General features: G+C 65.4%; 96 protein-coding genes and 2 tRNA genes (2 of these 98 cut by a window edge). 38 read left to right on the top strand and 60 right to left on the bottom strand.

All coding sequences use genetic code 11. The features are described from left to right. Together thrC and ACOGXH_RS07105 are read right to left on the bottom strand one after the other, a co-directional pair. Positions 1–504, bottom strand: partial view of a threonine synthase gene (gene thrC, locus ACOGXH_RS07110; protein WP_419928412.1) — the 5' end (the start) only. The gene continues 897 nt to the left of window position 1, outside the view; only the first 504 of its 1,401 coding nucleotides appear in the window; the start codon lies at positions 502–504; its stop codon lies off the left edge, out of view. Continuing rightward, positions 501–1,814 carry a homoserine dehydrogenase gene (locus ACOGXH_RS07105; RefSeq protein ID WP_419928411.1) on the bottom strand — a complete coding sequence of 438 codons (1,314 nt, stop codon included), beginning with the start codon at positions 1,812–1,814 and terminating at the stop codon, positions 501–503. The genes thrC and ACOGXH_RS07105 overlap by 4 nt, the downstream gene beginning before the upstream one ends. A gap of 142 nt (positions 1,815–1,956) precedes the next feature. Here ACOGXH_RS07105 and ACOGXH_RS07100 point away from each other — a divergent pair, with 142 nt between their 5' ends. From ACOGXH_RS07100 to ACOGXH_RS07085, 4 genes are all read left to right on the top strand, one after another. After that, positions 1,957–2,319, top strand: coding sequence for a hypothetical protein (locus tag ACOGXH_RS07100; protein ID WP_419928410.1), 363 nt, complete (start codon positions 1,957–1,959; stop codon positions 2,317–2,319). 101 nt (positions 2,320–2,420) lie between these two features. Continuing rightward, complete coding sequence (locus tag ACOGXH_RS07095; RefSeq protein WP_419928409.1) at positions 2,421–3,695, top strand: amidohydrolase family protein; 1,275 nt, start codon at positions 2,421–2,423, stop codon at positions 3,693–3,695. Between the two features lie 108 nt (positions 3,696–3,803). Then, positions 3,804–4,058: a WXG100 family type VII secretion target gene (locus tag ACOGXH_RS07090; RefSeq protein ID WP_419928408.1), complete on the top strand. Its 255-nt coding sequence runs from the start codon at positions 3,804–3,806 to the stop codon at positions 4,056–4,058. Between the two features lie 57 nt (positions 4,059–4,115). Further along, the gene (locus ACOGXH_RS07085) at positions 4,116–8,306 is read left to right on the top strand and encodes an FtsK/SpoIIIE domain-containing protein (RefSeq protein ID WP_419928407.1); all 4,191 of its coding nucleotides are present in this window, start codon (positions 4,116–4,118) and stop codon (positions 8,304–8,306) included. Here the strand turns inward: ACOGXH_RS07085 and lysA are convergent. Both lysA and argS read right to left on the bottom strand, forming a co-directional pair. After that, positions 8,303–9,571 (bottom strand): diaminopimelate decarboxylase, encoded by a 1,269-nt coding sequence (gene lysA / locus ACOGXH_RS07080; protein WP_419928406.1) that lies wholly within the window; start codon positions 9,569–9,571, stop codon positions 8,303–8,305. The genes ACOGXH_RS07085 and lysA overlap by 4 nt on opposite strands. Before the next feature lie 9 nt (positions 9,572–9,580). Next, the gene (gene argS, locus ACOGXH_RS07075; RefSeq protein ID WP_419928405.1) at positions 9,581–11,227 is read right to left on the bottom strand and encodes an arginine--tRNA ligase; all 1,647 of its coding nucleotides are present in this window, start codon (positions 11,225–11,227) and stop codon (positions 9,581–9,583) included. A 26-nt stretch (positions 11,228–11,253) separates the two neighbouring features. Here argS and ACOGXH_RS07070 point away from each other — a divergent pair. Continuing rightward, positions 11,254–11,329 (top strand) — tRNA-Arg (locus ACOGXH_RS07070). Positions 11,330–11,382: 53 nt separating this feature from the next. On the opposite strand, the gene ACOGXH_RS07065 is transcribed toward ACOGXH_RS07070, so the two are convergent. Continuing rightward, positions 11,383–12,543 carry an IS481 family transposase gene (locus tag ACOGXH_RS07065; RefSeq protein ID WP_419927323.1) on the bottom strand — a complete coding sequence of 387 codons (1,161 nt, stop codon included), beginning with the start codon at positions 12,541–12,543 and terminating at the stop codon, positions 11,383–11,385. Positions 12,544–12,655: 112 nt separating this feature from the next. Here ACOGXH_RS07065 and ACOGXH_RS07060 point away from each other — a divergent pair, with 112 nt between their 5' ends. After that, positions 12,656–13,690 carry a hypothetical protein gene (locus ACOGXH_RS07060; protein WP_419928404.1) on the top strand — a complete coding sequence of 345 codons (1,035 nt, stop codon included), beginning with the start codon at positions 12,656–12,658 and terminating at the stop codon, positions 13,688–13,690. Positions 13,691–13,736: 46 nt separating this feature from the next. On the opposite strand, the gene ACOGXH_RS07055 is transcribed toward ACOGXH_RS07060, so the two are convergent. The 5 genes from ACOGXH_RS07055 to ACOGXH_RS07035 form a co-directional block, all read right to left on the bottom strand. Further along, a complete protein-coding gene (locus ACOGXH_RS07055; RefSeq protein ID WP_419928403.1) occupies positions 13,737–14,183 on the bottom strand; it encodes a hypothetical protein in 447 nt (148 codons plus the stop codon). Positions 14,184–14,444: 261 nt separating this feature from the next. Continuing rightward, complete coding sequence (locus ACOGXH_RS07050; protein ID WP_419928402.1) at positions 14,445–15,683, bottom strand: DUF222 domain-containing protein; 1,239 nt, start codon at positions 15,681–15,683, stop codon at positions 14,445–14,447. 229 nt (positions 15,684–15,912) lie between these two features. Then, entirely contained in the window at positions 15,913–17,895 is a 1,983-nt protein-coding gene (locus tag ACOGXH_RS07045; RefSeq protein ID WP_419928401.1) for a hypothetical protein, read from the bottom strand. Between the two features lie 173 nt (positions 17,896–18,068). Further along, on the bottom strand, positions 18,069–19,490 hold the full coding sequence (locus ACOGXH_RS07040) for a flotillin family protein (protein WP_419928400.1): 1,422 nt from the start codon (positions 19,488–19,490) through the stop codon (positions 18,069–18,071). Positions 19,491–19,522: 32 nt separating this feature from the next. Next, on the bottom strand, positions 19,523–20,077 hold the full coding sequence (locus ACOGXH_RS07035; RefSeq protein WP_419928399.1) for a hypothetical protein: 555 nt from the start codon (positions 20,075–20,077) through the stop codon (positions 19,523–19,525). 208 nt (positions 20,078–20,285) lie between these two features. Here ACOGXH_RS07035 and ACOGXH_RS07030 point away from each other — a divergent pair, with 208 nt between their 5' ends. Further along, entirely contained in the window at positions 20,286–21,416 is a 1,131-nt protein-coding gene (locus ACOGXH_RS07030; RefSeq protein WP_419928398.1) for a Coenzyme F420 hydrogenase/dehydrogenase, beta subunit C-terminal domain, read from the top strand. A gap of 42 nt (positions 21,417–21,458) precedes the next feature. Here ACOGXH_RS07030 and ACOGXH_RS07025 read toward each other — a convergent pair whose 3' ends face one another. Both ACOGXH_RS07025 and ACOGXH_RS07020 read right to left on the bottom strand, forming a co-directional pair. Then, positions 21,459–21,860: a hypothetical protein gene (locus ACOGXH_RS07025; RefSeq protein ID WP_419928397.1), complete on the bottom strand. Its 402-nt coding sequence runs from the start codon at positions 21,858–21,860 to the stop codon at positions 21,459–21,461. A 50-nt stretch (positions 21,861–21,910) separates the two neighbouring features. Further along, the gene (locus ACOGXH_RS07020) at positions 21,911–22,588 is read right to left on the bottom strand and encodes a uracil-DNA glycosylase (RefSeq protein WP_419928396.1); all 678 of its coding nucleotides are present in this window, start codon (positions 22,586–22,588) and stop codon (positions 21,911–21,913) included. A gap of 78 nt (positions 22,589–22,666) precedes the next feature. Here ACOGXH_RS07020 and ACOGXH_RS07015 point away from each other — a divergent pair, with 78 nt between their 5' ends. Genes ACOGXH_RS07015 through ACOGXH_RS07005 form a run of 3 tightly spaced genes read left to right on the top strand, consistent with a single transcriptional unit; the run spans position 22,667 to position 24,595 of the window. Then, positions 22,667–23,311 carry an MSMEG_4193 family putative phosphomutase gene (locus ACOGXH_RS07015; RefSeq protein ID WP_419928395.1) on the top strand — a complete coding sequence of 215 codons (645 nt, stop codon included), beginning with the start codon at positions 22,667–22,669 and terminating at the stop codon, positions 23,309–23,311. A 34-nt stretch (positions 23,312–23,345) separates the two neighbouring features. Continuing rightward, positions 23,346–23,840 (top strand): DUF3090 family protein, encoded by a 495-nt coding sequence (locus ACOGXH_RS07010; protein ID WP_419928394.1) that lies wholly within the window; start codon positions 23,346–23,348, stop codon positions 23,838–23,840. Next, positions 23,840–24,595, top strand: a complete 756-nt coding sequence (locus tag ACOGXH_RS07005) for an SCO1664 family protein (protein ID WP_419928393.1) — start codon at positions 23,840–23,842, stop codon at positions 24,593–24,595. The genes ACOGXH_RS07010 and ACOGXH_RS07005 overlap by 1 nt, the downstream gene beginning before the upstream one ends. 49 nt (positions 24,596–24,644) lie before the next feature. Here the strand turns inward: ACOGXH_RS07005 and ACOGXH_RS07000 are convergent, their stop codons facing one another. Both ACOGXH_RS07000 and ACOGXH_RS06995 read right to left on the bottom strand, forming a co-directional pair. Further along, positions 24,645–25,607, bottom strand: coding sequence for an electron transfer flavoprotein subunit alpha/FixB family protein (locus ACOGXH_RS07000; RefSeq protein ID WP_419928392.1), 963 nt, complete (start codon positions 25,605–25,607; stop codon positions 24,645–24,647). Positions 25,608–25,630: 23 nt separating this feature from the next. Then, positions 25,631–26,410, bottom strand: a complete 780-nt coding sequence (locus ACOGXH_RS06995) for an electron transfer flavoprotein subunit beta/FixA family protein (protein WP_419928391.1) — start codon at positions 26,408–26,410, stop codon at positions 25,631–25,633. A gap of 134 nt (positions 26,411–26,544) precedes the next feature. On the opposite strand from ACOGXH_RS06995, the gene ACOGXH_RS06990 reads away from it, so the two are divergent. After that, positions 26,545–27,447, top strand: a complete 903-nt coding sequence (locus ACOGXH_RS06990; RefSeq protein ID WP_419928390.1) for a diacylglycerol/lipid kinase family protein — start codon at positions 26,545–26,547, stop codon at positions 27,445–27,447. 157 nt (positions 27,448–27,604) lie between these two features. Here ACOGXH_RS06990 and ACOGXH_RS06985 read toward each other — a convergent pair whose 3' ends face one another. Then, positions 27,605–28,318: a glycerophosphodiester phosphodiesterase gene (locus ACOGXH_RS06985; RefSeq protein WP_419928389.1), complete on the bottom strand. Its 714-nt coding sequence runs from the start codon at positions 28,316–28,318 to the stop codon at positions 27,605–27,607. A 100-nt stretch (positions 28,319–28,418) separates the two neighbouring features. On the opposite strand from ACOGXH_RS06985, the gene ACOGXH_RS06980 reads away from it, so the two are divergent. After that, complete coding sequence (locus ACOGXH_RS06980) at positions 28,419–28,724, top strand: WhiB family transcriptional regulator (protein WP_419928388.1); 306 nt, start codon at positions 28,419–28,421, stop codon at positions 28,722–28,724. On the opposite strand, the gene ACOGXH_RS06975 is transcribed toward ACOGXH_RS06980, so the two are convergent. The 3 genes from ACOGXH_RS06975 to ACOGXH_RS06965 are packed head-to-tail and all read right to left on the bottom strand — an operon-like array spanning position 28,711 to position 31,339. Further along, complete coding sequence (locus ACOGXH_RS06975; RefSeq protein ID WP_419928387.1) at positions 28,711–30,216, bottom strand: sensor histidine kinase; 1,506 nt, start codon at positions 30,214–30,216, stop codon at positions 28,711–28,713. The genes ACOGXH_RS06980 and ACOGXH_RS06975 overlap by 14 nt on opposite strands. Positions 30,217–30,242: 26 nt before the next feature. Continuing rightward, a complete protein-coding gene (locus tag ACOGXH_RS06970) occupies positions 30,243–30,473 on the bottom strand; it encodes a DUF3107 domain-containing protein (RefSeq protein ID WP_419928386.1) in 231 nt (76 codons plus the stop codon). 23 nt (positions 30,474–30,496) lie between these two features. Next, entirely contained in the window at positions 30,497–31,339 is an 843-nt protein-coding gene (locus tag ACOGXH_RS06965; RefSeq protein WP_419928385.1) for an Mrp/NBP35 family ATP-binding protein, read from the bottom strand. Positions 31,340–31,412: 73 nt separating this feature from the next. Here ACOGXH_RS06965 and ACOGXH_RS06960 point away from each other — a divergent pair, with 73 nt between their 5' ends. After that, complete coding sequence (locus ACOGXH_RS06960) at positions 31,413–32,549, top strand: cysteine desulfurase family protein (RefSeq protein WP_419928384.1); 1,137 nt, start codon at positions 31,413–31,415, stop codon at positions 32,547–32,549. On the opposite strand, the gene ACOGXH_RS06955 is transcribed toward ACOGXH_RS06960, so the two are convergent. Further along, the gene (locus tag ACOGXH_RS06955; protein WP_419928383.1) at positions 32,546–32,839 is read right to left on the bottom strand and encodes a DUF7124 domain-containing protein; all 294 of its coding nucleotides are present in this window, start codon (positions 32,837–32,839) and stop codon (positions 32,546–32,548) included. The genes ACOGXH_RS06960 and ACOGXH_RS06955 overlap by 4 nt on opposite strands. Before the next feature lie 191 nt (positions 32,840–33,030). Then, positions 33,031–35,391, bottom strand: a complete 2,361-nt coding sequence (locus ACOGXH_RS06950; RefSeq protein ID WP_419928382.1) for a DUF2510 domain-containing protein — start codon at positions 35,389–35,391, stop codon at positions 33,031–33,033. Between the two features lie 151 nt (positions 35,392–35,542). On the opposite strand from ACOGXH_RS06950, the gene ACOGXH_RS06945 reads away from it, so the two are divergent. After that, positions 35,543–36,682 carry a Fic family protein gene (locus ACOGXH_RS06945; RefSeq protein ID WP_419928381.1) on the top strand — a complete coding sequence of 380 codons (1,140 nt, stop codon included), beginning with the start codon at positions 35,543–35,545 and terminating at the stop codon, positions 36,680–36,682. Positions 36,683–36,709: 27 nt separating this feature from the next. Here ACOGXH_RS06945 and ACOGXH_RS06940 read toward each other — a convergent pair. Then, a tRNA-Gln gene (locus ACOGXH_RS06940) sits at positions 36,710–36,784 on the bottom strand. Positions 36,785–36,875: 91 nt separating this feature from the next. Here ACOGXH_RS06940 and ACOGXH_RS06935 point away from each other — a divergent pair. Further along, positions 36,876–37,871 (top strand): GmrSD restriction endonuclease domain-containing protein, encoded by a 996-nt coding sequence (locus ACOGXH_RS06935; protein ID WP_419928380.1) that lies wholly within the window; start codon positions 36,876–36,878, stop codon positions 37,869–37,871. Between the two features lie 59 nt (positions 37,872–37,930). Here ACOGXH_RS06935 and ACOGXH_RS06930 read toward each other — a convergent pair whose 3' ends face one another. From ACOGXH_RS06930 to ACOGXH_RS06910, 5 genes are read right to left on the bottom strand one after another with little or no spacing between them, the layout of a single operon-like run. Beyond that, a complete protein-coding gene (locus ACOGXH_RS06930; RefSeq protein WP_419928379.1) occupies positions 37,931–39,283 on the bottom strand; it encodes a glutamate--tRNA ligase in 1,353 nt (450 codons plus the stop codon). Next, a complete protein-coding gene (locus tag ACOGXH_RS06925; protein ID WP_419928378.1) occupies positions 39,280–39,813 on the bottom strand; it encodes a hypothetical protein in 534 nt (177 codons plus the stop codon). The genes ACOGXH_RS06930 and ACOGXH_RS06925 overlap by 4 nt, the downstream gene beginning before the upstream one ends. After that, positions 39,800–41,443 carry a citramalate synthase gene (gene cimA, locus ACOGXH_RS06920; RefSeq protein ID WP_419928377.1) on the bottom strand — a complete coding sequence of 548 codons (1,644 nt, stop codon included), beginning with the start codon at positions 41,441–41,443 and terminating at the stop codon, positions 39,800–39,802. The genes ACOGXH_RS06925 and cimA overlap by 14 nt, the downstream gene beginning before the upstream one ends. Beyond that, on the bottom strand, positions 41,430–42,350 hold the full coding sequence (locus ACOGXH_RS06915; RefSeq protein WP_419928376.1) for a branched-chain amino acid transaminase: 921 nt from the start codon (positions 42,348–42,350) through the stop codon (positions 41,430–41,432). The genes cimA and ACOGXH_RS06915 overlap by 14 nt, the downstream gene beginning before the upstream one ends. 45 nt (positions 42,351–42,395) lie before the next feature. Next, positions 42,396–43,376 carry a 3-isopropylmalate dehydrogenase gene (locus tag ACOGXH_RS06910; RefSeq protein ID WP_419928375.1) on the bottom strand — a complete coding sequence of 327 codons (981 nt, stop codon included), beginning with the start codon at positions 43,374–43,376 and terminating at the stop codon, positions 42,396–42,398. 56 nt (positions 43,377–43,432) lie between these two features. Here ACOGXH_RS06910 and ACOGXH_RS06905 point away from each other — a divergent pair, with 56 nt between their 5' ends. The 5 genes from ACOGXH_RS06905 (at position 43,433) to ACOGXH_RS06885 (ending at position 49,210) form a co-directional block, all read left to right on the top strand. Then, entirely contained in the window at positions 43,433–43,906 is a 474-nt protein-coding gene (locus tag ACOGXH_RS06905) for a GreA/GreB family elongation factor (protein ID WP_419928374.1), read from the top strand. After that, the gene (locus tag ACOGXH_RS06900; RefSeq protein ID WP_419928373.1) at positions 43,896–44,804 is read left to right on the top strand and encodes an alpha/beta fold hydrolase; all 909 of its coding nucleotides are present in this window, start codon (positions 43,896–43,898) and stop codon (positions 44,802–44,804) included. Before ACOGXH_RS06905 ends, ACOGXH_RS06900 begins: the two co-directional genes overlap by 11 nt. Positions 44,805–44,845: 41 nt before the next feature. Next, positions 44,846–46,246 (top strand): 3-isopropylmalate dehydratase large subunit, encoded by a 1,401-nt coding sequence (leuC, locus tag ACOGXH_RS06895; protein WP_419928372.1) that lies wholly within the window; start codon positions 44,846–44,848, stop codon positions 46,244–46,246. Beyond that, the gene (leuD, locus tag ACOGXH_RS06890; RefSeq protein WP_419928371.1) at positions 46,243–46,836 is read left to right on the top strand and encodes a 3-isopropylmalate dehydratase small subunit; all 594 of its coding nucleotides are present in this window, start codon (positions 46,243–46,245) and stop codon (positions 46,834–46,836) included. The genes leuC and leuD overlap by 4 nt, the downstream gene beginning before the upstream one ends. Before the next feature lie 70 nt (positions 46,837–46,906). Next, complete coding sequence (locus ACOGXH_RS06885; RefSeq protein WP_419928370.1) at positions 46,907–49,210, top strand: beta-propeller domain-containing protein; 2,304 nt, start codon at positions 46,907–46,909, stop codon at positions 49,208–49,210. 40 nt (positions 49,211–49,250) lie between these two features. On the opposite strand, the gene leuA is transcribed toward ACOGXH_RS06885, so the two are convergent. The 6 genes from leuA to ACOGXH_RS06855 form a co-directional block, all read right to left on the bottom strand. Then, complete coding sequence (gene leuA / locus ACOGXH_RS06880) at positions 49,251–50,954, bottom strand: 2-isopropylmalate synthase (RefSeq protein ID WP_419928369.1); 1,704 nt, start codon at positions 50,952–50,954, stop codon at positions 49,251–49,253. 175 nt (positions 50,955–51,129) lie between these two features. After that, positions 51,130–52,710: a phosphoglycerate dehydrogenase gene (gene serA, locus ACOGXH_RS06875; protein ID WP_419928368.1), complete on the bottom strand. Its 1,581-nt coding sequence runs from the start codon at positions 52,708–52,710 to the stop codon at positions 51,130–51,132. 323 nt (positions 52,711–53,033) lie between these two features. Next, a complete protein-coding gene (locus tag ACOGXH_RS06870; protein ID WP_419928367.1) occupies positions 53,034–56,141 on the bottom strand; it encodes a fibronectin type III domain-containing protein in 3,108 nt (1,035 codons plus the stop codon). Then, complete coding sequence (locus ACOGXH_RS06865) at positions 56,138–59,614, bottom strand: RCC1 domain-containing protein (protein WP_419928366.1); 3,477 nt, start codon at positions 59,612–59,614, stop codon at positions 56,138–56,140. The genes ACOGXH_RS06870 and ACOGXH_RS06865 overlap by 4 nt, the downstream gene beginning before the upstream one ends. 259 nt (positions 59,615–59,873) lie before the next feature. Then, on the bottom strand, positions 59,874–61,772 hold the full coding sequence (locus ACOGXH_RS06860; RefSeq protein ID WP_419928365.1) for a S9 family peptidase: 1,899 nt from the start codon (positions 61,770–61,772) through the stop codon (positions 59,874–59,876). Next, positions 61,769–62,950, bottom strand: a complete 1,182-nt coding sequence (locus tag ACOGXH_RS06855; protein ID WP_419928364.1) for a pyridoxal phosphate-dependent aminotransferase — start codon at positions 62,948–62,950, stop codon at positions 61,769–61,771. Before ACOGXH_RS06855 ends, ACOGXH_RS06860 begins: the two co-directional genes overlap by 4 nt. Positions 62,951–63,055: 105 nt before the next feature. On the opposite strand from ACOGXH_RS06855, the gene serC reads away from it, so the two are divergent. Both serC and ACOGXH_RS06845 read left to right on the top strand, forming a co-directional pair. Beyond that, complete coding sequence (gene serC / locus ACOGXH_RS06850) at positions 63,056–64,174, top strand: phosphoserine transaminase (RefSeq protein ID WP_419930337.1); 1,119 nt, start codon at positions 63,056–63,058, stop codon at positions 64,172–64,174. Positions 64,175–64,176: 2 nt separating this feature from the next. Next, positions 64,177–64,737: a YqgE/AlgH family protein gene (locus tag ACOGXH_RS06845; protein WP_419928363.1), complete on the top strand. Its 561-nt coding sequence runs from the start codon at positions 64,177–64,179 to the stop codon at positions 64,735–64,737. Between the two features lie 13 nt (positions 64,738–64,750). On the opposite strand, the gene ACOGXH_RS06840 is transcribed toward ACOGXH_RS06845, so the two are convergent. From ACOGXH_RS06840 to ccmA, 9 genes are read right to left on the bottom strand one after another with little or no spacing between them, the layout of a single operon-like run. Further along, positions 64,751–65,845 (bottom strand): tetratricopeptide repeat protein, encoded by a 1,095-nt coding sequence (locus ACOGXH_RS06840; RefSeq protein ID WP_419928362.1) that lies wholly within the window; start codon positions 65,843–65,845, stop codon positions 64,751–64,753. Next, complete coding sequence (locus ACOGXH_RS06835) at positions 65,838–66,329, bottom strand: cytochrome c-type biogenesis protein (protein ID WP_419928361.1); 492 nt, start codon at positions 66,327–66,329, stop codon at positions 65,838–65,840. Before ACOGXH_RS06835 ends, ACOGXH_RS06840 begins: the two co-directional genes overlap by 8 nt. Beyond that, positions 66,326–66,913, bottom strand: coding sequence for a TlpA family protein disulfide reductase (locus ACOGXH_RS06830; protein ID WP_419928360.1), 588 nt, complete (start codon positions 66,911–66,913; stop codon positions 66,326–66,328). The genes ACOGXH_RS06835 and ACOGXH_RS06830 overlap by 4 nt, the downstream gene beginning before the upstream one ends. Next, the gene (locus ACOGXH_RS06825) at positions 66,906–68,897 is read right to left on the bottom strand and encodes a heme lyase CcmF/NrfE family subunit (protein ID WP_419928359.1); all 1,992 of its coding nucleotides are present in this window, start codon (positions 68,895–68,897) and stop codon (positions 66,906–66,908) included. The genes ACOGXH_RS06830 and ACOGXH_RS06825 overlap by 8 nt, the downstream gene beginning before the upstream one ends. 37 nt (positions 68,898–68,934) lie before the next feature. Continuing rightward, entirely contained in the window at positions 68,935–69,489 is a 555-nt protein-coding gene (locus ACOGXH_RS06820; protein ID WP_419928358.1) for a cytochrome c maturation protein CcmE, read from the bottom strand. Beyond that, a complete protein-coding gene (locus ACOGXH_RS06815) occupies positions 69,482–69,628 on the bottom strand; it encodes a hypothetical protein (protein ID WP_419928357.1) in 147 nt (48 codons plus the stop codon). The genes ACOGXH_RS06820 and ACOGXH_RS06815 overlap by 8 nt, the downstream gene beginning before the upstream one ends. Beyond that, entirely contained in the window at positions 69,625–70,437 is an 813-nt protein-coding gene (ccsA, locus tag ACOGXH_RS06810) for a cytochrome c biogenesis protein CcsA (protein ID WP_419928356.1), read from the bottom strand. The genes ACOGXH_RS06815 and ccsA overlap by 4 nt, the downstream gene beginning before the upstream one ends. Beyond that, positions 70,434–71,102, bottom strand: a complete 669-nt coding sequence (locus ACOGXH_RS06805) for a heme exporter protein CcmB (RefSeq protein WP_419928355.1) — start codon at positions 71,100–71,102, stop codon at positions 70,434–70,436. Before ACOGXH_RS06805 ends, ccsA begins: the two co-directional genes overlap by 4 nt. Further along, on the bottom strand, positions 71,092–71,799 hold the full coding sequence (gene ccmA, locus ACOGXH_RS06800; RefSeq protein ID WP_419928354.1) for a heme ABC exporter ATP-binding protein CcmA: 708 nt from the start codon (positions 71,797–71,799) through the stop codon (positions 71,092–71,094). The genes ACOGXH_RS06805 and ccmA overlap by 11 nt, the downstream gene beginning before the upstream one ends. Positions 71,800–72,030: 231 nt before the next feature. Between ccmA and ACOGXH_RS06795 the strand changes: the two genes are divergently transcribed. The 3 genes from ACOGXH_RS06795 to ACOGXH_RS06785 are packed head-to-tail and all read left to right on the top strand — an operon-like array spanning position 72,031 to position 75,024. After that, positions 72,031–73,038, top strand: coding sequence for a D-2-hydroxyacid dehydrogenase (locus ACOGXH_RS06795; protein ID WP_419928353.1), 1,008 nt, complete (start codon positions 72,031–72,033; stop codon positions 73,036–73,038). Continuing rightward, entirely contained in the window at positions 73,035–74,240 is a 1,206-nt protein-coding gene (locus ACOGXH_RS06790; protein ID WP_419928352.1) for a CaiB/BaiF CoA transferase family protein, read from the top strand. Before ACOGXH_RS06795 ends, ACOGXH_RS06790 begins: the two co-directional genes overlap by 4 nt. 52 nt (positions 74,241–74,292) lie before the next feature. Beyond that, complete coding sequence (locus ACOGXH_RS06785) at positions 74,293–75,024, top strand: SCO6745 family protein (protein WP_419928351.1); 732 nt, start codon at positions 74,293–74,295, stop codon at positions 75,022–75,024. Here the strand turns inward: ACOGXH_RS06785 and ACOGXH_RS06780 are convergent. From ACOGXH_RS06780 to ACOGXH_RS06765, 4 genes are read right to left on the bottom strand one after another with little or no spacing between them, the layout of a single operon-like run. Next, positions 75,021–76,682, bottom strand: a complete 1,662-nt coding sequence (locus tag ACOGXH_RS06780; RefSeq protein ID WP_419928350.1) for an AMP-binding protein — start codon at positions 76,680–76,682, stop codon at positions 75,021–75,023. The genes ACOGXH_RS06785 and ACOGXH_RS06780 overlap by 4 nt on opposite strands. Positions 76,683–76,715: 33 nt before the next feature. Beyond that, complete coding sequence (locus ACOGXH_RS06775) at positions 76,716–78,254, bottom strand: DUF5719 family protein (RefSeq protein ID WP_419928349.1); 1,539 nt, start codon at positions 78,252–78,254, stop codon at positions 76,716–76,718. Next, entirely contained in the window at positions 78,251–81,109 is a 2,859-nt protein-coding gene (locus ACOGXH_RS06770; RefSeq protein ID WP_419928348.1) for a glycosyltransferase, read from the bottom strand. Before ACOGXH_RS06770 ends, ACOGXH_RS06775 begins: the two co-directional genes overlap by 4 nt. An 8-nt stretch (positions 81,110–81,117) precedes the next feature. Continuing rightward, complete coding sequence (locus ACOGXH_RS06765) at positions 81,118–81,471, bottom strand: hypothetical protein (RefSeq protein ID WP_419928347.1); 354 nt, start codon at positions 81,469–81,471, stop codon at positions 81,118–81,120. Positions 81,472–81,579: 108 nt separating this feature from the next. On the opposite strand from ACOGXH_RS06765, the gene ACOGXH_RS06760 reads away from it, so the two are divergent. Genes ACOGXH_RS06760 through cofE form a run of 4 tightly spaced genes read left to right on the top strand, consistent with a single transcriptional unit; the run spans position 81,580 to position 85,159 of the window. Continuing rightward, entirely contained in the window at positions 81,580–82,506 is a 927-nt protein-coding gene (locus ACOGXH_RS06760) for a GDP-mannose 4,6-dehydratase (protein ID WP_419928346.1), read from the top strand. Further along, the gene (gene gmd / locus ACOGXH_RS06755; protein WP_419928345.1) at positions 82,499–83,482 is read left to right on the top strand and encodes a GDP-mannose 4,6-dehydratase; all 984 of its coding nucleotides are present in this window, start codon (positions 82,499–82,501) and stop codon (positions 83,480–83,482) included. The genes ACOGXH_RS06760 and gmd overlap by 8 nt, the downstream gene beginning before the upstream one ends. Before the next feature lie 13 nt (positions 83,483–83,495). Next, positions 83,496–84,467 carry a 2-phospho-L-lactate transferase gene (cofD, locus tag ACOGXH_RS06750; RefSeq protein ID WP_419928344.1) on the top strand — a complete coding sequence of 324 codons (972 nt, stop codon included), beginning with the start codon at positions 83,496–83,498 and terminating at the stop codon, positions 84,465–84,467. Next, positions 84,464–85,159, top strand: coding sequence for a coenzyme F420-0:L-glutamate ligase (cofE, locus tag ACOGXH_RS06745; protein ID WP_419928343.1), 696 nt, complete (start codon positions 84,464–84,466; stop codon positions 85,157–85,159). The genes cofD and cofE overlap by 4 nt, the downstream gene beginning before the upstream one ends. Here cofE and ACOGXH_RS06740 read toward each other — a convergent pair. The 5 genes from ACOGXH_RS06740 to ACOGXH_RS06720 all read right to left on the bottom strand — a co-directional run bounded on the left by ACOGXH_RS06740 (position 85,156) and on the right by ACOGXH_RS06720 (position 90,518). After that, positions 85,156–86,139 (bottom strand): sugar phosphate nucleotidyltransferase, encoded by a 984-nt coding sequence (locus ACOGXH_RS06740; RefSeq protein WP_419928342.1) that lies wholly within the window; start codon positions 86,137–86,139, stop codon positions 85,156–85,158. The two genes, cofE and ACOGXH_RS06740, sit on opposite strands and share 4 nt — an antisense overlap. A gap of 18 nt (positions 86,140–86,157) precedes the next feature. Further along, complete coding sequence (locus ACOGXH_RS06735) at positions 86,158–86,922, bottom strand: hypothetical protein (protein ID WP_419928341.1); 765 nt, start codon at positions 86,920–86,922, stop codon at positions 86,158–86,160. A gap of 62 nt (positions 86,923–86,984) precedes the next feature. Beyond that, positions 86,985–88,241, bottom strand: a complete 1,257-nt coding sequence (locus ACOGXH_RS06730) for a glycosyltransferase family 4 protein (RefSeq protein ID WP_419928340.1) — start codon at positions 88,239–88,241, stop codon at positions 86,985–86,987. A gap of 37 nt (positions 88,242–88,278) precedes the next feature. After that, on the bottom strand, positions 88,279–89,424 hold the full coding sequence (locus tag ACOGXH_RS06725; protein WP_419928339.1) for a glycosyltransferase family 4 protein: 1,146 nt from the start codon (positions 89,422–89,424) through the stop codon (positions 88,279–88,281). Further along, entirely contained in the window at positions 89,421–90,518 is a 1,098-nt protein-coding gene (locus tag ACOGXH_RS06720) for a glycosyltransferase family 4 protein (protein WP_419928338.1), read from the bottom strand. The genes ACOGXH_RS06725 and ACOGXH_RS06720 overlap by 4 nt, the downstream gene beginning before the upstream one ends. A 124-nt stretch (positions 90,519–90,642) precedes the next feature. On the opposite strand from ACOGXH_RS06720, the gene ACOGXH_RS06715 reads away from it, so the two are divergent. Then, the gene (locus ACOGXH_RS06715) at positions 90,643–91,620 is read left to right on the top strand and encodes a GDP-L-fucose synthase family protein (protein ID WP_419928337.1); all 978 of its coding nucleotides are present in this window, start codon (positions 90,643–90,645) and stop codon (positions 91,618–91,620) included. Here the strand turns inward: ACOGXH_RS06715 and ACOGXH_RS06710 are convergent. Beyond that, a complete protein-coding gene (locus ACOGXH_RS06710) occupies positions 91,578–92,945 on the bottom strand; it encodes an LCP family protein (RefSeq protein ID WP_419928336.1) in 1,368 nt (455 codons plus the stop codon). The two genes, ACOGXH_RS06715 and ACOGXH_RS06710, sit on opposite strands and share 43 nt — an antisense overlap. Before the next feature lie 29 nt (positions 92,946–92,974). On the opposite strand from ACOGXH_RS06710, the gene ACOGXH_RS06705 reads away from it, so the two are divergent. Both ACOGXH_RS06705 and ACOGXH_RS06700 read left to right on the top strand, forming a co-directional pair. Then, positions 92,975–93,991: a chorismate-binding protein gene (locus ACOGXH_RS06705; RefSeq protein ID WP_419928335.1), complete on the top strand. Its 1,017-nt coding sequence runs from the start codon at positions 92,975–92,977 to the stop codon at positions 93,989–93,991. Then, positions 93,988–94,851, top strand: a complete 864-nt coding sequence (locus ACOGXH_RS06700; protein ID WP_419928334.1) for an aminotransferase class IV — start codon at positions 93,988–93,990, stop codon at positions 94,849–94,851. The genes ACOGXH_RS06705 and ACOGXH_RS06700 overlap by 4 nt, the downstream gene beginning before the upstream one ends. A 131-nt stretch (positions 94,852–94,982) precedes the next feature. Here the strand turns inward: ACOGXH_RS06700 and ACOGXH_RS06695 are convergent, their stop codons facing one another. Beyond that, positions 94,983–95,765 (bottom strand): biotin--[acetyl-CoA-carboxylase] ligase, encoded by a 783-nt coding sequence (locus tag ACOGXH_RS06695; RefSeq protein ID WP_419928333.1) that lies wholly within the window; start codon positions 95,763–95,765, stop codon positions 94,983–94,985. 108 nt (positions 95,766–95,873) lie between these two features. Between ACOGXH_RS06695 and ACOGXH_RS06690 the strand changes: the two genes are divergently transcribed. Genes ACOGXH_RS06690 through ACOGXH_RS06670 form a run of 5 tightly spaced genes read left to right on the top strand, consistent with a single transcriptional unit; the run spans position 95,874 to position 101,505 of the window. Then, positions 95,874–97,640 (top strand): acetyl/propionyl/methylcrotonyl-CoA carboxylase subunit alpha, encoded by a 1,767-nt coding sequence (locus ACOGXH_RS06690; protein WP_419928332.1) that lies wholly within the window; start codon positions 95,874–95,876, stop codon positions 97,638–97,640. Between the two features lie 59 nt (positions 97,641–97,699). Continuing rightward, complete coding sequence (locus ACOGXH_RS06685; RefSeq protein WP_419928331.1) at positions 97,700–99,025, top strand: glycosyltransferase family 2 protein; 1,326 nt, start codon at positions 97,700–97,702, stop codon at positions 99,023–99,025. Beyond that, entirely contained in the window at positions 99,022–99,453 is a 432-nt protein-coding gene (locus ACOGXH_RS06680) for a hypothetical protein (protein ID WP_419928330.1), read from the top strand. Before ACOGXH_RS06685 ends, ACOGXH_RS06680 begins: the two co-directional genes overlap by 4 nt. Further along, the gene (locus ACOGXH_RS06675) at positions 99,446–100,447 is read left to right on the top strand and encodes a methionine biosynthesis protein MetW (protein ID WP_419928329.1); all 1,002 of its coding nucleotides are present in this window, start codon (positions 99,446–99,448) and stop codon (positions 100,445–100,447) included. Before ACOGXH_RS06680 ends, ACOGXH_RS06675 begins: the two co-directional genes overlap by 8 nt. Beyond that, positions 100,444–101,505 carry a glycosyltransferase family 4 protein gene (locus ACOGXH_RS06670; RefSeq protein WP_419928328.1) on the top strand — a complete coding sequence of 354 codons (1,062 nt, stop codon included), beginning with the start codon at positions 100,444–100,446 and terminating at the stop codon, positions 101,503–101,505. Before ACOGXH_RS06675 ends, ACOGXH_RS06670 begins: the two co-directional genes overlap by 4 nt. Before the next feature lie 14 nt (positions 101,506–101,519). Here ACOGXH_RS06670 and ACOGXH_RS06665 read toward each other — a convergent pair whose 3' ends face one another. The 4 genes from ACOGXH_RS06665 to ACOGXH_RS06650 are packed head-to-tail and all read right to left on the bottom strand — an operon-like array spanning position 101,520 to position 108,679. Continuing rightward, positions 101,520–103,442 carry a methyltransferase domain-containing protein gene (locus ACOGXH_RS06665; protein WP_419928327.1) on the bottom strand — a complete coding sequence of 641 codons (1,923 nt, stop codon included), beginning with the start codon at positions 103,440–103,442 and terminating at the stop codon, positions 101,520–101,522. Between the two features lie 34 nt (positions 103,443–103,476). After that, positions 103,477–104,706 (bottom strand): ABC transporter ATP-binding protein, encoded by a 1,230-nt coding sequence (locus ACOGXH_RS06660; protein WP_419928326.1) that lies wholly within the window; start codon positions 104,704–104,706, stop codon positions 103,477–103,479. A 2-nt stretch (positions 104,707–104,708) separates the two neighbouring features. Further along, positions 104,709–105,527: an ABC transporter permease gene (locus tag ACOGXH_RS06655; RefSeq protein WP_419928325.1), complete on the bottom strand. Its 819-nt coding sequence runs from the start codon at positions 105,525–105,527 to the stop codon at positions 104,709–104,711. Positions 105,528–105,532: 5 nt separating this feature from the next. Next, positions 105,533–108,679 carry a glycosyltransferase gene (locus ACOGXH_RS06650; protein ID WP_419928324.1) on the bottom strand — a complete coding sequence of 1,049 codons (3,147 nt, stop codon included), beginning with the start codon at positions 108,677–108,679 and terminating at the stop codon, positions 105,533–105,535. A 232-nt stretch (positions 108,680–108,911) separates the two neighbouring features. Between ACOGXH_RS06650 and ACOGXH_RS06645 the strand changes: the two genes are divergently transcribed. Continuing rightward, a complete protein-coding gene (locus tag ACOGXH_RS06645; RefSeq protein ID WP_419928323.1) occupies positions 108,912–111,872 on the top strand; it encodes a SpoIID/LytB domain-containing protein in 2,961 nt (986 codons plus the stop codon). A gap of 6 nt (positions 111,873–111,878) precedes the next feature. Here ACOGXH_RS06645 and rfbD read toward each other — a convergent pair whose 3' ends face one another. The 4 genes in view from rfbD to ACOGXH_RS06625 are tightly spaced (at most 25 nt apart) and all read right to left on the bottom strand, a layout consistent with a single transcriptional unit that may run on beyond the window. After that, entirely contained in the window at positions 111,879–112,724 is an 846-nt protein-coding gene (rfbD, locus tag ACOGXH_RS06640) for a dTDP-4-dehydrorhamnose reductase (protein ID WP_419928322.1), read from the bottom strand. Between the two features lie 25 nt (positions 112,725–112,749). After that, positions 112,750–113,721: a dTDP-glucose 4,6-dehydratase gene (rfbB, locus tag ACOGXH_RS06635; protein ID WP_419928321.1), complete on the bottom strand. Its 972-nt coding sequence runs from the start codon at positions 113,719–113,721 to the stop codon at positions 112,750–112,752. A 1-nt stretch (position 113,722) separates the two neighbouring features. Continuing rightward, the gene (locus ACOGXH_RS06630) at positions 113,723–114,289 is read right to left on the bottom strand and encodes a dTDP-4-dehydrorhamnose 3,5-epimerase family protein (RefSeq protein WP_419928320.1); all 567 of its coding nucleotides are present in this window, start codon (positions 114,287–114,289) and stop codon (positions 113,723–113,725) included. Between the two features lie 5 nt (positions 114,290–114,294). Next, a protein-coding gene (locus ACOGXH_RS06625; protein ID WP_419928319.1) for a glucose-1-phosphate thymidylyltransferase crosses the window boundary here: on the bottom strand, positions 114,295–115,343 show its 3' portion. 52 nt of this gene lie beyond the right edge of the window; only the last 1,049 of its 1,101 coding nucleotides appear in the window; its start codon lies beyond the right edge, outside the window — the gene reads right to left on this strand; its stop codon occupies positions 114,295–114,297.

Raw genomic sequence — 115,343 nt, 5'->3', positions numbered from 1 at the left:
CCCATGGGGGTGCAGGATCACGATTTGGATGTTCTCCCGGTCGCGCACTGCCTCGATGGCCGCCGCTCCCGTATCACCCGATGTGGCCCCCACGATGGTCACCCGTTCGCTCCGCCGAGACAGCTCTTCGTCAAACAGGCGCCCCACTAGCTGTAGGGCGATGTCCTTGAAGGCCAGCGTCGGGCCGTGGAACAGCTCCATGAGCCACAGTCCGTCGCCCAACTCCACCATCGGCACCACATCGGGATGGTCGAACCCTGCGTAGGCATCTCTCACCAGCTCGTCGAATCGGTCTCGGGTGTAGGCGCCGTCCACAAACGGCCACATCACCTCGGCGGCCAAGTCGGCGTAGTCGCCTCGGCCGGGATGGCCGCTCAGCGCCTCTACAGAGAGCTCCGGCCAGCGGTCGGGCACATACAGCCCTCCGTCAGCCGCCAGGCCAGCCAACAGCACATCGCCGAAATCCAGAACCGGGGCACGGCCCCGAGTGCTGATGTACTTCATGAGCCCTGGCTGACCACCCGCAACAGCGCGGGCATTCCCCGCACAGAGTCCAGCTCTCGAAGGTCGCCCAATGTGGCCTGCACATCTCGCTCGGTGGCCTCGTGGGTGATGAACACCAGTCGAGCCTGGTCGCCCAAGCCCTCCTGCTCCATGGAGCGGATGCTCACCCCGTGGCGTCCGAATACCCCGGCCACTGCGGCCAGCACGCCCGGCCGGTCGAGCACCTCCATGATGATGTAGTACTCCGACTCCAGGTCATCGATTGAGCAGACAACCGCCTCGCCCAAATCACCGATCGGGGTCCAAGTGCCTCGGCACCGGTTGCCGGCCGCGTCGATGAGGTCGCCCAGCACGGCGCTGGCCGTTGGACGGCCGCCAGCACCTCGTCCGTAGAGCATCAGCTCTCCCACTGCGTCGCCCTCCACGAAGACCGCGTTGAACGAATCGCGCACCGAGGCCAGCGGATGGCCGACCGGCACCATCGCCGGATGAACCCGCACGGCTAGCTCGGGCTTGCCCTCGACCTGGCCAACCTGCTCGGCAATGGCCAGCAGCTTGACCACATAACCCAGCCGGTGGGCGTGGGCGATATCGGCGGAGCTGATGCCGGAGATGCCCTCCCGGTACACGCTGCCGGCCAGCACCCGGGCCCCGAAGGCCACTGTGGCGATGATGGATGCTTTGGCCGCGGCGTCGAACCCCTCCACGTCGGCAGTGGGGTCGCGCTCGGCGAATCCCAGTGACTGCGCGTCGGCCAGGGCGTCGTGATAGCTGGTGCCGTGCTCGGTCATCTGGCTCAAGATGTAGTTGGTGGTGCCGTTGACAATGCCCATCACCCGCCGCAATGGCTCTGCGGCCAAAGACTCCCGGAGGGGGCGAATCAGGGGAATCCCACCGCCGACGGCGGCCTCGAACAGCAGATCCACTCCGGCGGCGTCAGCGGCGGCATATAGCTCGGCGCCATAGTTGGCCAGCAGCTCCTTGTTTCCGGTGACCACCGGCTTGCCCAGCTTCAGCGCGGCGGCCAGCAGCTCACGGGCGGGCTCGATGCCTCCGATCAGCTCCACCACCACGTCCACTTCGGGGTCGTTCACCACGGAGGCGGCGTCGGTGGTCAGCACCCCATCGGCCAAGACCACGTCGCGGTCGCGCGACGTACTTCGCACTGCCACCCGCACCACGTCCAATTCCATTCCGGTGCGTTCCGCGATCGCCGACCGCTGCTCCTCAAGCAGTCCGACAAACGCCGAGCCGACGTTTCCACAGCCCAGAACGCCTACGCCGATTCGTTTGCGAGGAGAATCGTTCATCGCTTCACCACGCCGATTCGCGTCTTGGAAGGGTCGCTCACCTTCTCCACCGTACCGGGTGGATCTGGTCAATCTAACCAGATTTCCCCGACCGAAGAGTCTTCATTGCTTTTCAATCTAAACAATGTATTTTAGATGACACATGTCTTCCTACGAGTTGTTTTCCCTGGCCGATGATCTGCGACGCCAGGCGATCGCCTGCGAGCAGGTCCGGGCCGACGTCGACAGGGTCTGGCGGGGACTCGACCATGTGCTCGATGGCCCAGTGGCCCGACACGGGCCGGACGTTTGGCTCTCGGCCGTTGCCGACGCCAGCCGCCTCCGTCTTCGTCAGCAGCACAGCCACCTGCTCCGGTTGCGCTACGAGATCGAGCAGGTGGCCCGCCGACTCCTGGCCCGAGCCGATGAGCTGTATGCCGACGCCGCTCGGGTTGAGATGGCCGCTGAGGCCGCCTTGCGGGAGGAAGCCCGCGAACTCGAGCTGCAAGTGAGCTATTTTCAATAGCTATCCCGCCTGTCCGATTCCTGCCGATCCCGGTGCTCTTGCAGCGTCGAAGCAACGACGAGTACTGGCCCCTGGCTTGGTCCAGGCGCGATCTCTGGGCCGTGGGACGAGCAGTGGAGCGGGCCGAGGCTGCTGGAGACACACTCTGGGAGCAGCACGACTTCTCAGCCAGCCGAAGGGGCACGGCCACGGCGCTGAGGGCCATCGACGAGGCCTGGGGCGGGGGCTACTACAAGATCGACCCGCAAGCCGAGACCGATCCGGAAGCGGCCGAAGCGGTGTTCGGGGGCAGCGAGCTGGTGATCGATGTCCAGACGCACTACGTCGCCCGCCATCGGGCCGAGGCCCCCGGCGTCGAGGGAATCATGGGGTTCATTCGCGACGTGGTCCCCGATCGCTGGCAAGGGCTCGATCCGGCCATCCATCTCGATCTGGGCAACTACTTGCGTCACGTCTTTCTGGAGAGCGAGACCGCTGTCGCGGTGCTCACCTGCACGCCCGGCGACGACCGCCACAGCATCCTCACCAATCCCGAAATCGCCGCCACCCGCGAGCTGATCGATCGATTGGCGGGCACCGGTCGGCTGATCAACCACTCCATCGTCCATCCCAATGCACCGGGCGAGTTGGATCAGATGGAATCGCTGATGGCGCATAGCAAGCCAGCGGGATGGAAGGTCTACACCATTGCCGGGTGGGGGGATCAGCCGGGATGGCGCCTCGACGACGAAGAGTGCGGACTGCCGTTCCTGGAAAGGAGCCGGGAACTGGGGGTGGGCATTGTTTGTGCCCACAAGGGGCTGAGCGCCCTGGCTCGGGCCGGGTCGCCGGCCGACATCGGCCCGGCCGCAGCCAGCTTCCCCGACATTGATTTCCTCGTCTACCACTCGGGTTATGAGACACCGATCGGAGACTCTGAAGAAGGCCCCTACGACGAGCAGACACCCGCCGGCACCGACCGCTTGATCAAGAGCCTGCACGAAGCCGGAATAGGGCCCGGCGCCAACGTCTACGCCGAGTTGGGGAGCACCTGGTATGTGCTGTCGCGTCGGCCTCGGGAGGCGGCCCACGTGATCGGCAAACTGCTCAACGCGGTTGGCGAGGACAATGTGCTGTGGGGCAGCGACTCGATTTGGTACGGATCGCCCCAACCCCTCATCGACGCCTTCCGGGCCTTTCAGATACCCGAGGAGTTACGGCAACGTCACGGCTATCCGGAACTCACCGACCACATCAAAGAGAAGATCCTCGGGCTGAATGCCGCCCGGGTCTACGGAATCGACGCCGACCTGATCCGCAGGCGGGTCGCCGCAGATGACCTCTCTTGGGTCAAGGCCGCCTTCGACGAGCACACCGCCAACGGTGGCTTTCAGTAGTCTCCATATATCTCTTGATATTTCAATAAATACCGACTAACAAGGGCCCGGAACTGATCCGTCCGAGGGATCAGCCGACAGAAAGGCCCCAGCGTGTCTGTTTTGACCATGAACACAGAGGAAATGGACCACCTCCAGCAGCAATTCACCGCTTTCGCCGGCCAAGTGGAAGATCTCCGCACCCGCTTGACCGCCACCCTGGAGGGCACCACCTGGACGGGTAGTCGCTCCGAGCGGTTCCGGGGCGCGTGGCATGAGCAGTGGTCTCCCTCCCTCGGACAGTTGCAGGAGGCGCTCGTCGAACTGTCCACCGCGGTGAGCCTCGAACGCCAAAACACCATCACGGCCCTCGACTCGATCTGACGGACCGGCCCGTCGACAATCCGGGGCTGCCCTGGCTGACCCCGCATCGCTCCACCCGTGCGCCTGCTCTTCGAGGGACCAGAGGGCAACCAAGAGGTATTGGTCTCTGGTCCGCCGATAGCCACTGTCGGTGAATTGGCCGAGTCCTTGGGGTTGCATGAGCCATGTTCTGGCCTGTGGGTCGGCGACCAATGGTTTTCCGCCGACAGCCGCCTTGACGAAACAGAGATAGTGGACGGCGCCCGAGTGGGAGTGCTCCCCGGTCGAGAGCCCGACCAGCCGGGGTGGACGCTGGAGGTTATCGGCGGGTTGTGCTCGGGTGAGAGATTCCCCATGGCCCCGGAGGGCGTGTCTGTTGGGCGGTCCCCCGAAGCCGACGTGACCCTGTCGGGTATCGGACTGCGTCCCCAACATGTCCGGGTCGAGCGACAAGACCAACAGGTTTTTGTTCGGCGGGGAGAAGACCCGCCGACAACAGAAGAGGTGTCCAAGCCGTTCCGGCTGGGCAATGCCCTGGTCCAAGTGTCCGAGTCACCCGACGATCGGCCGAATCGACTAGCTGTCGTCTTGGGGCGCACCGCCTCAGGCCGCATTGCCTTCAACCGTCCTCCCCGAACGCCACTCCCCCAACAGCCCGACCCCCTGGCAACGCCATCAAGCGAGCCGACCAGATCGCCCCGGAGGGCGGTGTTCGGCTGGGCGGCCCTAGCCAGCCCACTGTTGGTCGGTTTGCTGATGGCTGCGCTCTACAGCCCCTATATGGCACTGTTCGCCCTGCTCAGTCCGGTGATGATGGGAGCGAGTTGGGTTGATGGCCGTCGCCGGGACCGCTCTGAGCACGGACGCTCCCAGCGAAGAGCTCAAGCCTCGTTGGTCGAATTCCAAGCTGCGGCCCAAGCGGCTCATTCGGCGGAGATCACCCGTCTTCGCGAGTTGCATTCCCATCTCGCCGAAGCGGTCAGGAGGGTCTGCCTGCCCAGCGTGCGGCTATGGGAGCGCAGGCCGGCCGACGAAGACTTCATGTCGCTGGTTATCGCTCATGGTCCCCGGACTTTCGATCCCGAGTTGGCAGCCGATGGAGCGCACATCGCCGATGGTGCTGCTGCTGCGCTCAATGAGCTCGGTCCGCTGCCCGACGTACCCATCGCCGCGGACCTGGGACCCGGCCGTTTGCTCGGCTTGGTGGGACCTCGGTCAGCCACCACCGCCATGGCCCGGGGGCTGCTCCTCCAGGCAGCCGCCGGGCATGGTCCCGCCGACCTCGCGGTCCTAGTGGCCGCCGACGAGGTGACCTTCCCCGTTTGGTCTTGGACCGCCTGGCTCCCCCATACCGCCCACCCCGCCATCGGCAGCGCCCGGCTGATCGCCAACAGCCGCTCGGCCGCCGCAGAGATGGCATCCGAGCTTGCCGAAGCCTGGAACCATCAAGGCCACGCCCATTGGCCGCAACTGCTGGTGATCGCTGACGGGGAGAACCTGGCCACCGGACGAGGCGCTCCGATGCGTCCCCTGTTTCAGAAATCCGCCGGGCCGGTCTCAGCCATCGTTCTGGCTCCCAGCGTGGACCAACTCCCCGCTACTGCCACGGTCGTCATCGTGGCCCGCGATTCCTCCGGTGTGGTCGATGTGACTCAGGCTGCCCATGTTCACCCCTCGGTGCTGGCCTCCGGAATGAGCTTGAGGCTGGCCCGCGATACGGCTCAGAAGCTGGCCCGCTTCGAAGATCCCGAGCAGTTCGGCGCCGACTCCGCCATCCCCGACAACACATCGCTCCTGGAAATGCTCGAAATTGTTGGCCGCGAAGAGGAGCCAGCATCGACAGCCCTGGCTGAGGCGGTTGCCGATCGCTGGCAGGCCAATTGCCTCGCCGACAGCCTGGCCGCCCCCATCGGCGCCGATGGACACGGTCCCGTGCTGGCCGACCTGGCCGCCGACGGGCCCCACGCCCTTATCGGCGGAACCACCGGGTCGGGCAAAAGCGAGCTCTTGCGAACGATGGTGGCCTCTTTGGCCGCCACCTACTCGCCAGAACAGGTGAACTTCGTCCTGGTGGACTACAAGGGCGGCAGCGCCTTCGACCAATGCGCCTCTTTGCCTCACGTAGTCGGGCTGGTGACTGATCTTGACGACCGCTTGGCCGAGCGGGCTCTGCGGTGTCTGGAGGCCGAACTCCGCCACCGAGAACAAGTGCTCCGGGATCGGGGAGCCACCGACTTGGCCCACTATCGGTCCCGGGCCAAGACGGAGACAGGTCAGCCCTGGCCGCCACTGCCCCGGCTGGTGGTGATCATCGACGAGTTTGCCGCCCTGGCCGCGGAGCTGCCCGGATTCATGGACTCGCTGGTAAACGTGGCCCAGCGGGGACGCAGCCTGGGCATGCACCTCGTGCTGGCCACCCAGCGCCCCGCCGGGGCGGTCAGCGCCAACATCCGCACCAACACTGCGCTGCGGATCGCCCTTCGAGTGCTAGATGCCGCCGACTCGGTCGACGTGCTCGACAGCCCCGAAGCCGCCGCCATCGGCCGACACCAACCCGGTCGCGCCTTCGCCCGCTTCGGACCCGGCGAGTTGGTGGAGTTCCAATGCGCCCTGGTGACCGGGGTCACCGCCGCCCAGCGGGGCCCACGGGTCATCCCGGCCCCCGACGGCATTCCCTCGCTCCCGCCCGCGCCCGTCTCTGATGATGAAGCCCCCAGCGATCTGGCCCGGCTGGCCGCAGCAGCGAACTTGGCCTGGGAAAGCTGGAAAGGCGTCCCGCCTCGTCGGCCCTGGCCCGATCCCCTGCCATCGGTGGTCTCGCTCAACGAGTTGGCACTGGACATGCCGGCTGTCAGCACCGGCGTGGCTTTCGCCTTGGCCGACGACCCCAATCGGCAGTGTCAATACCCTGCCACTTGGGATCCTGACCAGGGCAATGTCCTCTTCGCGGGCAATCCCGGCAGCGGCACCACCACCGCGCTGGAATCGCTGTCCGTTTCCCTGGCTACTCGCTACCAGCCCAGCGAGTGCCACCTCTACGCCATAGATTCCGGTACAGGGCAACTGGCCCCTTTGGAAGCCCTACCCCACTGCGGGGCGGTGGTGGGCCCCGACGAACGCGACCGCATCCGGCGGCTCATCCGCCGGCTGGAAGACGACCTCGACCGGCGGCTGGGCCGAAGCAGATCGGAGGCAGGCGGGGAGCAGCCGTCGCTCCCGCTGGTACTGGGCTTGATCGACAACTGGGGCGGCCTTACCAAGAGCTTGGACACCGTGGCCGACCACGCCCTGCTGGCCACGTTGGAGCGGGTGTGGGCCGAAGGCCCGGCTGTCGGAGTGTTCTTGGCCGCAGCCGTCGACCAACTGTCCAAGGCGAGCCGGGCCATCCAGGCCGCCACCCCTCAGACTTTCGTCTTCCGCCTGGGCGACCCTGCCCTGTATCGCCAGTGGGGTGTGTCCGTGGACGACCCGGCCACCCTGCCTCCGGGTCGGGGGTTCGCCGTCCCGTCGGGCCTTGAGATCCAAGTGGCGATTCCCGTCGGCGGACTGGTTGCTGCAATTGCCGTTATCGCTGCGACTTGCCCCCAATCCGGTGGCCCACCGCCGGTGGAGAGCTTGCCCGCATCAGTCGACTCCGCCCGGCTGGACAAGGCCCGCTTGAGCGGTTCCCCTTGGTATCTGCCCCTGGGGTTGAGCGACGACACCCTGGCCCCCGTCGGCCTCACCCTCTACGCCGGCGAGCACGCTCTCATCCTGGGGCCACCCCGGTCAGGACGGTCTTCGGCACTGGTGTTGCTGGCCGCAGCCGCAGCCCGCGCGGGAGGGCGGATTGCCGCATTGGCCCAACCGGGGACACCGCTAGCCGACTGCCCCGACATCCATGTAGCGGCCAGTAACGTCGATGAACTCCTCTCCGCGGCAGCAACAGCCGATCCCCCGACCCTCGTGCTGATCGACGGCGCCGAGACGGTGGACGACCCTGACGGCGACTTGAAGGCACTGGCCACCGAAAGCGGCCCCGGCCTGCACATCGTGGCCGCCGGCCGAGCCGACCGCCTCCGCACCGCCTACGGCCACTGGACAGCCGAGATCCGCTTTTCCCGCACCGGCGTCCTCCTCCAACCCACTCCTCTTGACGGCGACCTGTTCACCATCCAACTCCCCACTCGCCCCGCACTCCCATCACTCCCCGGACGCGGCTACCTCATCCAAAACGGCCAACCCTCCATCATCCAGATCGCCGATGTATCCGCCGGAGAAGAGCGCTAGACGTCGTTGCGGAGGAGGTCTTCGTATGTCTCGCGGCGGACGACTAGGCGGGCATCGCCGTTGCGGGCGAACACCACGGCGGGGCGGAGAACCTTGTTGTAGTTGGAGCCCATGGAGTGGCCATAGGCACCGGTCACCGGGGTGGCCAGGATGTCGCCCACCGCGATGTCACCGGGCACTCGGCCGTCACGCACCAACAGGTCGCCCGACTCGCAGTGCTTGCCCACCACTCGCACCGTCTTGTCGCGGTCGCGGCCGGTGGCCCGGGGAAGAAACGTCTCGTAGCCGCTGTCGTAGAGCACCGGACGGGGATTGTCGCTCATCCCTCCGTCAACCGAAACGTAGGTGCGAATGCCGGGTAGCTCTTTGATGGTTCCCACCTCATAGAGGGTGATTGCCGCCGCGGCCACCAAGGATCGGCCCGGCTCCACGCTCACTGGAGCCGTGAAGCCGGCCGACGCACAGGCCTCGCCAATGGCCGCCGCCCACTCGGCAATGGTGGGGGCCGACTCCCCTTCCACGTAGGCCACGCCCAAACCGCCGCCCAGCGACAGCTCCGGCAGCCCGTAGGGATGGGCGAAGCCAGCAATCACTTCCACCGCCCGTTGGAAGGAGCGCAGCTCGAAAACCTGGCTGCCAATGTGGGCGTGCAATCCCAAAAGCTCCACCGAGTCGGCCTCCCGGGCTCGGCGAATGGCGGCGTCGGCTAATCCGGTGGACGCGGTGAATCCGAACTTGGTGTCGTCCACCCCGGTGGTCACGTACTCGTGGGTGTGAGCCTCCACCCCCGGAGTGATCCGCAACAGCACCTGGGGGCGGGCCCCGGTGGAGGCATGGAGTTCGTCGAGCCGGTCGAGCTCGTCAAACGAGTCCACCACAATGCGACCCACCCCGGCCTCGACCGCAGCAGCCAGCTCGGCGGCCGACTTGTTGTTGCCGTGCATCACCAGCCGATCACCGGGCAAGCCCGCGGCCTGGGCCACACGCAGCTCTCCCCCGGTGGCCACGTCCAGATCGAGCCCCTCCTCGTGAACCAGGCGAGCCATGGCCAAGCACAGGAACGCCTTGGAGGCATACGCCACCGATCCGCCGAAAGCCGCCCGGGCTTGGCGGCACCGCTCCCGCATGTGGTCTTCGTCGTAGACGAACAGCGGCGTGCCGAATTCCCCGGCCAACTCGAGCGCATCGCACCCGGCGATAGACAAACGCCCGTCGTCGCCCACCGAGGCGTTGTCGGGCAGAAGGTACGGGGGCAAGGCTGACACAACTACTCCCTACATCGACTCCGGTGCGCTAACGCCCAGGGTGCCGAGGCCGACGGCCAGTCCCACCCGGGCGGCGTCAATCAGCACGAGGCGAGCTTGGGTCAGCTCGGGGGCGATGCCGGTGCCCACCACGTAGCAGTCGTGGTAGAAGCTGTGAACCGCAGCGGCGAAGTCCCGCAGCCACGCGGTGACCCGATGCGGGGCCCGCTCTTCGGCCGCGGCGGCGATCACTTCGCCCAGCGTGGAGAGCTGGCGCATCATCTCCAGCTCCCGTTCGTGGACCAGCACGCCCAGATCCACCTGGTCGACGCTCAGCCGCTCCACCCCGTCGGCTTGGGCCCGGGCCGCGATAGAGCACACCCGGGCGTGGGCCATCTGCACGTAGAACACCGGATTCTCCATCACCTGGGCGGCCGCCTTGGCCAGATCGAAGGTCGGCGCGGTGTCCATCGACTGGAGGAGATAGGTGAACCGGGCGGCGTCGGCCCCCACCTCATCGATCACCTCGCGCAGCTCGATGATGTCGCCGGTGCGCTTGGACAGCCGCACTTCCTCCCCGTCGCACTCCAGGCGCACCAGCTGGGTCACCACCACCTCCAAACTGGCGGGATCGCAGCCCAGCGCGGCCATGGCCGCCTTCATGCGGGCCACATACCCGTGGTGGTCGGCCCCCCACACGTTGATGAGCAGGCCATCAGAGCCGACCCGATCAAGTTTGTCGCGGTGATAGGCGATGTCGGGCAGCAGATAGGTGTACTCGCCATCGGACTTGATCAACACCCGGTCTTTGTCGTCGCCGTGGTCGCTGGAGCGCAGCCACAGAGCCCCCTCGGCCTCGTATGAAGCCCCGGCGGCGTCAAGGGCGGCCAGCGCGGTGTCGATGACCCCCGAGTCCACCAGCGCCTGCTCGCTCGACCACGTGTCGAACGCCACCGCCATCTCACCCAAAACCTCCCGCTGATCGGCCAGCGCCCGCTCCCTCCCCCACAGGCGGGTATCGGCATCGGCAGGCATCTCCGAAGCCCATTCGGCGATGTACTGGCCGTTGTAGCCGTCCTCGGGCACAGGTTCGTCGGCCCGGACGGCAGCTAGCGAGGCACCGTACAGATCCATCTGCGTGCCCCGATCGTTGATGTAGAACTCCCGTTGCACCGCGTAACCGCACCACTCCAGCAGCCGGGCCACCGCGTCGCCATAGGCCGCTCCCCGGCCGTGGCCGGCGTGAACCGGTCCGGTGGGGTTGGCGCTGACAAACTCCACGATCACGGCGCGACCCTGGCCCAGGTTCTTACGCCCGTAGCTCTCGGTGCCGAGCGCCACCGCATCGAGCACGACGCTGTGCAGCCAACTCGGCGCCAGCTTGAAATTGACGAATCCGGGGCCAGCCACGCTCACCTCGGCCACGTGCTCAGGCCGGTTCTCCTCCAGCCAAGCGGCTAGCTCCCCCGCCAGCTCCCGGGGATTGCGCCCGACGCCCTTGGCGATGGCCAGCGCGGCGTTGGACGACCAATCGCCGTGCTCACGCCGCGCCGGTCGCTCCAACCCGACCTGAAAGTCGCCAGGTAGGTCGATGCCGGTGGCCACGAGCGCGGCGCGTAGCGCATCAGAGAGGGAGGTGCGGATGTCGGCCATGAACTCAACAATGGTAGAGGCCACCCGCTAGCTATACTCACCCAGTTACTGCCCACGTAGCTCAGGGGATAGAGCACTTGCCTCCGGAGCAAGGGGTCGCAGGTTCGAATCCTGCCGTGGGCGCCAGTGTGATGTCGCGAGACATAGGAACCTTGTGAACCTGCGCGGCGGGGTGTTTGTCAGTTCTTGTGGCGGGGTTGGTGGTCGCGTGTGGGGTCGAGGTGGGGTTGTCGTAGGAGTTCGCCGGTGGTGTGGTCGATGACTCTGGTGTGGGTGCCGTCGACTAGGAGGATGACGGGGGTGTGTTTGTGGGCTCGGCCGATGCCGATGTGGTGGAGTTTGCCGTTGTGGCGGATGGTGACGGTGCCGGATTTGTCGATGCGGTCGCGTCGGACGCGGTAGTGGGTTCTGTCGCTGTTTTGGTGGGGTGTGGCTTTGGGGAGTCGGGTGTAGGCGGCGGCTGGGGTTGAGCGTCCGAGGGATCGGTGGGGGCGGTGGTGGTTGTAGGTGCGGGTGAATTCGTCGATCTGGGTTTGGAGCTGGTCGAGGCTGTGGGGCGGGGTTCGGGCTTTGAGCCATTTCTTGAGGGTTTGCTGGAATCGCTCGACTTTGCCGCAGGTGGTGGGGCAGTTGGGCTTGGAGTTCTTCTGGGCGACGCCGAGGGCCGCGAGGCGGGACTCCAGGGCGTTGCGGCCGCCTTTCCCGCCGGAGAGGCGGGTGGTGTAGACCATGGCGTTGTCGGTGAGCGTGGAGGCGGGAATGCCGTGGTCAGCGCACGTGTGGTCGAATGTGGCCGCCGCGATGGGGCCGGTGATGCGCCGGTGGGCGGTGACCGACAGGGCGTAGCGGGAGCAGTCGTCGAGCCAGGTGATGACCTCGACAGTCGAGCCGTCGGCGAGCGCCCAGCGGCAGAAGTCGGACTGCCAGCACTCGTTGGGCAGATCGGCTTCGAAGCGTGTGTAGGACGATCGGGGCCGCTTTTTGGGGTTGGCCTCGACGAGGCCGAGCTCGACGAGGCGGCGCCGGACCGTGGCCGGCGACACGGTGATCTGGTGGCGCTGGGCGAGGTGCCAGCAGATGGTGTGCGGCCCGGCGTCGAGCCCTTGTGCGGCGAGCTCTGAGCGCAGGTTCACGACCAGCTCCACAACCTCGGGCGAAATCGCTGTCGGTGTGGTGTTGGGGCGCCGGGACCGGGCCTCGAACGCGGCAGGCCCCTCGGCGCGGTACCGGGCGACCAAACGGGTGACCCATGACCTCGAAAGGCCGTACTGGGCGGCGACATCGGCGTGCGTGCGCCCCTCGACAACGACAGCGGTGATCACCAAGCGGGCCCTCGACATCCCCCACCCTGGACCGCCGCCGCGATGTTCCTATGTCTCGCGACATAAGGTTCCTATGTCCTGAACCAACACACTGCCGTGGGCGCTTTAGGCGGTAGTAGCGTCTGCGTAGATGATTTGGATTCGGAGGACGCTGGCCGGGGTGATTGCCGTTGGGCTGCTCGCCGCGGGATGCGGTAGGGGCACCGACGACACCAGCGTGACCACAATCGGGTTGCTGAGCGCGGCGCTGGCTGATACCGCGGAGGCGTCCAGTTATAGGGAGTCTTTATCAGTCGGTCTGCAGTTGAAGATTGCGGGAGTCGAGCTTTCCTCTGGACTCGACGAGGGGAGTCCCGCATTTGTGTGTGAGGTGAGCTCCGATAGGGAATACTGCAGGATCGATCTATCGACGTTGCTTGAGTCGGTGTTCGGATTCCCGCTAGGTGAATGGGACGATCTCGAATTTGAGATGTGGCTCGACCAAGATCGGATCGTGATGGACACCACGGCCCTTCAGCCGCTGGCCGACGCAGAACCTGATGCCGATATGGGGTACATGGAGCCGGGGGTGTTCTTCGTCGACCTGGCCTCCCTTGAGGCAGAAGGCTCTGAACTCATGCATGCAGTTGCGGGTTCTTCAAGTCCCGATTTGAGCGAGATGGCGGTGAGCCTTCCCGCGGCGTTGATCACGATTGAGCAGACGTCTGATGATCCCCCCACCTTTGTCGGCACAACCACGTCGGCGAAGCTCATCGAGGCATTGGGCGGCAACGTTGAAAATGAGGCTCGTTGCGAAGCCGCCTCTCTGGAGATGGCTTCCTCCCCAGAAGATCTCGATGAGCTGACCGAGCTCTTTATCCGGGTCTTTGAGACCAACACCGCTGAGGTGGTGATCGAGCTTGACCGGCAGGGTCTGCTGAGCGTTCTGTGGACCACGGAAGACTACTCGGGCATCTTTGCCGGCCTTGCCGAGTCCGAGAGCTTCAGCGCCGAATTCAGCGAACAAGAACGCCAAGAAGCAATGGAGATATTTGGATCCGCCGAAATGATCTTGGCAACTCGGGTCGCCTATGAACCCAACGCCGACCTTGAGGTGCCCCCGCCTCCGCCAACAGCCGACGACCGCACCCAAGAGTGGCACGAGTACTTGCCTGAATGCAGTTGAGACAGCCCGACTCCGGACTCCCAGCGAGTCCGAATCAGCCGCAGAGCTAGCCGTCTGAGCCTTCGCCGCCGATCAAGTGTTCGCCGCCTTCGCCTACCGGCTTACTCGATTGCCTCTTGATGGTGAGATACCCCGAGGAAACGGCCAAGACGGCACCGCCGACCACGACCATATAGAGCCCCGGCTCCGGCGATGTGTCCATGAAGTCCGGGGCGTCAACCCCGCCCTCGGCGAGATTGATCGCGCCGACCAAAGTGATCACCAGCCCAGCCAGCAGGCCCAGCGCGGCGATCATCCTCTTTCTCCACTGCGCGAACGCGGCCGCAGACACAGCGCCAACCGCCGCGCCGACCAGCACTGTGGTCTCCGGCGTGTCGGAGTCCTCAACGAAGAAGTCGGATATGGGACCCTCAACAGTCGCCCAGGGCAGAAGTGCTCCGATGGCAGCAAGCAGGGCGGACAGCCCCGCTAACCAGCACATGACGACAGCCATGCGTCTGTTCAAAGGAGACCCCACGCAAGCGACGGTATCACGCCCCTATCGGAGGGCCTTTGCGTCTTGGCTAGACGTGAAGGTCCGCCACTGAGTCGGGCGCCTCGCCGAAGTAGGCGGGCAACTTGACCCCCACTTGGGCGACAAGGTCGTGGATGGGTGTCAGAGAGATGGCCAGGCCAGAGAGGAAATTGGCGGGGCTGGATCGCGAATTCGTTGGTCCTCAGCTGCAATCAATCGTGGCCGTGTCGGGGCGGGTGATTAGGCGGCTCTTAGTTGTTCAGCGGGTGGCGGGTGGGTTTTGGGGCTGGGTCGGGGTGGGGGTTGGAGGCGGTATCGGCCTGTTTCGATGTCGTGTTCGACGGTGTGGCCGAGTTTGTGGACTTTGGTGTGGCAGCGAGGGCACAGCAGCACGAGGTTGGTGATGTCGGTGGGCCCGTTGTGATCCCAGGGTTGGATGTGGTGGGCGTCGCAGGCCTGGGGTCTGATGCCGCAGCCGACGCAGCCGCGGTCTCTGCGGTACAGGGCCAGCTTTTGGGCCTTAGTGACAGCTCTTTGGGCTCTGCCGATATAGAGGGGCTGTCCGTCGGCTGCGAAGATCATCGGCACGATGTGCGCGTCGCAGGCGAGGCGGCGGATTTCGTCGAGCTCGATGGGCGTCCCGTCGATCAGCCCGGCGTTTTGGAGCTGGCCGTTGATGGCGTCGTAGTCGGCGGAGATCACCAGCACCGTCTTTTGCGGTCGGATCCCGCAGCCGGGCCCGCCCGCCGCTGCTGTGCTTGGGGAGTCGGCGGGTTGTTGGGTGATGAGCGCGACCAGCGCGTCGGCGTTGCGCTGCTCGAAGGTGCGGATGGGGTCGAAGGCGATGTCGTTGCCGAGCATCTTGGTGCTCATGGCGCCAAGGGCGATCTTGACCCGCTCTCCGGATTCCTGGTCCAACTCGGCGTGCAGCACAACCATGCCACCGGCCCCGTCGAACACCTTGGCGCTGCGGCGAGCCCGCTGGCGCTCGGTGCGTCCCATCCCGTCGTCGGCGCGGCGCTGGTCTTCGCGGGCAGCGACTGTCTTCTTGAAATTGTCGTGGCCCTGCCAGCCACCCAGCGCCAACAGCTCTTGTTGGTCTTGTTTGCTCATCGGCGCCCGCTTGTGCGACTCGGCCACCAGCCCGGCATGGTCGGCGGAGATGCGCCCGTCTTGCACGGCGTCCAGTAACTGGGGCATGACCGCGACACCCTGGGCCGTCTTGGCCAGCCGGCGGGCCCGGTAGGCGCTGATACCGAGCTGATGGCACACCGTCGCCGCCGCGCCCGGGCCCTCCAACTCGCCGTAGCGGACCACAAGGCCGACCAGATAGCCCTCGGCCCGGCGGCGAAACAGATCAGCCTCGCCCATCAACCCCAACAACTCCGAAGCGCCTGCCTCAGAGAAATCCGGGAAACCAAAACCCGCACCAGCGCCGTTCGTTCCAGGCTTTGCACCGGGGTTCAACGCAACTTCCATGGATGAAATTATACCGGCCCCAGTGACACATTCCCCCCGAACTTCCCAGGTCAACCCCACAATGGCCTTCTCATGTGAGCGTCGGAAATGGCAGCGTGACTCCAACATCGCCACTCCACCAAACCCAGGGATCTTGAGAGCCTGCGCAATGCCCGGCGAGGTTCAATCCGCGTGCGCTCCAAATTCTCGACTCGCTCTCGGGGCCTCATCCCCGCCGACGCTTCTGGGCTCAAAACACCCAGGAAACGCCTGCCGGAAGGTTCGTCGTCCAGTTCCAGCAGACGGCGGTGCGGTCGGCCCTGATCCCACACGAATGGCCGCCGCCAGCTGAGATGGCAGTGAACGCGCCTGCGGGCGCGTCCGCCTGCCCGGAGTTGCCATTGCCCCAGCAGACGGCGGTGCGGTCGGCCCTGATCCCGCACGAATGGCCGCCGCCGGCGGAGATGGCGGTGAACGCGCCTGCGGGCGCGTCCGCCTGCCCGTGACTGTTGTGGCCCCAGCAGACGGCGGTGCGGTCGGCCCTGATCCCGCAGGCATGGTTGCCGCCGGCGGAGATGGCAGTGAACGCGCCTGCGGGCGCGTCCGCCTGCCCGTGAAAGTTGTGGCCCCAGCAGACGGCGGTGTTGTCGGCTCTGATCCCACACGAATGGCCGGTGGCGGCGGAGATGGCGGTGAACGCGCCTGCGGGCGCGTCCGCCTGCCCGACAGCGTTGGAGCCCCAGCATTCTGCGGTGTTGTCGGCTCTGATCCCGCACGAATGGCCGCCGGCGGAGATGGCGGTGAACGCGCCTGCGGGCGCGTCCGCCTGCCCGTGAAAGTTGTAGCTCCAGCATTCTGCGGTGTTGTCGACCCGGATCCCGCAGGCATGTTTGCCGCCGGCGGAGATGGCGGTGAACGCGCCTGCGGGCGCGTCTACCTCGGAGCGATCGAGTTTGTAACGGTCCCCCCAGCATTCTGCGGTGTTGTCGGTTCTGATTCCGCACGAATGGACGCCGCCGGCGGAGATGGCAGTGAACGCGCCTGCGGGCGCATCGGCCTCCCCGAAGCCGTTGTGGCCCCAGCAGACGGCGGTGCGGTCGGCTCTGATCCCACACGAATGGCCGGTGGCGGCGGAGATGGCGGTGAACGCGCCTGCGGGCGCGTCCGCCTGCCAGAGAGCGTTGGAGCCCCAGCATTCTGCGGTGTTGTCGGCTCTGATCCCGCACGAGTGGACGCTACCGGCGGAGATGGCGGTGAACGCGCCTGCGGGCGCGTCCGCCTGCCCATAGTCAAGGTCATCGTTGTGGCCCCAGCATTCTGCGGCGCTGTCGGTTCTGATTCCGCACGAATGGCCGCCGCCAGCTGTGATGGCGGTGAACGCGCCTGCGGGCGCGTCCGCCTGCCCGTGACCGTTGTGGCCCCAGCAGACGGCGGTGCGGTCGGCCCTGATCCCGCACGAATGGCCGCCGCCAGCTGAGATGGCAGTGAACGCGCCTGCGGGCGCGTCCGCCTGCCCGGAGTTGCCATTGCCCCAGCAGACGGCGGTGCGGTCGGCCCTGATCCCACACGAATGGCCGCTGCCGGCGGAGATGGCGGTGAACGCGCCTGCGGGCGCGTCCGCCTGCCCGTGACTGTTGTGGCCCCAGCAGACGGCGGTTTGGTCGGCCCTGATCCCGCACGAATGGCCGCCGCCGGCGGAGATGGCAGTGAACGCGCCTGCGGGCGCGTCCGCCTGCCCGAGACCGTTGTGGCCCCAGCAGACGGCGGTTTGGTCGATTCTGATTCCGCACGAATGGTCGCCGCCAGCTGAGATGGCGATAAATCCGGCTGCTGGTTGGCCGGTTGGTTGGGGGTCGGGTTGGTCAGTGCAGCCGCCGGGTACGAGTTGGGTGTCGACGTCGAAACGGCAGCGGTAGACGTTGAGCAGATCTTCTTGATCGGCGATGAGCCGGTCGCGCACCGCCAGGTCTTGTTGGGTGGGGCTTACTGGCGTGGCTCCGGGGGAGACGACCATGGGGTTCGGGCACTGCCCCGGGACCGCGTCGACATCAACCCCGAACATGCACCGGTAAGTGTTCAGCAGGTTCTCCTGGTTGGCGATTAGCTGGTCGCGGTGTTGAATATCTTGGGGAGTGGGCTGGGACTCGGGTTCAGGTTGCGCGCTAGCCCCAACAACGCCGAGATGCGACACCAACAAGCCCACCACGACTGCGAGCACAGCAACCACGCCCATTGGAAGACGCTGATTGAACAGGCTGTATGGGGCGGGCATAGGTCGGCAGGCTAAGGGCTATTCAGACAGCCAACAAAGTTCCAGCGACCCGGCTGAGTGCATTGGATTCCCTTCACTGAACCGGGCGGCTGCGGAGGGCTGCCCGGTGCCGTGGGCGCCAGAGTTAGCTTGGTCTACTCGCCCGGTGAGTCCTCGGTGCTGGGCTGGTCGAGTTGGTCGGCGATTTCACGCAGTCGCTCGAGGGCGGACTCATCGTCGAGCTCACCTAGGTAGGCGGGCAGCTTGATGCCGACCTGGGCGGCCAGGTCGTGGATCGGCGGCAGGGAGCTGGCCAGGCCGGATAGGAAGTTGGCGGTGCTGTTGCCAGTCCTGCCGTCGCTGCCGCCGGAGTCCCACACCGTGACCTGGTCGATCTTCAGATTGGAGATGGCCTTCACTTGCTCGGCCACCAGGTTGGGCATCTGTTCGGCAACCAGCAGCAGGGCAGCCAGCTGAGGATTGCCACCGGCGTTGTTCACCAGCGCACCGAGACCCTCGGCCCGGCGGGTGAGCAGGGCCAGCAAGCCCAGTGCCTCGGCTTCCATGAGCAAGCGCTGACCGTCGGCCTCGCCTCCCTTCACCAGCCTGATGCGGTCGGCCTCGGCCTCAGCCAGCGTGCGGACCCGCTCGCGCTCCACCTCGGCGGGCACCACGATGTCGGCTTCCTGCGAGGCCTTGTCACGGGAAGCACGGGCCTGCTCGGCCTGCCCTTCAGCGGCAAACGACTCTTCGGCCGCACGGGCCTGCGTGACCCGCTCGGCGGTGACCGCGGCCCGCTCGGCTTCGGCCTCCTGCTGGCGGCGTGTGCTGTCGGAGTTGGCGATCACCACCTGCGATTCGTTCTCGCCCTCGGTGGCGGTGGCGTTTGCCTCAGCCACCCTGATGCGCCGCTCGCGCTGGGCCTCGGCCGCGCCGATATCGCCGTCGCGCTCCTGTTCGGCCACTTTGATCTTGGCCTCGTTGATGGCCCGGGCGGCGGCCTCGCGTCCTAGGGCGTCGATGTAGCCCGACTCGTCGGTTACGTCCTGGATGTTGACGTTGATGAGCCGCAAACCCACCTTGCGCAGTTCGATCTCCAGCGACTCGGTGATGTTGGTGATCAACTTCTCCCGGTCGGCGTTGATCTCCTCGATGGGCATGGTGGCGATGACCACCCGCATCTGGCCGAAGATGATGTCTCGGGCCAGGTTCTCGATCTCTTCCAGGCTCAGCCCCAACAGCCGCTCGGCGGCGTTCTGCATCACGCCGGGCTCGGTGGAGATTCCCACCGTGAACGTGGCCGGCGTGTTGACCCGGATGTTCTGCTGCGACAGGGCGCCTTGGAGTTTGATCTCGATCGGCAGCGGGGTGAGGTCCAAGAAGGCATACCCCTGGATGACGGGCCACACCAGGGCACCGCCTCCGTGGAGGCACCGGGCCGACTGGCCCTGTCCTCCCACCCGGCCGTAGATCACCAGCACGCGGTCGGAGGGGCAGCGCTTGTAGCGGGAAGATATCCACAGCAGCGCGATGAGAAGAATGACAATCAGGCCAGCAACAAGGGCTATAGCAGCCATCAAAAGGTCCTTTCGGGTCTAAATCAGATGAGTTACAGGGGTTTGACGAGGACGGTGGACTGGTCCACCACAGAAACCACGGTGACGCGGGTCTGAGCCGGGAGGTCGCCGTCCGAGTTGGTGTAGGCGTCGATCACTCGGAGCCGCCCCTGGATGAGTATTTCAACCTTGCCGGGCATGGAGCGGTTGGCCGGAATCGGCAGGTATACGGTGCCGATGACGCCCACCGCGCTCTGGTAGTCGATTGAGCCGCTCTCCTCCATTTGGGAGAACTTGCGCCACATGAAGGCTACGGCGAAGAACACCGCCAGCCCCACCGCAATGGCCACGATCACCGAGACCGCGGTCGAGCTGTCTGCTTCCTTCATCAAAACGCCGGTCCAGCCGAAGGCGAAGAAAAACGCCGTCAGGCTGCGCAGGGACAGGAACCCCGTTCCCGCGCCCTCATCGTCAAGATCGATGTCGAGGTCGGAGCCGACGCCGAAGCCCAACAACAGGAGCTGGAGAATGAGGAAGACGCCGGCAATAACGCCGATCAGATAGAAGACCTGTAGGTCGCCGGTCAGGCCGTCCCACCAGTCGCCCATCTGTTGTTCCTCCCGTCTATCTCGCTATCTCGCAGTCCGAAGCGCAGTCTGGCGCTCAATCTGGCGCTGGCCTGCGGTTTGGGCCTCCTTAACGGCCATCCTACCGGCTTTTCCGGCCATTGCCTCCCGGCCCCTCCTCCATGGCGCCTTGCTGGGCAAATGCGTTTTGAATGACCAAATCACATGCTGGGCGTGGCAAAGTTTCAGGGTGGCTGAGGCCAAGGTTCGCTGGAAGCACCAGTGGAAGGAACTCTACGAGGAGGTCATCGACACCGGGCTGTGCACGGGGTGCGCGGGCTGCGTGATCGCCTGCCCTCATGATGTGATCGGCTACAAGCACGAGCCTGGCCAGTACAAGCCCTTCCACCTGGAGGAGGAGCTGGGCCTGTCTGACTGCATCCACGGCCAGAAGGGGTGTACTTCCTGCACTCGGGCCTGTCCCCGGTTCCGCACCTGGGAGGCCGAGGCCGACGAGCACCTGTTTGGGCGCATCCGCACCGAGGAAGAGGTCTCCGGCATCTACAGCGACATCCTGCTGGTGCGAGCCAGCGACGACTACGTGTACGAGGTGGGCCAAGACGGCGGGCTGGTGTCGGCCATCTTGATCTGGTGCCTGGAGAACGACGTCATCGACGGCGCCCTCACCTCATTTTTGGAGGGCGGCGACACCGACGGCTGGAAGGCAGTGCCGGGCCTGGCCGTCAACCGGGAAGAGGTGCTGCGGGGCGCGGGCAGCCGCTACACGTATTCGGCCAACCCCCTGGCCTACCGGGAGGCCAAGGAGCGAGGGCTGGAGAACCTGGCCCTGGTGGGCATGAGCTGTCAGACCTCCATCGGACCGGTGATGTGGAACCGCAAGGTGGGCAAGGTGGGCCGTCCCATCAAGTTGAACATCGGGCTGCTGTGCTCAAAGAGCTTCGACGACTCCATGTTCGAGGAGCTGTTCTGGGTCAAGTACGGCTTGCCCACCGACCAGATCGCCAAGATGAACATCAAGGGCGTGTTCCAGGTGTGGATGAAGAACGGCGACTACCACGAGATCAACCTCAAGGAGTGCCACGCCTGGACCCGGGAGGGCTGCAACCTCTGCCCTGATTTCGCTGCCGAGCACGCCGACATCTCAACCGGGGGCATCGGAGATCTCTCCGACTGGACCCTCACCGTGGTCCGCACCGAACTGGGGCGAGCCGTTATCAATGCCATGCTGGACGACGGGGTGATCCAGGCCCGCCCCGGCGACGACGACCCGGGCGCGGTGGCCCTGATGCACAAGCTGGCCGCCAAGAGCCGCCAGCGCTGGCCCGAGTGGGCCGAGAGCGCGGTCCGAGTAGGGGTCTGAGCCGGGTAGGAGTCTGAGGGGGCATCTGCCCTCAGCGGGCTGCTAGCCCAGCCCCGATTCCTCCAAGATGCACTGGCGCATGATCTGGCTCACCTCTTCGGTCAAGTCGGCATTGATGTTGCTGCGCAGATCGTCGTCAAGCTCTTTGAACTGCTCGAAGGTCAAGCTGTCCCTGATCCGGTCGAAGCCGCACTTGCACACATCGTCCAAATTCGCTTGAACCTGCTGGTCCAGGTCGTCTTTGCCGGCTTCCCTGCATCCATCGCGGAAGTTCCGCTCGGGCTGGCCCACGTTGGGCTCAACATCGGACTCACAGGGTTCACCTCCGCTCGGGCAATAGTCCTCGGCATTGTCGTCCCAAGAAGTGGGCGCGCCGGAGCTGCCGCAGGCGGCTGCTACCAGAATCAGCGCAGCCACAATCGCCAGCAAACGGGTCTTCGTCACGGGCCCAACGGTATCGCCCGATCCGTCGAAGTCGCGAACCATTCCCGGGGCTACACCGTGTCGGCCAGCGCAATGGCCCGGGCGAACACCCCGTCGAGCATGTCCTCGGTGAGCCGGCCGGTAAAGGTGTTCTGCTGGCTCACGTGATACGAACACACCACTGTTGGCCCACCGGGAGCGGGCGCCTCCAAGCCGTGGGCAAACTTGGGCCGGGGCCGCATCCCCAACTCTGCGGCCACCGCCCCGTAGCCGATGGCCCCCAAGGCCACAAACACCCGGGCCCGACTCAACAGCTCCAGCTCCCTCACCAGGAAGGGGCGACAAGCGTCCCGCTCAGCGGGGGTGGGCTTGTTCTGGGGCGGCGCGCAGCGTACCGGGGCGGTGATGTACACGTCGCTCAGCACCAGCCCGTCGTCACGGTCGGTGGCGTCGGGCTGGTTGGCCAGCCCCATCCGATGCAGCGAGGCATACAAGAAGTCCCCCGACCGGTCGCCGGTGAACATTCGCCCGGTGCGGTTGGCGCCGTGGGCCGCCGGCGCCAGACCCACCACCACGATACGAGCGTCGGGGTCGCCGAATCCCGGCACCGGCCGGCCCCAATAGGTCCAGTCCCGATAGGCGGCCCGCTTCACCGCAGCCACCTCCTCGCGCCAAGCCACCAGCCGGGGGCAGGCGCGACAGGCGATAACATCGGCGGAAAGTTCGTCAAATGTGTCTGTTGAGCCCACTACCGCCAAGATAGAAGACAATGGCTGTCAAGAATTGTTCAGAGGCAGCGACACCCAGAGGCAGATTCCATAGAGCAAATGGCCGCTAAATCCCGCAAACCCACCTTGGTGTTGTTCGTGCGCCATGGCCAAACCCCCACTACCGGCGCGGTGCTGCCCGGACGGGCGCCCGGCCTGCACCTCAGCGACCGGGGCCGAGAACAGGCGGAACAAGCTGCGGCCCGCATCGCCGCCCTGGGCCCCAAACGAATCGCGGCGGTGTACGCCTCGCCCATGGAGCGGGCCCGGGAGACCGCCGCGCCTATTGCCCGGGCGGTGGGACGGCGAGTTCGGGTGCTCGACAGCCTCAACGAGTGCGACTTCGGCCGGTGGACCGGTCGGCGACTCAGCGACCTGCGCCGCCGCCGCGACTGGCGCCAGGTGCAGCGCAGCCCCAGCAGTTTCCGCTTCCCGGGGGGAGAGTCGTTCGCCGAGATGCAGACCCGGATGAACGGCGCCGTGCAATCCCTGGTGGCCCGCCACCCCGGCACAACGGTGGTGGCGGTGTCGCATGCCGACACCATCAAGGCGGCGGTCTCCCACGCCTCGGGCGCCCACCTGGACATGTTCCAGCGGATCGTTGTCTCGCCCTGCTCGATCACCGCCATCCTCTACAGCGACGATGGCCCGCTGGTGCTGGCCGTCAACAGCACATCTGAGTTGAAGGCCCTCGTGCCGTCATGAGCGCTTCTTTCGACCTGAACGACCTTGAGCCGTCATGAGCGCTTCTTTCGACCTGAACGATCTTGAGCATTTCACGGTGGGCACCATCGGGCCTCCCGGCCAACGGGTGTTCTATCTCCAAGCGGGCATCACCGGCACGCTGGTGTCGCTCAAGCTGGAAAAACAGCAGGTGGCCGCGCTGGCGGAGTATCTGGATGGGGCCCTCAGGGAGATCAGCGACGACCCAGATGCCATCGTGCCGGAGGCCGACATCGGCCTGATAGAGCCTCTGGAATCCGAGTGGACGGTGGGCAACATAGGGATCGGCTACGACGCCGACGCCGACCGAATGCTCATAATGGCAACGGAGATGCCCACCCAGGAAGAAGAAGACGACGATCTGGCCACCGCTCGGTTCCGGATCACTCAAAGCCAGGTGGCCGGCTTTGTCGCCCGGGCCCGACAGGTGGTGGCCGCGGGCCGTCCCCCATGCCGGTACTGCGGCGCTCCGCTCAACGACGACGGCACTTGGTGCCCCTGCTCCAACTGATGAGCCAGTCCCAGTCGAATGCGGAGTCGCCGTTTCGTGATCGGCCCGCGCTCGACGACGCTGACGCCTTTGAAATCCTCACCGCCGGTGAGCTGGACGTGCTCGGTCGGATGCCCTGGAGCTCCAACATGACGTTCCTGGTGGATGTCCACACCCCTGAATCCCCCATCGTCCAAGGGGTGTACAAGCCGGTGCAGGGTGAGCGGCCCCTGTGGGACTTCCCCGCCGGGCTCCACAAGCGGGAGACCGCCGCCTTCGAGCTGTCCCGTGCCCTGGGGTGGGATCTGATACCGCCCACTGTGCTCAGAGACGGGCCGCTAGGCGAGGGCTCGGTGCAGCTCTATGTGCCCACCGACTACGACGAGCACTACTTCACCCTGCGGGAGGAACCCGCCCACCATCGGTGGTTCCAACGGCTGTGTGCGTTCGACTTCATCATCAACAGCACCGACCGCAAGGGCGGCCACATCCTGCTCGGCCACGACGGGCGGCTCTACGGCATCGACAACGGGCTGTCGTTCCATTGCGAGTTCAAATTGCGCACGGTGATCTGGGAATGGGCCGGGGAGCCGCTGCCCGACGACTTAGCCGAAGACGTGGCCCGCCTGTTGGACGAAGGCCTGCCACCCGAAGTGCGCGACCTGCTTACCTTGTTCGAACAAGATGCTCTGCAAACGCGAGCCAACGCCCTGGCCGACGAGGGCCGATTCCCGGTCGACCCCAGCGGCCGCCGCCATCCCTGGCCCTTGGTTTAACGACGCATAAGGCGCAGGGCCGGGGCGCCGCAACGTCGCCGAGTCCAGCTCAGCCCCGAGCTTGCAGGGCTTCGATCAGTTTGGGCAGCACCTTGTGAACATCGCCGACCACGCCGAGGTCGGCGATCCCAAAGATGGGCGCCTCGGCATCCTTGTTGATGGCGATGATGTTCTTGGAGCCCTTCATGCCCACCATATGCTGGGTGGCCCCGGAGATGCCGCAGGCCACGTACACGTCGGGCTTGACCACTTTGCCGGTCTGTCCCACCTGATGGGAGTAGGGAACCCAGCCGGCGTCCACAATGGCGCGCGACGCGCCCGCCGCCCCGCCCAGGAGGTTGGCCAGGTCCTCGATCATGGAGTACTTATCAGCCTCGCCCAGACCCCGGCCGCCCGAGACCACCACGCCGGCCTCGTCCAGCTTGGGCCCTGAGGACTCTTCGGCGAAACGGTCCACCACTCGGGCCGCCCCGGTGGCGCCCAACTCCGGCACCGGCAGAGCTGACACCGCCGCCGGTCCACCGCCGGACTCCTCCGCGGCGAACGACTTGGGGCGGACCAAGAACAGGCCGACGCCCGATCCGTTGAATCGGGTGCTCACGTTGACGGTGCCGCCGAAGACCGGCTCGGTTCCGACCAGAGCGCTGTCGGCCTGCTCCAGCTCGACGATGTTGGTGATGACCGGGGCGTTCAGCTTTACTGAGAGCCGACCGGCCACGTCCCGACCATCGTAGGTGGTGCCGAACAACACCGCGTCTGGTGCGGCACCGGCCTCGATGGCAGAAGCAATGGCCGAGGCCACGGCCGGGCCGGCCAGACCCTCGCCCAGGTCGCCGGTGGCGTGAACCGTGGTCGCCCCGTGGGCACCGAGCTCTGCGGCCACCTGCTCGCCATCGCCGCCCACAACCGCTTCCACGGTGTCGGCAAGCTGGCGGGCTCTGGTCAACAACTCCAGGCTGATCGAGGCGACCTTGCCGCCCGAGGCCTCTGCATAAACCCAAATGGTTCCCATGCTGTCTCCTAGCGTCCTTGCTCCTAGACGATCCGAAGCTCTTCGAGCAGGGCGATGATGGCCTCGTGGGCGTCGCCCTCGTCAGTGACGATCTCGCCGGCTTCCCGCTCGGGTGCGGGGCTGACGTCGGTGATCTCCTGGCCGCCGCCGGCCCAGCCCACCTGGTCAGCGCTGATGCCCAAGTCGGCCACACCCACCTGATCCATCGGCTTGGACTTGGCCGCCATGATGCCCTTGAACGACGGGTACCGGGGCTCCACCACCCCGGCGGTTACCGACACCACCGCAGGCAGAGGACACCGCACCTCGTCGTAGCCGTCCTCGGTCTGGCGCTTCACCACCACCTCGCCGCCGTCGGCTTGGATCTCCTTGGCGAAGGTCACCGATGGCAGGCCCAGCAGCTCGGCCACCTGCTCGGGAACAGTGCCGGTATAGCCGTCGGACGACTCGGTGGCGGCCAGGATCAGATCGGCCTGAGCCCGGCCGATGGCCGCGGCTAGGACCCGGGCGGTGCCCAGGGCATCGGTTCCGGCCAAAGCCTCGTCGCTGACCAGGATGGCCTTGTCGGCTCCCATGGCCAGCGCGGAGCGCAGACCGTTCACCTCTTCGTTGGGGGCCATCGACACCAGAGTCACCTCGCCCTCACCAGCGGCATCGCGCAGCTGGAGGGCCATCTCCACCCCGTAAGAGTCCGACTCGTCCATGATGAGCTTCATATCCCGCTTGAGGGTCTTGGTCTCCGGGTCGAGCTCCCCGGGATCGGCCGGATCGGGGATTTGTTTCACGCAGACGACAATGTCCATAGCGTGCAAGTCTCCCACTCGCCCCAAACGGTGCAAAACCAAACGAGGGCGGAGAATGGAGCAATTTGCCGCCAATGATGCTTTATGGACTTCTGGCTAGAAGCGGTAGCGTAGAAGGTCTGAAAGTCCTGCTTTTGGTCAACCCCCACGCTTCGTCGGTCACCGCCCGGACCCAGGTGGTCATCGAGAAGGCGCTGGCCGCCGACCACGACGTGACGTTGGCCATCACCCATCGCCGGGGCCACGCCTCGCGCCTGGCCCACGGAGCGGTGGCCGACGGCTGCGATGCGGTGGCGGTTCTGGGGGGCGACGGGACTCTGAACGAGGCCATCAACGGACTGGCCGGGTCGGATGTGGCCCTTGCCCCGCTTCCGGGGGGATCGACCAACGTTTTCGCCCGCACCATCGGGCTGCCCGACGACCCGGTGGAGGCGGCCGCCATGCTGTTGGAGACGCTGGCCGCCGGCCACATCAAACGGGTAGGGCTGGGGCAGGTGAACGGGCGGTATTTCCTATTCCACGCCGGCGTGGGGTACGACGCGGCCGTGGTTCAGCAAGTGGAGCGCAGGGCCGGTCTGAAGCGATACGCCAACCACGCGCTGTTCGCCTTTGCCGCGGTGGACACCTGGCTGCGCCACTACGACCGGTCGCGTCCCCGGTTTACCGTCTACCACTCAGACGGCGAGGCGGTGACCGGCCAGTTCGCCATCTGCCTGAACACCAACCCCTACACCTACCTGGGGTCCCGCCCCTTCGACGTCATACCCGACACCACCTTGGATGTGCCCTTGTCGATGGTCACGCTGCGGTCACTGCGAGCCAACCGGCTCCTGCGGGTAGCGGCCGGCGCCCTGGGCTACGGCCCCCCGGTCACCGCCCACCGCCACGTCCACTCTCGCACTGGCGTGACCAGCGTCGTGGTGGCCAGCGACGCCCCCTTCCCCTACCAACTCGACGGCGACTACATCGGCGAAACCACCCGCCTCGAGTTCCACCACGCCGCCAACGCCCTCGCCCTGGCCCTGCCGTTGGGTTGACTGAAACTCAACAGAGCATCCAACCCTGGAGAGAACTGTGCAGAAGGGGTAAGGTGGACTCGGCCTCATCCCGGTTCGGTGCCGAGTTTTCAGTTGAAGGACCGAATCGGGTGGGCCAAGCCCACCCTCCGGTCACCTTACCGTCTTTAGATAGATTTCAGTCTTTTTCATTTATTGCCGCGCGGGCTATGTCGGGGACGTCGGTGATGACGGCGTCGGCGCCTATAGCGGCCAGTTGGGCGATCTGGTCGGGCTCGTTGACGGTCCACACGTTGACTTCGAGGCCGGCAGCGTGGGCGGCGTCTATGAGGGCCTTGCTGGTGGAGGCGAAGTAGGGGTGGATGGCGCTGTGGCCGGCGGCTACCACCCGGTTCACCAGCAATTCGGGAGCCAGCACCTCGAAGGTCAGGTAGGCGGTGGGAATGCCGGGATCGATGGCCCTGATCCGATTGAGGGCCTCAATGTCGAATGACGAGACGATCACCTCTCCGCGGTGCTCGCCAATCCCCCACCCCATCACCAGACCGGCCACTGCGGCCGACACTTGGTGCTCGGCGTCGTAGTCGGGATCATTGGGCGCGCTCTTGATCTCGATGTTGATCACGAACTCCCGCTCTGAGGCCGGGTCCAAACACACATCCATCACCTCGGCCAGCGTCGGCACCCAGTCGGGCAGCTCGTCGTCATGCAGATCGATGATTGCTCGACCGTCGGCCAGATGGGCGTCGTGGTGTACCACCAAAACGTCGTTGGCCGTGCGCCTCACGTCCAGCTCCACCCCGTCGGCGTTGAGCGCGACCGCGACTCGAAACGCCTCCAGCGTGTTCTCCCGCTCGGCCTGCGAAGCTCCCCGATGGGCGATCACCCGCATGAGAAACCCCCCACAATCACAACACGATTATCAGAAATAAACATGTTCACCATAAGCCCCTCTTGCCACATCAGTAGACCACCCCTATCCTTGTGCCCGCGTGATTACGAAGACCTTGCTGGAGAAATTCGAAAACGGTGCGGACGATTGGCGGTGCCAAGCGGCCTGCCGTGATACCGATCCCGACCTGTTCTTCCCGGTGGGAAGCACGGGATTGGCCCTTGAGCAGATCGAGTCGGCCAAGGTGGTGTGCCAGGCCTGCGACGCCCAAAGCGACTGCCTGGAGTTCGCCTTGGCCACCAACCAGGACTCGGGTATCTGGGGCGGCACCTCTGAGGATGAGCGCCGCTTGCTCCGTCGCCGCTGGGTGGCCGAGCAGCGCGAGGCAGCCATCATCTTGGCTTAGCGCTCTGGCGGGGAGCGACCCCTAACAGGGGAATGGCCACTTCTACAACAGTGCCGCGACGCGGCTGATCCCCCTCGCCGTTGCTCATAGTGATGCTGCCCCGTAGGTCGGCGCTCACCAGATTTCTCACGATGGCGATACCCAATCCATCGGCGCTGTCCACGTCGAAGCCGGGCGGCAGCCCGACACCGTCGTCAGTCACCCGCACCTTCACCTGATCGCCGTCGTTGTCCAACTCGATGCGCACCTGCCCGCCAGGGGGCTCGGGGTAGGCGTGGTCCATCACGTTCTGCAAGCACTCGTTCAGCACCACCGCCAGCGGCGTGGCCACGTCGGCCGCCAGCTCTCCGGCATCGCCGCTCACCTTGAACTCAACCGGCCGGTCCGGGCCGGTCAGCCCCTCCTCCACCATGCGCACCAGCGACCGCACGATCTCCACAAACGGAACGTCGCTGCTGGCGTCGCGCGACAGAATCTCATGGACGATGGCGATCGCCCGGATGCGCCTCACCGACTCCTCGATGGCATCGCGGGCCTCGGCGGCGACGGCCCGGCGCCCCTGCAGGCGCAATAGCGACGACACCGTCTGGAGGTTGTTCTTCACCCGGTGGTGGATCTCGGCGATGGTGGCGTCTTTGGACATCAACAGCCGGTCCCGGCGGCGCAGCTCAGAGATGTCGCGCATCAGCACCAATGCGCCGGTGACCTCTCCCCGCCCGATCAGCGGCAAACAGCGCAGCACCACAGTGCCCCGATCTCCGTGCTGAATCTCCTCTGTCTGGGGCAGGCGCGAGGCGAACGCGGCCCGGATGGCCCGCTGCTCCAGGCCGATGTCCACCAGCCGGCGGCCCTCCACATCGCTGTGGAGGCCAATGCGATGCAGCGCCGAGGCGGCGTTGGGCGAAATGAGCTGAACCCGGCCTGAGGCATCGAGCAGCATCAGCCCGTCGCCCACCCGGGGAGACTCCTCGGTCTCGATGTCGTCCACCGGGAACGGGTACTCCCCCTCGGCGATCATGGTCGCCAGCCGCCTAAACAGCTTGAAGTAGCTCATCTCCAGCTCACCGGGGTTTCGCTGGGTGTCGGGATCGAACTCCCGGGCCATCACCGCCACCACCTCGCCGTGGCAGTTCACCGGCACAGTCAGCGTGCGGATGCGGGGCTGGTCGGTGTGGGCGATCCGCCCGCCGTCGGTTATCCGCCCCTCCCGATAGGCCACGTCCACCAGCGGACGCTGCTCGGGGGTGAACACCGCTCCCACCAAGTTGTTGCGATGGATGGAGCGGGCTGTGGTGGGCCGGATCTGCCCTGCTATGGCGTAGCTCGCCGGACTGGAGCTCGCCGGGCTGGCGGTGGACTGGCTGGCGGGCACATACAACAGCAAATCGGCAAAGGAGATGTCAGCCAGCGGCGCCCACGTCCGCATGAGCCGCTGGAGGTGGTTCAGGCGCGACTTGGCTAGACCGGGGGCCAATTCCTCCAGGCTCGCCATCAGCCAAGTTTATGGCTGGGAATCGACTAGCTCCCGAAGCCGATGGATCGACCGGAGGCTGAAGGGTCGAGTTCCACGTAAGCCACGCTGGCGGCCGGGACGCCCACCTCGCGGCCCCGGTGGTCGGTGAGCCACAGCATCTCGCCCGACGCCAGGCCCGCGGTGATGGCTTTCTTCACCGTCTCCATCTCGGAGTCGGGGTCCAATTCCACCTCGATCTCCTTTTGGCTGCGGATGACGCCGATTCGAACATGCATTGACTGCTCTCCTTGAATTTGACCTAGTTGATCTTCAGCTCTGGGCTGTAGATGCGCCGGGGCGGCGGGTTGTCCACCAGATGGGCGGCCATGGCGGCAAAGGCCTGGCCGGCTTCGGAGTCCGGGGCCTCGGCGGCAATCGGCCGGCCGCTGTCGGCACCCTCCCGTAGGGCGGGAATCAGCGGCACCCGCCCGATCAGCGGCACTTCGAGCCGGTCGGCCAGTTCTTGGCCTCCCCCGGCGCCGAACAGCTCGTACCGCTTGCCGTCGTCTCCGGTGAACCAGCTCATGTTCTCGATCACCCCTCGCACGGTGAGGTTCACCTTCTCGGCCATGAACGCGGCCCGCTGAGCCACTCGCTGGGCGGCGGGCTGGGGGGTGGTAACCACATAGACCTCGGAGCGGGGCAGGAACTGGGCCAACGAGATGGAGATGTCGCCGGTGCCCGGCGGCAGGTCCACCAGGAGATAGTCGGGGTCGTCCCAGGCCACGTCGGTGAGGAACTGCTCCAGTGCTTTGTGGAGCATGGGCCCCCGCCAGATCACCGCCTGATCTTCCTCGGCGAAGAAACCCATGGAGATGCACCGCACGCCGTGTGCCTCGGGGGGCACGATCATCTCGCCCACCATTTGCGGTTCTTGGTTGATGCCCAGCATCCGGGGCACCGAGAAGCCCCAAACGTCGGCATCCACCACCGCGGTGCGATGCCCGGCGGCGGCCAATGCCACCCCCAGATTGACCGTGACCGACGACTTGCCCACACCGCCCTTGCCCGAGGCGATCAGCAACACCCGGGTGGTTGACGTCGGCTCGGTGAAGGGAATGGTCCGGCGCGGCGGGGCGGGGGTGTCGCCTGCGGGAGCCATGCCGGTAGATTACGGCATCGACTCAGAAATCCCTGTGCCGTGACCAACCCCGCGCTATGACCCCTCAAGTGCCGTGACCCGACGCCACTATCTCGACCACGCGTCCACCTCTCCCCTCCGACCCGAGGCGCTGTCGGCCATGAACCAGTGGTGGGCCGCCGGCCACGGCGACCCCTCCCGTATGCACGCCGAGGCGCTCACCGCCCGCTATGAGATCGAGCAGGCCCGCCAGCAGGTGGCCGATTGCTTCGGCGCCCGCTCGCGGGAGGTGGTGTTCACTAGCGGTGCTACCGAGTCGATCGCCGCCGCGGTGCGGGGATCGTCGTACCGGGGAACCCATCAGGTGCTCAGCGCGGTAGAGCATTCGGCGGTGCGGCTGTCGGTTGAGCGGCTGGAAGCGAACGACTACCAGGCCACTGTGGTGGGAGTGGACAGCACCGGGAGGGTGGACCCCGCCGAGATGGCCGCGGCCATCGGGCCCGACACCGCCGCCGTCCACTGCCAGTGGGCCAACCACGAGGTGGGCACGGCGCAGCCGGTGGCCGAGATGGTGGCGGCTTGCCGTGAGCGATCGCCGGAAGTGCTCATCCATATAGATGCCGCCGCGGCCGCGGGCCAGGTTCCGATCGATTTTGCCGAGACCGGCGCCGATTTGATGTCCATCAGCGCCCACAAGTTTGGGGGACCGCCGGGCATCGGTGCCTTGCTGGTGCGCCGCGGCCTGCGCCTAGTGCCTCTCTTGGAGGGCGGCGACCAGGAACGGGCTCGCCGGGCCGGTCTGGAGAACGGCGCGGCCATCGCCGGCTTTGCCGCGGCATGCGCTGTGCTCGAGGACGGCGGCTTGGAGCAGGAGGCCAGCCGAGCCCAATTCCACACCGACAAGCTGCGCGACCTGGCTCAGAGCATTGAGGGTGTCGAGCTCTATGGCCACCCCACCGAGTGCCTCCCCCATCTGGTGTGCCTGGGCATCGACGACGTGGAGCCCCAAGCCGTGCTGATCGCATTGGACCGGGCCGGGGTGGCCGCCCACTCCGGCAGCTCGTGCGCCTCGGAGTCGCTGGAGCCGTCGCCGGTGCTCGAAGCCATGGGGGTGGATGCCCACCACTCGCTGCGCCTGTCGGTGGGGTGGTCGACTACGGATGCAGACGTGGACGCCGCGGCCAGCGCTCTCGAACAAGCGCTAGCTGAGTTGCGCAAACTGCGGGGCTAACCCAGCCAGTCGAAGAAATCTGATCCGGCCAGCGCGTTGGAGACGCCTTCCAGTTCCTCCACGTGCAGGAACTCAAATCCAGCCGCCTCGGCGTAGTACCGGTCGACGTCGGTGTCGCCGATGTGAATGTAGCGGCTGGCCTCGAACTGGTTCCGCACCTCGTCCAAATGGTGCTTGCCGCCCACGAAGTCCACGTCGATCCCGTGGATATCCCACAGTCGCTGCTGGTCGGAGCGCACCCGATCGGAGCCGCTGCCGATCACAAAGCCCCTGGCCTTGGCCTGCCGCATCGCTTCCAGCAGTATCGGCCCCGGCGGATCACCGCACTCCAGCGTGCCGTCGATGTCAAACGAGATCAGGATGCGCAGAGGTTACTGAGCCTTCAGAACAGATGAGAATCTCACCGCATGGCTCTTTTCCCATCCGGCCATTGACTTGATTCCACTGGGGTTCATCTATCCCGAGAATTCGTTCTTGCCATCTATCTTGTCTGGTAGCTCGGAATACCCCAGCAGGTGATGGTCCCATCCGCCTTCAACCCGCATACGTGCATACCCCCGGCAGAGATCGCCGCAAAGGTTCCCCTAGGTGTTCTAGTGACAATCTCTCCATGTCCGTCTTCGCCCCAACAGGTGATGGTCCCATCCGTCCTCAACCCGCATGCATGGGACCATCTGGCCGAAACGTCGGTGAATATACCTTCAGGTGATCCAGAGGCAATGGCATCGTCCCCGTCTTTGCCCCAGCAGGTGATGGTCCCATCCATCCTCAACCCGCATGTATGAGAAGAGCCAGCAGCGATCGCCGTATAGGCTCCTTCGGGCACGTCGAGCTGGCCAAAATTGTTTTCGCCCCAGCAAACCACAGTCCCACTGGCCCTCAATGCACAAGAGTGTGCCCCGCCAGCGGAAATCGCGGAATAAAGGCCCGCAGGCGCGTCGGCTTGGCCGGATCTGTTCCCACCCCAGCAAACCACAGTCCCACTGGCCCTCAATCCGCATACGTGGACACTTCCGGCAGAGATCGCCGTAAAGGTCCCACCGCGAGCACGGGTTCGGCCTGAGACTTCGCTACCCCAACACACGGCAGTTCCATTGGTACGCAAACCGCAGGTGTACTGGCTGCCAGCCGAGACGGCTTTGAAGCTGCCACTGGGAGGCTTGGTTTCGCCAGCAAAATCGAATCCAAAGCAAATGAGAGCACCGTCGTCTCTCAATCCACATGAGTGTTGAGAACCTGCGTAAACCGCCGTGTATTTGGCGCCGGGGGTGTCGGCTTGGCCGAATCCGTTCCCGCCCCAGCACGTGATTCCGCCATCGGCGGTTTTGGCGCAAGAATGAACAGTGCCAGCCGAAACTCCGGCATATGTTCCCTTGGGAGGGTCGGCCTGGCCATCTCTGTTGCGGCCCCAGCATACGGCGGTGCCGTCTTCCCGCAATCCGCAAGCGTGGTTGCCGCCGGATGAGAGGCTGTTGTAATGGCCTTCCGGCACGTCGAGCTGACCATCGCTATTGCTCCCCCAGCATACGGCGGTGCCGTCATCGCGCAGCCCACACGAATACGTCCATCCGGCAGATACAGCAGTGAATGCTCCTTTGGGGGCGTCCAACTTGCCAAATTTGTTACTGCCCCAGCAAATAGCTGATCCGTCGATTCGCAGCCCGCAAGCGTGGATACTGCCAACTGACAATGCGATGAATGCTCCTTTGGGGGCGTCCAGCTGACCGTGGTTGTTGCGGCCCCAGCAAATGGCTGATCCGTCCATTCGCAGCCCGCAAGCGTGGCTATAGCCTGCGGAGATTGTGCTGTAGCTGCCCGTCGGAACTTCCAGCTGTCCGTAGGTATTGTCGCCCCAACACTCCACGGTGCCGTCTTCGCGCAGCCCACACGAGAGTCTGTATTTGGTGGAAATGGCAATGAAAGTACCCTCAGGGGCATCTATCTGACCGACATCGTTGCCACCCCAGCAAACCGCCTTCCCATTGGCCCGTAACGCGCACGAATTGGTAGCGCCGGCCGAGATGCCTACTTCTGCTGGTGCCTTGGCTAGAGGGTCGGTAGAGGGAGTTATCGATTCGGATTCGCTGGTCTGGTCATCGGTGCAGTCAGGTGTCTCGCCCATGACAGGCGGCGACGGGTTCTCTCCGCTTTGAAGCGGGTCAGTGCCCCTAGCCCCGTCGTTCCACACCCTGTCAGTCCACTGCTGGCCGTCCCACCACCGATACGTGTTTCTGCAGGTGGGGTCTGGCAGCCAGTCCGGCCCGATGCAGTCTCGCTCATCGCTAGTCGTCCTGGGAGGCAACAAATTGTCGTCGTTTCGGAGAGGATCAGTGCTCGCAATCCCGTCGTTCGCCACCTTGTCTGTCCATTGCTCACCGTTCCACCAGCGATAGACGTTGCGGCAAGTCGGATCACGAAGCCATCTAGCCTCGATGCCAGAGGCAGCGTGGTCAACTGTCGACTCGCCACAGCCGCCAGGGACCACCTCGGTGTCGATGTTGAACCGACACCGATAGGTATTCAACAGCGCCTCTTGGTTCTGGATCAGCCCGTCACGCACGTCGATGTCATGCTGCGACGGGCTCTGGGGTGCTACCCCTGGCGACACAACATCTGGCTCTGGACAACCGCCCGGAACCGCTTGCACGTCCACACTGAACCGGCACCGATAGGTGTTCAAAAGGTTCTCCTGATCGGCGATCAATCGATCTCGCGTCTCCACATCGGCCGCCGACTGAGCCAACACCCCAGACTCTGCCACCAACACCGACACCGCAAGCACGGCTGGCACCACTGCGAGCGCGAGGCCGGTTCGAACACGGATTCTTGCCAGGACCAACATGTGAGCGCCGAGTGTAAAGGCCTGCGGTAGTTGTGGCACGCTGAGTCCGCTTCGGTATCTGACTCCCGCGCCGCCACTAGTTTCAGAATAATAGGTCAATAGTCTTCCGAAATGGAGCTGGATTCGGAAGACTAGATGGTAGTCTTCCGAAATGGAGCCGGATTCGGAAGACTATTCGGGATATTCGGTTGAGGTCGACTGGAATGGCCGACCGGTCCAGGCGTGGGTCCCGGCCCTTCTTCGAGAGCGCCCCGCGGAGCTGTCTGCCTCTGCGGCGCGGGCTTGCGAGCGGGCATGTGCTGCTTTGCGGCTCGCCGACGCCCGGCTGCCCGACCGTTGGGAGGCCATGGCCAGGCTCCTTCTGCGCAATGAGGGGGTGGCATCCTCGGGAATCGAGGGACTGCGCGAGCCCATTGAGTCGGTCCTGATTGCGGAGCGAACCGGCGCAGGCGGCACCGCTGGCTGGGTGGCTGGCAATCTCATCGTGATCGACTGGGCTTTGGAAACCGCTCACGAGCCGCTGACCGTCGACGCGCTGCACCGATGGCATCGACAGCTCATGCAGCATGGGAGTCTTCCCCCCGACATGATCGGAGTGTTCCGCCCCGCAGTGGGGTGGGTGGGAGGCAGTTCGCCGCTCGACGCGGCCTACGTTCCCCCGCCGCACGCGGATATATCTCGGCTGGTTGACGACCTGATCGCCTTCGCCAACACCGACCCCGAAGACATCGACCCGGTCTCCCACGCGGCGGTGATCCACGCCCAATTCGAGGCCATCCACCCCTATGGCGATGGCAACGGCCGCCTCGGTCGTGCGTTGGTCAGCCGAACCCTGCGGCGACAAGGAGTGACCTCCCGATCCACCGCCCCCATCAGCATGGCCATCGCCCGCGACCCCGGCGGCTACTTATCCGGCCTTCGCCTCTTCGAGCAGGGGGACCTCGAACCGTGGGTCACGTGGTTCGCCGAAAACACTGAAAGGGCCGCTGCCACCGCCCAACAGATCATCGATCAAACCAGCGCGCTGTTGACTCAATGGGAAGAGGCAGTCAGCGATCTGCGAGCCGACCACTCGGCGCTAGCCCTACTCCCCCATCTTCCCGCCCAGCCGCTGTTGAGTGCTGGCGACGTCGCCGATCTACTGGGCACCAGCGAGCGCAGCGCCCGCACCGCCCTATCTGCGCTCGCCTCCCGCGGCATCCTGTCGCCCATCGACGTCCCATCCTCCAGCCCCGGACGCACCCGCCACTGGTTCACCGCCCCCGACCTGCTCCAAATCTGGAGTATCTGAGGATCTACGACTTCAATCACACTCGGTTGGCTCGGGAGGGAGGACTCGAACCCCCAATATCGGGACCAGAACCCGGTGTGTTGCCAATTACACCACTCCCGAAAGCAGCGTCCAGTGTACCGGACGAGCGCAAATCGCCATGCGTTATTCAGGGTGAATTCTAAATCATCATGCTTATTATCATTGGAAGCCTATGGCTTCCCCCAATGTGTACCGCTCTCGATTCACTCGCAGATTGGCGGCCATCGCAGCGCTGGTTGCGATGCTCCTTCTGCCCTCGGCTCTCGTTGCGCCCGCGGCCTCGGCCCAATCGGTGGCCGACGTGGAGGTTCGGGACCAGCTGATCGCCAACCAGGAGAACCTCCTGAACACCTACCGGTGCCTGTTCGGAGTGGACACCGACGTGGTTCCTGGCGGCTGCCCGGGGCCCTATCAGGTCTCCCCCGGTCCTGCTCCCCCGAACCCCACCCAGCAAGACATCGACGTGCGCGACACGCTCATCCAGAGCCAAGAGGCCCTGTTGAACGTCTATCGATGCCAATTCGACGTCGACACCCAGCTCGTGCCCGGTGGGTGCTCCCAACAGACAGACGACACTCCGTCAACAGAGGTAACAGAAGGCACCTCGTCAATTGCCCCGCCGGCTGAATCAGCTGCTATCGGCGTTCTCAACGGGTTGACCGTTGAACCCGAGTACGAGGGGTCAGGCTATGTGCGCGCCGAATTTGAGCACGATCGGCGCTACCTGTGCGACAACGCGGGCACCGACCCTTATACGGGCATCTCGTTCGATCCGTCTACCTGTGACGTGGATCACATCGTGGCCGCCCAGGAGGCATTCGAGTCCGGAGCTTGGGCGTGGGACACCGCACGGCGCATGGCGTTCGGGAACGATGCCGAGAACCTGATAGCGACACGCGATTGCGTCAACCGATCTAAGGGCGCGCGTGACATGGCCGAATGGTCAGGACGGATCGGTAGCGGCGTGTGCGAAGGCACAGAGACCACCGTTGACGGGCGGTGCTTCCTGGCTCAGAGGATGGTGCTTGTCAAAGCCGCCTACTCCCTCTCAGTAGACCAAGACGAGAAAGCCGCTCTGACTACTGCCCTCGAAGCCTGCTCAGGCCGCAACCTGCCTGGCACCGGATCAGGTTCAATCACCGGAACGATCGAAGCCGGCTCTGACTGAAGCCCCGTCTGCTACCCAGGCCTCCCCAACCTGTTCGGGGGGATGGCGAGCTATTTCATTTAGAGACGGGAGCGGGCATTGCGGAGGCGGCGGAGGACTTCTTCGCGGGTGAGGTAATGCACCATGGGCTCGAAGAGCGGGGGACCTATTGAGCGGCCGGTGACGGCTACTCGGACAGGGGCCTGCGACTTGGAGCGGTTGACGCCAAGGGCCTCCCCTACCGCGAACACGGAGTCTTTGACGGTGTCGGGGTCCCAGGGGCAGTCGGCCAATGCAGCGATGGTGCCGTCGAGGATTTCGGCGGCAGCCTTGCCCCTCACCACTGCCTTGTCCCACGACGCCTCGTCCATGGACACCTCGGGACAGAACAGCCAGTCCACTTGGCGCTCGATGTCCGACAGCGTGCGCAGCTTCTCCTGCACCAGCGGAACCATGGCAGCTACCACGTCGGGGCGGTAATGCTCGGGGGGCCAGGGCGCTTGGTCGGATACCAGATAGGGGGCCAGCGCTTCCAGCAATTCCTCGGCCCCGAGCTCCCGGATGTACACCCCATTGAAGTGCTCCAGCTTGGCGATGTCGAAGAACGCCGGCGCCTTGTTCACGTCCTCCAGCCGGAATTGCCCGATGATCTCAGCCATGGGTCGGATCTCCACCCCGTCACGCGGCCCCCAGCCCAATAGGGCCAGGTAGTTGGCCATAGCCGGGGCCAAAAAGCCCCGCTGGCGGTAGCTCTCCAGCGACACGTCGTCGCGGCGCTTGGACAGCTTTTTGCGCTGCTCGTTCACCAGCAGGGGCAGATGGGCGTAGATCGGCGGGGTCGCCCCCAGCGCCTCGGCCACCAGCACGGCCCGCGGCGTGCTCGACAGCAGGTCTTCGCCCCGGATGGCGTGGGTGATGGCCATGTCGGCGTCGTCCACCGAGTTGGCCAGCACAAACGTGGGCGACCCGTCGGAGCGCCAGATCACGAAATCCCCCAGCTGGGCGTGGTCCACGGCCACCTCGCCCCGAACCACGTCGTCGATCACCGTGGTGCCCTCTGGGGTTCTGAACCGCACCGCCCGGCCGTCGGCCATCTCGGTGCCGGCCAGTTCGTTGTCGTCGGCGTCGCACAGATAGGCCTGGCCGTTGTCCAGCAGTTGCTGCACCACCTCCCGGTGACGGTCCCGACGCTCCGATTGGTAGAACGGCCCCTCGTCGAAGTCGATGCCCAGCCACTCCAGATACTCGAAGATGGCGTCGGTTAGCTCGGGGCGATTGCGGCTCTCATCGGTGTCCTCTATCCGCAACACCATGGTCCCGCCGACAGAGCGGGCGTACAGCCAGTTGAACAGAGCAGTCCGAGCCGAGCCGACGTGGAGATATCCGGTGGGCGACGGGGCGAACCGAACCCTCGGCAAGTCAGCCGGACTCACCGGCTGATGCTGACCGCGAGCAACTCATCTCTGTTGTTGAGACAGGCGGCCTCCACCTCGCTGGGCGTCATCCGCAGAGCCGCTTCGGAAACCAGGTCGACCAATTGCCGGGCCTCGGCGTAGTGGTGGGGATGGCTGACGCCGGCGAACAGCTCCTTGCGCCACGCCACCAGTGCCTCTTCGGGGGCAGGGGGCAGGTAGCCGAACACCCGGAAGGCAACCTCCAGATCAGCTGACACCGGCGCCCGCCCGAACAAGGCCGCCCGCTTCAAAGCAACGCCCACACAGCCGGCGGCCGCATCGTCGACGTGCTCGCCGGGGGCCAGCAGCAAGTCGCCTTCGAATCGACGAGCCAGCCGCAGAGCGTACCCCTGGTCGGGACCGGGCACACCCAGGCCTGCACCCATCGGCTGGCCATCGATCAGCTCGGCGGGCCGATCGGCCAACCACGGCTGGGGGCGCCGGGGCGGCGACACATAGTGCCGATCAGCCGCTGCGGTCTTGTTGGGGACGTAGTCAGGTGCGGCCATTGTCATCCTCGCTGTGCAAGAGTCCGAACACCAGGCTGTCCACCAGGGCCTGCCAGCTGGCCTCCACGATGTTGGTGGACACCCCAATGGTGGTCCAAACCCGGTCGCCGTTGGTGGAGTCGATGATCACCCGGGTGACCGCCGCGGTCCCCGCCGCGGTGTCGAGCACCCGCACCTTGTAGTCGATAAGCGAGATCGAACGGAACGCCGGATAGCGATCGCCCAGGGCCATCATCAATGCGGCGTGCAACGCGTTGACCGGGCCGTTGCCCTCCCCGGTGGCCACAATGCGCTCGCCCTCCACGTGGAGCTTCACGGTGGCCTCGGTCTCCATGTCCACCGCCACCTCGTTCCAGGCCCGGGCCCCCGTGCCCGACCGGTGCTCGGTCGCCACCTTGAACGACTCCAGTTCAAAGTACGGCTGCTTCCATCCCGATGCCCCCCGCATCAGCAGTTCCAGAGAGGCGTCGGCCACCTCGAAGTGGTACCCGGCGTGCTCCAGCTTCTTGAGGGTGTCCACGATCTCGCCCACGGCCTTGCCGTCGATTTCGAGGCCCAGCTCCTCGCACTTGAGCTCCACCGTTGAGCGCCCGGCCATCTCCGACACCACGAAACGGGTTCCGTTGCCCACCGCGGCCGGGTCGACGTGCTCATAGGCGTCGGGTCGGCGGGCGATGGCACTGGTGTGCAGGCCGGCCTTGTGGGCGAAGGCCGAAGACCCCACATAGGCCTGCTGGGGGTCGGGCGGGAAATTCACCAGCTCGGCCACGTGGTGCGACACCGCGGTGAGCCGACCGAGCCTGTCGGGGGGAACGGTCTCCACTCCCATTTTCAGGCTGAGGTTGGCGATGATGGGCACCAGGTTGCAGTTGCCGGTGCGCTCGCCGTAGCCGTTGATAGTGCCCTGCACCTGAGTGGCCCCGGCCCGCACCCCGGCCAGGGCGTTGGCCACGCCGCAACCGGTGTCGTTGTGGAGGTGGACCCCCACCGGGATGTCAAGGTAGTCGACTACTGCGCCCACTGTGTCCTCCACCCGGGCGGGCAGCGTGCCCCCGTTGGTGTCGCACAGCACCAGGCGGTCGGCTCCGGCCACCGCGGCCGCTTCCAGCACCGCCAGGCTGTATTCCCGGTTGTGGTGATAGCCGTCGAAGAAGTGCTCGGCGTCGAAGAACACCTGCATTCCACTGTCCTTCAGGAACCGCACCGATTCGGCCACCATGGCCACCCCTTCGTCGAGGGAGGTGCGCAGGGCCTCGAGCACGTGGTAGTCCCAGCACTTGCCCACGATGCAGGCCACCTGGGTGCCCGACGCCGCCAAGTTGGCCAGCGTGAGATCCTCGTCGGTGCGTCCCTTCACCTTGCGGGTGGAGCCGAAGGACACCAGTGTGCTGGTCTCCAGGTTCAGCTCGTCACGGGCCCGGGCGAAGAACTCGTCGTCTTTGGGGTTGGAGCCGGGCCAACCGCCCTCGATGTAGTGGACGCCGAGATAGTCGAGTTGGCGGGCGATGCGGAGCTTGTCTTCCACGGTGAGGGAGATCCCCTCGAGCTGGCTCCCGTCGCGAAGGGTGGTGTCGTAGATCTCTACGAAGGCGGGCAGAGGCCGGGGTCCGGTCGCCTCAGCGGTCGACATGCTCGTTCCAGTGCCGATACTGGGCTTGTCGGCCCCTCACCGCGTCCTGGAACACCTCTTGGATCTTGCGGGTGATCGGACCGGGGTCGCCGATCTCGCGGTCGTCCACCGACCGGATGGGAACCACCTCGGCCGCGGTGCCCGACAAGAAAGCCTCGTCGGCCAAATACAGATCGCTGCGCAGCAGGTTGTCGGCCACATAGGGGATACCCAGGTCGGAGGCCATGGTGCGGATGGCGTCCTGGGTGATGCCCTCCAACGCCCCCACCGAGGTGGGCGGGGTGACGATGGTGCCGTCGCGCACCACGAACAGGTTCTCCCCGGTGCACTCGCTCACATAGCCTTGGGGCGACAACAGGACAGCCTCGTCGTAGCCAGCCTTCACCGCCTGCACCTTGGCCAGCTGGCTGTTGATGTAGTGCCCACAGCCCTTGGCCGCGGTGGGCATGGAGTTGGGGTCGTGGCGCTGCCAGGAGCTGACCATGAGGCGCACCCCGTTGCGAATCCCCTCATCACCCAGATATGTGCCCCACGGCCACACCGCGATGGCCACGTTCACCTTGCACGGCAGCGGGTTCAGCCCCATCTCGCCGTAGCCCAGATAGGCCAGAGGACGGATGTAGCCGCTCTTCAAATTGTTGACCCGCACGGTCTCCTTGGTGGCCGCCACCAGCTCATCCACCGTAAATGGAATGTCGATCTGGAGGATCTTGGCACTGGCGAACAGCCGGCGAATGTGAGGGGTGAGGCGGAACACTGCCGGGCCCTCATCGGTCTCATAGGCCCTGATGCCCTCGAAAACGCCGTTGCCGTAGTGAAGCGTGTGGGTGAGCACGTGCACGGTGGCGTCCGCCCAGTCCACCAGCTCGCCGTCCATCCACACCTTCTCCGTGGTCTCGATTGGCATCGTGCTCAGTTCCTTTCTGCGGGCATCGCCTCGATCATTCGGGGCTCACATCCTCTCCGCAATGGAGTCGCCGATTTCGGTGGTGGTCCCGTATTGAGTTGTGGGGTCGGCGCAGGCGGCCCGAATCCGGTTGGCGGCATCGACCTCGCCGAGGAATTCAACCATCATTGCGGCCGACAAAATCGCGGCGGTGGGGTTGGCCCGGCCGGTCCCCACAATATCGGGTGCTGAGCCGTGGACCGGCTCAAACATCGACGGCCCGGTGCGATCGGGGTTCAGATTGGCCGAGGCGGCCAGCCCGATGCCCCCGGAGACGGCGCCGCCCAAGTCGGTGAGGATGTCGCCGAACAGGTTGTCGGTCACGATGACGTCATAGCTCTTGGGGTCTTCCACGAAGTAGATGCAGGCCGCGTCCACGTGGTTGTAGGCGGTGGCCACGTCGGGATATTCCTCGGCCACCTCGTTGAACGCCCGCTCCCACAAGTCGCCGGCGAAGGTCAAGACGTTGGTCTTATGCACCAGGGTGAGGTGGCGCCCTGGACGGCTGCGGGCCAGCTCGAAGGCGTAGCGGACGCAGCGCTCAACGCCGAACCGGGTGTTCACCGACCCCTGCGTGGCCACCTCCATGGGGGTATTGCGGCGCAGGAACCCGCCCTCGCCGGCGTAGGTGCCCTCGGTGTTCTCCCTGATCACCTCGAACTCGAAGGAGCCGTCGGGGGCTCGGAAAGGGCGGCGGTTCACGTAGAGGTCGAGTTCGAAGCGCATCCGCAGCAGCAGCCCCCGCTCGATCACGCCGGGGGGCACGTCGGGAGTGCCCACCGCGCCCACATACAGGGCGTCCAACCCCCTCCACTCGTCCATGATCTCGTCGGTCAGCACGATGCCGTCCCGCAGGTAGCGTGCTCCTCCGAGGTCGTAGGGCACCGTGTCCAGCTCCACGCCGGCCGCGTCCAGCACCTTCAGGCCCTCGGTTACAACCTCGGGCCCGATGCCGTCGCCGCCTAGTACTCCGATCACGTGGGCCATGGCCCATCAGAATACGAATACAGCGCCCCCCAAGGCGAACACTAAACTTGTCCGCTATGCCAGAAACCCATGAGCTGTCTCAGACGGCCCACGACCGTCTGAGCGCTGAATTCGAACAGCTCACCACGGTCGGACGGGTTGAAATCGCCCGAAAGATCGAAGCGGCCCGCGAGCTGGGAGACCTGAGCGAGAACGGCGACTACCACGCGGCCAAAGACGAGCAGGGCAAGATGGAGACCCGCATCGCCCAGATCGGCGCCATGCTGAGGAACTGTCGAATTGTTGAGGCCGGAGACGGGACCACGGTCACGGTGGGATCGGTGGTCACCGTGGCCCTCGACGGCGACCCCGATGACGTCGAGACCTATCTAGTGGGATCGATCGAAGAGCGCCACGACGGACTCGACGTGATCTCCCCGGCCTCTCCGATGGGAGCGGCCATTATCGGGGCTGACGTCGGCGACACCGTGTCCTTTGAGAGCCCCGCCGGCGGGACTCTGTCCGTTCAAATCGTGTCCCTTGAGCAGTAGCGGAGCGCCCATCGGCCCCAGCTTGCCGCGGGGCGAGTCAATCGACCTGCCCGGACGGGGGCAAGTGTTCGTTCGACAATCCGAGGGACCCCCGGGCTCGCCCACCGTCATGCTGCTGCACGGCTGGACGGTGACCGCTGACCTGAACTGGTACCCGGCCTTCCAACCCATTTCACAGCGGGCCTCCGTAGTGGCTTTCGACCACCGGGGCCACGGCGATGGCCTCCCCACCCGGCGTTTCAGGTTCGACGACTGCGCCTCCGACGTTTTGGCCGTGGCCGACGCCCTGGACATCGACCGCTTCGTGTGCGTGGGCTACTCCATGGGCGGTGCCATCGCGCAACTGGCTGCTCGATCTGCGCCCGACCGGGTCACCGGCCTGGTTCTGGGCGCCACCTCCACCAGCTTCCGGGGCCGGGGACTGAGGGCCATCCGCTTCTCGCTTCTTCCGGTGGTGGCCGCCGCTTCTCGCCTGGCTCCCGTGAAGCTGCGCTACTGGGGCTGGGAGCAGACCGTGTTCAACGTGATCGGCACCAACATCGGCCGATGGGCCCAGACCGAGGTGCTCAAAGGCGACCCTCAAGCGATGCTCGATGCCGGCACCGAGCTGTTCAACTTCGACTCCTCGGACTGGATCATCGAGCTGCCCATGCCCATCGCCCAAATCCGCACCCTGGGCGACAACGTGGTGCCCGACTATCTCCAACAAGAGCTGGGCGACGCCGTGTCCGACATCAGCGTCTTCTCCTACCGGGGGGGCCACGCGTCGGTGGTCACCGACTTCGACAGCTTTTGGGACTGCCTGAGCAAGGCGCTGGACTCTGTGGGGGTGCCGGCCAGCTCAGAAACTGGGAGCACTATTGCCCCCGATCCATCGTCTTCTGAGACCAGCCGATAGCCTCAGATCTACCGCCTACAACGCAAGAAACCGGAGCGCACATGGGCCGAACCCTCAGCGAAAAGGTCTGGGACCGACACGTCGTTCACCAAGCGGACGGCGAGCCCGACCTGCTGTTCATCGACCTGCACCTCATCCACGAGGTGACCTCCCCGCAGGCCTTCGACGGCCTCCGGATGAACGGCCGGAACGTGCGCCGACCCGACCTCACGGTGGCCACCGAGGATCACAACGTCCCCACCGACAACATCGCTTGGCCCATCGCCGATCCCATCTCCCGCCAGCAGGTGGAGACGCTGCGGACCAACTGCGAGGAATTCGGCATCACCCTGTATCCGATGGGAAGCCCCGGCCAGGGGATCGTGCATGTGATCGGCCCGGAGATGGGCCTCACCCAGCCGGGCATGACCATCGTGTGCGGCGACAGCCACACCTCCACCCACGGGGCGTTCGGGGCGCTGGCCTTCGGCATCGGCACCAGCGAGGTGGAGCACGTGCTGGCCACCCAAACCCTCCCCCAGCAGCGGCCCGGCACGATGTCGGTGACCGTGGACGGCACGCTGCCCGTAACTTGCACGGCAAAGGACGTGATCTTGGCCATCATCGGGCGCATCGGCACCGGCGGGGGCATCGGCTCGGTGATCGAATACCGGGGCTCGGTCATCCGCTCGTTGTCGATGGAGGGACGCATGACGGTGTGCAACATGTCCATTGAAGCCGGCGCCCGGGCCGGGTTGATCGCTCCAGACGACACCACCTTCGAATACCTTCAGGGTCGACCAGGCGCTCCGAAGGGAACGGCGTGGGAGGCCGCGGTGGACGACTGGCGCAGCCTGGCAACCGACGATGACGCCGCTTTCGACAAGGAAGTGGTGATAAACGGATCGGAGCTGGTGCCCCATGTGTCGTGGGGAACCAACCCTGGCCAAGTCGCCCCCATCGACGGGACCGTGCCCCACCCCGACAGCTTCGCCGAGGCCAGCGGGCGGGATGCAGCCGCCCGGGCGCTCGACTACATGGACTTGGCCCCCGGTACTCCGCTGAAGGAGATCCCGGTGGACACCGTGTTCATCGGCTCGTGCACCAACAGCCGCATCGAAGACCTGCGCATCGCCGCCTCGGTGGTAGAGGGCCGCCGGGTGCGTTCCGGCGTGCGCACCTTCGTGGTTCCCGGCTCGGGCGCAGTCAAGGCCCAAGCCGAGGCCGAGGGCCTCCACGAGGTGTTCAAAGCCGCCGGGTTCGACTGGCGGGAGCCGGGTTGCTCCATGTGTTTGGCCATGAACCCCGACAAGCTGGCCCCCGGTGAGCGGTGTGCCAGCACTTCCAACCGCAACTTCGAGGGTCGCCAGGGCAAGGGCGGACGCACCCATCTGGTGTCGCCCGCAGTGGCCGCCGCCACCGCCGTGGCCGGCACCTTCGCCACCCCAGGGGATCTGTCATGAGGCCGGTGCGAACGATCACCGCCACCGCGCTGCCGCTGGACCGAAGCGACGTGGACACCGACCAGATCATCCCCAGCGACTGGCTCAAGCGAGTTGAGCGCACCGGCTTCGAGCAAGGACTGTTCTCGGAGTGGCGCGAGGATCCCGAGTTCGTCCTCAACGATTCCCGCTTCGCCAATGCCCGCATCCTGGTGGCCGGGCCCAACTTCGGCACCGGCTCCTCCCGGGAGCACGCGGTGTGGGCCATCCAGCAGTACGGCTTCGAGGCGGTCATCTCCCCCCGATTCGGCGACATCTTCCGCAACAACTCCACCAAGAACGGCCTGGTTCCCGTACAGGTGAGCGAAGACGTGGCCCGCACGCTGCTCGACGCAGTGGCCGACGACCCCTCGACTGAGATTACTGTCGACGTCGAACAGCTCACCGTGTCAGCCCCGGCCGTCGGTGTGAGCGCCGACTTCCCCCTCGACGGCGCCGTTCAGCACCGCCTGTTGGAGGGCCTCGACGACATCGGCCTCACCTTGGCCCACACCGACGCCATCGACGCCTTCGAGGCCACCCGCCCCGCCTGGATGCCGTCGCTGGCCTAGATTGATCCCATCGAAAAACTTTTTTCGAATTGCTGGGAACCAACCTGTCGGATCAGACCGTCTTAGTTGCATGCTGAAGATCCGAAAAACCGCACTTGTCCTGGTTGCGACGGTCGTATCCCTGGCCCCGCTGGCCGCGGCCTGTTCGTCTGATTCTGCTGACACGCCGGGGATCACCGGTGGAGGCGGCGGTACCGGCGCGGGCGAAACCCCTAGTGAGGTGACGGGCGAAACCGACGGAACGCCAGCGCCGACGGTGGTGCTGGACGACATCGAGTTGTTGTCGGCGCTGAGGAGCTTCGGCGATTGCAGCACGTTGCTCGACTATCTGCGGACCGAGACCGTCGACCGGGTGGGCCCCTACGGCCTCGACGACGGGCCTCGCTTCGGGATTCCCGAACCGTTTGCCATAGAAGAAGCCGAGATGATGGCCGACGACGCCGCTGCCCCGTCAGCCCCGGCGGCCGATTCGGCACCGACCAGCGGCAGCGACTTCTCCTCCACCAACGTGCAGGTGGCCGGGGTGGACGAGCCCGACATCATCAAGACCGACGGCAACCGCATCCTGGCGGTGGCCCAGGGCCGGCTGCACTATGTGGACGTGTCCGGCGACCAGCCCCGGTACCTGGGCAGCGTGGATCTGACCTCGGAAACATCCTGGGGCTGGGGCCAGGAGATCTTCATTCGGGGCGATCGGGCCATGGTGTTCTCCACCAGCCACTCCGAGGGACTGGAACCGGTTGCGGCCCGCGACCTCGAGGGCGATCACGTCCTGGCTGAGGATGTGATCTTCCGCGGCAGCCCGGTGGCGCTCATCCAAGAAATCGACCTGTCCAACCCGGCATCCATGGAGGTGACCTCCGAGCTGCGGGTGGAGGGCAGCTACCTCAGCGCCCGCTCGGTGGGCGACGTGGTGTGGATGTCGATGTCCAGCTACCCGGCGCAGTTCCAGTTCGTGTACCCCAGCGGCCCCGCCGCCGAAGAGGCCGCCGAGCGGGTCAACAAGGAGATTGCCGCCACCGCCGGTCTGGGTGCCTGGCTGCCGGCCTACCGCTTCGACGGTCCCGGCGGCACCCGGGCCGGACTGCTGCCCGAGTGCGATCAGCTCTATACCCCCGCTGAGTTCTCAGGGTTCACCGTGTTGTCGGTGCTGAGCTTCAACCTGGACGAGCCGTTGGGCACCGGCGACGCCGCCTCCGTGCTGGCCGACGGCCACACCTTGTATGGCTCCGGCCAATCGCTGTACTTGGCCTCCAGCACGCCGGTGTGGGCCGAGCCCGTGGTTGACGGAGACACGGTCAGCATCTCGGCGCCGACGGAGTGGACCACCGTCGCACACAAGTTCTCGGTGTCCACCGACGGCCCGGCCCGCTACGAGGCGTCGGGCACGGTGGAGGGCCACCTGCTCAACCAGTTCTCCATGGACGAGTACAATGGCTATTTCCGGGTGGCCACCACCATCGGCGAACCGTGGGACACCGAGACTTCTGAGAGCCAGGTGGTGGTGCTCGAACAGCAGGGCCGACGGCTCACCGAGGTGGGCAAAGTCGGGAATCTGGGCCGGGGCGAGCGCATCTTCTCGGTCCGCTTCGCAGGCGATATCGGCTATGTGGTTACCTTCCGCCAGGTTGACCCCCTCTATGTGATCGACCTGGCCGATCCCACTGCCCCGTCGGTGGCCGGCGAGCTGAAGATCCCCGGCTTCTCCACTTACCTGCACCCCATTGGCGACGGCCTCCTCATCGGCGTGGGCCAAGACGCCGACGACACCGGCCGCACCCGCGGCACCAAGGTCTCGCTGTTCGACGTGAGCAATCCGGCTGCGCCCAGCGAGCTGGACGTGATCGTGTTCCCCGACGCCCACAGCGAGGCCGAGTGGGATCACCGGGCCTTCTTGTACTGGGCCCCCGAGGAGATGGTGGCCATCCCGCTCACCCATTACGACTACGAAGGCGACGACGACTTCTTCGGCGCCGTGGCCCTGCGGGTGAACCGCGACGGCGTGGCCGAGCTCGGGCGGGTGTCACACCGGGAGCAGCAGATCGTGTTCGAGGGCTGCCGTCCGGTGGACAGCGATGACATTGGGCGCTACTTCGGGGGCGAGAGCATCGCCCGTATCTGCCCCCTCGACGCGCCCGACCGCTACGGCAACCAAGACTGCGAGCCCATGAAACCAGAATGGGCCCGGGAAGAATGGCCCTCGATCGACATCGCCGACGACGAGAAGTTGATCATCTGCTGGATCTGGACCCCACCCATCCAGCGCCTCCTGGTCATCGGCGAGACCCTCTGGACCATGAGCGAGCAAGCCCTCCAAGCCAACGATCTAACGACGTTCGCCTACAAGGACCAGTTCACCCTCACCTCTAACTGAGGGGCTACCCCAGCTAACCCAGCTACCCCAGCTAACCCAGCTACCCCAGGCCAGCGCAGGCCCGGTTCAGGGCGCTCACAATGGCCCGCATGGACGCCGTCGTGATGTCGGTGTGGATGCCGCAGCCCCACAGCTCGCGGCCTTCCACCAGCAGCTCGATATAAGCCACCGCCTCAGCGTCGGTGCCGCCACCCCGGGCGTGCTCGTGATAGTCGACCACCTTGATCGGCGTGTCGATGATCTCATTCAAACCAGAAACGAAGGCGTCCAGCGATCCGGCTCCCTCGCCGTGGACCACCACCTGGTCTTCCCCGGCGGTCAGCCGGGCGGTGACCACGGTGCGGTCGGCCCCCCGGGCGTTCTGGGCCGACTCATAGCCGTTCAGCCGGTAGGGCTCGTCCAACCCGAGATACTCGGTGGCGAACTCGCTGTGGATCTGATCGGCGGTGATCTCCTCGCCGGTCTCTTCGGCGATCTGCTGGATGACCCGGCTGAACTCGATCTGCATCCGCCGGGGCAGGTCGAGTTGAACCTCGGCCTGGAGCAGGTATGACACCCCGCCCTTACCCGACTGGCTGTTCACCCGCACCACGTCTTGGTAGGTGCGGCCCACGTCTTTGGGGTCGATGGGGATGTAGGGCACCTCAAACAGGGCCTGGCCGGTCTCCTCCATAGCCTCGAACCCCTTCTTGATGGCGTCTTGGTGCGACCCCGAGAAGGCGGTGTACACCAGATCGCCCACATAGGGATGGCGGGGATGGATGGGGAGCTGGTTGCAGTCTTCGGCCACCCGGCGCAGGCCGTTGATGTCGGAGATGTCCAGCTCGGGGTCCACCCCTTGGCTGAACAGGTTCATGGCCAGATTCACCACATCCACATTGCCGGTGCGCTCGCCGTTGCCGAACAGGGTGCCCTCCACCCGGTCGGCCCCGGCCATGAGCCCGAACTCGGCGGCGGCCACTGCGGTCCCCCGGTCGTTGTGGGGGTGCAGGCTCAGCACGATGCGGTCCCGGCGGTCCAGGTTGCGGTGCATCCACTCGATCATGTCGCCGTAGATGTTGGCGGTGGACATCTCGACGGTGGCCGGCAGGTTGATAATCACCGGCTTGTCGTGGCCGTCGGCCAGGATGTCCACCACCTCGTCGCATACCCGCTTGGCGAACGGCAGCTCGGTGCCGGTGAACGACTCGGGCGAGTACTCGTAATACACCTCGGTACTGGGCACCTGGGGCTCTAGCGAGCGACACCACTCCGACGACTGGGTGGCGATTTTTGTGATGCCGTCCATGTCGAGGCCGAATACCACCCGGCGCTGCACCGTAGAGGTGGAGTTGTAGAGGTGGACGATGGCATCGGCCGCGCCATCGATGGCCTCGTAGGTGCGCTCGATCAGCTCTTGGCGGGCCTGGGTGAGCACCTGGATGCGCACGTCGGAGGGGATGGCCTTCTGCTCGATGATCTCCCTCACGAACCGGAAGTCGGTCTCCGACGCCGACGGGAAGCCCACCTCGATCTCCTTGAACCCGGCTTCCACCAGGGCGGTGAACATCTTCCACTTCCGCTCGGGGTTCATGGGCTCGATGAGGGCTTGGTTGCCGTCCCGCAAGTCCACCGAGCACCACCGGGGCGCGCCGGTGAGCACGGCGTCGGGCCAGGTACGGTCGATCAGCTTGACCGGCTCGAACGCCTGGTACTTGTGGATCGGCATTCCCGACGGCTGTTGGGGGTGTAATCCGGTATTCATCACATGGCCTCTATTGGAATTGATTCACGAAAAAACCCCCTGCCCTTACGGGATCAGGGGGTCGGGGCGAGCACCTCTGGGTGCTCGCCCTACAAGAGCAGCAGGTGGGTGTGGATGCGGCTCATCGGGACAACTCTACGCCGTACCCCGCTGTATTCCAAACATCTGGGCTCCGTCAGCCCTCGGCCGGGGCCAGGCCCAAGTAGCGGGCCGACTGCACTCCGTCGATGGCCACCAGTGCGTCGGCCACCTCCTTGGGCACCGGATGGGGGGTGGCGATGACCATGGAGGCGCCCTCCCCGGTGGGGGCTCGGCCCACGTTCATGTCGTTGATGTTGATGCCGGCGTCTCCCAGCAGCGTGCCCACCGCGCCGATCACACCGGGGCGGTCGTCGTTGGACAGCAAGATCATGTGGGCGGCGGGCGGCATGTGAATGGCGTGGTCGTCGGCCAGCACTAGCACCGGCTCTTGGCGGGCCCCGGTCAGCCGCCCGCCGAGGCTGTGGCCGGCGCCCCGCAAAGTAAGCAAGTTCACGTGGTCTTTCGATGTGGGTGTGCTGATCCCGCGTACCTCCATCCCCCGCTCCTGGGCCATGGTCAGCGCGTTCACATAGCTGACCTGCATATCCGACACCGCACTCAGCAGCCCCTTCACCGCCGACATCACCGCCACGGTGTTGTCGGGCTTGCCGATCTCGCCGATGAGCTCCACCTCCAGCACCTCGGGCAGCCGCTCGCACAGGTTTCCGAACAAGCGGCCAAGCTGCTCGGCCAGCGACAGATAGGGGCGCAGCACATCGGGCACGTTCTTGGCCGGCACGTTCACTGCCGCGGGTACGAACTCCCCGCCCAGCGCCAACATCACCTGTTCGGCAATGGCGTCTCCCGCTTTGCTCTGGGCCTCTTCGGTGCTGGCCCCTAGGTGGGGGGTGACCACCACCGAGTCGAGGTCGAACAGCGGCGATTCGGTGATGGGCTCGCCGTCGAACACGTCGAGCGCCGCCCCGGCGATGCGCCCCGATGCCACCGCCTCGGCCAGATCGGCCTCGTCCACGATGCCGCCGCGCGACACGTTGACTATCCGCAGGTTGGGCTTGGCCAGCTCGAGCATCTCGGAGTTGATCAGCCCGACGGTCTCTGGCGTGCGGGCTACGTGGATGGTGATGAAATCCGACTGGGCCACCAGTTCTTCCAGCGACACCAGCGCCATCACGCTGTGAAGGGCCACCTCTTCGGACACATAGGGGTCGCTGGCAATCACCCGCATGGCGAATCCAATGGCCCTCTCGGCCACCAGCCGGCCGATGCGACCCAGCCCGATGATGCCCAGCGTCTTGTCGCTCAGCTCAATGCCCTCCCAGCGGCCCCGCTCCCACCGCCCGTCGACGAGAGCGGAGTGGGCCTGGGGGATATTCCGGGCCTGGGCCAAGATCAGGGCCATGGTGTGCTCGGCCGCCGAGATGATGTTGGACAGGGTGTCGTTCACCACCAGCACGCCGTGGTCGGTGGCGGCGTCCACGTCCACGTTGTCCAAGCCCACCCCGGCCCTGCCCACGATCACCAGATCTGAGCCCGCGTCGAACACTTCGGCAGTCACCTGGGTGGCCGACCGGATGATCAGCGCATGCACACCGGCCACCGCTTCCAGCAGCTCGTCGGGAGACATCCCAGTGCGGACGTCAACCTCATGCCCGGCGTGGCGGAGCTTGGCCACCCCGATGTCGGCGATCTTCTCAGCTACAAGGACCCGAGCCATTGGCCCTCAGAATAAACCGCGCCCAGTGATCCACCGGGGACCAATATGCGACGCCCGAGTGATAGTCCAGTGGCACGACCACCGTGGCTTTTGCCGGGCAGCTTCTAGCCGAGGAGGTTAGGGGACGGGTTGGGTTGTGCAGGTGAGGGTGTGGGTGCCGACGGGGTCGCCGGTTCGGGTGTGCCACCAGTCGATGGTGAAGGTGTAGGCGGTGTTGGGTTTGATGTTGGTGCTGGCGATGCCGTAGGAGACTTGGGTGGGTGGGATTTGTAGGTTTAGCCCGAGGTCTGGCTGTTTGAGGGTGCGGTGGTAGGCGCTGGCTTTTATGGTCCATGAGACTGAGATGCCGTTGGTGGTGGTTGTGCAGGTTGGGGGTCGACGGTGAAGGTGCAGGTGGCGGTGTCTGACCAGCCGTGTTCGTTGCCGGCTTGGACGAGGTAGGCGGTTCCCTCGGCGAGGCCGTCGAGGGTGTGGCTGGTTTGGGTTGTCTCGGCCCATTCGGGCTCTGAGCCGGAATTGTCAGAGTCGCCGGTGTCGCCGGTGTTTTCGGTGTCGCCGGGGTCGGTGTCGCTGGTGTCGTCGGTGTTTTCGGTGTCGCCGGGTTCGGGTTGTTGGGCGACGCGGTACTTGTCGGCGCTGGTGACGGGGTCCCAGGAGACTTTGGTGGTGGTGTTGGACGCGGCGGCGCATTCGGGGTTTTGGGGCGGGGCGACTTGGGTGGGGCACAGCACCATGAGAGTGTCGCCCCATCCGTCGGCATTGCGGGACTGGGCGTAGACCCAGTACACCCGGGCCGAGACCAGGCTGGTGAGCTGGTGGGCAGTTCCTGCGGCCTGGGCCCACTGGCCCTTCGGCTCGGGCTGGGACACGCCTGTGGGCCGCCCGTCGGCGGAGATGTGCACGGCGCGCGCCGAGAAGTGCTGGTTGAGAACCAGCAGCCCGTCACCGCCGAGCTGTTCGGAGGCCTCGGCCCGCTCGGCCAGGGTGCGCCATCCGTCGGCGCCCACCCGGTAGCCCGTCGCGCCGCCTTGGGGGCTCCACGACAAGTCGATGGCCGTCGACGACGCCGAGCACGACACCGCCGGCGCAGCGGGCCGGGTGGCGCAGGAGAACAGGCCGCCGTCTGACCAGCCGGCCGGATTCTGGGCCTGCACGTTGACCCACTGCTCGGAGTTGGCCGCCAAACCGTCCACCACGATTGCGGTGTGGGCGGTCGCAGCCCACTGGCGGGCGCCGACCCGCACCCTATAGCCCGACGCGCCTGCTACGGGATTCCAGCTCAACAACAGCGCAGACGACCCCGCCGCGCAGTCCGCCGCAGGAGACAGCGCCTTGGTCCAACACGACACCGACGCCGCCGCGCCATGGCCGCCGGAGTTGGTGGCGCGCACCTCCACTGGGTGCTGGGCGCCCGCGGGCACGCCCGTGGGCGTGTACCGGGTGCCCGACACCGAAACCCACTTTCCGCCGCCCAGGCGGAACTCGTAGCCCGACGCTCCGTCCACCTCGTCCCACGACACCGTGAACGAGAACGCGAACGGCCCCGAGCACGCCAAACCGCCCGGCACAACCGGCAGAGTCCAACACGACGCCGAGCCGGTATCGCCCCACCCGTCGCTGTCGCCCGCCTGCACCTCCACGGCATGCTCGGCGCCCGCCCCCAACTCCGGGAACCCATGCGAGGTGCCCGTCGCGTCGTCCCATTCGCCCCCGCCGATGCGCACCCGGTACTTCTCCGCGCCCGAAACCGCGTCCCACGACGCGGTGAAACCCGACGTGGTGGCCGCCGAGCACTCGACCGCCGGCTTGGCCAACAGCGTCTTGCACGACACTCGGGCGCTGTCGCCCCATCCCGTGCTGTTCTGCGCCTGTCCCCTGAGCACATAAGACGTATTCGCGCTCAAATTGGGGAACTCGTGGGAGCGGGCCTCGCCGTCGTCCTTCTCGGTCCACGACTCGGCGCTGTTCACCGAAACCCGGTAGTCAGTGGCGCCGTCCACCTCGCTCCAGGCAACTGTCAGCGTCGTAGACGTCGCCGCCGAGCACGCGAACCCTGCCAAAGGCCCCGCCAGCGTTCTGCACTCCTTGGACGCGGCCGTCCCCCAGCCCCGCGAGTTCTGCGCCGCCACACTCAGCGAATAGGCCGTGTTCGCGCTCAGACCCGAGAACTCGTGCGACCGCGCCGCCCCGCTGGCTTTCACCGACCACTGCCCAGTGCCCTTGCGCACCCGATACCTCGACGCCCCCGACACCGCATCCCAGCCCAACGTCACCGAAGACGACGACTCATCCGAGCACTCCAAACCCGCAGGCGCAACCGGCAACGGGGGTAGAGGATGAACGCAAGTGATACAAGTGGTTTTACAGGTCTTCCCCGACCAGTGCTGGGGGATTCCGTTCAAAACGGCGAGCACGCCGATGTAATACGTCGTGTTCTCCGTCAGGCGCGCTCCCTGGTTATGGGTGATCGTCGAGGTGATCCTCTTCTTCCCGCCCGGCAAGGTGATGGTTGTGGGCGTGGGTATGTCAGTTTGCTCCGATCCCGTCCTGTTGAGCTGTATCTTGCCGGCATAGCTTTGCGCGCCGTCTACGGGATCCCACCTGAACGTGATCGAGTTGTGCGTGACTGTCTTGCACAACAAGCCGGTTGGCTTTCGCAGTACGTAGGTGCGGCATCTGCCCTCGGCATACTTCGTTGTCTGGCCTCCCACGGTGGCGTACACCTCGAAGTCGTACGCCCTCGACTGCACCAGCCTGGTGAACTTGTGCGAGGTCGCGGTGGTGTTGATCGTTTCGAGTTTCTGGGGCACATCCGTCGAGAGGATCGGCGTCTGATATCGCTCCACCCGATAGTTGGTCGCACCTGCTGCCGCGTCCCACGAGACGTCAAGCTCCGTCTTCTTCGTGCTCTCGTCTCCCTGCGCGCAGGTGACAGAGGCAGTTGAAGCCCCGCAAACCTGTCCGGGCGGGCACGGCACCCCGCTCGCGCCAGCTGCCTCTGTGACCGCGCACTTCAACAGCGACGAGCGCTCCTGGTCTTGGTCGAGCGCGCTCACCCACACCATGTAGCCCAGCGGCTCAAGGGCCAGGCCGCTGAAGGTGTGGGACGTGCCGGTGAGCCGGGGCGACTCGGCGATCACCTGACCGGTGTAGAAGTCCTGCACCGCCGCCCTGTATCCCGTCGCGCCCGTCACGGAGCCCCACGTCACCGAGATCGACCCCGGCCCCGACACACAGGAGGCATCCGGCGCCGCCAGTTCGCCCGCCGGCGCGGGCTCCGGGGCCGGCGGTTGTTCGGACTGGGCTATCGCAGGGGCCGCCAGGCCCGCCACCGCCACCGCCCACACCGCCACAACGGCGGCGATTCTTCGCGCCGGGCCGAAGTTCGAGGCGGCGCGTGCCGGCGATGCGGGGGAAATCGGAGAAGTCATGGTTTCCTTTGGGTTTGGCAGTAGATATCCATGCTCGGCCCGTAAGAGCCCGGGACCATCGAGTCGACGTCGACGTAGGCTCCGGCATCTTGTGCCCAGTCGTCGGTGATCCATCGTCCCGGCGCGATGGCGTCGTCAGCTTCGAGGTAGTGGGCGGGGTAGGCCTCCGCTCTGATGTCGTAGGTTCTGCCCGGGACCAGGCCGTCGAAGGCCCACGAGGTGCCGGTGGTCCAGTAGTGGTTGTTGACCCCGTTGTGCAGATAGGCGTCGATTCGGACCACGTAGACGCTCGCCCGGGGCACCGGGTCCCACTCGTAGGTCAGCGACGTCGCCCCCACATCGGCGCACCGGGCCCTGGCGTTCTCGGACAGCGTGTGGCAGTGGATGTAAGGTGAACCGCGACCGCCGTAGTCGAACAGGATGATGTCGGAATCCCTGATGACTTCGGCGATGGATTCAACGGCGTCTTCGGCCGCGCTCGGACTGGGGAATACTTTGCCTTCGAAATGGCTGTTGGCGTTGTCGATGAAGACGACGCGCAGAGGCAAGACATTGAGCAAGTGAATTGAACCAGGCATTAGCCCCCCCAGTTCGATAGAATTGCCAGCCGCGATAACAATCTGAGCTGGATCGGTGCCGACGTAGTGATAATGGGAATACACCACGGCGTACCCCTCGACGCCGGGCACGGGGTCCCATTCGAATCTCAGCGATGTCTCGGTGACATGGGTTTGGGGGCAGGCCAGGAACTCGCGGTTGGCGGTTTGGCACTGGGTGTGGAACCCGTCGAGTGGGGCGCCGTCGGCCCCGTAGGTGACGACGCCGAAGGAGTAGCTGGTGTTGGGCCGGAGCCCGTCGACTGTGGCGGAGGTCTTGGTGGCGTCGCGCAGCTCGTTGAGGTCGAATCTGCCCTGGCTGGCACCGAAGCCTCTCCCGTATGCCACCTCGGTGCGGGCCACGCCGCCCAAGTCGAGCCATGACAGCGACGCCGACGTGGACGCCGCACTGGTACACCAGGCCCCCCCGTTGACCCACCTCACCTCGTCGCGCAGCCGCGGCGCCCCCGTCCTGTGAACCGCATCGATTGTCCCTTCGGTCGGCTGCCAACGGGGCTGCGGCGGCGTGTCGGCCCCGGACTCGGCTCGGGCCTCGGGTGCGGGGGAGGCCCAAAGCGGGTTGTCGGCGATGTCGTAGCAGTCGTGTCGGCCGTGCCCGTAGTAGTCGTCGCGGCCCACATCCAGCACCAACCGCCCAAATCCGAGGCCGGTGTGCTGGTAGAACAAGATGTCGCGGCGGTCGTCGTCGACATGGCCCAATCCGGCGTAGTTAGGGGCGCAGTCTGTTGCGGCACCCAGCAGGTGCACCAGCTCGTGAGCCACAATCCAAGCAAGCTCCCCGGGGGGATAATCTTGGCGGCACCTGCGGATCGAGATCATCACCATCGGCCCGCCATGGGCGCAACTCCCATGGGTCTTTCCGGCGGCGGGGAACTCGCCCTCACCGAATATGATCAAAGGAGGCCTCGACCCTAGAGCCCCGAACACTTCGGAGACGACGCGCTCGATATTGCCCCCCCGGTCCGACAGCTCGACGGTGACGACCGAGACGCCGCCGGGGTCTTGTTGGAACAGGAGGTCGCGGCCGCCGGTCTGGGAGCGGAACCACTCCTGGGCGTCGGCTACCGCATCGGCGATCAGCCGCTTTCGGCCCGCCACCGGCCGCTCCCCGGCAGGGATCGCGTACACCGCCTGGATCGGGGCCGGAGCCGGGAACGCCCCGGTGTCGTCGTGGTGGCCCCAGCAGGCGACGGTTCGGTCGGCGCGGATGGCGCAGCTGTGGTAGGTGCCGGCGGCCACCGCAACGAACTCGCCCCCGGGCGCGTCGGCCTGCCCGTGGCCCAGATTGGCGTGCCCCCAGCACGCCAATGAGCGGTCGGCGCGGATGGCGCAGGTGTGCCACGGCCCCGCCGACACCGCGGTGAACTCGCCTGTTGGCGGTGGGGGTTGGTCCTGCCGCTCTCCCCAGCACGCCAATGAGCGGTCGGCCCGGATGGCGCAGGTGTGGTAGTCGCCCGCCGCGATGGCGGTGAACTCGCCGGGGGGCGCGCTGGTCTGTCCGAACGTGTCATCGCCCCAGCACACCACCGCGCGGCCGGCGCCGATCGCGCAGGTGTGGTTCGCCCCCGCGGCCACCGCGGTGAACATCCCCTCGGGCGCATCGGCCTTGCCCAGCCGCCGGTCGCCCCAACACACCACCGCGCCGTCCGCGCCGATCGCGCACGAGTGCCGCTCGCCGGCCGCGATCGAGGCGAACCGGCCCTCAGGAGCGTCGGCCTGGCCGTGATCGAGGCTCCCCAACCCCCAGCACACCACCGCGCCCCCCACACGGATGGCGCAAAAGTGCCGAACTCCGACGGCAACCTCGACGAACCGGCCCGCCGGCGGGGGCACTTCTCTATCCCAATAGCCGCTGCCCCAGCATCCCAGGGTCCGGTCGACGCGCACCACACACGAGGTATTCCCACCCGCCGCCAGCACCACCGGCCCGCCCGCCGCGTACGCCAGCACCGCTGCGGCGTTGTCGTTGAGCACCAGATAGCAGCCGATGGCGTCGTTGTGCGCCCATTTGACCTGCGCCAGCGCAGTGGTGGCGTCCTCAGCCCAAGCCACATCCACCGGCTGTCGGGCGAACGGCGACCTCATCTCATAGCAGTGCTCGGCCGCCTCCCGATCCGCCGCCGACGGCTCGCCCAGCGACAAATCCGGCAGAGCAGAACCCCACACCAACTGCGAACCTGCCGACACCCCCGACCTCAAAATCCCCGCGGCCTCGTCGTCGAGCACCAACCGGCATCCCCCATCGGCGCCGAACTTCCACGACACCTCGGCCAACGCCCGCTGCGAACCCGGCACCTTGGCCACCGCCAACGGCTCCCGAGCAAACCCGAACCGCTCAAAACAAACCGCCGCCGGATCACCAACCTCCCCCGCCCCGCCGCCCGGCCGCGGTGTGCCCGCCTGCGGCTCTGCCGCCGGCCCCGTCGCGGGCACCCCATCGCGACAGCCGCCCGGCACCGCCTGGGTGTCGACGCCGAATCGGCACCGATAGGCGTTCAACAACGCCTCCTGTTCGGCCACCAGACGGCCCAGCGCCCCCGCATCCAAAACACCGCCCGCCCCCGGCTCGGACGGCCCAGCCGCCGGCCAGCCGTTCACACAGCCGCCCGGCACCAACTCGACATCAACGCCGAACCAGCACCTATACGCGTTCAACAGCGCCTCCTGCGCCCTCGCCAATCCGGCCAACGCAGCCGCGCCCCCATCAGAACCACCGCCCTCAACCGAAGAGCCGCCCTGCACCCCCGAGCCCGCTCCGGCCCCCTCGGACCCCTCACCAGGATGAGCGCCCGCCACAGCAGCCAGACCAGCGACGGCGCAAGAGAAGGCCAAGAAAACGCACGCCAGACGCCTCACAGCCCGACAATTGCCCGCACGCACCACTCGTAGGAGGCTATATATTCAAATGATGACTATTCAATGTTGAGTTCGTGAGTCCCACCAGTAGCGGGCAACTGGTTGGAGGCCGCACCCGGACATAAGTCGCACGAGGAGCCATCGCCCCGCCCACTTGCGGCTAGGTGGCCAAGTGATGCGCTGCGCACCACGGATTCAACCTTGTAAATCCACCGCGCAATTCAAGATTTGAAGGGATTGTGGCCCCAAAAGGCGGGCTTCAGCGGCGGATGGGCACCAATGGGATGTTGTCGGCGAGGTCGAATCCCAGGATCTGGGCGAAGAAGGAGAGTTCGGCTTCCAGGGCGCCCACGATGTTGTCGGCCTGGCGGAAACCGTGCTGTTCTCCCTTGAACAAGAGGTAGGCCACCGGGATCGACCGCTGCTCCAGGGCGGCCACGATCATCTCGGCCTGATTGGGGGGCACTACCACGTCTTCGGAGCCTTGGAGCACGATCATGGGGGCGTCGAAGTCGTCAACGAAGTGGATGGGCGAGCGGGCCTCGTACACCTCGGCTTCCTCCGGGTACAGCCCGACCAGGCTGTCCATGTAGCGGGCCTCGAACTTGTGAGTGTCGGTGGCCAGCGCGGCCAGATCGGCGATGCCGTAGCGGCTGGCCCCCGCCGCGAACACTTTGTGGAAGGCCAGCGCGCACAGGGTGGTGTAGCCGCCCGCGCTGGAGCCCCGGATGATGAGCCGGTCGCCGTCCACCTCTCCGGCTTGCACCAGGTGGCGGGCCGCGGCCGCGCAGTCGTCCACGTCGCTGACGCCCCAAAGCCCCTGGAGGGCCTCCCGGTAGGCGGTGCCGTGGCCGGTGCTGCCCCGGTAGTTCACGTCCACCACCGCAATGCCCCGGCTGGTCCAGTACTGGATGCCGAGCTGGAGTTGGCTGCGGGCCGCACCAGTGGGCCCGCCGTGGCCCAGCACCAACAGGGGCGGCTTCTCTCCGGCTGGGGCCTGCGCCGTGGGGTGGGCCGGCGGGTAGTACAGCCCGTGGGCCTCCGCTCCCCCAGTGGTGGGAAAGCTGATGGGGCGGGGATTGGACAGATACCCCGGATCGACCGCAGCCCGAGCGGGCGGGCGGATGACCTCGTGCGATCCGTCGGCCACGTCGATGCGCACGGCGGTGGGCTGCTCAGTGGGCGAGGCGACGATGGTGCAGATGGCGTGGGGTCCGGCAGCGCGGACGCTGGCATACGACGTCCAAGGCAGATCGAGCAGCCGAGGCTCGGAGCCGTCGGGGGGAATCGCCCACAGCTCGGCCAGCGACCCCCGCATGGCCGCCACCGCCACGGTGTTGTCGTCGCACACCGCGTAGCTGGGGTCGTCGAACACCCAGGCTGGGCGGTGCGTCTCGGCGTCGAGCTCGAACACGGGAACCAGATCGGCGTCGTCGAGCCGATACAGGTTCCACCAGCCCTTGTGGTCGCTCACCACATAGAGACGGCCATCAGGCCCCCATTGGGGCTCCACCACTGAGCCGATGCCCGACACCGCGCACTGGCCGTCCACCCACAGCTCGGTTTGGTCCCAGGGCATGTTGGGGTGGTTCCACTGGACCCAGGCCAGCCGCTGGCCATCGGGGCTGGGCCGGGGCCAGCCGTAGAAGTCGGCTCCGGTGGCCACAATCTCGGGTTCGCCAGAGCCGTCGGCACTCAGCCGGACGATCTCGTTGGCCTCCTCGCCGCCGCTCTGGCGAGCGACCAGGTGGTTCTCCCGCACACAGACAGTTCCATTCCTGTCAGGTCGGCCGTCGGCGTAACGCAGGTCATGGGCAAAGGCGGGCTCGGGCGACACCGGCCGGGGATCTCCCTCCGCCGGTATGTGCCAGAGGCGGCCGTCGGAGTCGTCGCTGGCGTACACCCCGTCGGCGTCGTCGGGCCACCAGGCTCCCCCGCCGTAGCTGTGTACCCGGGTCCGCACCGAGACCGAGCCCCACAGATCGCGGCCGTCGCACACCAGCGCGTTGCGGCCCGATTCCGCCGGTCGCGACTCGGTCCACCACATCCGTCCCTGCTGGTGCCACAAGCTGACCGGCAGCGCAGCGTCGGCCACCATCGACCGCGCGGTGATCGGCGACAGCCAGCTGCCGTAGGGCGAGACTCCGGAATCGGTCACTGCAACAGATCAGCGATGCGGCCGATGCCCTCGCCAAGGTCGTCGTCACCGAGGGCGAACGACAGCCGGGCATAGCCGGGGCCGGCGAAAGCCTCGCCGGGCACGATGGCCACCTGGGCCTCGTCGAGAATCCATCCGGCAAGCTCGGCGGTGGTATCGGGAATACCGGGGCGCCCCAGCACTCCCTCGAAAGACGGGAAGGCGTAGAACGCACCCTGGGGCTCCAGACAGGTCACCCCGTCGATCCCGTTCAGCATCTTGTGCATGGCTCGTCGCCGCCGGTCGAAGGCCATCCGCATCTCGGCCACCGCGTCCAGCGGCCCGCTCACCGCGGCCAATGCGGCCCGCTGGGCCACATTGGACACATTCGAAGTCTGGTGCGACTGGAGGCTCACCGCCGCGTTGGCCGCGTCGGGGGGGCCGATCAGCCAGCCCACCCGCCAGCCGGTCATGGCATAGGTCTTGGCTACGCCGTTCAGCACCAGGCAGCGATCGGCCAGCTCGGGCACCACCACCGGTACGGAGCTGAACTCGTTGTCGTCGTAGGTCAAGTGCTCGTAGATCTCATCGGTGATCACCCATACATCGTTGTCCGCAGCCCACCGGCCGATGGCCTCCACCCGATCACGGGGGTACACCGCCCCGGTAGGGTTGGACGGCGACACGAACACCAGCGCCTTGGTGCGGTCGGTGCGGGCTGCCTCCAGTTGCTCCACGGTCACCATGAACCCGTCATCGGCGGTGGTGGGCACCTCCACGCTGGTGCCGCCGGCCAGGGCGATGGCCTCGGGATAGGTGGTCCAGTAGGGCGCGGGCAACAGCACTTCGTCGCCGGGGTCCAACAGCACGGCGAAGCCGTTGTACACCGCGTGCTTGCCCCCGTTGGTCACCACCACCTGCGACGGCTCCACCTCCAAGCCCGAATCCCGCAGAGTCTTGGCCGCGATGGCCTCCTTCAGCTCGGGCAGGCCTCCGGCCGGGGAATAGCGGTGATTGCGGGGGTCGTCCACCGCCACTCGGGCTGCGTCCAAGATGGCCGCCGGGGTGGGGAAATCGGGCTCGCCTGCGCCAAAGCTGATAACCGGTGCCCCTTGGGCCTTCAGGGCCTTGGCCTTGGCGTCCACCGCCAGGGTGGCCGAGGGGGCGATGGCGGAAATGCGCTGGGATATGCGAGCCATGAGCGCAGCTTTTCACACCGCCGCTGGGAAGTCGGCGTTCAATTTCCAGTGGGCCGATCAACGCCGGTTGAGCCTCTGGCGTCGGTATCGTGGGGCTTCGTGAGCATTGTTGCCCAAACCCCCGCAATCACCATCCCTCCCGACCTGCTGCCCGAAGACGGCCGCTTCGGCAGCGGGCCGTCGCGGGTGCGACCGGAGGCCGCCATGGCCCTCGCCGAGGCAGCCGACGACTTCCTCGGCACCAGCCACCGCAAGGCCACCGTGAAAGACGTGGTACACCGGCTCCGGGCCGGGGTGGCCGAGCTGTTCTCGCTGCCCGACGGCTACGAGGTGGTGCTGGGCAACGGGGGCACCACCGGGTTCTGGGACGCCGCCATCTTCAATCTGATCGAGTCCCGCAGCCAGCATTTGAGCTTCGGGGCGTTCTCGGCGAAGTTCGCCGCCGGGGTGTCCGCCGCCCCCCATCTGCAAGAGCCGGTCATCATCAGCTCCGAGGTCGGCACCCATCCTGAGGCGGTGGCCGACCCCACGGTGGATGCCTATGCCCTGACCCACAACGAGACCTCCACCGGGGTGTCGATGGAGCTGCGCCGTCCGGCTGATGAAGGCCTCGTGCTGGTGGACGCCACCTCGGGCGCCGGCGGGCTGCGATTCGACCCCGCCGAGACCGACGTCTACTACTTCGCCCCCCAGAAGTGCCTGGCCGCCGACGGCGGACTATGGCTGGCCTGCTGCTCGCCCGCCGCGGTGGAGCGCATCGAGCGGATTGCGGCGGGCGACCGCTGGATCCCCCCGTCCTTGAACCTGGCCATTGCGCTCGGTAGCTCCCGCAAGGACGAGACGTACAACACCCCGGCGCTGGCCACCGTGTTTTTGGCCGTACACCAGGTGGAGTGGATCAACGACAACGGCGGGCTGGAGTGGGCGGCAACCCGCTGCGACCAGTCGGCCGACATCATCTACACCTGGGCCGAGAACCGCGGCTTCACCACCCCATTCGTGTCTGACACCGCCATTCGCAGCCACGTGGTGGCCACCATCGACTTCGACGGAGTGTCGGCCGACGAGGTGGCCGCCGTGTTGCGAACCAATGGGATTGTCGACGTGGAGTCGTACCGGGCGCTGGGCCGTAACCAGCTCCGGGTGGCTCTGTTCCCGGCCATTCCCCCCTCGGATATCGCCGCCCTGTGCGGCTGCATCGACTACGTGGTGGAGAATCTGTAGCAGTGGACGCGGGGGCCGACACCACCGGGAAGCTGTTGGTGGCCACCCCGCTCATCGGCGACGGGAACTTCGAGCGAACCGTGGTGCTGATGCTGGCCCACCAGGAGGAGGGCGCCGCCGGTGTGGTGTTGAATCGCCCCTCGGGAATGCTGGTCAGCGATGCCCTCCCCCAATGGGCCCCGCATCTGGCCCCGCCGCCCACCATGTTCATCGGCGGCCCGGTGTCCAACGAGTCGGTGGTGGCCCTGGCCCGAGTACGACAAGACCCCGACCAAGGGTGGTGGACCCCCGTACTCGGCCCGGTGGGCACCCTCGACCTGGAAGCCGACCCCGAAGAGGTGGCAAGCGCAGTCGACGCCGTCCGCCTGTTCGCTGGCTACGCCGGCTGGTCCCCGGGCCAGCTCGAAGACGAGATCGAATCAGCCGCCTGGTTTGTGGTCGACGCCGACCCCGCCGACCTCCTCACCGAAAGCCCCGGCGACCTCTGGCCCACCGTCCTCGCCCGCCAGCCCTCCCCCCTCTCCTGGTTCGCCCAATACCCCACCCACCCCAGCCATAACTGACCGGTGGATAACGTCAGCCCAGACGCGACCGGAGGTCGGCGGCGAGGCGGGCGATCTCGGGAGAAGGATTGAGGGAGTCGAGGTGGTCGAGGTCGGCGCGGGCTTGGTCGGTTTGGCCGAGGCCGGCGAACAGCCAGGCTCGCCACAGTCGGGCTTCGGGGTGATTGGGGGTGGCTTCCACCGCCCGGTTGATGCGGCGGGCACCCTCGGCAAACTGATCGTCGAGGCCGGTCTGCGTGAGCATCACCCCGCTATAGGTCAGAGCCCCGGGGTGGTCGGGGTCATCGGCCAACACCGCCTCATACACTCGCAGCGCCAGCGCGGGGTCGCCCTGTGAGGGCGTGGTCGGATCCCACAGGGCACGGGCCGCAGCCACCGCGTCGTTGGCAGAAAGCCCAAGGTCGGCCAGAGTCTGGAACTGTTCTTGGCCCTGCAACACGATCTGGCAAAGAGCGATGTTGGTGCGCAAGCCCTGGGTTTCCACTAGCTGGCTGATGAACTCTGGGGGATTGGTGGCATCGAAGGAAGCCAGTTCCGCCGCCGCACCGGAGCAGTCGCCGGTGCGGTAGAGCAGGATGGCTCGAAACGCCCGGGCATCGGGATATTCGGGCGCGGCTACCACGGCATCGGCCAGAATATCGGCGGCCTCGGCCTCCTGGCCTTGCAGAGCCAAGAACCAGCCCTTGTAGGCCAGCGCAGTGGGATTGGTCGGCGAGCGCTCCAACACCCGGTCGTAGATGGCAATGGCCTCCGCCAAGTCTCCGGCCGCGGCCGACTCCTCGGCATTCCTCAATAGGCTGGGAACGCTGGCCACCGCGTCGTTGCCGGTGATGGTGTCCCCCGAATGGCGCGACCCCACCGCCCGGGCCAGAAACACCCCGGCAAGCACTCCCACCACAACCAGCCCCGCCACAGCCGCGATCAGCTTCCCCCGCCCCTTGCCTTCTGCCCCCTCGGATCCCGGCTGACCACGTCGAAGTACCTGAGCGGCCTGGCGGGTATAGCTCCGACTCAGAACCTGATGGTCTTCGGGCTCCAGATCGCCGGCGGCCAACTCCTCATCTAGGTCATCCAGCGACTCCAGCCAGAACTCCCGCTCATCATTCATCGCGCCGCTCGCTCGCTCCGGCGCGGGCGGATTCAACCAAGGCACGATCCTCGTCTGAGACTTCTTCACCAGCCGTGCTGGCCCGGCGCCACCGGCTCAGCGTTGCCGCCAGCAGCCCGACGCCAACCACCAATCCCACCACCGGAATCACCCAGACCAGCCCGCTCACCCCCGATGTCGACGGTGTCAAAACCACCCAATCCCCGTATCGCTCGGCGAACCGGGTTCGGATGTCGTCGTCGCTGTAGCCGGCCACGACAAGGCGGCCGATCTCAGCCCTGATCTCCCGGGCGATGGCCACGTCGGACTCCACCACCGACTGTCCAACGCATTGAGGACAGGCGATGGTGGCGCCGATGTCGTGGGCTCGTTCGGCGTTGGTGCGGTCGTCCCGCCCGTCAACCACCCCGAACACCAGCATGGTGGCCAGCGACACCCCCACCAGCAGCCAAGACAAGAGCACCTTTCGCCGCCGGGAGATCATGCGCCCGCTCCCGCCCGCACCAACTGGTTCTCGAGTCCGGCCAGGGTGACGCCGCCAGTGAACTTGGCCACCACCCGTCCGAGGGGATCCACCAGATAGGTCTCTGGCACCGCGGTCACCCCGAAATCGATGGAAATCCGACCGGTGTTGGTGATCACCACCGGCCAGTCGCCGCCCCGCTCGGTAAAGAACTGGGCGATGATCTCCACATCGTCTTGGAAGACCACGCTCACCAGGCGGATATTGGGATCGTCGCGGTAGCGGTCGTGAAAGGCCACCAATTCGGGATGCTCCACCACGCACTGCACGCACCAGGTGGAGAAGAAGTTGACGACCACCCATCGGCCTCGCTGCTCGGCCATGTCGAAGCTGCCCCCCTCCAGGGTCTCTCCGGCGAACTCGGGGGCGAAGTCGGGCACCGGCGGCCCCCTCCGGTCGCGCTCAGACACCGCGAGCACCACAACAAGGGCCACAGCCAGCAGGCCTACGACCAGCACCACCCATCGAACCGTCCGCAGCCGCGCCGGCTGGTCTGGCTGGTCGGAATCGACCGGCTGATCGGCGGGCGGCGTCTGCTCAACCAACCGGCACTCCGTCGTCTCGAAGGGAGCCGTCTCGCAGGGGGCGGTCTCGCAGGGGAACTCCCGACACCGGCGCTGACACCGGTTGGGTGGGCGAGCGGCGGCGGCCAGGGTAGGCCGAGAACACCGCGCCCAACAGCATGATCCCGCCGCCGATCCACAGCCACAAGGTCAGCGGCTGCACGGTCACCCGCAACCCGGCGGGGCCTCCGGGGCCGTCGGGCAGATCCAGCACCGCCACTTGGATGTCGCGCACCGGCGACGACTTGGTTCCGGGCGTGCGCACAATACCGCCGTTGGCAAACCGGCTCACCCCCGGCCGAACCACCGAGCCGTCTACCAGCACCACCGCCTCCACTTTGGTCTTGTTGTCGAACACCTTCTCCTGGGTGCCCACGAAGACGATCTCATGGCCGCTGACGTAGGCCGTTTCCCCTGGTGCGACGGTCAGCTCGCTCTGGTGCAGGTAGCTATTGCTGGCAGCCAGCGCCACCGCCACCACCACCACGCCGATGTGTACCACCATCCCGCCGTTGGCCCGGCCCACCAGCCCTCGCCACCCCTGGCGCCGGGCGGCCAACACCAGCTGGCGCACCGCGGCTCCCCCTGCGAACCCGGCCAGGCCAAAGGCCAGCAGCGGGGCCAACCCCCTCGCCCCCACCAGCAGGGCGATCAACAACCCAGCCGCCGCGGCCCATCCCGGCCACATCAGACGCTCCGACAGCCGCTCGGCGGTGGTTTTGCGCCACGGCAGCACCGGGGCCACCGCCATCAGAAACAACAACAGCAACCCGACGGGCATGGTCATCTGGTCGAAGAACGGAGTGCCCACGCTGATCCGATCGCCGTTCACGGCCTCCACGATCAGCGGGAACACCGTGCCCAGCAGCACCACGAAGGCGAACACCCCGAACAGCAGGTTGTTGGCCAAAAACGAGGCCTCCCGCGACATTGCCGAGTCGATCTGCCCCGGCGAGCGCAGCCGGTCGCCCCGCCAGGCGATCAGCCCCACGGTGACCACAACCACGATGGCGAAGAACACCAGCAACGCGGGGCCCACTGCATCAGCCGAGAAGGCGTGGACCGAGTCAACCAGGCCTGAGCGGGTCAAGAAGGTGCCCAGGATGGTCAGCGCGAAAGTGGCGCACACCAGCGACAGATTCCACACCCGCAGCATCCCCCGGCGCTCTTGCACCATCACCGAGTGCAAGTAGGCGGTACCGGTGAGCCACGGCAGCAGCGAGGCGTTCTCCACCGGGTCCCAGCCCCAGTAGCCGCCCCAGCCCAGAACGTCCCACGACCACCACGCCCCCAAGATGATCCCCGCGGTGAGGAAGCCCCAGGCGAACAGAGTCCAGCGGCGGGTCTCGATCAGCCACCCCTCCCCCAATCTCCCGGTGGCCAGCGCGGCGATTGCGAAGGCGAAGGGCACGGTGAACCCCACATAGCCCAGGTACAGCATCGGGGGATGCACCGCCATCAGCCAGTGGTTCTGCAACAGCGGGTTGGGGCCGGGGCCGTTGTAGCCCGGCGGCACGTCTACCTTCCTGAAGGGCTGGGCTAGATCCAGGTTGGGCCAGTTGAACATCAGCACGAAGAAGAAGAGGCACACGATGAACAGCACCGCCATGGCCCACCCCACCAGCGGATCGTGGAGGCGATGGCGGAACTTCACCGCCACCAGCACCAGATACCCAGCCAGGATGAGGGCCCACAGCAGGATGGAGCCCTCCAGGGCGGCCCACAGGGTGGCCACGTTGAACAGGGCGGGGGTGGCGTGGCTGCCGTTCTCGGCCACGTACGACACCGAGAAGTCACGGGTGATGAGGGCTCGCTCCATGGCGAACACCGACAAGGCGGCCCCGCCCAGCACCAGCCAGGCACAAAGCTGCACCCTGTCGAGCCGGCGGGCGGCCACCATCACCACCCCAATGGCCGACGAGGCCATCGCCACCGAGATGCCCAGAACCCCCAGGGTTATGTTCACTGCCTCAGCTCACCTTTCGCGAGGCAGCGGCGGCCAGTCACTCGTACTGCCCGCGCTCTTCGGCGTCGTCGATGCGGTCTTGGTTCTCCACCCGGTAGTCGTTGTCGTGCTTGACCAGCATCCGGTCGCTGGCGAAGTACCAGCCGTCGTCGGCCGCCCGGGCATATTTACTGCTCATTACCCAATGGCCGTCGATCACCACCGGCACCTCGGGCTGGAACTGGTCTGACACCCCGCCGGTGTGGACCACGTCGGCTACCACCCCGTCGAGGGTCACCGAAAAGGCTACCGCGGGGCGGCCGTCGTCCAGAGTGATGTTCTGCGGCGTCCCGCTCACCGGGGAGCCGATCATCCGGAACCGGTCGTCGCCCAGCTCCTCCCGGCGCTCCACCGCATCGTCCACCTCGCGGAACACCAGGGTGGCGTCGGCCAGCACCCGCCATAGCACGATGCCAATCACCACCGCCACCAAGGCCACCACCAGAACCGGTCCCCACCGGCGAATGCCCCGACGGGCAGGACGGCCCGGCCGGGGGCTGAGGTCCATGGGCTCGCCCGGGTCGACAGCTTCTTCGGTGGGGGTGTCAGTCATCGGGCATCATCCAGCGACGGCGGTTCTCGGGCACCCGTCGGCTCAGCGACCGGCCTCGCCATAGCACCCACCCGGCATAGGCCAGCACCGCGCCCACCGAAATGCTCCAGCCGGCTATGAGGTAGCCCACGTGGGTCATGGCTGCTCTCCTTCGTGGCCAGCCCCGTTGGCCTCGGCCCGCCGCTCCGCCAGAGCTTCCTGCACTTCTAGCTCTTCGATCTGACTCTCCAGGTAGGCGGTGCGGAAGCGGTGTAGCAACAGCCAGGCGAAAAGCGCCATGCCCACCGCGAACGAGAACGACAGGGTGAACAGCGTCTCGTCTCGGATCTTGCGGGCGGTGAGCGTGGACTGCTGGTGCAGGGTGCGGTTCTCCCACCAGTCCACCGACCGGTTCACGATCACGATATTCACCGCTCCCACCAGGGCGATCACTGCCGACCGGCGGGCCTTGACCGCGACGTCGGCGGGAATGCGCCGCACGGCCAGATAGCCGATGAACACCAGCACCATCACTAAAGCGGTCACCAGCCGGACGTCGCCCCACTCCCACCAGGTCTGCCAGGTGGGGCGGCCCCAGATAGAGCCGGTCACCAGGGTCAGCACCCCGAACACCACCCCGATCTCGGCCGAGGAGTGGGCCATCATGTCCCACCAGTCGGTGCGCCACCGCAGATAGGCCAGGCTGGCCAGGAAAGTCAGCCCAAATCCGGTGTAGGCCAAGATGGCCGACGGCACATGCACGAACATGAGGCGCACCGCGTCGAATTGGCCCACCACGTCGCCCTGTTCGGTGATACGGGTGTCCTCGGGCACCCAGGCGAAGGCCAGCGCCACCAACACCGCAAAGCCGGCCAGCGTTAGCCAGCCCAGAACCCTGGTGGCCCGCGACGACGTTGTCGCCGGGACTACGGCTCTGTTGGCCGGTGACGACGCGGTGGCTGTGCTCACGCTTCCTCCAAGAGAGCCCCGTAGCTCAAGGCTCCGAACACCCCATAGATTGCGGCGAAACCGGCCAAAAGGCCCAACCAGGCCCAACCTTCGGCGCCAGCAACTCCGAACGCGTCTTGAAATGCCCGGGTGGCACCGATGAGCACCGGGGCCACCACCGGCAACAACAGCACCGGCAGCAGCGTTTCCCGCACTCCGAGTCCAGCGACCAGCGCCCCATAGAGAGTGCCGGCGGTAGCTACTCCGGCCGCGGCGGCCAGACCGGCGCACACCAGCAAGCCGTACCGATGCACAGTCACGTCGAACAGCAGCACCACACCCGCTCCCAACAGCACCTCCAGCACCACCAGCTGCATGGCGATTGCTGCGGCCTTGCCTCCGAACACCGCGATGGGGTCGATACCCGACAACAGCAGACGGTCGGCCGCTCCGTCGGCCAAGTCCACCGCGAAGGAGCGGCCGATGGCCAGCAGGGAGGCCAACAGCACTGTCACCCAGAACAGCCCGGGGGCATAGGTGCGCAGAGCCTCCTGGTTGGTGTCGAGTGCGAAGGCGAACAGCACCAGAACAGTCACCGCAAACGGCACAATCTGATTGAGGCCCACCCGAGAGCGCAGCTCGATCCGCAGGTCCTTGCCCGCAATCAGCCACGCGTCACGAAACACGGCGGTCATCCTCCGCATCAGACGGGTTGTTCTGGTTCTGCGGATCAGCCGACTCATCCGCAGTGCGCACCATCCCGCCCACCACGCTCACCACCCGGGGCTCCAGCACCGCAATGCGCTCCAACTCGTGGGTGGCCAGCACCACGGTGGCACCGGCCGCCGCCGCGCCCCGCACCAGCGTGTCCACGGTGTCGCGCGACTGCTGGTCCAACCCGGCGTGGGGCTCGTCCAGCAGCCAGAGCTCAGGCCGGCGCACTACTAGCGAGGCGATAGAGGCCCGCCGGCGCTGTCCGGCCGACAGTCGGCCCACCCGGGTGTCGGCTAGTCGCCCGGTGAGCGAGAGTCGCTCCATAGCCTCGTCGACATCTTGGCGGCTAGCCCCGGCTGCTTGAGCCCAGAAACTCACGTTCTCGGCCACGGTGAGATCGTCATAGAGCCCGGTGCGGTGGCCCAACAGCGCCACCCGGCGCCGCACCATACGGCGCTCTTCATTGAGATCGTGGCCCAGCACCCACCCCTGGCCTGAGGCCAGCGAGCACAACCCGGCGCACAGGCGCAACAGGGTGGTCTTGCCCGCCCCGTTTGGCCCTTTGAGCAGGACGATCTCCCCCGGCGAGATGTCGAGATCAACTCCGGCCAGGGCGGGAAACCGCCCCAATAACGTCACAGCGGCCCGGAGCCGGACAGCAGATTCCACAACTCCATTCAGGCTACAGGGGTGCTCTCCTATCCCAGAAACTAAGGAGTTGGGGGAATCGGCCTCTCCTGCGAGCCAAAATCCAGCCAGAGATTCAAATAATTTGAAAGACAAGAAAATTGCTTGCCCATGAGCAGGTGCCGGGCTAGGTTTCGGAACTAGCCCTGATGGGCGGGGAGGTTGGAGCTCCCCGCCCTAAGGATGGCCCGTCAATCCCATAGCATCCACGATGTGTTCGCACTGATGACCGAGAAGGCCTACGGGCAACACCGGTCCCATTTCGATGCGCTCGACCAAGAGGGCCATGGCCTCCAATGGCTTCGCCTGGCCGACGACGGCCAGCTCGACGGCCCGCCCGATGCCCATCCCGAGGTGGGATGGCTGTCGAGTGATGTGTTCTTCGGAGGGCTGGTCGAGCGGTTCTTCGAGATTGCGGAGAGCGCCCCTGATTTCCGCTGGCTTCAGTCGGCCGCCGCCGGGGTGGACCTGGACGGGTACGAGCGATTGATGGATCGAGGCGCCCGGATATGCAATGCCCACCTCACCGCCATCCCCATCGCCGAGTACGTGCTAAGAGCAGTGCTCGATGTGTTCCAGGACGCCGGGCGCTGGCGAGCGGCCCAAGCCGATGGCCGCTGGAAGCACCACAATTTCCGAGAGGTGTGGCGATCCCGGTGGCTGATTATCGGGCTGGGGGCCATCGGCGCAGAGACGGCCCGCCGGGCCCGGGCGTTCGAGGCCCACGTGACCGGCGTGCGCCGCCGCCCCTCTGGCGACGAGCCGGTTGATGCCATGATCGCCCCGGACGATGTGCCCGGCGCTCTGCCAGAGGCCGACGTGGTGGTGCTGGCCGCGCCCGCCACTCCCGACACCGAGAAGCTGGTTGACGACGCCTTTCTGTCGGCATTGAAACCGGGATCGGTGCTGGTGAACATCGCCAGAGGCAAGCTGATCGACGACGAGGCCCTGCTGCGGGCCTTGGACGGCGACCGCCTGGCCGCTGCGGTCTTGGATGTGTTCAACACCGAGCCCCTGGAGCGAGACCACCCGTATTGGACTCACCCCAAGGTGGTGCTCACCCCCCACTCCTCCGGTGGGGGTATAGGGCGGTGGGAGCGGGGTGCCGAGCTGTTCTGCGACAACCTTCGCCGCCTGCTGGCCGGTGAGCCCCTCGTCAACGAGGTGACCACGATGGAGCTCCTCACCACCGACCTTCCCTTCGCCTTGGGCCAGCAATGAGCCAACCACGAGGCGCTCTCGACGGACTCCGGGTGCTGGACATCTCGTCGTTTCTGGCTGCTCCCCAAGTGGCCACCTTCTTGGGCGACTTCGGCGCCGATGTCATCAAGATCGAACCGCCCTCGGGCGAGGCCTTGCGCCGCATCGGGGCCAGCCGAAACGGAGAGTCGCTGGTGTGGGCCATGGTGTCACGCAACAAGCAGGTCATCACCTGTGATCTGAACCGGCCCGAGGGACGCGACATCCTCCGCCAGCTGGTAGCGGAGGTCAATGTGCTGGTCCACAACTACTCCCCGGCCATGCTGGAACGCTGGGACTGCACCTGGGAGCAGCTTCGGGCTCTCAATCCCAACCTGGTAATGGTTTCCGTCAGCCCCTACGGCCACACCGGCCCGCTGGCCGACCGCCCCGGTGCAGGCACCATGGCCGAGGCCTTCGCCGGGCTCACCCACATGACCGGTGAGGTCGACGGTCCGCCCATGCTCACCTCCATCCCGTTGGGCGACACCCTCACTGGGATATTCGGCCTCATCGGCGCGCTGGTGGCCTGCTACGGCCGGGATGTGAACGGCCTCGGCGGCCAACACGTGGACGTGTCGATGTACGAGCCCATATTGACCCTGATGGGCAGCACCCTGGCCGCCTGGGACCCCGACGGCCACGAGCCGCCCCCGATGAGGTTTGGCTCCCGCCTGGAAACCGGCGTCCCCCGCAACATCTACCGCACCGCCGACAATCGCTACCTGTGCCTTTCAGGCACCACCGACCGCCAGGTGGAGCGCATCTTGGCCCTGACCGGGCGAGACGGCCCCGAAGACCAGGCCAAGTTCGCCCGCATGGCCGACCGCCTAGCCCACAACGACGAACTCGACAAGTTGGTTGCCGACTGGATCGCCCAACGCTCCCTGGAGGAGGCCATCGCCGTCTTCGTCGAAGCCCGCATCCCAGTGGCCCCGGTCCATGACTTGCCCGGCCTACTGGCCGACGCCCAGGTCCGCGCCCGAAACAGCGTCATTCTCGTCGACCACGACGTGCTGGGATCCGTGCCCATGGTCACCCCCGCACCCATCCTGAGCGAAACCCCCGGCACCATCGGCCACCCCGGCCCCCCCATCGGCGCCCACAACGCCGAGGTCTACGCCGAGCTCCTGGGCTGGGACGCCGACCGGCTGACCCAAGCCCAAGCCGACGGGCTGATCTGACTATCCTTCGCCCACCCCTTCAAGACGCGCCCGGCGCAGAAAGGTGCAGACGATGACCCCAGAGGAAGTGGCTGCTGCCACTGCAACCCCCGTTGGCGCCCTAGGGCGCGACTTTTTCTTTTCCGATGTTGTCCGGGAGACCATGGCCGAACATGGATTCACCGGCCTACCGGGCTATGTGGGGGCCCGAGGCGGAGTGCTGGGGGACGTGTCCGCCGACGTGGTGGTATCGGCGTTCGCCCTGTTCAATCCGGCCATTGTCGAATTGGGCTGGAACCAGACCAAAGAGCAGGGATCGCCGTCTGATGCCGCCGCGGCCTTTACGGTCGGCCTAAGCCGGTGGGCAAGCGGCACCTTCGCACACCTCGATGGGCTGGATGAATTTGCTGCCGCCGCCCGAACCGTGTTCGACGCCACGGTGCCGATGAGCCAGGCTCTGTACGCCGGGTGGCGGGCCATGCCGGTGCCTGATGATCCGGCAGCAGCTACCGCTTTGGCTCTCCATATTTTGCGAGAGCTGCGGTTTGGGTTCCACATCCATGCACTGAGCGCGGTGGGCATGACCCCTCTAGAGGCCGTAGTTGCCCGGTCCGGACCCCAGCAAGCCCAGTTGTTCGGCTGGAGTGAGCCGTTTCCCGACCCCGAATCCCTTAAGGCCAGGCATAAGCAAGCCGAGGAGACCACCTCGGCTCGGATGAACGAGGTCTACGAGTCCATCGACGCCAGCCAGCGGGCCCATGTGGCCGCCACTGTTGGGGCCATAGCCGAAATCGCTCTCGGCTAGACGTCCAATACCGACAATCGGCCCCGGACCTCGAACTCTGTTCTGATCGCCCCAACATCATCCGAATCCAGCCGGCGATAGCCCTCTCCGTCGCGCACCCAGGTCTCGTCGTCCGATTCCCAGCGCTCCCGGCGCAGAGTGCGCTTGAGGATCTTGTTGGTCTCGGTCTGGGGCAGGGTCTCAGCCCAGCGAACATAGCGGGGAGCCCATTTGGTGCCCAGGTCGTCTTGGCCGGCCAGAAATTCCTCAAATCCCTCGGGGTCGAAGACCGATCCCGGGCGGCGCACCACCGCGGCCATCACGTCGTCGCCCACCGATGGGCTGGGCACGGCATAGACCGCAGCCAAGTCGATATCGGGGTGGCGCACCAGAATGCGCTCCACTGGGGCAGCCGCGAAGTTCTCCCCGTCCACCCGCAGCCAGTCGAAATTGCGGCCCGCGAAATACACAAACCCATCGGCGTCCCGATAGGCCAGATCTCCCGACCAGTAGATGCCCCCATGGGTGCGCTCCTCGTCGGCTTCGGGGTTGTTCCAATAGCCCTCGAACGTGGGTGCCGACACCATAGACACCAACTCGCCGATGGCCGCATCGGGATTAAGCAGCTTGCCGGCGTCGTCGAACACGGCCAGCGACGCCTCCTCACCGGTATCGGGATCGAGGATCTTCACGGATTCATCGGCCCGCCCCAAGGCATTGGGCGGGGTGTCGGGAGTGCGGCTTACAGCCACGCCACCTTCAGTGGAGCCGTAGGAGTCCTCCACCGGTACCCCGAATCGGCGGGAGAATCTCTCCAAGTCATGCACTGCGCCCTCGTTGCCGAACACGATACGCAAGGTGTTGTCGGTGTCGTCGGGCTGCTCGGGGGTGGCCAGGATGTAGGTGAGGGGCTTACCCACGTAGTTGAAATATGTGACGCCGAAGCGGCGCACATCGGGCAGAAAACCTGATGCCGAGAAGCGACGTCGGAATGCCCCGACACCCCCCGCAGTCAGACACGGCACCCACCCGGCCATCAGCGCGTTGGAGTGGAACATGGGCATGGCCTGGTAGAACACGTCGCCGGAAGTGAGCTTCCGCATTTCGGTGATCACCTCGCCGATCCGGGCCAGACGGGCCTGCGAGCAGATGGCCGCCTTGGGGTCGCCGGTGGTGCCCGAGGTGAACAGCAGCAGATAAGGAGCTAGCGGATCGATGTCGGCATCAGGAGGCTCAGTGCCGGAATATGGCGCCAGCGCGGCAGCCCACTCTGGGGAGTCCACATCCAGCACCCGGCCGTTGGCCGCGCCCAGTTCCAAGCCCTCCAACAGCCCACGGTGGCGGCTCTCGGTGATGATCATGTCGCAGTCAGCATGGGTGATGTCGCGGGCCAGCTCCGCGCCCTGCCGGGTGGGGTTGATACCCACCACCGCCGCCCCGGCCACCGCCGCCGCCCCAAGCAGCATCGAGTACTCCGGACCGTTGTCCAACAGCGCACCGACATGGAACGGCCCATCGGACCGGCGCTCCAACAGCAAGCGGGCACGGGCCACGCATCCGGCAGTGAATTCCCGATAGGTGTAGTGCTCGTCCTCGAACAACATGGCCAGGCTGTCGTCGTCAGCCCGCCTCAGCACCAAGTCTCGAACGGTGGGGAGGGTTTCGGCAGGGGCGTCCACAATCGAGGATCGTAGACAGGCCGAGAGGGCCTGCTAAAACGCGGACGGGTCGAGCAGGATGAGATCCAGGGGGATCGACAAGCCAGAGGCCATTCCCGTCCCGGTCCGAGCCAACAGCGAGCGGGAGACAACCACCGGCTGGCTGGCCTCCACCAGCAGTGCGAATGAGCCACCTTCAGTCAACCGGTCAACCGGGACGACCAGGCGGCTGTGCGGGGCCACCTCTCGGGGATCGAGCTGGGCGATGGGAGTGATTCTCCCCTCGGCAACCCTCGACACTGTTACCTGGGCAATGGAATCAGGCGAGGCGTTGACCACCACTAACGCCACGTCAGCGTCACCGGCCCCATTCCATGCAACCAGGTGGCTCCTAGCATGTACTGGCGTCCCGACGGTTGCCGCCACCCCCGCAGGAGACGATGCGGCCGGCGCGGCCACCACCCGCTCGGCCACAATCGGAACCCCGTTGTACACCTGCACAGCAGCCCAGAACCCAACGCCTTCGGCCAGAGATTCCCCTGCGCCATAGGCAAAGGGCGCGGACGGCAGGGGGTAGGACCCCCGGCTCCCGAAAACGAGGGCCACTCTCTGCTGGGCTGGCACCCTTATCTCAAACGGTGGCAATGCGTAGCCGACTTCGGTGGGATCCAATCGGAGCCTGACGTCGGCGGCCGCCTCCCGATCGGTCGGGTTGTACAAGACGATGTGCTCGGCCACCCCCGGGTCGGCCGGCCCAGTGGGAAAGACCCATTGTGTCTGGGTTTCCGGCACCCCCGGCCCGGCCGTCAGCCCCTCCAGCCCCTCACTGCCATCGAACAGCTGGAGCTTCCCGGCGATTATCCGCCCAACCTGGGTCTCCACGGTGGTGGAGACTGACGAGAACCGAGGCACCAAGTCGGTGGCATTCACGACTACCAGCGACCGGGCCGGGATCAGTACACCGCGAAGGGCATGCGGTTCCCGGAGCCCTTCATCGGTGGAGAACGTGAACTTCACCACCGCCCTCTCTGGAAAGGGGTTGAAGAGGGTGAAGACAAGGCGGGCGTCCCGCCGAGTCGATCCGGCCGCGAAGTACCAGACCTCTGAGGAGCGGGAGGCGCAAGGGACGACGTCCATGCCGGTGGGCCCCTGCACCCGTTGCTCCACCACAACCGAGCCGGAGTCCACCTCCACCAGTGCGGCGGTGTATTGCGACTCCACGATCTCGGCCAGTCGGAGGGAGTACTGTGATCGTGCCGGCACGTCCAGCAGCACCCTTTCGGGATTCGCCCGGGGCGATACCGATCCGATCGGCGTCGCCGGAAAGACCGATATCTCCGCAGCGACCGCAACCCCGGTGGGATTCGCCACAGTGACTGTGTGGTCGGCGAACTCGCCTGGAAGCGAGGTTCCCTCGGAGCAGTACCAGACACCCCCTTGGGCGTCCGGTCCGGGCGCCGCGCTGATTGCATCCCGGCTGGGCTGGACCAATCCCCCGTCAGCGTCGTCATCGCTGCGGTCGGCCACCGCCAGCCCGATCACCGTCGCCAGGGCAATCACCACCAAGGGCCAGCGCATCACCCGCCCGCTCACAGAACAGACCTCTCATCGGCCAAATCGGGGAAACTCGTCCGGCGACGCTTGTCGCCGGTGCTGAGCCGGGCTATCCCCACCAGGCCCACTACCCACAGCGCGATCTGCACCGACAACAGCAACCGGTTCAGGTCCGAGTTCCCGTCATCGGGCGGGAGGCCGATAGCGGCGCGGAGGTCCTCGGGACTTGCCGCCGTGTTGTGGTAGGTGGCTATGCCCGCAGTGAGTCCGCCCGGCACCAAGTCGAGTTGGCTGTCGAGTATGTCGAATAACCACTCGGGAGCGATTTGTGACAACTCGCCGTAGGGCGGGGCGGCCAAGCGCTCCGGCACCAAAATGGTCCCGATCCCCCACCGGGACAACTCGGCGCCCAGGCGGCTGGTGCCCGAATCCGGTGCTTGCAGCACGGCATCTGCCACTTGGCTGGTGCGGTCGTCCAATCGACCGACCCAGCGCTGGGCCACTGAGGGAAATTCCATCCCATCGGAAATCGCGAACGACAGGTGTCCGTCCAGCTTCCAACTGGCCAGCGGCAGCACGTCGGGATGGCCCAACCAGAGAACCCGATACTCAGCGGTCCCATCTTCGTCGGAGAACGGAGCAACTTCGGAGTAGTCGTCGCGGGTTGCGTTCCAGTCGCCACCCGAAACGACAGCCAGGGCCGGCAGCATTCCGGCCACCAACGCGGCGACGGCGGTGAAGGGCACAACCTGACGCCACCCGAAGCGATGGCGGCGAATGTCTACCAGGAAAGCGGCCACCCCCATTGACACCGCAATGGCCAATCCCACCGCGCCGGGAACTTGTATCACCTCGGGCCGGGGCAAGGGCACCGGCGACCAGTCCTGCTCGGCCACGAGAGCCACCGCGGCGGTGCCCAGGTACAGCGTCCACCCTCGTACCGCCCATGCCAGCCGAGAGTCATGGGCCAAAGCGAGAGGGAGCACCGCGGCCACCGGCAGAGCCCAGCCAAGGCGATTGTCGCCGAATGGCCCGGTATCGAAACGCAGGATCTCCGCCCAAGAATTCCCCCCGTTTCCCCCCGGCCGATCGCCTAGCAACGTGGGCAGGCTGTCGACCAGCCAAGGCAGGTTCAAAACCGCGGCCACCGCCGCTCCAGCCACTGCCACCGCCACCATGCGAGTCATGCCAGCGGAGGTTCCGGCGATGAGAGAACCCAGAATCAGACCGGCCAGCAAGAGGCCCATGACGACAAGAGCCTCAGAGGCCAGCGCACCGGCCAGGCCGAACAGCAGCCCCACCGCCAGGGCCTCCCGCCCATACGAGGGAGGGCGCAAACCCGGCCCCGGGCTTCCCCCCACCGTCCCATAGGGGGCCAGGCACGATCCGGCCAACACGGCGCGCAGGAGCCAGGGCACCGCCCCGTACATGAGCAAGGCGCTCCAAGCCCCGTTGGCCAGTGCGTTGTAGGGGACCGGATTGGCGACATACACCGCGAGCGCCACACCTTGGATCCACAAGGAGTCGAAGGGGCGCATGAGCCGCCACAGCCCCAGCGCTCCCAGCGGAACCATGCCGACGATCAACACTGTGCGCAGCAGATCGGTCTGACCCAAGAACAGCCAGCTCAGCAGGGTCAAAACTCCTAAGCCGGTGGGAGCGAATCCGTCCTGCCCCAGCCCCACGGGCCTAGAGTCGCTCCACCAGTTGCTCAAGAGATCAGAACTCGACCCCAGCAGGGCCATATCGCCCACCGCGGGAATGCTCCCGGCAACCAAATCCCGAGCCCCGAGCAAAACCAAGATCAGGGTGGCGATCCCCACAAGCACCGAGACTCTGGACCGGCTCAACCGGGCCACCAGGGTGCTCTTGGTCGAGTCCCCGCCTGCCGCACTGCTCCTCCAACTCGCCAATGAGGTGGCCAGAGGGGCAAGGCCCCGGGACTGCGAAAGGCGGATGTGGGGATCCCCTACGTGGCGGGATTGGCCGACGGCCTGCCGTTTTCGCCGTATCGAGCCCAATCGGACCAGGTTGTATCCCCACGATGCTGCGATCTGGCGGGCCCTGCTGAGATGCCCGGTTGCCAGCGCGGCCAGCAGCTCGACAGCCGACAGCGCCATTGCCTGGGGAATCACCCGGACCGAATGCCAGGCTCCGTAAACCGAAAGCAGGGTTCGAATCCGATGGCGGCGAAACAGCCGTTCGGTTTGGGTTCGGGAAATGCGATCGGCCAGCCGCTGGCGATGGCGGACCACCGCGGTCGGGACCACCATGACACGCGCCCCCACCGTACGAGCCCTCCAACACAAGTCGACATGCTCGTAGCAGAACGACATCTCCGGGTCGAAGCCGCCGACGGCTTGAAAGAGGTCGCCGCGCACCAGCACGCATCCTCCCGGAACCGCAAACATCTCCTGGACGACATCGTGCTGCTCTTGGTCGAGTTCGCCTACCTCGACCGAGGGATTCGAAACCCCGGTCTTGTCCACAATGAGGCCGACCTGGAGAATGCGGCTTGGGTCGTCCCAGTCCACGTACTTGGGACCGACAATTCCTGCGTTGGAGCGCACCGCCTCATGGGCCAGCAGTCGCAGGGTGTTCGGCGCCAGTGCCACATCATCGTGGCAGAACACGAAGAAATCAGGAGCAGGGTTGGCGTCCACCAGTACCTGGTTGGCCGCGGGGCCGAATCCGGGATTGGAGTCGAGCCGGTGGACCACAGCCTGGGGCAAGAAGTGCTGCACCCGTGCCGTGGAGTCCGAATCGCTGCCGGCGTCCACCACAGTCACATCCACTACGGGAAGATCTTGCGCGGCAATCGACTCCAGCGTCTCGTCGAACCACAGACCAGGATCGTGGCTCACGATAACCACGTGGATCCTGAATTCGGCCATGGCCTCCATCAGGCTTTGTCAGTGTTGCGGCTAACGAACTCCCGCAGCGCCTCAGCCAGGCCCGGGGCCTGCTCAACTGCATCCGAAAGCACCTTCAGCACCGACTCGGGAACCTGGCCCGCCAGTTCACCGACCGCGTTGCGCACGTCGTCAGGCACTTGGTCAGTCAAGTCGGAGAAGGCGTCTCGCAGTTCTTCGGGCAGCTGCTCAACCAGGTCCATTCGGGCGGCCTGGACCCGGTTGATGACCAGCAGACCGAGTCCCACCGCGGTGTAGATGCCATTGCGAATGCATTCAACCAGCGGGTCTTCCTCTGACCCTGGCTCCTCGACCGGCTCGTCAACTGGCTGCGGATCGCCCACCTCAACACCGTACCGGCCCGTCCTGCAACAAAAGAGGCATGCCGCAGAGCTCTTGGCATCCGCCATCGGGCACAGCAATTGCACTCAAGAAGTGGCACACTCGTTGCGATGCGAGCCCTGGTCACCGGGTCGCGGGGTTTTGTTGGGACGCACCTAGTCGCTCATCTGAATGCCTGCGCCGACGACGTAATCGAGGTGGATCGGGTGATCGGAAGTCCTCCCATCGAGGACGCAGGCGCCATTGCCGAACTGATCGCCGAAACCAAGCCCGATGCGGTGTACCACCTGGCCGGCCAGAGCGACGTGGCCGCCTCGTGGAGCGATCCGATGGGTACATTCCTGGTCAACGCCGATGGCACCCTCCATGTCGTGCGAGCCTGCATCGACGCCGGTGTCGAGCGGCTGCTGGCCGTCACCAGCAGCGACATCTATGGGATGGTCGGGCCTGACGAGCTGCCCATCACCGAACACGCCCCCCTCCGCCCGGTCAATCCCTATGCCGCCAGCAAGGCTGCCGCCGAAATGGTGTGCATTCAGGGATACTTGGGCCACGGGCTCGGCGTCATCCGAGCCCGAGCGTTCAACCACTTGGGCCCCGGCCAAAGCGAGCGCTTTCTTGCCCCGGCCCTGGCGGCCCGCATCGCCCGTAACGAGCATTCCGGCACCTCCGTGGTCCCGGTTGGGAATCTCTCGGCCCGTCGAGACTTCACCGACGTGCGCGACGTGGTCCGGGCCTACCGCTTGCTAGTGATCGATGGCGAACCGGGAGAGCCCTACAACGTGTGCTCGGGCCGAGATGTGGCTGTTTCCGAGATCGCCAAAATCCTGCTGGACCTCGCCAAGTTCCCGATGAGCCTCGAACAAGACGACCGCCTTTTCCGCCCGGTCGACTTGCCGGTGCAGCGGGGAGACAACACCAAACTCCGGGCCACCACCGGTTGGACCCCGGAAATCGACCTCTCCGATACCCTGACTGACACCCTTGAAGATGCCCGGAACGCTCAAACCAGCCAAACTGGTGATTCCCATGGCTGAGCGACGAGCGCTTATCACCGGGATCACGGGCCAAGACGGCTCGTATCTGGCTGAGTTCTTACTCGACAAGGGCTACGAGGTTGTGGGGCTGGTCCGGCGGTCGAGCATGGTCAGCTTCGAGCGCATCGCCCATCTACAGAACCAGATCACCATCGCCAGCGGTGACCTTCTAGACGAGGCCTCTCTCATCGAGGCGCTGAAGCATCACCGCCCCACTGAGGTGTACAACTTGGCGGCCCAGTCGTTCGTGCAGACCTCGTTCGGACAGGCGGTCCTCACCGGAGAGACAACCGCCCTGGGTGTTACCCGGCTGCTGGACGCCATCCGCATCGTCGACCCCTCTATTCGCTTCTACCAGGCATCCAGCAGCGAGATGTTCGGCAAAGTTCGGGAGGTTCCCCAAACCGAGGAGACCCCCTTCTATCCCCGCAGCCCATACGGGGTGGCCAAGGTGTACGGCCACTGGATCACGGTCAACTACCGGGAGAGCTACGGGTTGCACGCCAGCTCAGGGATCTTGTTCAACCACGAGTCCCCTCGGCGGGGCTTGGAATTCGTGACCCGCAAGATCACCCACGCGGCGGCTTCCATCTTTCTGGGGCGCCAGAGCGAGCTTCGCCTGGGCAACCTCGACTCCAAACGCGACTGGGGATTCGCTGGCGACTATGTGAAGGCCATGTGGCTCATGCTCCAGCAAGACGAGCCCGGTGACTACGTAGTGTGCTCCGGGGAAACCCACTCGGTGCGGGAGTTCTGTGAGCTGGCCTTCGCCCACTTGGGCATGGACTATCAGGACTTTGTGGTGATTGACGAGGCCTTCTTCCGCCCCGCCGAGGTCGACATGCTGGTGGGCAATCCCAGCCGGGCCACCTCGGTGCTGGGCTGGCACCGGGAGGTCGGTTTCCAAGACCTCGTGGCCATGATGGTGGACGCCGACTTGGACCTGCTCCAGGGGAAGCTGAAGGGGATTTCTTGACCAAACCTGTCAGATGCTGGCCCGAGCGGATTTCTTGACCCCAAGTGTGGTCACGCTTGCTGGAGGGGTGGGGGCGGCCAAGCTGCTCACCGGTTTGATCCGGGCTCACCCACCCAACGACCTGCTGGCGGTGGTCAACACCGCCGACGACACCGTGCTCCACGGCCTGCATGTGAGCCCCGACTTGGACACTGTGGTGTACACGCTGGCTGGGGCGGTCAACCCTGACGCCGGCTGGGGTCTGGCCGGTGAGACCTGGCAGGCCATGGACGCCTTGGACCGCTACGGGGGAATCACCTGGTTCCGCCTCGGCGACCGCGACCTGGCCACCCACTTGTACCGGACCCACCGATTGGGCCAAGGGGCTGACCTGGCCGCCATCACCACGGAGATCGCCGCCGCCTGGGGTTTGGAGCTGAACGTGTTGCCGGTGACCAACGATCGGATCGAGACCAGGGTCACCACTGCCGACGAGGGTGAGATCGGCTTCCAGGACTATTTCGTACGCCGCCGCCACGACGTGGCCGTATCTGCGGTTCGGGTGGAGGGCTCGGAGCGGGCCCGGCCTTCTCTGGGGCTCCTCGAGGCCCTGGCTGCGGCCAGTCTGATCATCATCGCCCCCTCCAACCCCATCGTGTCCATCGGCCCGGTGCTGGAAGTTCCCGGCGTGCGCCAGGCAGTAGCCAGCCGCCGCGACGCAGTGGTGGCGGTTTCGCCCATCGTGGGCGGCGCCGCGCTCAAGGGCCCCGCCGACCGGCTCATGCGAGAGCTCGGCCACGAGTGCTCGGTGGTGGGCGTGGCCCGGCTGTACCGGGACGTGGCCGCCACCCTGGTGATCGACGAGGCCGACGCCCACCTGGCCGGCAATGTCGAGGCGGTGGGCGTTTCCTGCGTGGTGGCCCCGACCATCATGGACGGCATAGAAGCGGCGACTGACCTGGCCCGTGTTGTCCTGGGCTGCTCGGCTGAGGGAGTCCAGACATGATGCTCGAGATATTCGGTGTGGGGGGATTGCCGGAGATCGAGGCAGGAGACGACTTGGCCGGGATGATTTCCGAGGCGGCCGATCTGGCCGACGGTGACGTGGTGGTTGTCACCCAGAAGATCGTCTCCAAAGCTGAGAACGCCATGGTGGCAGTGGACCCCGACGACCCCTTGTCGCACAAGCCAGTGGTGGAGCAGGAGTCGGTGCGGGTGCTTCGGCGGCGGGGCGATCTTGTCATCAGCGAGACCAAGCACGGATTTGTGTGCGCCAACGCCGGGGTCGACCGGTCCAATGTGGACTCCAACCAGGCCGCCCTCTTGCCCGACGACCCCGACCGCTCGGCCCGACGGATTCGCGACAGGATCAAGGCCCGCACCGGAACGGAGGTCGGGGTAATCGTGTCCGACACCTTCGGCCGGCCCTGGCGGCGGGGGGTGGCCGACGTGGCCATTGGCGTGGCCGGTGTCCGCCCCATTCTCGACCTGAGGGGGACTCCCGACGCAACTGGAAGGGAGCTCCAGGTGACCGAAGTGGCCATCGTGGACGAGCTGGCTGCCGCGGCCGAACTCGTCATGGGTAAGACCGACAACGTGCCAGTTGCCGTCATCCGGGGCATCGATCCGGCCTGGCTCGGCCCCGGGAGCATCCAAGCGGATTTGGTACGCCCTCCCAGCGAGGATCTGTTCCGCTAGTCGGCTGGCACCCGCTCGCCGGTCAAAGCCGCGGCTGGGGGAATGACAACGTCGTCGCCTACCACCGACAGGCCACTGAGGCGGGCGCTAGCCCCTATCTCAGCCCCATAGCCCACGATGGAGCGCTCCACCGTTGCTTCTGGTCCGACTTTCGCACCGGGCAGCAACGCGGAGTCGACGATCGACGCGCCAGCGTCAACAACAGCACGCTCCATAACAATCGAGCCTCGGACCGTGGCGTCGGAAGCGACCTCCGCCTCAGGGTGTGTCCAACCGCCATCGGACAGGGCCTGCTGGACCTCCAGGTAGGTCTCCGGCGTGCCAGCATCCACCCAGAATCCATTCCAGGCCACGGCGTACATCCTGCCCTGTTCCACCAGACGGGGAAACACCTCCCGCTCAATGGAGGTTCGGGCACCTTCGGGGACCGAATCCAGCGCGGTGGGCTCCAGTGCATAGATCCCCACACTGATCTCGTTGCTGGGGGCCTGGTCGGCCGGGGGCTTTTCCACGAACTCCCGCACTCGGCCGCCGGGTTCACTCACCACCACGCCGAAGCGCGACGGGTCGGCCACCGGTGCCAGTGCAATGGTGGCCAGAGCGTGCTCCCGTCGATGCACGGCCAAAAGGTCTTCCAAAGGAAACCGATTGACGACGTCGCCATTCACCGCGATGAATGTGTCGTTCACCTCGGCCATCCGCGCCGCGAAAGCGATGGCCCCGGCGGTGTCCAAAGGCTCGGGCTCCACCGCGTAGAACAGCTCTACCCCGGCGCAGCGATGCTGGGGATAGGCGGCCTCGAATGCATCCGGCCGATAACCGAGAGACAGGATCGCTCGAGTGATCCCCTGCTCACCCAGACGCCCAACCACATGCTCGATCATGGGCCGGTCGACAACCGGGAGCATCTGCTTGGGGCGGGTCAGAGTCAGAGGCCGAAGTCTGGTGCCGAACCCGCCGACCAGAACAACCGCGTCCATGCAATTATTCCGCCCGGCTCAGCCGTCGTCTTCTACCCTGACGCCCGGCACGTTCTCATCGAGGTTCTCGTCGAACTCGACTGGGCCTTCGGGTTGGGAAAGGTCGGCCACCAGCGATGGTGAAACGCCAAGAAGTTCGTTGACCGTGGGGGGAAGCGGCACTACCGCGTCGCGGGGCGCCAGCGCGATGGTGAAGGCCTCACCGTCTTTCTTGAAACGGACATCTCCGAAATCTTCGTAGATGCGCTCGTCGGGCTCAGCGGCCACCGCAGTAAGGGCGTTGGACCAGCGCACAATCTGCATCACCGCTGGCTGCCCGTCGCACACCGCATCCACTGCGCTGATCACGCCGAACTCGGCCGCGGTGATCCCGTTCTGGTCCATGGTGACAAACATCGCCTCAAAGAACTTGGCCATGACCGCGTCCTCGCCAGCGGCGTTGGCGGTGAACGGGTGGATGTGGATTATCCCGTCGGAGTGGGAGTGGATGCCCTCGGGGTCATAGGGATATCCCTGGTTGTTCCTCCGGCCTTCGAATATGGACTGATGGGCACCGCTTTCGCCGTCGGTGCAATCCCACACGGTGTAGGCCGAGTGCCAGTGATCGCTGAGACCGGGGCGCGACTCGGCGTCGCGCTGGGTGCGGGCTATGGCCACTACGGCGACGCCGATCAGGATGATGAGCACCACAACAGCGGGGAAGCCGATGATCCGGCGCTGCTGTCCCAACCCGCCCATCGACGCGGCCCGCGCCACCTTTCGAGAACCAGAGGCTCTTGCCACGATTCACCACGCTACCCGGCCCGAACCCCCAACCCACACCTGTAGCTAGGGGCACACCGCTCCTACTCCAACAGCCCCCGGAACAGCTCTATGTACCGGTCGGCAACCTCTTTCGGTCCTACAGCTTGTTCAGCAAAGGCTCTCCCTCGTTGCCCCATCTCGACGAGGCCATCGCGGTCAGCGACCATCTCGGCCAGCGTCGCACAGAAGGCATCGGGGTCGTCAGGATCCACCGTGCGGCCCGCCCCTGAGTCGGCCAGCAACCGCTCCACCTCGCTTCCCCGGTCCACGCTGGCCAGCACCGGGCGGCCGGCGGCCAATACCGAATACACCTTGGAAGGCACGCTGGTGGTGCCGAGCCCAGCTCGTAGGAGCACTAGGTGCAGATCGGCGGCGGCCAACACCTCCCCGAGCCGCTCCGGCGGTTGCCATCCCACCAGGTGCAAGTTGTCCAGCTGCTCGGCCGCGTCAGCCACCGTGGCGCGGGCTACGCCGTCGCCGTTGACGACGAACTGGACGTCAGCCCGACCCTGGTCGGAAAATCGCTGTGCCGCGGCCACCACCATCTCCAAGGGCTGGGAATGGCCCAGGTTGCCGGCGTACATCACCACGGTGCTGTCGGCGCCCGCCAGACCGAGGTCAGCTCGATACGAATTGAGGCGATCCGCCGGCCTTATGCGCCCTGCGTCGGCTGTGTTGGGGATAACCACCACCTTGTCCGGGTCGACGCCGGAGCCCAGCTTTGCCCTCACGTTCTCAGCCATGCCCTCCGACAAAACGGTGACCGCCGCGGCCCGCCGGTACACCCAGCGCTCCAGTCGGGAGGCCGCGGCTGCCACTCGGGCGCCGCGCAACACGCCGGTCTCCACCGCTGCGTCGGGAAACACATCCTGCACGTTGAACACCAACGGCGCCCTCCCCCGCCAGGCGGCCGCCCTCCCCGCGGCGCCCAAGGTGATGGGGGGCGACATGGCGAACACCACATAACAGCGGCCGGCTGCGACCACAGCATCAATACCGGCCAGCGCGGTGAATCCGGCGAACCCGGCCGCACGGGCCAACAGACGTCCTTTGTTGGAGGGAAACGGGTGCCAGCGCCGGATCCGACCCCACGGCTCCTGCTGGGTGCGCACCAGCCGCCCCTTCCAACCTTCGGCCACTGCGTGATTTCGGTACCACGGAAGACTGGTGATGATCTCCACCCGGTGGCCGCGGGCCGTCCACTGCTCGCAGATGGAGGTCATCACCTCCCCGGTGGGAGCGGTGTCGGGTTCATAGTGCGGACAAAGCACCAGGATGGACAGCGATTGCTCGCTCATCTGTTCCACGCCTTGCCCAGAACCCTGCTGCGCAGACTCACCGTGCCGCCATCTGGCCGTACAAGGCGCAGAGCTCCGCTCCCGGGTCGAGATCGACCAACTGGCCAACCCGGGACGCTCCCGCCTCGCTCAATGCCTGGCGGGCGTCAGAATCGCCCACCAGCTCTGCAATCGCCTCAGCCCACAGCTCAGCATCGTCGGCGTCCACCAGGCGCCCGCCTGAACCCACCACCTCGGGGAGGGCACCGGCATCGGCCGCCACGACCGGACAGCCCCGGGCCATGGCCTCCACCACCGGGAGGCCATACCCCTCGTACTTTGAGGGGAACACCAAGGCCACGGCCTGTCGATACAGGCCATCCAAGACGGCTCGGGGAATGCGGCCCAACCGGTGCCACCGGCCTCCCACTCCGAGCTTGTCGGCAAGATGGTCGAGCTTGGAATCCAGCGGTCCAGGCCCTCCCGAAGCAACCAACGCCACGTCCACCCCGTCGGCGGCCAAACGGGCCAGGGCCCGCAGCAGCACCTCGTGGTTCTTGTGGGGGTAGCTCAACGCCGGATACAGCACAAACGGGCTGGCCAAGTCGGGCGCCGCCGCGGCCAGCGGCATGTCCGAGTCAGCCGAGGAGGTGTCGACTGGGGCGGGAACGACAGCGACTCGTTGGGGATCCACCTTCAAGCGCTCCACTAGGCGACTGCGGCAGAACTCGCTCACGGTGACGATCGTCTCGGCTCGGCGCACCGACCATGGCAGCATCACCCGAAGGTACAGCCGCTTGACCAAGCCGAATCGCTTGGGGTGGTCCAGGGGCTGCAAGTCGTGGACGGTCACCACCGCGGGCTTGACGCCCACAAAGGGAACGGTACCCCCGAAGTGATGGACCAAATCCAGATTGCGGCGGCGGCACTGGGCAGCCAGCCAGGTGTTCTCCGCAAGCACCCGAAGCGGGCGCAGCCTTCCCACCCGCGGCGTCACCACCTCGTGGCGCTCGGCCAGTCCCCGATGGGCCCTGGCAAACCCCCGCGGCGCGAAAAGGGTCAGCCGCACTGGGTCATCCGGCGGAATGGCCGACAGCAGCCTCACCGCATAGTCCTCAGAACCTCCCACTTGGCCCGGTCGCAGCCACAGCAGGTTTACTCCAACGGAGACGGTGTGGTTCTCAAGCCCCGTCGAGTCCATCATTCCGCGATCTCTTGGTAGACGTCGAGGAGTCCTCGCGCGGTGCGCTGCCAGGTGAATTCGGCCTGCGCTCGCTCCCGGCCCCGCTGTCCCAATTGGGAGGCCTCCTCGGGGTTATCGAGCAACCCGGCCAGCGCATCGGCAATTGCCTGCGGTCTCATAGGGTCCACCAACACACCGACAGCGCCGGCCACTTCCGCGGTGGCCCCCGTCGCCGAGGTGACCACCGGCGTCTCCTGCACCATCGCCTCCAGCACCGGCAAGCCGAAGCCCTCAGTCAAACTTGGATAGCACACCGCCGCGGCGGACCGCATCAGCGCCCGCTTGTCAGCCTCGGACACAAACCCCAGATGGCGAATCGACTGCCCATTGGCGGTCAAATCTCCATCCAGGTTCGACTTCCATCCCACCGGGCCGACCAACACCAGCTGTTCGGCGGAGCGGTCCAGCGTCTGCCAAGCCTCCAGCAATCCGCTGAGGTTCTTGCGGGGCTCCGCTGTTCCCACCCAAAGCACGAACCTCTCGGCCAGGCCAAACCGCTGTCGCGCCCCCTCGGCTTCCTGCGGCAGCGCGAGACAGTCGTCGACCCAGTACGGAACTATGCGTACTCGGTCGGCGGCAATCCCCGCTCTCAAACAGTCATCCGCGGTGTGCTGCGACGGGCACACCACGATGTCGGCGTCGTTTCGGGCCAGTTCCAGCGACTGCGCGAAAAACCTCACGCCTCGCGCCGTGAAGTGGTCGGGATGGTGCAAGAACGCCAAGTCGTTGACCGTCACCGCAAGAGGCGCCGACCGAGGGGGCACCGCCATACCGGTGGCGTGGATTGCGTCCACTGGTCCGGTAGCCCGCTGCACCGGGGGCCACCGCATCTTGTGCCAGCAGCGATACAGGGCAGCCCGAGGCAAGCGCAGCTGGGCCACGGGCACGCAGGGGATGAACGGCTCTTCTGGAGGATTCCGGTGCCAGGCCGAGACGCCCACCGTCTCGGGTGGCGCGGCCAGGCGCCCGAGGGCTTCCACGCATCCCAGCGCGGCGGTTGCCGTCCCCCCCGGCACTCGATGCCAGCACTGCTCCAGTGTGATTGCCACTCTCACTACACCGATTCTGCCAGCGCCGCGCCACCAAGTTCAGTCCACCGGGAAACGCTGCCAACGGACGGGCACATCTATTGGTCCGCGACCACCACAGCAGGCCCCGCGTCTCCTAGTGTGTAAACCGATGAGCGGCTTCTGGGACGGAAAGCGGGTTCTAATCACCGGAGGCACCGGATTCCTGGGCCAAGCGGTATGCCGACTGCTCAACCAGGCAGAACCTGCTTTGATGGCCGCCTCCTCCAGCTCCGACTACAACCTGTGCGACGCCGACGATGCCCGGAGGCTCTTGGCCGACACCCAGCCTGACGTGGTCATCCATCTGGCCGCCCGCGTCGGTGGCATCGGAGCCAACCAGGAGCGTCCCGCCGACCTCTACCTCGACAACCTGCTCATGGGCACCAACATCATCGAGCAGTGCCGACTGGCGGACACCGACCGGCTGGTTGTCGTCGGCACCATCTGTTCGTATCCCAAATTCACCAAGGTGCCGTTTTCGGAGGACTCCCTCTGGAATGGGTACCCCGAGGAGACCAACGCTCCCTACGGGATCGCCAAGCTGGCCCAACTTGTGCAGATTCAGGCCAATCGCGAACAGCACGGCCAACAGGGCATCTATCTGATGCCCACCAATCTGTACGGACCCGGCGACAAATTCCACCCGTCGGTCTCCCACGTCATTCCCGCCCTCATGAAGAAGTGCGTCGACGCGGTGGAAGCGGGGGACGACAGCATCCAGGTTTGGGGAACCGGCACGGCCAGCCGGGAGTTCCTCTATGTGGACGACGCGGCCGAGGGCATCCTGCTGGCTGCCGAGCACTACCAAGGGGCAGAGCCGGTAAATCTGGGGGCCAACCAAGAGATCGCGGTCAAAGAACTGGTAGAGGACATAGCCAAGATCACTGGATTCACCGGCCGGGTCGAGTGGGATTCATCCCGGCCCGACGGTCAGCCCCGCCGCTGCGTCGATCCCAGCCGAGCCAAAGAGCTGTTCGGCTTCTCGGCCTCCACCCCGTTCTCCAAAGGGATCCGCCGCACCTACCAGTGGTATTTGGCCAACCGTCAGGAAGCCGAGTCCCGTGGGTTTTCTGCCACTCCGGAATAGTCAGCACCCACCACCAACTCCACATCGGCCCCTTCGATCTTGGCCACCAATTCGAGCAGCGGCGGGGGCTCTAGGTATCGGGCCAGCGTCTGCGCCTCATTTGCTGCCACCTCGATGTAGCGCACGGTGGTCCTGGCCACATCAAACCGGTCGGCATTGCCCCGGTCCACCACGGAGAAACCGGCCCGCTCCAATGCCGCTTCCACCCCGGCCACCGTGCCCGAACTAGTGCCGTTCAACAACCGCACCCGCACCCCGGCCAGGCTGTTGGCCTGGAAGAACTTCAGCACCGGTTGGGCCTGCTCCTCCAGCAACAACAGCACCTGCTTGCCGTCGATAGTCGCGTCCACAACCGGAAGCCTGTAGCGCTCGATTTGGTCAACCTGGAATGACCGGAATTCGTCGCCCAGATCCACGAGCTGTCCCACGGTGATGCGGTCATCCAACGTGATGCTGGGATTGTCGTCGTCCAGCAACTCGTTGGCTACCCCGCGCAGGGTGAGCGGGTTGCGGATTCCCTTCTCAACCGCCCGCTTGAGGGTGGCTACCATGAACTCCTGCTGGCGTTGGTTGCGCTCCAAGTCATTCCACACTCCGAGTCGCACCCAGTCGTCGTCGTTCGCCGGATTGCCCCCCTCGGCCAGGGTCAGCGGCCGACGGGTCCGCACATAGGCCAGTGCGGTGTCGGGATCGAGCGTGATGACGCCCGACTGCTCGATTCGCAGCCCCAGCGAGTCGTCCCGTATGGGCTGGGCAATCTCCACCGGCACCCCGTCGACTGCATTCACAATTCGCAGGAACCCCGCGAAGTTGATCTCCACGTAGTGGTGGACGGGCACTCCCAGAAACTCCGACACCGTCTCGATCAAGGTTCCGGGTCCGCCGATGCCCCGCGCGGTGTTCACCCGCTCGCTCCATCCCTTGCCGGCTATGGGCACCCAGAGGTCGCGGGGAATCGACAGCATGGCCACCCGGTCCGCATCGGGATCAATGCGCACCAAGATCACCGAGTCGGTCAGCAGGGTATTCACGTCTCGATCAATGTGGATGGGACTGTCGGGGTCGATTCCAGCGGCGTTGTCGATCCCCACCAAGAGAAAGTTCAGGGCCTCGGAAGGGCCGACCGCCTCGGGGTCGACCGACGTTCCCACCAAGTCCAGCGACAAACCCACCGACACTCGGGGTATCTGGCTGACCTGGGATTTCACCATGCCCAAACCGGCTGCCCCGCCCACTGCGGCCACGAACACCAGCAGACCGGCCAACACCACCAGCAGCTGCCTCCAGGTTCGCTTGCGTTCTCTTCGCCGGCGGCCGCGACTCATTGCCCGCCAGTGTAAGTACACTGCACCCGATGGAGGTGGCGGCTATTGCCGTGGTGGGACATCACCTGTGTTCCAGGCTGGCCGACGTTACCGACGACTTGGGCGCCTTGGAGTCCAAGGGCTTCTGGGCTGTGGCCATCGATTTCCACGGCAAGGCAGTGTGCGCCCGGTTCGACTCAGTGCGCCCCGCTCGCCCTTGGAGGGGCCGCCCTTGGAAGGGTCTCCCCTCCGACTCCTGGACCAGCTCGCTGGATCAGGCCGGATTTACCTCTGGGGTATCGGAGATCCGGGACATGATTGCCGAAGGTGAGGTCTACCAGGTGAACCTCACCCGCCGTTTGAGCGCGCCTCTCATCGACCCCGACACCGACATCGCCGCGCTGGGCGCGGCGCTGGCCGAGGGCAACCCCGCCCCCTATGCGGCCGTGCTGCGGCTGCCCAACCACGGCGTTCACATCGCCTCAGCCTCGCCCGAGCGGTTCTTGGAGCGCAATGGGCAGTGGATTGAGTCGTCTCCCATCAAGGGCACCGCGGCCGACCCGTCGGGGCTGACGCCCAAGGACCAGGCCGAGAACCTGATGATCGTCGACCTGGTGCGCAACGATCTGGGCCGGGTGTGCGACTACGGCACGGTGAGCGTGCCCGCCTTGTTCTCCTTGGAGCACCATCCCGGCCTCGTGCACTTGGTGAGCACCGTTCGAGGACGGCTGGCCGCTGGAACCGGATGGCCGGAGCTGATCGACGCCACCTTCCCCCCGGGGTCGGTCACCGGCGCCCCCAAGCTGGCTGCCCTTGACGCCATTAGTGCCCTGGAATCTCAGCCCCGAGGGGTGTATTGCGGCGCGGTGGGGTGGGTGGACGCTGATCGCCAGCGAGGCGATCTGAACGTGGCCATCCGTACCCTGTGGATCGAAGACGAACACTTGCACTTGGGAACCGGCGGTGGGATCACTTTTGACAGCGACCCCGAAGACGAATGGCGCGAGACCGAGCTGAAGGCCAAGCGCCTCCTGGCCGTGGCCACCGGGGAATACATCGCGATATGACGGAGACGCCAACGCCCGCAGAGGCTTCGCCAGCATCCCGCGTCGTGTGGATCAATGGAGCGCTGTTGCCCGAAGACGAGGCCAGGATCTCGCCCTTCGACCATGGTTGGTTGGTGGGCGACGCCGTGTTCGAGACCCTGGTCATTGTGCGGGGAATGCCGTTCGCCGCTCGCCGCCACCTGGAGAGGCTGGCCTACTCGGCCAAGCACTTGGGCATCTCGGTGCCTGATACCGAGGTGCTGCGGGAGGCCATGATCGCGGTGGCCGCCACCAACGGTCTCCAAGAGGGTCGGCTGCGGGTCACCGTCAGCAGCGGCACCGGTCCGTTGGGCAGCAACCGTGGCGACAGCCCTCCTACCGCCACGGTGGCCGCCACCCCCCAATCCCCCTGGCCGGCCACCATCGCTGTGGCCACCGTCGACTGGACCATCAACGAGCGCAGTCCCCTAGCCGGCCTCAAGACCGTGTCGTACGGCGCCAACGTGCGGGCCCTCGCCGCTGCGAAGGAGTTGGGGGCCAGCGAAGCCATATTCGCCAACACCCAGGGGCAGCTGTGCGAGGGAACCGGCAGCAATATCTTCTTGGCCCATCAGGGCCAGCTGATAACCCCCTCATTGGCCTCAGGCTGTTTGGCCGGAGTCACCCGCCAGCTGGTGATCGAGCTGACCGGCGCAGTGGAGCGAGATGTGCCCCTCGATTCCCTGGCTGACGCAGGCGAGGCGTTTCTCACCTCCACCACCCGCGACGTTCACCCCATCCACGCCGTGGACGGCCACCCTCTCCCCAATGCTCCCGGACCCCTAACCCAAGCCGCGGCCCAAGCCTTCGCCCACCTCAAAGCGACCCAGATTGATCCCTAATCCATTTCACATTGAGTGCTGGGCGTCAACGTAGGCGGTTGGGGGGTGGCCGGGCTCAGGGCGCCCGCCGCCCGCAGGTCACGAGGACGGCGGGCTGGGCCCGGATAGGACCCGCCAAACCGCCGGGGGATCTAATCGCTGCGTAAGTGCACGACATCACCCTCAACAACTCGCACCCCACCCTCCAGAATCAGCGCACCCTGGCCATCTAGATCTTCAGCCAACCCTTCCAGCACACTCCCGTCACTCAGCTCAACCGAAACTCGGCGACCAAGAGTGGCCGACTCTTGGCGGGCCGAATCAACCAGCTCCGCTTGGCCCGCGGCCGCTTCAATCTGATTCATCCAATAGGCAAACCTCGTCAGCACCGAAGCCAGAAGCTCTCGGCGGTCAACGGCTGAGCCGCACAGATCCTCCAGAGCGACTGCGGTATCGGCAACTTCGGAGGGCGCGGCTCCAGTCCGCACATTGAGGCCCATGCCCACGACCACAGCCTCGAGCCTGTCCCCAGCCACCACCGATTCGGCCAGCACTCCGGCCAGCTTGCGGTCTTCCACCACCAAGTCGTTGGGCCACTTCAAGCCCGGCCGTACCCCGGCCAGCGAGTCGCAGGCCTCCAACGCCCCCAAAGCCAGCGCGGTGGTAACCAGATGGGCCACCGCGACGGGAATCTCGGGCCGGGTCAATACCGAGAACAACAGGCTTGACTCCGGTGCTGCGTCCCAGGTCCTCCCCCGGCGCCCTCGCCCTGCGCTCTGATAGTCGGCCACCAAAACTCGATTTGTATCTGGGCCTCGGCGGGCCGCAGCCAAGAGATCGGCATTGGTCGAGCCGGATTCGGATACCCATTCCACCTGATAACCGGCAACCTCGTTCATATCCACGTGCCGAACTCCGATCCGTCGAACTGCCATTATTCGCGTGCTTGAGAACCCGTCTGCCGTTCATCGGGAGCACCATTTGGTCGCCGCTATGCCCGACATTATTCGCGTGGTTAACAGGCTGTCTGCCACCATATTGCCGTGTTGTCCAAGGTACTGATCGCAAACCGGGGAGAGATCGCCGTGCGGGTCATCCGAGCCTGCCGGGAATTGGGCATCACCACCGTGGCGGTGTATTCCGAGCTCGACCGCAATGCCCTCCACGTGCGAATGGCCGACGAGGCCCACGCACTGGGCGGTCAAACCGCGGCCGAGAGCTACCTCAACACCGAGGCCATCCTCGATGTGATCGAGCGCACCGGGGCCGACGGTGTCCACCCCGGTTACGGCTTCTTTTCCGAGAACGCCGACTTCGCCCGGGCCATCACCGCCCGGGGCGTGGCGTTCATCGGCCCCAACCCCGAGGCCATCGAGGTCATGGGCGACAAGATCTCCGCCCGCCAGGCGGCCGAACGGGTCGGGGTGAGCGGTGTTCCCGGCACCACCGACCTCATCACCGACCCCGATCAGGTGCGGGCCTTCGGAGCCGAGCACGGCTACCCAGTGGCCATCAAGGCGGCCTACGGCGGCGGCGGCCGGGGCATGAAAGTGGTGGCCGACGAGAACCTAGTGGAAGAGGCCATCGAGTCGGCCCAACGAGAGGCCCTCAGCTATTTCGGCCGCGACGAGATCTACATGGAGCGCTACCTGGAGAAGCCCCGCCATGTGGAGGTGCAGGTGCTGGCCGATAGCCACGGAAACTGCGTGTACCTGGGCACACGCGACTGCTCAGCCCAACGCCGGCACCAGAAGCTCATCGAAGAGGCCCCGGCGGCGGGCATCGACCCCGACATTCTCACCGCCATGGGCGAGGCCGCCGTGAAGGTGGCCCGGGGCTGCGATTACGTGAACGCCGGCACGGTGGAGTTCCTCTACGAGGACGGCGACTTCTACTACTTGGAGATGAACACCCGGCTTCAGGTGGAGCATCCGGCCACCGAGCTGGTTGTCGGGATCGACCTGGTGGAACAGCAGATCAAGGTTGCCTCCGGGGAGCCCCTGCCCTTCACCCAGGACGACATCGAGATATCTGGCCACGCCATCGAAGTACGAATCAACGCCGAAGACCCCGCCGAAGGGGCCTTCCTGCCATCGCCGGGGCCGATCACCGGGCTGCGGGTGCCCAGCGGCTACGGCACCCGCTGGGACGGTGGCTATGAGGCCGGCGACGAGATCAGCCAGTTCTACGACAATCTTGTGGGCAAGCTGATCTGCTGGGGGCGAGACCGGCCCACGGCTATTGCCCGCACGTTACGAGCCCTTGATGAGCTTCAGGTAGATGGCGTGGCTACCACCATCAGCGCCGATGTGGCCATCCTGTCGCACCCCGATTTCGCCGCGCTGAAACACTCCACCAAATGGGTGGAAGAGACCCTCGACCTCACCGGCGTAAAGAGCTCTCCAGATGAAGACAGCCCGCCAACCGACGACACCGAGCCACTCGTGGCCCGGAACATCGACGTGGAGGTCAACGGACAGCGCTACTCGGTGCGGATGTGGGTTCCCGAAACCGCTCCAGCCGCCGTCGCTTCCGGGCCGAGCGGAGCCAAACGCCCCAAGCGAGCAGCGGCCAGCAAGAGCGGAGGCAGCGGTGGAACCGGCGATGTCATCGTTCCCATGCAGGGGACGATCGTCAAGGTCATGGTGTCGGAGGGCGACACAGTGGAAGCCGGTGATCCCATCGTCGTGCTCGAGGCCATGAAGATGGAGAACAACGTTTGCGCCGAGAAGTCGGGCACGGTTACCGAGATCAAGGTGGCCGAGGGCGACTCGGTGGGCGGCGGCGACGTGGTGGCGGTCATCGAATAGACGCCGCTCTGCCCCGGCTGTCAGCCCAGCCAGTCCCCCGGTAGCATCGAAAGAGCCTCATGGACGATGCCATACACCTTTCAGGTGACGCCCAGCTTGACCGCGGGGGCCGCGAAGCGATTCATGCCGCATTCGCCCATCACCCCGAAGCAATCGCCTTGTACTGGGACATCGTGGTGGGCGACCAGCGTCAGGCCCGACCAGCCTGGTCACCTACCAGAGTGCAATCCGAACCCGGCGTCACGCTGCCGCTGGCCGTCCGAAAAAGCTGGGCCGAGTTTGATCCATCAATGACCCCTTTGGAGCTGGAGCACCGGTTGGCGGAGACCGGCGCCCAGGTCCTGCACCTGCCTGCCGTTCTCACCCACCACTCTCAGGCTCCCTCCTCCACGGTAGAGATTTCATCAAATGATCCCCGATTTGAGGCCGGTCCTCGACCCGGCACCCGTCGGCGGAAGCCATCGACAAAAGGCCAAGCCAGCACGTCGATCATCATCCCCAGCGCTGGCCAAACCCAGTCTGGCTCTGAGGTCTCCATGTTGGACCGCTGCCTCGAGACTCTCGCCTTGCTCGACCCCAAGCCAAAAGAAGTGATCGTTGTAGTGGGCGACGAATACCGGGGCGACCCGCCCCAGCAGCCGGCCAACCTGCCATTGCGGATCTTGCCTCGGGGTCCCGGGACCTTTGACTTCTCAAGAGCAGTGAACTGCGGACTCCTGGCGTGTCGCGGCGAACTGGTCCTCATGCTCAACGACGACATCGAGGCCGAGACCCCCGACTGGCTGGGCCGCATGGCCGCCCACCTAGACGACCCCACCGTGGGTGTTGTGGGCGCGGCCCTGCTCTATCCCGACCGGACGGTGCAGCACGTGGGAGTCGTCTTTGACGATGCCCGCTCCTACCATCCCTTTCGGAACTACAAACTCGCCGACACGGCCTCATTTGGCGGCGACGTTGCCCGAGACACAGTCAGCGTGACCGGAGCTTGCCTGTTGGCCAGACGCCGCGACCTACTGGCCGCCGGCGGGTTGTCGTTGGAATACCCATTTTCCTATGGCGACATCGATCTGTGCCTGAAAATGCAAAGGCTGGGTCTGAGGGTAGTGGTGGAACCAGCGGCTGTACTCATACACCACGAAAGTGCCAGTCGAGACCCATCCATCCGACCGTGGGAGTGGGACCGATTCATCCATCGCTGGGGTGATGTCGTCGACCCTTGGTATCACCCCGCCTACTGGAGGCCAAACGATCCTGAGTCCATCAGCCGCAACGCCGACCACCTCCATCCAGTCGACCCCGGAGGATCATGGCCCGCGCGAAGCGCGACGGTTCAATCAAGGATGCATCAGTCCCAGATTGGTTTCCCTCCTAGGATTCACCCATGAACGCTGATCTTCTTGATAGCGACGATCCTGAACAACTCCGCCACGAGATCCTCCACCTGCGCGACCAGGCCCTTGGGGCTGGGGCTCAAAACCAGTTCCTCCGCGACCGGATCACCAACCAAGACCTTCGCATCGCCGAATTGGAAGAACAGATTGGCGAACGTAGCACGCGCATCGAGGAGTGGAAGGAACAGGTCGCCGAACGGGACACGCGCATCGCCGAACGGGACACGCGCATCGCCGAACGGGACACGCGCATCGCCGAACGGGATATACGCATGTTCGAAAAGGATGCCCGGATCGCGGAGCAAGACGCCCATATCGTCAAATTGGAGGCCGAATGCCTCCGCCTTCATGAGGAACTTGGCCGATCGGCCATCATCCGCCTTGCTCGGAGGCTCGCTCGGGGACCGCGTCGCGATGAATAGATCCGACTTCGTCGACACAAGAGCAGTCGGAGCGGAAATAGAGGCTGAAGCCGACAAACGGCGGCATCAAGACCGCGAGATTGCCTTGCTCGAACTTGAAATCGAGCAGACCTGGGCAGACCTGTCCCTTTCCGGACCCACATTCGGAGTCATCAGCCACAACGGCCATCTTCTCGACCAAACCGCGAGCCTGGCTGCGCTTGACCCTCAGGTGCCCATCGGGTCACGCCGCGGCCTGCGGGGCATCAAGTGGCTGATCCGCAAGTTGGTCTACTGGTACGTCCGGTTCCTGACCGATCAATTCAACGTGTTTGCCGGAATTCTGACCCGGTATCTGCGCAACCTTGAAGCCCGCCTGGGACGCCTGGAGGCGACAGGAGGTTTTCCAATCGACCAGTCTGTTCCCGCCGGACTGGGTTTGCTCGACGATCCCCCCGAGCCGGCTGCTGAAGTTGTCGCCCAGGTGGCTGAGCTTGCCGGGGCGGGACCGTGCCTAGTGCTCTCCGCAGGACAAGGAGCCCTCGTTCAAGCCATCGGCGAGCGGGGCATACACACCCATGGTGTCGAGAAAGATCCCGACCGAGTGCTGATCGGACTCCGCCGTCGTATTGACATTCGAACCGGCGACGTGCTCTCCCACCTGGTGGGCTCCGAAGACGGGCAATTCGGCACGATCGTACTCACTGGCATGGTGGAGACCCTTCCATTGAAAGACCTGATTGGAATGGTCAACCAAGCCAGCTTGAAGCTAAAGAATGCCGGCCGGATCATCGTGGCGGTGGCCGATCCAGCATCCCGGAGCCATGTCGAGTCGGAGCTGGGATCGGGGTTGGGCATCTCACCGGCTACATGGCAGCATCTTCTGGCCCAGGCCGGATTCGACGCCAGCCTTGAGCCGTGTGCCGACGCTCGTATTGGTGAGATAGTCGTGGCCCACCGCACGACGAGTTTGTCGACTCCTTCAACTTCCGACTCCAGCGGCAGCAAGCCATGAGCCCGGCTGTCGACATATTGGTTCCCCAGATGGCCTCGGCGGATGCCACCAGCAACCACACGCGGCTCATTCAAGAAATGCTCGAGACGAAGGGCATCGAAGTTCGCATCGTTGTCGAGCGAAGAACCCGAGCGGACAGCAGCACAGTCCCGATTGAGAAGTGGAATGGGGGTGCCCAAGTTTCGATTCTCCAGCACTCCATCGGCTCAGAGGTTGCACAGTGCGTGATCCGCAACAGATCTCCGATCGTGCTGAACTACCACAACATCACTCCCGCGAGTTATTTCCAGGCCTGGCAGCCCGAATTGGCCAGAAGCGTTGAGCGAGGACGGCAGCAACTCGGCCAACTGGCGCCGCTCACTCGCCGAGGTATAGCCGACTCAGAATTCAACGCTCAAGAGTTGAGGGAATTGGGCATCGACGACGTGGTGGTCTCCCCGGTGCTCTGGCAGTTGGGGGGCCGCGTCGGCTTCCTCGACCAGGGCGAATCGGAGATTCCTGAAGACGGTGGCACTGTGCTGTTCGTGGGACGGCTGGCCCCCAACAAGTGCCAGCACGATCTCATCGCAGCCTTCGCGGTGCTATCCCGATTTCGACCTCAGTCGCGGCTGGTGCTCGTTGGAGACGCCTCTCCTCCTCAATACCTAGTCTCTCTCAAGAGCCTCGCTCGACGGCTCGGCGTGCATGGCCGGGTGGTCTTTGCCGGCAAGGTTTCCGACAAAGACCTGCTCCAGTGGTATCAGCTGTCAGATGTGCTTGCCTGCACATCGGAGCACGAGGGATTCGGAGTACCCCTAGTTGAGGCTATGGCCAATGGCTTGCCGGTGGTGGCCTACGATGCGGCCGCGGTGGCGGAGACAGTGCAGGATGCTGGCATTGTCCTCCGCGACAAGCGTCCGGCGACCTTGGCCCTCGCTCTCGACCGGGTCTTGGACGACAAGCAGCTCAGGAATGGCCTGCGGGACCGGGGTATCAAGGCGTCTCAGCGGTTCGACATCTCAGTCACGCGCCAGCAGATGTGGATCGCTCTCAAGGATCTGATTGCAACTGGGGATTGATCTAGCGATCTGCCTCACCCCGATCGAAATCGCCGGACAAGCCTGGCGATCTTGTCGTGAATCCGCTCCCGCCAAGCCACTCGGGACAGTCGAGCGTGGGCCTCGGCCAGCTCTGCCTGAGCCCGAGTCAATTCAGCCTTGGCTTGCGCCAAATGGATCTGTGACTGCTCCAAGAGAGCTGCCACCTCATGCTGCTCAGATAATTTCGCGATCATCTCCTGCTGCTTCTGAATCTTGTGCTCCAACCGTCGGTAGGGGGCCAGCGGGGATTTCAACAGATCCAATCGAGAGCGGCTCCCGGCGTCGTGCAGCTCTGCCAGCCTGGCCGCAGGCTGGCGATATACCCGGCTAATCAATTCATGCTCGGCTTGCCGCCATCGGCCCAACAGCTCGGCGTCTATGTCATCGCCGATCAGCTCTCCCAAATGGATTACTAGGCGATCGTTGCTCCAGGTAACAGGCCAAGGCAGAAGGCAGCGGGCGCTCAACATGGCCGAGACCGCCTTCCAGAGTCCTCGGACTACAGCCAGCCGTGCATCCACTCCCCCGGCGGCCACCCATTCCCGATCCACAAACTTGAGTCCCTCCGGTGTGACGACGAAATTATCTAGACCAGCATCCAGCCAATCCGAAGGCAGCATCTGGGTGGTATCGGCTGGCAAATAGGGATGGGGTTGGGCAACCGAGTCAATTGGTGCTTCGCGAGCAGTCAACTCGGCCCGCCACGCACAAAGCAGATCGACGATCCCTTCAACATCGCCTTCACGGGCTCTGTCCAACAGGAGCTGCTCGAGATTGCAGCCGGCGAAGTAGGGCTCTTCGGGAATCTCCACTTGGCCCAGCCAGTCTTCATGGTCACTTGCTCTGTCCCCGGCCAGCAGACTTCGTCTAATGGCCAGTCCCGGTTCCGACCGGACGATCATCGCTTGCTGTTGCCATCGCCGCCTGCGATCAGGTGCTACCCGCCACGCCAGCGCCTGCTCGTCAACCCTCCCTGCCACACATTCAGGTTCTCGGCCGGCCACAACCAAAAACGAGTTCGCGATGTCGGGTCCTAGTCCTGCGCTCAACAGCGCTCTGTGGGCTGCTCGGTCGTCGGCTACCAGTATGGGGCGGAAGTACTCACTACTGGTTGGGTGACCCACAAATTGGTCCACCAAGTCGGCCGCATCGGGTTGGAGGTAGATCTCCTCGGCCAAAACCGCGGTAGGCAGTTTGTAGTCAGGAAATGGGAAAAGCCACTTTTGGGCGGCCAACCCCGCGTTGGCCAGCATCTGGGAGAGCTCTCGTCTCGACCACGTCGTCGGCTCGTCGGAGCGGTAGCCCTCCAGTCCCGCCCAGGGCAGGCCAAGATGGTCTTCAGGAAATCCCAGCAGATACTTCAGCCCCAAGCGATTCTCGATGGCCAGCGCAACCACCCCGCCTGGGGCCACTGCATCGACCACTCTGCTGAGAAAGGCGGCGGCTCCCTCACCTCCGCCGGAACCGGTGCTGGCATATTCCAGCACGCCCACAACCAACACGATGTCAAAACTCTCGTGCCAGTCCTCGCTCATTGCGTGAAGCGGGCCACACAGCACCTCCACGTTTTCGAGTCCGGCACAGCGATGCGCGATGAGTTCCGCACGGGACGCGCTGCCCTCCAGCGCGGTCACCGCCGCTCCCCGGTCGGCGCAAATCCGGGTGTTGACCCCTGAGCCAGCTCCCACGTCCAATACCCGGTCGGCTGGGTTTACAGTCACAGGAGCCAATAGCACCGAGCGTTCAGGAGCGAGGTGGTAGGCAGTGGGCCAATCCCGGATTGCGTCAGCGAGTTCATCAGACCCCACTCGGCGGTCCCCCGCTGACCGGAATAAGTCCAGCAACTCGGCCTCCGCCCCGTCAGCATAGGGAAGCGAATTGCCGGCCATGACAACCGGCAATGGTTCAGAGCTCATTTGGGAATCCCAGTCGCAGACCAACCTCCGACCGCTAACACCTCGTCCGCCAGTCGCCTTCGAGACTCAACAAGCCATTGGCTTGCGGGTCGGGCTCTCCTGATATTTGCAGCCAAAACTCCCGGGCCCGGCGGTCGTAGAGAAACGAGGCGTCGGAATCCTGCACGGCTGCGTTGACGTGATACGCACCCGTTCGGAATGGAATGCGGGTCAACCGGAATTCCACCCACCCCTCCCCGCTCAGCTTGCCGGGGCGGAATCCTCCGACATGAGAGCGGGGGCCAGCTAGATGGAAGTTGTTTTGGTCGTAGAACCCCAATGAAAAGACGGGGTCTTCAACAGGCTCGAATGCCAAGTAGTGGATGCGCACGATCAGCGGTTCGCCCGAAACGAAGGACTTGGGCCGGTGGCCGGATTCGTCGAAGAACTCCAGGTCAGTAATGCGCAGGGGTTTTTCCTTGCTGTCGGAGTCGGCGCTGGGACGATGGCCCACCGAGGCCGCCCCCTCGGTGTCTATCGTGTCGAGATAGGCGTTGACCACGTCATGAGGTTCTCCAACCGCAGCCAAGAGCCCTCGATTCAGCCAGGCCATTTGATCGCAGTTGGCCCGTAGCATTCCCAAGTCATGGCTCACCAGCACGATGGTCGCTCCTTGGGACCGCAACGAATCCAGGTGGCTGAAGCAGCGGTACTGGAACTCTTCGTCTCCCACGGCCACGACCTCATCAACAATGAGGATCTCGGGGTCAACGTGGACGGCTACCGCGAAGCCGAGCCGAACATACATGCCGCTGGAGTAAATCTTCACCGGGCTGTCGATGAACTCCTCCAAGCCGGCGAAATCGATGATCTGTTCCACCCGATCGTCGATCTGGGCCTTGGGCACACCAAGCACCGAAGCGTTGAGATAGATGTTCTCCCGGCCGCTCAGTGCGGGGTGGAATCCTGCGCCCAACTCCAACAGAGCAGAAGTACGGCCCTGAACTTCAACTCGGCCCTCAGTGGGGCGGTAAATCCCGGCCATTATCCGCAAGAGGCTTGACTTTCCCGATCCATTGCGCCCTATCAGCCCGTACATAGACCCTTGGGGCACTTCCAGGCTGACGTCCCGCAGCGCCCAGAACGGCACACTCCTGACTCGGCGGAACCGTTGGCCAGAACGAGGCCCTTTCCTCGTCCACGCCTCTTTCAGGCTAAGCGGCCGGTCTGTGGTCAGCCGAAAGCACTTGGACACGCCTTCGACCACCACTGCGTTGGCGCCCATGACTACAACTCCTCGGCGATATCGCGAGTTCGGGCCTTGAACATCACCCATCCGGCCGCCCCCACGACAAGCGAGATCAAGGCCATTAGACCCAAACGGAGTAGCCCGGGCCAGTCCAGTCCGTAAAGCAGCTCGCGGGAGGCCTCGGTGAACTGAGACAGCGGATTCAACCGGATGATATCCCTCACCGGCAATCCCAAGGCTCGCTCGGGGATCAGCGAAAGCGGATAGACGATAGGGGTGACATAAAAGAGGAATTGCAAGGCGATAGTGGCCAGGTAGCCCACATCGCGATAGCGCACATTCCAAACGCTGAGCAGGAGGCCGATCCCCAAAGCGAAGATCGTGAGCAATACCAGCAAGACCGGCCACAGCAGGAATGTCCAGCTGACGTTGGCCAGACAAATGAGGATCAGCATCAGGATGGACGCTTCAATGGCCGCCTGGAACAACACCGTGAACAGGGCGGCTACTGCCGGCGCCTCGGGTGGGAAGTAAACCTTTCCCAGCAGCGATCCGAGTTCGAGCAGAGCGTTCATTGCCCCGGTAATCACCCCGTAGAAGGCATTCCACATGACCAGCGCACAGAAGAGGTAGAGGGCGAAATTGTCGAAGCGGCCGTTGCCTGCTCGAGGGGGGTCGAACTTCAGCAGCACACCGAAAACCAGGGCGTAGATGGCCAGGGTGGCGGCCGGATTGAGCATCGACCACAGCCACCCCAGAACCGACCGCTTATAGCGGGCCCCCAGTTCGCGCTGGACAAGCCGCCCGATCAGCTCCCGATAGCCCCAGACCTCAAGAACGCTGCCTCGACCGGTCATCTCAATCATCTTGGGGTTCGGGCATCTTGGGGTTCGGGATTGCACAGGTAGTCAAATAATCCGGCCAAATTCTCTCCCCACCGTGCGTGACGAGCAGCGATGTCGGCCAGACCTTGCTTGGCCAGTCGCTGACGTCTTTCGCGGTCGAGCACCAAGGTGACGATCTCGTCAGCCAGACCGTCGGCGGTCTGGGTCGAAAGCATGCTGTTGTGGTCGTGGCGCAGCAGCCAGTCGCCAGCCGGATTCTCAAACGCCACCACCGCGGCCCCACAGGCCATCAGCTCTAATGGCAGGTAGGAAGGGTGTTCGGAGGTGGTAAGGGCCACCCCGATGTCGCAAGTGCGATACAGCTGACCAGTTGCCCGATAGTCGAGTTGACCCAGGTGAGTAACCAGAGAGTCCATGTGCTCGGGGAAGGCCCACGACCCCGCGGTTACCACCCGCACATCATCAGCCAATTGGTCTTTCACCAGCCGTACCGCTCGAGCGGCCAACTCCCAGCAGTTCCGCATATGGCTCGGACGGGAATAGATGAACACGGTCGTGGGGCGGTCGGGATCGGGCTCGTCTCTGCCGCGAGCGTGAAAGATCGATTCGTCCACCGCCGGCCAGAAATGCTGGGCGATCCCGCCATAGCGATCCCGATAGATGTCGGCCAGACGGCCAGTGTTGCACAGCCCGTAAAGCCCAATTCGGTAGCTGTGTTCGGCAAGAGCGGAAAGCGTGCCCGCCGGGTGGAACATGGGCTCGTAGTCCTGAATCAGATAGAAGCGGCGCCTTTGAGCGGTGGCCCGGGCGACAAAGTAGGCGGTGGTCCACATGGTGGCCAGAGCGGCGTCAGCCGGGGGAATGTCATCCGGGTCGAAGGTTGCGAAGTCGTGGTAGACGATGGGGCAATCGGAAAGCGACTCGAAGGCGGCCGCTATCCCCGACCGGTACCACCGCACATCGTGGGGCTCAGAACCGGTCACCACCATGAAGCGATTCTCGATGCCGTGGTTGGTGGCAAGGTGGTCGGCCAGGCGGAATACCGTGTGAATTCCTCCGTAGAACGGATGTTGGAACTCGGGCACAAACCAGTTGACACTCCTCACCTCTCGGCGGCCCTGGACTGCTCGGTGCCCTCGGCTCACCTTCTCGGTGAGGCTCCGGTCGGCTATGCAAACAGTCGCCAGCGCGTGGGCATCACTCGATTCGTTGCGCTGGTAGAAGACCTCCATGGGCCGCCCCAGCAGTTTCGTCAGGTGCTTGAAGATGCCTGGCCTCTCTTCACAGCACAACACTGGTTCTGAGTGGAATACACTGAGATTAGGAGAAAAGTACGGATCGCCTCCGATCAGCCACTGCTGGTAGAACCAGTAGCTCGTGAACACATCGGTCTCGGGAACAAACCGGCCCCGGGTTGCCGATTCTCGATGCCCAACTGGCGTGGCCGCGGAAACAACATTTCGGTAGCCGGCTTGGCGAGTTCTCAAACCAAGAACCACATCGCTTCCGCAAAGCTCCAAGCGTTCTTCGAATCCTCCAACCTCGTCGAATACCGACCGGCGCACCGCTAGGCAAGCCCCGGTTGCCGCCACGGCATTGCGGGTCCAGTCGGTGGGCCCGAGCAGACTGTCGGAGTGCGGGGCCATGCCTTGGAACAAATGATCGGCGAAACCGTTCAATCCTACGATGACCCCACCGTGTTGAATGAGGCCGTCATCGTCGATGAGCTGGAGTCCGACAACCCCGATCTCGGGACGCTGAGCCCAGCCGATCAGGTTGTGGAGCCATCCGGGGTGGCCAGGCGAAGTGTCGTCGTTCAAGAACACCAGCACCTCGCCGGTGGCCTGGGACGCGGCGTAGTTGTTGACCGCGGAGTAGTTGAACGGCTTATCCCACCAAATGACCTGGGGGCTCAAATCAGCGGCCTGAGCTCGGTACCAGGCCTCGTTGTCGTCGCTGCGGCCGCCATTGTCCACGATCACGAGTTCTAGGGCAGAATGGCAGGCCGAGCGGATCAGGTCGAACGCACCCTCCAGCAACTCTCGGTTATGGCGGGTGGCGATGATGACGGTGACCGGGACCGTCGGATTGGGCATCCACGCCAGATTTATGCCCCTGTTCCCCGGTTCGGCTCGTGCCGGCCAATCCTGACGCTTCAGCCACTGGTCCACCAGCTCCAGATGGCGGGACCCGATACGGTCGTCGGTACTGTCGAGGGATTGCAAGACCGCTGGGAGGCGCGACACTTGCTGGTCGACGACATCCAAGCCCAAAAGCAAGTCCCACCAGAGGGTGTCATCGTCCCCGGCATCGCGATGGCGTAGAGCGACTTCGGATCGCAGTCTCCGGGCCCGAACCGCGAAGGCTCGTCCTATGTAATTGGCGCACACCAGAAGATCGGGCGACCATTCCGGCTTGAGGCGGGGCTGGCTCGAGCGTTCAAGCTCGTCGTCGAAGTAAATGCCTTCTGGCATCCCGTCGAGGTACCAATCCCAAACTTCGGCCAGATCAGACCGGTCGTCGTCCCAATACACCAGCTCCAACCAAGGGTCGCGCCAGGCTGCCTGGGCAATTTGAAACACCGCATCGGGCCGCAGACGGTCCCCAGCTCGCAGAAGCAGCACAAGGTCTTTGGGACAGTCCCGCGACAGCCTGTCGAACACGTCGGCCAGTCCCCCAGGCTCAACTACCACCACCTCGACCAGCCCCCAAGACTGATTGCGAAGGGTCAGCTCGGTGGCGGTGACATCTCCGCCATCGTCCACCACCGCCGCCCATACCTTCAGCGGCCGGGGCCATTCGTTGAACCACTGTCGCTGAAGTTCCAAAACGCTGGGATCGGCAGGCAAGCGGCACCACCAATTTCGATAGGTCACCCCAGCAGGCTGGCGTGGTGGTTCCGGTTCGGGATCAGGCTCCACCTCCAATTGGGATTCGACCGTCGGGTCTGGCCCAGCCTCGTCCATCGACTCTGCACCAGCGGGCTCCACGGCCTCGTCAAGCAGCTCTGAAGGGGGATTGATTTCGAGGCGGCGCCGCTGCCACTCGGCCAGCGTGCGGCGGGCCGCGCCACGAGCCTCTCGGACGATTACCATCGCCCCGCTAACCAGTCGGCGGCGGCGGGTGTCCCGGGGCAAAGCTCGCTCAAGCAATCGACGAACCACTACGACACCCTACCTGTGCCCCGGGTTTCGCCTTTACCCGAGGACGAACCCGCACCCATGGCAGATTTCAAGGTGTACTTGATGGCTAGGGCCGAAGCTGGGAGAATTGCCCGGCGGGCGGCCAATCGGTAATGGACGTCCTATGCAATGGCAGCGGTTGACGGTGCTGAACCGCCCTCGCTTAACCCAGTTACTCGCCGCCGCTTCGGTCTTGATTGTTGCGGCATCAACGATGGTTGTTGCCCCCACTTCAGCCCAAAACAGCCCCAACCCCCAACCGGTGTTCATCGTCGACCCATCGTCGGCGGTCACTTTCACCGGAAAGGGCTGGGGGCACGGAGTAGGCATGAGCCAGTGGGGAGCCAACGCTCGCTCCCAGGCCGGGCACAGCGCGACGGAGATTCTGGGCTTCTACTACGAAAACACCCAACTGGTGGAGAACTACGGCTATTCCGGAGCTATCCCACCCCCCTCCCCCACGCCGATTCCGACTCCGGTAGCCAGCTCTACGGCAACGCAATTCCCAACCACCGCCCAAGATCCGGCCCAGATCCTGTTGGCCACCACCGACACCACTACGTTGACGCCTGGGGGGCTCAATCGCATCACTGTCGATAACCAGAACATCGCCGTCGGCGGCGAGAGCGCAGCTCGGGTCCCGGCCGGAACCCCTATCGTCATTGCCCGAGCTGGCGGACTGTGGCGCATCACCAATGGCACCACCGACGTTTGCGGTAACGGCTGTCCCGGGGAGACTGCCCAACTCCACTTCGCGACCGACACCTCCGTGGCCATATCCACCACCGGCCGCTCCTACTCCCACGGCCGCATCAACCTCATCGCCGTGGCCGGCGACCCGAACCGATTCCACATTACCGTCGACTCCCTCACCGTCGAGAAGTTCCTCAACGATCCCCACAACGATCCCGGCCCTCTGAACGTCGACCACGGTCTACCCGAAGATTCGGTGCAGTTTTTGCTGGCCAACACCGAGGCCACCACGCTGACTCCCGGGGGGCTCAACCGCATCACCATCGACAACGCCAACATCTCCTACAGCGGCCAATCCCCAGTGAGGGCCCCGGCCAACGGCCCCATCACGGTTACCCGGGTCAATGGCTTGTGGCGGATTCAATACGGCAGCGCCAACGTGTGCGGCACCGGCTGCTCGGGACAGACCGCCCAACTCCACTTCGGCACCGATACCGCCGTGGCCGTGTCCACCACCGGCCGCTCCTACTCCCACGGCCGCATCAACCTCATCGCCGTGGCCGGCGACCCAAACCGGTTCCACATCACCGTCGACTCCCTGACCATCGAGAAGTTCTTCCGCGATCCCCACAGTGGGCTGCCATCCACATCGGCCGGGCCTCTCCCCTCAACCCCAGAACCGGTCATCGAGCCAACTCCTGAGCCGGCCTACCCCGAAGAAGCGATCCGCGTTCATCTCGCCTCCACCACAGGCACCACGCTGACTCCCGGGGGGCCCAACCGCATCACCGTTGACGGCCAAGGCGAGATTCGAGTGCCCTCGGGAACCCCGGTCGCCATCACTCGCCACGCTGGGCACTGGCACATTGTCCACAACGGCAGCGACGCATGCGGCAACGGCTGCGCGGGGCAAACCGTCCAGCTCCACTTCGCCACCAACACATCGGTGGCGGTGTCCAACACCGGCCGCTCCTACTCACATGGCCGCATCAATCTGGTTCCATCCGGGGGCGACCCCAGCGAGTTCTACGTGATCCTCGACACACTGTCGATGGAGAAGTATCTGCGAGGTATCGCGGAGAGCCCCATGAACTGGGGTTTGTCGGTGCACAAGGCCCAAGCCATCGCGGCCCGGAGCTATGCCAGCGCCACCTTACGTGAGCGGCGGGCCTCCGCTACGTGGACTCGACCATTCGACCTGTACTCCACGGTGTGGGATCAGGCATACGTGGGCGACTCTCGGGAGAAGCACGCCGATGCTGCAACATGGATTCGGGCCGTGGAGGAAACCGCGGGTCAGTTGCTCCACTATGGCGGCGCGCCCGTCCGAGCGTTCTACCACGCCTCCAACGGCGGCCACACCGAGCGCAGTGGCTACGTGTTTGCCACCGATCTCCCTTACCTTCCCTCCAAACCCGACCCGTTTGACAACCAAGCCATCAATCCCTATGCCTCGTGGTCACGCTCCTATTCCGTTGCCGACCTGAACCGGTGGCTGAATGACCACACTGATACCGCAGTGGGCCAACTCATCAGCATGGAGACCGTGGGCGGCATCGGCGGATCGGGTCGGCTGGATAGGGCTCAAGTCCGAATCACCGGCACCTCTCGTTCGGTCACCGTCAGCGGCAACCGGCTTCAGGCTCGGATCAATACTGCGGCCCGAGAGGCCGGACAAAACCAGCTCTTGTCCACGTTATTCAGCTTTATCGTTCCCCTGGCCACCTTTTCCACCACACCGGCCGATCCGGGAGACCCCGGGGGCATAACCCCTGCCACCGATGTGTTCTTCTCCGGAGTCATCGACAGCCCAGACTTCTGCTTGAATCGGAGTCTGGGCGGACCGATCACCTACGCCTTCGACAGTGACGGCGACGGGATCGCCGACATCTGCTCGCTGCCTCGAACCCGTCGAGAGGCGGTAGCCCACCAAAGGACGTTGGAGCATCTGGCCCTGGTAGAGCGGGACATCTTCACAGCCAGACTCGCCGAAGAGTGCCGCTCGGTGGCGGCGACATTCGGCGAGCCCGACAAAGAAGCCGTCGACGAGTGCCAGCAGTACCGCGATTTCGCAGGCAATGCGCCGGGTGGGCTCACACCGGCAAATGGCGGCTCTGGAGTCCAAGCGCAGCCGACCCCAGAAGACCCCGATTCCTACACGGCAGAAGACCTGATGTTCTACTCCGGCATCATCGACGGACCGAACTTCTGCCTCAACTTCAGCCTTGGAGGTCCCACAACCTATGCCTTCGACAGCAATGGAGACGGCGTGGCCGACGTCTGTGCCCTACCCCGAACTCGTCGAGAGGCGGTGGCCCGCCAGCGGGCTCTCGAGCATCTGGCCCACGCTTCCCAAGAGCTGGAGGATCTCTACGACGCATTTTTGATTGTGAACTGCCACATGGGGCCCGAGACGCTGGGGGAACCCGATAAAGAAGCAAAGGACGCCTGCGCCCCACATATCCGATCGGGAGCGGTCTAACGCGAATTAGCCCATATATTCGCTTATCAGGCGAGCCAGGGACTCTCGGTAATCGCTGGGAATGGGGATGCTGGCCAGCATCAGCGCCCGGTTTTCCAACACCGAGTTGGCCGGACGGGGGGCCGCCAGGGGGGGATCCAGCTCCGCAGTCTTGATGGGCTCCACCCGGTCGGGATCATGGCCAGCGGCAGTCATGACCTCTCGGACGAACTCATACCATGACACATCTCCCTGGTTGGTCACATGGAAAAGCCCAGGAGATCGGTCCACGCACAGCCGTTCGATCACCGCGGCCACATCGGGAGCGAACGACGGTGAGCCCCGCTGGTCGCTTACAAATCGCAGGGGTCCGCCCTCGGCGGCTAGACGGAGCACGGTAGTCACCACGTTGGAACCATGGCGGCCGCACAGCCACGAGGTCCGCACCACCGTGGCCGCTGAACCGGCCTCCTGCTCGCCGGCCAGCTTGCTGGCGCCATAGACCGACCGGGGATCGGGCTGGTCCCATTCGTGGTAGGGCTCGGCTTTGTCGCCGGAGAACACGTAGTCGGTGGAGACGTGGCACAAGTGGACGTCGAAACGGCGGGCGGCTTCAGCCAAATGGCGTACCGCCCAGGAGTTGACCTCATAGGCCCGCTCGGCATCGGTCTCACAGGCATCCACCGCCGTATAGGCCGCACAATTGACCAGCACATCGGGTCGGACAGAGCCCACTACACCGATTACTTGGTCTCGGCGGGAGACATCCAATTCTCGGCGGCTTACGGCAACGACCTCGTGGACCGAAGCAGCGAACTGCGCGGTCACCTCTTGGCCAAGCTGTCCGGCTGCACCGGCTACCAGCACCCTCATCGCCTTGCCCCCCTCGACAATCTCATCATCCCGCCGTCGCAATTGCCTGCTTCAGCGGCTCCCACCACCAACGGTTGTCCCGGTACCACACCACGGTGGCGGCCAGAGCCTCATCAATTTCCCGCTTTGGCGACCAACCCAGGCCACCGATCTTGGCCGCATCCACCGAATAGCGCCGGTCGTGACCTAGCCGGTCGTCCACGTAGCGGATGAACGATTCGTCCCGACCGCACAACACCAGCAGCCGTTCGGTCAGGTCCCGGTTGGTGAGCTCATTGCCTCCGGCGATGTTGTAGATCTCCCCCGACTGTCCCTGGCGAAGCACCAAGTCGATGGCTGCACAGTTGTCGTCCACATGGCACCAGTCCCGCACATTCAAGCCGTCGCCGTACAAGGGCACCGCCAGTCCGTCGAGGAGGTTGGTGGTGAACAGGGGAATCAGCTTTTCCGGGTGCTGGTAGGGCCCAAAGTTGTTGGTGGTTCGAGTGATGGCCACCGGCAAGCCGAAGGTCTCCCCATAGGCCAGCGCGATCAAGTCGGCCCCGGCCTTGGACGCCGAGTAGGGCGAGCGGGGTTCCAGCCGGTCGGTCTCGGCGAAGGAACCTTCGTCGATCGACCCGTACACCTCGTCGGTGGAAACCTGCACCAGCTTGCCCACCTCCAGCTGTCGGGCCGTGTCGCATACCACGTTCGTACCATCGCAGTTGGTGCGCACGAAGGCATCGGGGCCGACTATGGAGCGGTCCACATGGCTCTCTGCCGCGAAGTGGACCACCGCATCACAGCCCGCCATGGCCTCGACCACCTCGTCGCGGTCGCACACGTCGCCATGGATGAACTCAAAGCGGGGATCGTCTTCAAAGTCCCCCAGGTTGTCGCGGTTGCCGGCATAGGTGAGGGCGTCGTACACCACCACCGCATCGTCGGTATGGGCCAGCAGCCATCGCACGTAGTTCGACCCAATAAATCCGGCGCCCCCGGTGATCAGCAGTTTCATGTCACGTCTGAGGGCCGAAACGGGGAATCAGGTGATCGGGGACTTCGGACCGGCGGGGATTCGACTGGTCGCGGACCGAGAGGATGGGGCTGTCCACGCCCCAATCGGCGCCGATCTCCGGATCGTCCCACGCCACCCCCAGCTCGTCAGCCGGGTTGTAGTAGCCGTCAACCAAATAGGTGATGGTCATGTCCGACAGAGCGGCAAACCCATGGGCCACACCCGGAGGTATATACACCCCTCGGTGGTGGTTGACTCCGTCGGGCTCGGTCCCCAAGGGAAGCGCCACCGTCTGCCCGTCGGTGGGTGAGCCCGATCGAAGATCGTGCAGCACCACCCGGGCCTGTCCCACCGGCACATACCAGTAGTCGGCTTGATGCAGGTGGTAGTGCAGCCCAACCACCGAGCCGGATCGCCGGTCGCCCCGATTAGCCTGGATCATCTCCTGGACACCGGGAATCCACTCCCGGCGGTAGGTCTCCACAAACACACCCCGCTCGTCACCGTGGATATCGGGAGAAACGATGAATGCGCCAGCAATCGCCTCACAGGGGCTTACCGCAGCCACTTGCTCTATCCCAGCTCGAGATTGGAGTGGTCGCCCAGCATCAGCCGAGATGCCTGACGGCGCTCCGGAGAGCGGGTCACCTGCACATGCTGGCCGATGAGGGAGTCGGTAATTCGGTTTGTTCCATCGATGCAGCAGCCCTCGAGCACAACGGAGTGATCCAACTCGGCGTCGGTGATCACGCATTCGTCGCCGATGGAGGTATAGGGGCCGATGAAGGTGTTCTCAATGCGGGTGTTCGCTCCGATCACCGCCGGACCTCGAATGGTGGATTTCACGATCTTGGCTCCTTCTGACACCACCACTCGCCCCTCGACCTTCGAGGCATCGTCCACCGCTCCGTCTACCCGGCGAGCCACGGTGTCAAGCACCAGTCGATTGCATTCCAGCAGCGGATCCTTCTTGCCGGTGTCGATCCACCAACCCTCCAGAAGTTGATGGCGCACTCGGCTGCCATTCTGAATGAGCCAGTCGATGGCATCGGTGATCTCCAGCTCGCCCCGGGCCGAAGGCTCGATGGCCGCCACCGCGTCATGGATGCATGAGTCGAAGATGTACACACCCACCAAGGCCAGGTTGGAGGGCGGATCGGTGGGCTTTTCCACCAAGTTGACTACGTCGCCATCGGGACCGATTTCAGCCACTCCGAACGATGACGGATTGTCGACTGGGGTAAGCAGTATCTGGGCACGGCTCGGTCCCGCGTCGCCCATCAGGCTGGGTGTCTGCTCCCTCGACTTCTCGAAACTCTCGACGAATTCAGCCAGGCCCTGCTCCAGCATGTTGTCACCCAGATACATGACGAAGCAGTCGTCGCCCAAGAAGTCTCGGGCGATGAGCACGCAGTGGGCTAACCCGAGTGGAGCCCTTTGGCGGATGTAGGTCACGCTCACACCGAATCTCGAACCGTCGCCCACCGCATCCCGTATCTCCTGGTGGGTGTCGCCCACCACGATGGCGATGTCGGTGATCCCCGCGGCAGCCATATCCTCGATCCCATAGAACAGCACCGGCTTATTGGCGATAGGCACCAATTGCTTGGCCCGGGTGTGGG

Source organism: Candidatus Poriferisocius sp., from assembly GCF_965208355.1.
GTDB lineage: Bacteria > Actinomycetota > Acidimicrobiia > Acidimicrobiales > Bin134 > Poriferisocius.
This window is presented reverse-complemented; position numbering and strand designations above follow the sequence as displayed.

Bases quoted from the DNA above. Each gene is read 5' to 3' on its own strand.
- ACOGXH_RS06855 (WP_419928364.1), bottom strand. From the start codon at position 62,950: ATGGCTCGCATATCCCAGCGCATTTCCGCCATCGCCCCCTCGGCCACC.
- ACOGXH_RS06660 (WP_419928326.1), bottom strand. From the start codon at position 104,706: ATGGGCGCCAACGCAGTGGTGGTCGAAGGCGTGTCCAAGTGCTTTCGG.
- ACOGXH_RS07045 (WP_419928401.1), bottom strand. From the start codon at position 17,895: ATGGGCGTGGTTGCTGTGCTCGCAGTCGTGGTGGGCTTGTTGGTGTCG.
- ACOGXH_RS06700 (WP_419928334.1), top strand. From the start codon at position 93,988: ATGACGGAGACGCCAACGCCCGCAGAGGCTTCGCCAGCATCCCGCGTC.
- cofE (WP_419928343.1), top strand. From the start codon at position 84,464: ATGATGCTCGAGATATTCGGTGTGGGGGGATTGCCGGAGATCGAGGCA.
- ACOGXH_RS06935 (WP_419928380.1), top strand. From the start codon at position 36,876: ATGGCTTCCCCCAATGTGTACCGCTCTCGATTCACTCGCAGATTGGCG.
- cofD (WP_419928344.1), top strand. From the start codon at position 83,496: ATGCTGGCCCGAGCGGATTTCTTGACCCCAAGTGTGGTCACGCTTGCT.
- ACOGXH_RS06975 (WP_419928387.1), bottom strand. From the start codon at position 30,216: ATGGCGAGCCTGGAGGAATTGGCCCCCGGTCTAGCCAAGTCGCGCCTG.
- ACOGXH_RS06915 (WP_419928376.1), bottom strand. From the start codon at position 42,350: ATGCCAATCGAGACCACGGAGAAGGTGTGGATGGACGGCGAGCTGGTG.
- ACOGXH_RS07035 (WP_419928399.1), bottom strand. From the start codon at position 20,077: ATGGGCGACTGGTGGGACGGCCTGACCGGCGACCTACAGGTCTTCTAT.
- ACOGXH_RS07065 (WP_419927323.1), bottom strand. From the start codon at position 12,543: ATGTCGAGGGCCCGCTTGGTGATCACCGCTGTCGTTGTCGAGGGGCGC.
- ACOGXH_RS07105 (WP_419928411.1), bottom strand. From the start codon at position 1,814: ATGAACGATTCTCCTCGCAAACGAATCGGCGTAGGCGTTCTGGGCTGT.
- ACOGXH_RS06790 (WP_419928352.1), top strand. From the start codon at position 73,035: ATGAGCCAACCACGAGGCGCTCTCGACGGACTCCGGGTGCTGGACATC.
- ACOGXH_RS07005 (WP_419928393.1), top strand. From the start codon at position 23,840: ATGAGCCAGTCCCAGTCGAATGCGGAGTCGCCGTTTCGTGATCGGCCC.
- ACOGXH_RS06970 (WP_419928386.1), bottom strand. From the start codon at position 30,473: ATGCATGTTCGAATCGGCGTCATCCGCAGCCAAAAGGAGATCGAGGTG.
- leuA (WP_419928369.1), bottom strand. From the start codon at position 50,954: ATGAATACCGGATTACACCCCCAACAGCCGTCGGGAATGCCGATCCAC.
- ACOGXH_RS06770 (WP_419928348.1), bottom strand. From the start codon at position 81,109: ATGGCCGAATTCAGGATCCACGTGGTTATCGTGAGCCACGATCCTGGT.
- ACOGXH_RS06715 (WP_419928337.1), top strand. From the start codon at position 90,643: ATGAGCGGCTTCTGGGACGGAAAGCGGGTTCTAATCACCGGAGGCACC.
- ACOGXH_RS06910 (WP_419928375.1), bottom strand. From the start codon at position 43,376: ATGGCCCACGTGATCGGAGTACTAGGCGGCGACGGCATCGGGCCCGAG.
- ACOGXH_RS07100 (WP_419928410.1), top strand. From the start codon at position 1,957: ATGTCTTCCTACGAGTTGTTTTCCCTGGCCGATGATCTGCGACGCCAG.
- ACOGXH_RS06840 (WP_419928362.1), bottom strand. From the start codon at position 65,845: ATGAATGATGAGCGGGAGTTCTGGCTGGAGTCGCTGGATGACCTAGAT.
- ACOGXH_RS07010 (WP_419928394.1), top strand. From the start codon at position 23,346: ATGAGCGCTTCTTTCGACCTGAACGATCTTGAGCATTTCACGGTGGGC.
- ACOGXH_RS06965 (WP_419928385.1), bottom strand. From the start codon at position 31,339: ATGGCTCCCGCAGGCGACACCCCCGCCCCGCCGCGCCGGACCATTCCC.
- ACOGXH_RS06695 (WP_419928333.1), bottom strand. From the start codon at position 95,765: ATGGCAGTTCGACGGATCGGAGTTCGGCACGTGGATATGAACGAGGTT.
- ACOGXH_RS06685 (WP_419928331.1), top strand. From the start codon at position 97,700: ATGGACGATGCCATACACCTTTCAGGTGACGCCCAGCTTGACCGCGGG.
- ACOGXH_RS06740 (WP_419928342.1), bottom strand. From the start codon at position 86,139: ATGGACGCGGTTGTTCTGGTCGGCGGGTTCGGCACCAGACTTCGGCCT.
- ACOGXH_RS06655 (WP_419928325.1), bottom strand. From the start codon at position 105,527: ATGACCGGTCGAGGCAGCGTTCTTGAGGTCTGGGGCTATCGGGAGCTG.
- ACOGXH_RS06675 (WP_419928329.1), top strand. From the start codon at position 99,446: ATGAATAGATCCGACTTCGTCGACACAAGAGCAGTCGGAGCGGAAATA.
- ACOGXH_RS06835 (WP_419928361.1), bottom strand. From the start codon at position 66,329: ATGATCTCCCGGCGGCGAAAGGTGCTCTTGTCTTGGCTGCTGGTGGGG.
- ACOGXH_RS07060 (WP_419928404.1), top strand. From the start codon at position 12,656: ATGATTTGGATTCGGAGGACGCTGGCCGGGGTGATTGCCGTTGGGCTG.
- ACOGXH_RS06670 (WP_419928328.1), top strand. From the start codon at position 100,444: ATGAGCCCGGCTGTCGACATATTGGTTCCCCAGATGGCCTCGGCGGAT.
- rfbB (WP_419928321.1), bottom strand. From the start codon at position 113,721: ATGAAACTGCTGATCACCGGGGGCGCCGGATTTATTGGGTCGAACTAC.
- ACOGXH_RS06760 (WP_419928346.1), top strand. From the start codon at position 81,580: ATGCGAGCCCTGGTCACCGGGTCGCGGGGTTTTGTTGGGACGCACCTA.
- gmd (WP_419928345.1), top strand. From the start codon at position 82,499: ATGGCTGAGCGACGAGCGCTTATCACCGGGATCACGGGCCAAGACGGC.
- ACOGXH_RS06905 (WP_419928374.1), top strand. From the start codon at position 43,433: ATGCCAGAAACCCATGAGCTGTCTCAGACGGCCCACGACCGTCTGAGC.
- ACOGXH_RS06645 (WP_419928323.1), top strand. From the start codon at position 108,912: ATGGTTGTTGCCCCCACTTCAGCCCAAAACAGCCCCAACCCCCAACCG.
- ACOGXH_RS07050 (WP_419928402.1), bottom strand. From the start codon at position 15,683: ATGGAAGTTGCGTTGAACCCCGGTGCAAAGCCTGGAACGAACGGCGCT.
- ACOGXH_RS07090 (WP_419928408.1), top strand. From the start codon at position 3,804: ATGAACACAGAGGAAATGGACCACCTCCAGCAGCAATTCACCGCTTTC.
- ACOGXH_RS06815 (WP_419928357.1), bottom strand. From the start codon at position 69,628: ATGACCCACGTGGGCTACCTCATAGCCGGCTGGAGCATTTCGGTGGGC.
- ACOGXH_RS06730 (WP_419928340.1), bottom strand. From the start codon at position 88,241: ATGAGCGAGCAATCGCTGTCCATCCTGGTGCTTTGTCCGCACTATGAA.
- ACOGXH_RS07055 (WP_419928403.1), bottom strand. From the start codon at position 14,183: ATGGCTGTCGTCATGTGCTGGTTAGCGGGGCTGTCCGCCCTGCTTGCT.
- ACOGXH_RS06785 (WP_419928351.1), top strand. From the start codon at position 74,293: ATGACCCCAGAGGAAGTGGCTGCTGCCACTGCAACCCCCGTTGGCGCC.
- ACOGXH_RS06885 (WP_419928370.1), top strand. From the start codon at position 46,907: ATGCTGAAGATCCGAAAAACCGCACTTGTCCTGGTTGCGACGGTCGTA.
- ACOGXH_RS07040 (WP_419928400.1), bottom strand. From the start codon at position 19,490: ATGGCTGCTATAGCCCTTGTTGCTGGCCTGATTGTCATTCTTCTCATC.
- ACOGXH_RS06705 (WP_419928335.1), top strand. From the start codon at position 92,975: ATGGAGGTGGCGGCTATTGCCGTGGTGGGACATCACCTGTGTTCCAGG.
- ACOGXH_RS06870 (WP_419928367.1), bottom strand. From the start codon at position 56,141: ATGACTTCTCCGATTTCCCCCGCATCGCCGGCACGCGCCGCCTCGAAC.
- ACOGXH_RS07000 (WP_419928392.1), bottom strand. From the start codon at position 25,607: ATGGGAACCATTTGGGTTTATGCAGAGGCCTCGGGCGGCAAGGTCGCC.
- cimA (WP_419928377.1), bottom strand. From the start codon at position 41,443: ATGTCGACCGCTGAGGCGACCGGACCCCGGCCTCTGCCCGCCTTCGTA.
- serA (WP_419928368.1), bottom strand. From the start codon at position 52,710: ATGGCTCGGGTCCTTGTAGCTGAGAAGATCGCCGACATCGGGGTGGCC.
- leuD (WP_419928371.1), top strand. From the start codon at position 46,243: ATGAGGCCGGTGCGAACGATCACCGCCACCGCGCTGCCGCTGGACCGA.
- ACOGXH_RS06925 (WP_419928378.1), bottom strand. From the start codon at position 39,813: ATGGCCGCACCTGACTACGTCCCCAACAAGACCGCAGCGGCTGATCGG.
- ACOGXH_RS07015 (WP_419928395.1), top strand. From the start codon at position 22,667: ATGGCCGCTAAATCCCGCAAACCCACCTTGGTGTTGTTCGTGCGCCAT.
- rfbD (WP_419928322.1), bottom strand. From the start codon at position 112,724: ATGAGGGTGCTGGTAGCCGGTGCAGCCGGACAGCTTGGCCAAGAGGTG.
- ACOGXH_RS06950 (WP_419928382.1), bottom strand. From the start codon at position 35,391: ATGTTGGTCCTGGCAAGAATCCGTGTTCGAACCGGCCTCGCGCTCGCA.
- ACOGXH_RS06955 (WP_419928383.1), bottom strand. From the start codon at position 32,839: ATGCGGCAGGCCAAGGCCAGGGGCTTTGTGATCGGCAGCGGCTCCGAT.
- ACOGXH_RS06820 (WP_419928358.1), bottom strand. From the start codon at position 69,489: ATGACTGACACCCCCACCGAAGAAGCTGTCGACCCGGGCGAGCCCATG.
- leuC (WP_419928372.1), top strand. From the start codon at position 44,846: ATGGGCCGAACCCTCAGCGAAAAGGTCTGGGACCGACACGTCGTTCAC.
- ACOGXH_RS06985 (WP_419928389.1), bottom strand. From the start codon at position 28,318: ATGCGGGTGATCGCCCATCGGGGAGCTTCGCAGGCCGAGCGGGAGAAC.
- ACOGXH_RS06680 (WP_419928330.1), top strand. From the start codon at position 99,022: ATGAACGCTGATCTTCTTGATAGCGACGATCCTGAACAACTCCGCCAC.
- ACOGXH_RS06725 (WP_419928339.1), bottom strand. From the start codon at position 89,424: ATGATGGACTCGACGGGGCTTGAGAACCACACCGTCTCCGTTGGAGTA.
- ACOGXH_RS06665 (WP_419928327.1), bottom strand. From the start codon at position 103,442: ATGAGCTCTGAACCATTGCCGGTTGTCATGGCCGGCAATTCGCTTCCC.
- ACOGXH_RS06945 (WP_419928381.1), top strand. From the start codon at position 35,543: ATGGAGCCGGATTCGGAAGACTATTCGGGATATTCGGTTGAGGTCGAC.
- ACOGXH_RS06995 (WP_419928391.1), bottom strand. From the start codon at position 26,410: ATGGACATTGTCGTCTGCGTGAAACAAATCCCCGATCCGGCCGATCCC.
- ACOGXH_RS06710 (WP_419928336.1), bottom strand. From the start codon at position 92,945: ATGAGTCGCGGCCGCCGGCGAAGAGAACGCAAGCGAACCTGGAGGCAG.